The organism is Curtobacterium sp. KBS0715, assembly GCF_005938005.2.
In the GTDB taxonomy this organism is placed as follows: domain Bacteria; phylum Actinomycetota; class Actinomycetes; order Actinomycetales; family Microbacteriaceae; genus Curtobacterium; species Curtobacterium flaccumfaciens.
The window spans coordinates 1-111,700 of the sequence record NZ_VCCA02000001.1 but is presented as its reverse complement, the minus strand read 5'-3'; the positions used below and the strand labels follow the sequence as shown (position 1 = coordinate 111,700).

114 protein-coding genes and 3 rRNA genes (1 of these 117 cut by a window edge) are annotated in these 111,700 nt (G+C 69.7%); 67 read left to right on the top strand and 50 right to left on the bottom strand.

The genetic code is table 11. The features are described from left to right. On the bottom strand, nt 1-383 hold the 5' portion of the coding sequence (locus FFG40_RS00580; RefSeq protein WP_138801917.1) for a MaoC/PaaZ C-terminal domain-containing protein. Its footprint begins 73 nt before the window's first position; the window shows 383 of its 456 coding nt (coding positions 1-383); it begins with the start codon at nt 381-383; the stop codon falls past the left edge of the window. Nucleotides 384-403: 20 nt separating this feature from the next. After that, on the bottom strand, nt 404-1,879 hold the full coding sequence (locus FFG40_RS00575) for a CHAD domain-containing protein (RefSeq protein WP_138801916.1): 1,476 nt from the start codon (nt 1,877-1,879) through the stop codon (nt 404-406). A gap of 128 nt (nt 1,880-2,007) precedes the next feature. Here FFG40_RS00575 and FFG40_RS00570 point away from each other — a divergent pair, with 128 nt between their 5' ends. Beyond that, complete coding sequence (locus tag FFG40_RS00570; protein WP_185974052.1) at nt 2,008-3,321, top strand: phosphotransferase; 1,314 nt, start codon at nt 2,008-2,010, stop codon at nt 3,319-3,321. A 75-nt stretch (nt 3,322-3,396) separates the two neighbouring features. On the opposite strand, the gene FFG40_RS00565 is transcribed toward FFG40_RS00570, so the two are convergent. Then, nucleotides 3,397-3,747 carry a DUF1844 domain-containing protein gene (locus FFG40_RS00565; protein ID WP_027466553.1) on the bottom strand — a complete coding sequence of 117 codons (351 nt, stop codon included), beginning with the start codon at nt 3,745-3,747 and terminating at the stop codon, nt 3,397-3,399. A 283-nt stretch (nt 3,748-4,030) separates the two neighbouring features. Between FFG40_RS00565 and infC the strand changes: the two genes are divergently transcribed. The 29 genes from infC to FFG40_RS00425 all read left to right on the top strand — a co-directional run bounded on the left by infC (nt 4,031) and on the right by FFG40_RS00425 (nt 37,090). After that, complete coding sequence (gene infC / locus FFG40_RS00560) at nt 4,031-4,705, top strand: translation initiation factor IF-3 (protein WP_081827403.1); 675 nt, start codon at nt 4,031-4,033, stop codon at nt 4,703-4,705. Nucleotides 4,706-4,765: 60 nt separating this feature from the next. Continuing rightward, nucleotides 4,766-4,960: a 50S ribosomal protein L35 gene (gene rpmI / locus FFG40_RS00555; protein WP_017887976.1), complete on the top strand. Its 195-nt coding sequence runs from the start codon at nt 4,766-4,768 to the stop codon at nt 4,958-4,960. Nucleotides 4,961-4,988: 28 nt separating this feature from the next. Next, nucleotides 4,989-5,372 (top strand): 50S ribosomal protein L20, encoded by a 384-nt coding sequence (rplT, locus tag FFG40_RS00550; RefSeq protein ID WP_017887975.1) that lies wholly within the window; start codon nt 4,989-4,991, stop codon nt 5,370-5,372. A 65-nt stretch (nt 5,373-5,437) separates the two neighbouring features. Beyond that, nucleotides 5,438-6,289 (top strand): RNA methyltransferase, encoded by an 852-nt coding sequence (locus FFG40_RS00545; protein WP_138801915.1) that lies wholly within the window; start codon nt 5,438-5,440, stop codon nt 6,287-6,289. Nucleotides 6,290-6,385: 96 nt separating this feature from the next. Further along, on the top strand, nt 6,386-7,426 hold the full coding sequence (gene pheS / locus FFG40_RS00540; RefSeq protein WP_138801914.1) for a phenylalanine--tRNA ligase subunit alpha: 1,041 nt from the start codon (nt 6,386-6,388) through the stop codon (nt 7,424-7,426). Then, nucleotides 7,426-9,918: a phenylalanine--tRNA ligase subunit beta gene (gene pheT / locus FFG40_RS00535; protein WP_138801913.1), complete on the top strand. Its 2,493-nt coding sequence runs from the start codon at nt 7,426-7,428 to the stop codon at nt 9,916-9,918. The genes pheS and pheT overlap by 1 nt, the downstream gene beginning before the upstream one ends. 77 nt (nt 9,919-9,995) lie before the next feature. Next, entirely contained in the window at nt 9,996-11,093 is a 1,098-nt protein-coding gene (locus tag FFG40_RS00530) for an N-acetyl-gamma-glutamyl-phosphate reductase (RefSeq protein WP_138801912.1), read from the top strand. Next, entirely contained in the window at nt 11,090-12,289 is a 1,200-nt protein-coding gene (argJ, locus tag FFG40_RS00525) for a bifunctional glutamate N-acetyltransferase/amino-acid acetyltransferase ArgJ (RefSeq protein WP_027466547.1), read from the top strand. The genes FFG40_RS00530 and argJ overlap by 4 nt, the downstream gene beginning before the upstream one ends. Further along, nucleotides 12,289-13,341, top strand: coding sequence for an acetylglutamate kinase (gene argB / locus FFG40_RS00520; protein ID WP_111058105.1), 1,053 nt, complete (start codon nt 12,289-12,291; stop codon nt 13,339-13,341). Before argJ ends, argB begins: the two co-directional genes overlap by 1 nt. Beyond that, nucleotides 13,338-14,561 carry an acetylornithine transaminase gene (locus tag FFG40_RS00515; protein WP_027466545.1) on the top strand — a complete coding sequence of 408 codons (1,224 nt, stop codon included), beginning with the start codon at nt 13,338-13,340 and terminating at the stop codon, nt 14,559-14,561. Before argB ends, FFG40_RS00515 begins: the two co-directional genes overlap by 4 nt. Next, nucleotides 14,558-15,481, top strand: coding sequence for an ornithine carbamoyltransferase (argF, locus tag FFG40_RS00510; RefSeq protein WP_071405139.1), 924 nt, complete (start codon nt 14,558-14,560; stop codon nt 15,479-15,481). The genes FFG40_RS00515 and argF overlap by 4 nt, the downstream gene beginning before the upstream one ends. A gap of 18 nt (nt 15,482-15,499) precedes the next feature. Next, nucleotides 15,500-16,696, top strand: a complete 1,197-nt coding sequence (locus tag FFG40_RS00505) for an argininosuccinate synthase (protein WP_138801911.1) — start codon at nt 15,500-15,502, stop codon at nt 16,694-16,696. A 38-nt stretch (nt 16,697-16,734) separates the two neighbouring features. Next, on the top strand, nt 16,735-18,171 hold the full coding sequence (argH, locus tag FFG40_RS00500; RefSeq protein WP_138801910.1) for an argininosuccinate lyase: 1,437 nt from the start codon (nt 16,735-16,737) through the stop codon (nt 18,169-18,171). Next, nucleotides 18,168-18,866 carry a DNA-3-methyladenine glycosylase gene (locus FFG40_RS00495; protein ID WP_138801909.1) on the top strand — a complete coding sequence of 233 codons (699 nt, stop codon included), beginning with the start codon at nt 18,168-18,170 and terminating at the stop codon, nt 18,864-18,866. The genes argH and FFG40_RS00495 overlap by 4 nt, the downstream gene beginning before the upstream one ends. 63 nt (nt 18,867-18,929) lie before the next feature. Then, entirely contained in the window at nt 18,930-20,243 is a 1,314-nt protein-coding gene (gene tyrS, locus FFG40_RS00490) for a tyrosine--tRNA ligase (protein WP_138801908.1), read from the top strand. A gap of 584 nt (nt 20,244-20,827) precedes the next feature. Next, nucleotides 20,828-22,349 (top strand): 16S ribosomal RNA (locus FFG40_RS00485). 426 nt (nt 22,350-22,775) lie between these two features. Next, nucleotides 22,776-25,903, top strand: a 23S ribosomal RNA gene (locus FFG40_RS00480). 156 nt (nt 25,904-26,059) lie between these two features. Further along, nucleotides 26,060-26,176, top strand: a 5S ribosomal RNA gene (gene rrf / locus FFG40_RS00475). Together the 16S, 23S and 5S rRNA genes form the textbook arrangement of a ribosomal RNA operon. Nucleotides 26,177-26,192: 16 nt before the next feature. After that, complete coding sequence (locus tag FFG40_RS00470) at nt 26,193-27,509, top strand: hypothetical protein (protein ID WP_138801907.1); 1,317 nt, start codon at nt 26,193-26,195, stop codon at nt 27,507-27,509. Continuing rightward, nucleotides 27,500-28,321: a hypothetical protein gene (locus FFG40_RS00465; protein ID WP_138801906.1), complete on the top strand. Its 822-nt coding sequence runs from the start codon at nt 27,500-27,502 to the stop codon at nt 28,319-28,321. The genes FFG40_RS00470 and FFG40_RS00465 overlap by 10 nt, the downstream gene beginning before the upstream one ends. A gap of 31 nt (nt 28,322-28,352) precedes the next feature. Further along, the gene (locus tag FFG40_RS00460) at nt 28,353-29,324 is read left to right on the top strand and encodes an HAD-IIA family hydrolase (RefSeq protein WP_260678757.1); all 972 of its coding nucleotides are present in this window, start codon (nt 28,353-28,355) and stop codon (nt 29,322-29,324) included. A gap of 10 nt (nt 29,325-29,334) precedes the next feature. Further along, nucleotides 29,335-29,502, top strand: coding sequence for a hypothetical protein (locus FFG40_RS16940; RefSeq protein WP_155896846.1), 168 nt, complete (start codon nt 29,335-29,337; stop codon nt 29,500-29,502). After that, nucleotides 29,495-30,328 carry a TlyA family RNA methyltransferase gene (locus tag FFG40_RS00455; protein WP_138801905.1) on the top strand — a complete coding sequence of 278 codons (834 nt, stop codon included), beginning with the start codon at nt 29,495-29,497 and terminating at the stop codon, nt 30,326-30,328. The genes FFG40_RS16940 and FFG40_RS00455 overlap by 8 nt, the downstream gene beginning before the upstream one ends. After that, the gene (locus FFG40_RS00450; protein ID WP_071245131.1) at nt 30,325-31,248 is read left to right on the top strand and encodes an NAD kinase; all 924 of its coding nucleotides are present in this window, start codon (nt 30,325-30,327) and stop codon (nt 31,246-31,248) included. The genes FFG40_RS00455 and FFG40_RS00450 overlap by 4 nt, the downstream gene beginning before the upstream one ends. 16 nt (nt 31,249-31,264) lie before the next feature. Then, a complete protein-coding gene (gene recN, locus FFG40_RS00445; protein WP_071245130.1) occupies nt 31,265-32,959 on the top strand; it encodes a DNA repair protein RecN in 1,695 nt (564 codons plus the stop codon). Between the two features lie 126 nt (nt 32,960-33,085). After that, nucleotides 33,086-34,801, top strand: coding sequence for a CTP synthase (locus tag FFG40_RS00440; protein ID WP_138801904.1), 1,716 nt, complete (start codon nt 33,086-33,088; stop codon nt 34,799-34,801). 99 nt (nt 34,802-34,900) lie between these two features. Continuing rightward, nucleotides 34,901-35,476, top strand: a complete 576-nt coding sequence (locus FFG40_RS00435; RefSeq protein WP_138801903.1) for an NUDIX hydrolase — start codon at nt 34,901-34,903, stop codon at nt 35,474-35,476. Further along, entirely contained in the window at nt 35,473-36,072 is a 600-nt protein-coding gene (locus tag FFG40_RS00430; RefSeq protein WP_138801902.1) for a DUF1349 domain-containing protein, read from the top strand. Before FFG40_RS00435 ends, FFG40_RS00430 begins: the two co-directional genes overlap by 4 nt. A 37-nt stretch (nt 36,073-36,109) precedes the next feature. Beyond that, the gene (locus FFG40_RS00425; protein WP_111057954.1) at nt 36,110-37,090 is read left to right on the top strand and encodes a site-specific tyrosine recombinase XerD; all 981 of its coding nucleotides are present in this window, start codon (nt 36,110-36,112) and stop codon (nt 37,088-37,090) included. Nucleotides 37,091-37,236: 146 nt separating this feature from the next. Here the strand turns inward: FFG40_RS00425 and FFG40_RS00420 are convergent, their stop codons facing one another. Next, nucleotides 37,237-37,683 carry a DUF2510 domain-containing protein gene (locus FFG40_RS00420; protein ID WP_185974051.1) on the bottom strand — a complete coding sequence of 149 codons (447 nt, stop codon included), beginning with the start codon at nt 37,681-37,683 and terminating at the stop codon, nt 37,237-37,239. 124 nt (nt 37,684-37,807) lie between these two features. Between FFG40_RS00420 and FFG40_RS00415 the strand changes: the two genes are divergently transcribed. After that, nucleotides 37,808-38,266: an ASCH domain-containing protein gene (locus tag FFG40_RS00415; RefSeq protein WP_221935146.1), complete on the top strand. Its 459-nt coding sequence runs from the start codon at nt 37,808-37,810 to the stop codon at nt 38,264-38,266. Nucleotides 38,267-38,303: 37 nt separating this feature from the next. Here FFG40_RS00415 and FFG40_RS00410 read toward each other — a convergent pair whose 3' ends face one another. Beyond that, entirely contained in the window at nt 38,304-39,341 is a 1,038-nt protein-coding gene (locus FFG40_RS00410; protein ID WP_138801899.1) for an LLM class flavin-dependent oxidoreductase, read from the bottom strand. A 50-nt stretch (nt 39,342-39,391) separates the two neighbouring features. Here FFG40_RS00410 and FFG40_RS00405 point away from each other — a divergent pair, with 50 nt between their 5' ends. Both FFG40_RS00405 and FFG40_RS00400 read left to right on the top strand, forming a co-directional pair. Further along, nucleotides 39,392-39,724, top strand: coding sequence for a TraR/DksA C4-type zinc finger protein (locus FFG40_RS00405; protein WP_138801898.1), 333 nt, complete (start codon nt 39,392-39,394; stop codon nt 39,722-39,724). Between the two features lie 130 nt (nt 39,725-39,854). Then, entirely contained in the window at nt 39,855-40,304 is a 450-nt protein-coding gene (locus FFG40_RS00400; protein WP_138801897.1) for a TIGR02611 family protein, read from the top strand. Nucleotides 40,305-40,314: 10 nt separating this feature from the next. Here FFG40_RS00400 and FFG40_RS00395 read toward each other — a convergent pair whose 3' ends face one another. Further along, nucleotides 40,315-41,571 carry an MFS transporter gene (locus FFG40_RS00395; RefSeq protein ID WP_111057948.1) on the bottom strand — a complete coding sequence of 419 codons (1,257 nt, stop codon included), beginning with the start codon at nt 41,569-41,571 and terminating at the stop codon, nt 40,315-40,317. A 103-nt stretch (nt 41,572-41,674) separates the two neighbouring features. On the opposite strand from FFG40_RS00395, the gene FFG40_RS00390 reads away from it, so the two are divergent. Together FFG40_RS00390 and FFG40_RS00385 are read left to right on the top strand one after the other, a co-directional pair. Next, nucleotides 41,675-42,040, top strand: a complete 366-nt coding sequence (locus tag FFG40_RS00390; RefSeq protein ID WP_071245119.1) for a helix-turn-helix transcriptional regulator — start codon at nt 41,675-41,677, stop codon at nt 42,038-42,040. Then, nucleotides 42,037-43,629, top strand: coding sequence for a methyltransferase (locus FFG40_RS00385; protein ID WP_260678756.1), 1,593 nt, complete (start codon nt 42,037-42,039; stop codon nt 43,627-43,629). Before FFG40_RS00390 ends, FFG40_RS00385 begins: the two co-directional genes overlap by 4 nt. Nucleotides 43,630-43,632: 3 nt before the next feature. Here FFG40_RS00385 and FFG40_RS00380 read toward each other — a convergent pair whose 3' ends face one another. Beyond that, a complete protein-coding gene (locus FFG40_RS00380) occupies nt 43,633-44,496 on the bottom strand; it encodes an NAD(P)-dependent oxidoreductase (RefSeq protein ID WP_138801896.1) in 864 nt (287 codons plus the stop codon). Between the two features lie 182 nt (nt 44,497-44,678). On the opposite strand from FFG40_RS00380, the gene FFG40_RS00375 reads away from it, so the two are divergent. Continuing rightward, entirely contained in the window at nt 44,679-45,110 is a 432-nt protein-coding gene (locus FFG40_RS00375; RefSeq protein ID WP_138801895.1) for a hypothetical protein, read from the top strand. A 48-nt stretch (nt 45,111-45,158) separates the two neighbouring features. Here the strand turns inward: FFG40_RS00375 and FFG40_RS00370 are convergent, their stop codons facing one another. Further along, entirely contained in the window at nt 45,159-45,749 is a 591-nt protein-coding gene (locus tag FFG40_RS00370) for a TetR/AcrR family transcriptional regulator (protein WP_027465935.1), read from the bottom strand. A 176-nt stretch (nt 45,750-45,925) separates the two neighbouring features. On the opposite strand from FFG40_RS00370, the gene FFG40_RS00365 reads away from it, so the two are divergent. Next, a complete protein-coding gene (locus FFG40_RS00365) occupies nt 45,926-48,406 on the top strand; it encodes a glycoside hydrolase family 3 C-terminal domain-containing protein (protein ID WP_138801894.1) in 2,481 nt (826 codons plus the stop codon). A gap of 511 nt (nt 48,407-48,917) precedes the next feature. On the opposite strand, the gene FFG40_RS00360 is transcribed toward FFG40_RS00365, so the two are convergent. Next, on the bottom strand, nt 48,918-49,931 hold the full coding sequence (locus FFG40_RS00360; protein WP_027465937.1) for an LLM class flavin-dependent oxidoreductase: 1,014 nt from the start codon (nt 49,929-49,931) through the stop codon (nt 48,918-48,920). Nucleotides 49,932-50,053: 122 nt separating this feature from the next. Between FFG40_RS00360 and FFG40_RS00355 the strand changes: the two genes are divergently transcribed. Then, the gene (locus tag FFG40_RS00355; protein WP_138801893.1) at nt 50,054-52,624 is read left to right on the top strand and encodes an RNA helicase; all 2,571 of its coding nucleotides are present in this window, start codon (nt 50,054-50,056) and stop codon (nt 52,622-52,624) included. Between the two features lie 64 nt (nt 52,625-52,688). Next, the gene (locus FFG40_RS00350; protein ID WP_027465939.1) at nt 52,689-52,940 is read left to right on the top strand and encodes a DUF6458 family protein; all 252 of its coding nucleotides are present in this window, start codon (nt 52,689-52,691) and stop codon (nt 52,938-52,940) included. 7 nt (nt 52,941-52,947) lie between these two features. Here FFG40_RS00350 and FFG40_RS00345 read toward each other — a convergent pair whose 3' ends face one another. From FFG40_RS00345 to FFG40_RS00330, 4 genes are all read right to left on the bottom strand, one after another. Beyond that, nucleotides 52,948-53,352: a PIN domain-containing protein gene (locus FFG40_RS00345; RefSeq protein WP_138801892.1), complete on the bottom strand. Its 405-nt coding sequence runs from the start codon at nt 53,350-53,352 to the stop codon at nt 52,948-52,950. Then, nucleotides 53,352-53,552 carry a type II toxin-antitoxin system VapB family antitoxin gene (locus FFG40_RS00340; RefSeq protein ID WP_111232839.1) on the bottom strand — a complete coding sequence of 67 codons (201 nt, stop codon included), beginning with the start codon at nt 53,550-53,552 and terminating at the stop codon, nt 53,352-53,354. Before FFG40_RS00340 ends, FFG40_RS00345 begins: the two co-directional genes overlap by 1 nt. Nucleotides 53,553-53,610: 58 nt before the next feature. Next, complete coding sequence (locus FFG40_RS00335) at nt 53,611-54,132, bottom strand: ribonuclease H (RefSeq protein ID WP_138801891.1); 522 nt, start codon at nt 54,130-54,132, stop codon at nt 53,611-53,613. A 63-nt stretch (nt 54,133-54,195) separates the two neighbouring features. Beyond that, the gene (locus FFG40_RS00330) at nt 54,196-55,020 is read right to left on the bottom strand and encodes a LysM peptidoglycan-binding domain-containing protein (protein ID WP_138801890.1); all 825 of its coding nucleotides are present in this window, start codon (nt 55,018-55,020) and stop codon (nt 54,196-54,198) included. A gap of 118 nt (nt 55,021-55,138) precedes the next feature. On the opposite strand from FFG40_RS00330, the gene FFG40_RS00325 reads away from it, so the two are divergent. Next, nucleotides 55,139-55,477 carry a hypothetical protein gene (locus tag FFG40_RS00325; protein WP_051596813.1) on the top strand — a complete coding sequence of 113 codons (339 nt, stop codon included), beginning with the start codon at nt 55,139-55,141 and terminating at the stop codon, nt 55,475-55,477. Nucleotides 55,478-55,482: 5 nt separating this feature from the next. On the opposite strand, the gene FFG40_RS00320 is transcribed toward FFG40_RS00325, so the two are convergent. Both FFG40_RS00320 and FFG40_RS00315 read right to left on the bottom strand, forming a co-directional pair. Further along, a complete protein-coding gene (locus tag FFG40_RS00320) occupies nt 55,483-56,301 on the bottom strand; it encodes an aldo/keto reductase (protein WP_138801889.1) in 819 nt (272 codons plus the stop codon). Nucleotides 56,302-56,489: 188 nt separating this feature from the next. Then, on the bottom strand, nt 56,490-57,695 hold the full coding sequence (locus FFG40_RS00315) for an MFS transporter (RefSeq protein ID WP_138801888.1): 1,206 nt from the start codon (nt 57,693-57,695) through the stop codon (nt 56,490-56,492). A 355-nt stretch (nt 57,696-58,050) separates the two neighbouring features. Here FFG40_RS00315 and nrdH point away from each other — a divergent pair, with 355 nt between their 5' ends. The 5 genes from nrdH (at nt 58,051) to FFG40_RS00290 (ending at nt 62,494) form a co-directional block, all read left to right on the top strand. After that, nucleotides 58,051-58,284 (top strand): glutaredoxin-like protein NrdH, encoded by a 234-nt coding sequence (gene nrdH, locus FFG40_RS00310; RefSeq protein ID WP_017886897.1) that lies wholly within the window; start codon nt 58,051-58,053, stop codon nt 58,282-58,284. A 111-nt stretch (nt 58,285-58,395) separates the two neighbouring features. Next, nucleotides 58,396-58,812 (top strand): class Ib ribonucleoside-diphosphate reductase assembly flavoprotein NrdI, encoded by a 417-nt coding sequence (nrdI, locus tag FFG40_RS00305; RefSeq protein WP_027465945.1) that lies wholly within the window; start codon nt 58,396-58,398, stop codon nt 58,810-58,812. A 17-nt stretch (nt 58,813-58,829) separates the two neighbouring features. Then, entirely contained in the window at nt 58,830-60,935 is a 2,106-nt protein-coding gene (nrdE, locus tag FFG40_RS00300; RefSeq protein ID WP_138801887.1) for a class 1b ribonucleoside-diphosphate reductase subunit alpha, read from the top strand. Between the two features lie 90 nt (nt 60,936-61,025). Next, complete coding sequence (nrdF, locus tag FFG40_RS00295; protein ID WP_017886894.1) at nt 61,026-62,000, top strand: class 1b ribonucleoside-diphosphate reductase subunit beta; 975 nt, start codon at nt 61,026-61,028, stop codon at nt 61,998-62,000. A gap of 284 nt (nt 62,001-62,284) precedes the next feature. Further along, nucleotides 62,285-62,494, top strand: coding sequence for a hypothetical protein (locus FFG40_RS00290; protein WP_138801886.1), 210 nt, complete (start codon nt 62,285-62,287; stop codon nt 62,492-62,494). A gap of 211 nt (nt 62,495-62,705) precedes the next feature. Here FFG40_RS00290 and FFG40_RS00285 read toward each other — a convergent pair whose 3' ends face one another. The 3 genes from FFG40_RS00285 to FFG40_RS00275 form a co-directional block, all read right to left on the bottom strand. Next, nucleotides 62,706-63,086 (bottom strand): hypothetical protein, encoded by a 381-nt coding sequence (locus FFG40_RS00285; RefSeq protein WP_138801885.1) that lies wholly within the window; start codon nt 63,084-63,086, stop codon nt 62,706-62,708. A 447-nt stretch (nt 63,087-63,533) separates the two neighbouring features. Further along, complete coding sequence (locus FFG40_RS00280; protein ID WP_138801884.1) at nt 63,534-63,959, bottom strand: hypothetical protein; 426 nt, start codon at nt 63,957-63,959, stop codon at nt 63,534-63,536. Nucleotides 63,960-64,269: 310 nt separating this feature from the next. After that, entirely contained in the window at nt 64,270-64,623 is a 354-nt protein-coding gene (locus tag FFG40_RS00275) for an SdpI family protein (protein WP_138801883.1), read from the bottom strand. Between the two features lie 105 nt (nt 64,624-64,728). Here FFG40_RS00275 and FFG40_RS00270 point away from each other — a divergent pair, with 105 nt between their 5' ends. From FFG40_RS00270 to FFG40_RS00260, 3 genes are all read left to right on the top strand, one after another. Next, on the top strand, nt 64,729-64,968 hold the full coding sequence (locus FFG40_RS00270) for a PLDc N-terminal domain-containing protein (RefSeq protein ID WP_185974050.1): 240 nt from the start codon (nt 64,729-64,731) through the stop codon (nt 64,966-64,968). 110 nt (nt 64,969-65,078) lie between these two features. Then, the gene (locus tag FFG40_RS00265) at nt 65,079-65,924 is read left to right on the top strand and encodes a serine hydrolase (protein ID WP_138801881.1); all 846 of its coding nucleotides are present in this window, start codon (nt 65,079-65,081) and stop codon (nt 65,922-65,924) included. Beyond that, on the top strand, nt 65,924-66,376 hold the full coding sequence (locus FFG40_RS00260) for a DUF1648 domain-containing protein (RefSeq protein WP_185974049.1): 453 nt from the start codon (nt 65,924-65,926) through the stop codon (nt 66,374-66,376). Before FFG40_RS00265 ends, FFG40_RS00260 begins: the two co-directional genes overlap by 1 nt. Nucleotides 66,377-66,514: 138 nt before the next feature. Here the strand turns inward: FFG40_RS00260 and FFG40_RS00255 are convergent, their stop codons facing one another. Both FFG40_RS00255 and FFG40_RS00250 read right to left on the bottom strand, forming a co-directional pair. Continuing rightward, nucleotides 66,515-67,564, bottom strand: coding sequence for a methionine synthase (locus FFG40_RS00255; protein ID WP_138801879.1), 1,050 nt, complete (start codon nt 67,562-67,564; stop codon nt 66,515-66,517). Between the two features lie 37 nt (nt 67,565-67,601). Further along, nucleotides 67,602-68,561, bottom strand: coding sequence for a putative oxygenase MesX (locus tag FFG40_RS00250; RefSeq protein WP_138801878.1), 960 nt, complete (start codon nt 68,559-68,561; stop codon nt 67,602-67,604). Nucleotides 68,562-68,681: 120 nt separating this feature from the next. Here FFG40_RS00250 and FFG40_RS00245 point away from each other — a divergent pair, with 120 nt between their 5' ends. Further along, on the top strand, nt 68,682-69,623 hold the full coding sequence (locus FFG40_RS00245) for a LysR family transcriptional regulator (RefSeq protein WP_110861016.1): 942 nt from the start codon (nt 68,682-68,684) through the stop codon (nt 69,621-69,623). 56 nt (nt 69,624-69,679) lie between these two features. Here the strand turns inward: FFG40_RS00245 and FFG40_RS00240 are convergent, their stop codons facing one another. From FFG40_RS00240 to FFG40_RS00210, 6 genes are all read right to left on the bottom strand, one after another. Continuing rightward, entirely contained in the window at nt 69,680-70,999 is a 1,320-nt protein-coding gene (locus tag FFG40_RS00240) for a family 20 glycosylhydrolase (protein WP_138801877.1), read from the bottom strand. Nucleotides 71,000-71,249: 250 nt separating this feature from the next. Then, nucleotides 71,250-71,774: a hypothetical protein gene (locus tag FFG40_RS00235; protein WP_138801876.1), complete on the bottom strand. Its 525-nt coding sequence runs from the start codon at nt 71,772-71,774 to the stop codon at nt 71,250-71,252. A 50-nt stretch (nt 71,775-71,824) separates the two neighbouring features. After that, complete coding sequence (locus tag FFG40_RS00230) at nt 71,825-72,451, bottom strand: hypothetical protein (RefSeq protein ID WP_138801875.1); 627 nt, start codon at nt 72,449-72,451, stop codon at nt 71,825-71,827. Nucleotides 72,452-72,606: 155 nt separating this feature from the next. Next, nucleotides 72,607-73,032 (bottom strand): hypothetical protein, encoded by a 426-nt coding sequence (locus FFG40_RS00225; protein WP_143882736.1) that lies wholly within the window; start codon nt 73,030-73,032, stop codon nt 72,607-72,609. A 437-nt stretch (nt 73,033-73,469) separates the two neighbouring features. Next, on the bottom strand, nt 73,470-74,303 hold the full coding sequence (locus tag FFG40_RS00215; protein WP_138801873.1) for an ornithine carbamoyltransferase: 834 nt from the start codon (nt 74,301-74,303) through the stop codon (nt 73,470-73,472). Nucleotides 74,304-74,492: 189 nt separating this feature from the next. Further along, the gene (locus tag FFG40_RS00210; RefSeq protein ID WP_138801872.1) at nt 74,493-75,002 is read right to left on the bottom strand and encodes a hypothetical protein; all 510 of its coding nucleotides are present in this window, start codon (nt 75,000-75,002) and stop codon (nt 74,493-74,495) included. A gap of 141 nt (nt 75,003-75,143) precedes the next feature. On the opposite strand from FFG40_RS00210, the gene FFG40_RS00205 reads away from it, so the two are divergent. Further along, nucleotides 75,144-75,761 carry a hypothetical protein gene (locus FFG40_RS00205; RefSeq protein WP_138801871.1) on the top strand — a complete coding sequence of 206 codons (618 nt, stop codon included), beginning with the start codon at nt 75,144-75,146 and terminating at the stop codon, nt 75,759-75,761. Nucleotides 75,762-75,871: 110 nt separating this feature from the next. Here FFG40_RS00205 and FFG40_RS00200 read toward each other — a convergent pair whose 3' ends face one another. Next, nucleotides 75,872-76,306 (bottom strand): hypothetical protein, encoded by a 435-nt coding sequence (locus FFG40_RS00200; protein ID WP_138801870.1) that lies wholly within the window; start codon nt 76,304-76,306, stop codon nt 75,872-75,874. Between the two features lie 457 nt (nt 76,307-76,763). On the opposite strand from FFG40_RS00200, the gene FFG40_RS00195 reads away from it, so the two are divergent. After that, nucleotides 76,764-78,011: an endo-1,4-beta-xylanase gene (locus tag FFG40_RS00195; protein WP_138801869.1), complete on the top strand. Its 1,248-nt coding sequence runs from the start codon at nt 76,764-76,766 to the stop codon at nt 78,009-78,011. 60 nt (nt 78,012-78,071) lie between these two features. Here the strand turns inward: FFG40_RS00195 and FFG40_RS00190 are convergent, their stop codons facing one another. The 5 genes from FFG40_RS00190 to FFG40_RS00170 all read right to left on the bottom strand — a co-directional run bounded on the left by FFG40_RS00190 (nt 78,072) and on the right by FFG40_RS00170 (nt 82,053). Continuing rightward, nucleotides 78,072-78,410, bottom strand: a complete 339-nt coding sequence (locus FFG40_RS00190; protein WP_138801868.1) for an SdpI family protein — start codon at nt 78,408-78,410, stop codon at nt 78,072-78,074. Nucleotides 78,411-78,506: 96 nt separating this feature from the next. Further along, on the bottom strand, nt 78,507-78,920 hold the full coding sequence (locus FFG40_RS00185) for a hypothetical protein (RefSeq protein ID WP_138801867.1): 414 nt from the start codon (nt 78,918-78,920) through the stop codon (nt 78,507-78,509). 46 nt (nt 78,921-78,966) lie between these two features. After that, nucleotides 78,967-79,644: a DUF402 domain-containing protein gene (locus tag FFG40_RS00180; RefSeq protein ID WP_138801866.1), complete on the bottom strand. Its 678-nt coding sequence runs from the start codon at nt 79,642-79,644 to the stop codon at nt 78,967-78,969. A 40-nt stretch (nt 79,645-79,684) separates the two neighbouring features. Continuing rightward, nucleotides 79,685-80,347, bottom strand: a complete 663-nt coding sequence (locus tag FFG40_RS00175; protein ID WP_138801865.1) for a response regulator — start codon at nt 80,345-80,347, stop codon at nt 79,685-79,687. Further along, nucleotides 80,344-82,053 (bottom strand): sensor histidine kinase, encoded by a 1,710-nt coding sequence (locus FFG40_RS00170; RefSeq protein WP_138801864.1) that lies wholly within the window; start codon nt 82,051-82,053, stop codon nt 80,344-80,346. Before FFG40_RS00170 ends, FFG40_RS00175 begins: the two co-directional genes overlap by 4 nt. A 153-nt stretch (nt 82,054-82,206) precedes the next feature. Here FFG40_RS00170 and FFG40_RS00165 point away from each other — a divergent pair, with 153 nt between their 5' ends. Beyond that, a complete protein-coding gene (locus FFG40_RS00165) occupies nt 82,207-83,703 on the top strand; it encodes a CitMHS family transporter (protein WP_138801863.1) in 1,497 nt (498 codons plus the stop codon). Between the two features lie 57 nt (nt 83,704-83,760). On the opposite strand, the gene FFG40_RS00160 is transcribed toward FFG40_RS00165, so the two are convergent. Genes FFG40_RS00160 through FFG40_RS00150 form a run of 3 tightly spaced genes read right to left on the bottom strand, consistent with a single transcriptional unit; the run spans nt 83,761 to nt 86,985 of the window. Beyond that, nucleotides 83,761-84,834, bottom strand: coding sequence for a low specificity L-threonine aldolase (locus tag FFG40_RS00160; protein WP_138801862.1), 1,074 nt, complete (start codon nt 84,832-84,834; stop codon nt 83,761-83,763). 4 nt (nt 84,835-84,838) lie between these two features. Then, complete coding sequence (locus tag FFG40_RS00155) at nt 84,839-85,522, bottom strand: SDR family NAD(P)-dependent oxidoreductase (protein ID WP_260678755.1); 684 nt, start codon at nt 85,520-85,522, stop codon at nt 84,839-84,841. Continuing rightward, nucleotides 85,519-86,985: a DUF6421 family protein gene (locus tag FFG40_RS00150; RefSeq protein ID WP_138801861.1), complete on the bottom strand. Its 1,467-nt coding sequence runs from the start codon at nt 86,983-86,985 to the stop codon at nt 85,519-85,521. Before FFG40_RS00150 ends, FFG40_RS00155 begins: the two co-directional genes overlap by 4 nt. A 300-nt stretch (nt 86,986-87,285) precedes the next feature. Here FFG40_RS00150 and FFG40_RS00145 point away from each other — a divergent pair, with 300 nt between their 5' ends. Further along, nucleotides 87,286-87,864, top strand: coding sequence for a TetR family transcriptional regulator (locus FFG40_RS00145; protein WP_185974048.1), 579 nt, complete (start codon nt 87,286-87,288; stop codon nt 87,862-87,864). 82 nt (nt 87,865-87,946) lie between these two features. On the opposite strand, the gene FFG40_RS00140 is transcribed toward FFG40_RS00145, so the two are convergent. Then, nucleotides 87,947-88,591 (bottom strand): GntR family transcriptional regulator, encoded by a 645-nt coding sequence (locus FFG40_RS00140; RefSeq protein ID WP_111024726.1) that lies wholly within the window; start codon nt 88,589-88,591, stop codon nt 87,947-87,949. Nucleotides 88,592-88,688: 97 nt separating this feature from the next. Here FFG40_RS00140 and FFG40_RS00135 point away from each other — a divergent pair, with 97 nt between their 5' ends. From FFG40_RS00135 to FFG40_RS00120, 4 genes are all read left to right on the top strand, one after another. Then, nucleotides 88,689-89,396: a DUF969 domain-containing protein gene (locus tag FFG40_RS00135; RefSeq protein WP_027465970.1), complete on the top strand. Its 708-nt coding sequence runs from the start codon at nt 88,689-88,691 to the stop codon at nt 89,394-89,396. Continuing rightward, complete coding sequence (locus FFG40_RS00130; protein WP_138801859.1) at nt 89,393-90,475, top strand: DUF979 domain-containing protein; 1,083 nt, start codon at nt 89,393-89,395, stop codon at nt 90,473-90,475. Before FFG40_RS00135 ends, FFG40_RS00130 begins: the two co-directional genes overlap by 4 nt. Next, complete coding sequence (locus FFG40_RS00125) at nt 90,462-91,523, top strand: DUF2891 domain-containing protein (RefSeq protein WP_260678754.1); 1,062 nt, start codon at nt 90,462-90,464, stop codon at nt 91,521-91,523. Before FFG40_RS00130 ends, FFG40_RS00125 begins: the two co-directional genes overlap by 14 nt. Before the next feature lie 62 nt (nt 91,524-91,585). Continuing rightward, nucleotides 91,586-91,768, top strand: a complete 183-nt coding sequence (locus tag FFG40_RS00120) for a hypothetical protein (RefSeq protein WP_138801858.1) — start codon at nt 91,586-91,588, stop codon at nt 91,766-91,768. A gap of 87 nt (nt 91,769-91,855) precedes the next feature. Here FFG40_RS00120 and FFG40_RS00115 read toward each other — a convergent pair whose 3' ends face one another. The 4 genes from FFG40_RS00115 to FFG40_RS00100 all read right to left on the bottom strand — a co-directional run bounded on the left by FFG40_RS00115 (nt 91,856) and on the right by FFG40_RS00100 (nt 94,493). After that, nucleotides 91,856-92,158, bottom strand: coding sequence for a putative quinol monooxygenase (locus tag FFG40_RS00115; protein ID WP_071245078.1), 303 nt, complete (start codon nt 92,156-92,158; stop codon nt 91,856-91,858). Between the two features lie 63 nt (nt 92,159-92,221). Beyond that, on the bottom strand, nt 92,222-93,106 hold the full coding sequence (locus tag FFG40_RS00110) for a biotin-dependent carboxyltransferase family protein (protein ID WP_138801857.1): 885 nt from the start codon (nt 93,104-93,106) through the stop codon (nt 92,222-92,224). After that, the gene (locus FFG40_RS00105; protein WP_138801856.1) at nt 93,103-93,735 is read right to left on the bottom strand and encodes an allophanate hydrolase subunit 1; all 633 of its coding nucleotides are present in this window, start codon (nt 93,733-93,735) and stop codon (nt 93,103-93,105) included. The genes FFG40_RS00110 and FFG40_RS00105 overlap by 4 nt, the downstream gene beginning before the upstream one ends. After that, nucleotides 93,732-94,493, bottom strand: coding sequence for a LamB/YcsF family protein (locus tag FFG40_RS00100; RefSeq protein WP_138801855.1), 762 nt, complete (start codon nt 94,491-94,493; stop codon nt 93,732-93,734). The genes FFG40_RS00105 and FFG40_RS00100 overlap by 4 nt, the downstream gene beginning before the upstream one ends. Nucleotides 94,494-94,662: 169 nt before the next feature. Between FFG40_RS00100 and FFG40_RS16935 the strand changes: the two genes are divergently transcribed. Both FFG40_RS16935 and FFG40_RS00095 read left to right on the top strand, forming a co-directional pair. Further along, on the top strand, nt 94,663-94,833 hold the full coding sequence (locus FFG40_RS16935) for a hypothetical protein (protein ID WP_185974047.1): 171 nt from the start codon (nt 94,663-94,665) through the stop codon (nt 94,831-94,833). Nucleotides 94,834-95,048: 215 nt separating this feature from the next. Continuing rightward, nucleotides 95,049-96,413 carry an MFS transporter gene (locus tag FFG40_RS00095; RefSeq protein ID WP_138801854.1) on the top strand — a complete coding sequence of 455 codons (1,365 nt, stop codon included), beginning with the start codon at nt 95,049-95,051 and terminating at the stop codon, nt 96,411-96,413. A gap of 117 nt (nt 96,414-96,530) precedes the next feature. Here FFG40_RS00095 and FFG40_RS00090 read toward each other — a convergent pair whose 3' ends face one another. Beyond that, a complete protein-coding gene (locus FFG40_RS00090) occupies nt 96,531-96,875 on the bottom strand; it encodes a hypothetical protein (protein WP_110864146.1) in 345 nt (114 codons plus the stop codon). A 146-nt stretch (nt 96,876-97,021) separates the two neighbouring features. After that, a complete protein-coding gene (locus FFG40_RS00085) occupies nt 97,022-97,852 on the bottom strand; it encodes an alpha/beta hydrolase (RefSeq protein WP_138801853.1) in 831 nt (276 codons plus the stop codon). A 133-nt stretch (nt 97,853-97,985) separates the two neighbouring features. Here FFG40_RS00085 and FFG40_RS00080 point away from each other — a divergent pair, with 133 nt between their 5' ends. Continuing rightward, nucleotides 97,986-98,591 carry an LppP/LprE family lipoprotein gene (locus tag FFG40_RS00080; RefSeq protein ID WP_185974046.1) on the top strand — a complete coding sequence of 202 codons (606 nt, stop codon included), beginning with the start codon at nt 97,986-97,988 and terminating at the stop codon, nt 98,589-98,591. On the opposite strand, the gene FFG40_RS00075 is transcribed toward FFG40_RS00080, so the two are convergent. Further along, nucleotides 98,585-99,250: a hypothetical protein gene (locus FFG40_RS00075; protein WP_138801851.1), complete on the bottom strand. Its 666-nt coding sequence runs from the start codon at nt 99,248-99,250 to the stop codon at nt 98,585-98,587. The genes FFG40_RS00080 and FFG40_RS00075 overlap by 7 nt on opposite strands. 57 nt (nt 99,251-99,307) lie before the next feature. Here FFG40_RS00075 and FFG40_RS00070 point away from each other — a divergent pair, with 57 nt between their 5' ends. The 3 genes from FFG40_RS00070 (at nt 99,308) to FFG40_RS00060 (ending at nt 101,258) form a co-directional block, all read left to right on the top strand. Beyond that, nucleotides 99,308-100,339 carry a YeiH family protein gene (locus tag FFG40_RS00070; RefSeq protein WP_138801850.1) on the top strand — a complete coding sequence of 344 codons (1,032 nt, stop codon included), beginning with the start codon at nt 99,308-99,310 and terminating at the stop codon, nt 100,337-100,339. 77 nt (nt 100,340-100,416) lie between these two features. Further along, a complete protein-coding gene (locus tag FFG40_RS00065) occupies nt 100,417-101,028 on the top strand; it encodes a hypothetical protein (protein ID WP_138801849.1) in 612 nt (203 codons plus the stop codon). Then, nucleotides 101,028-101,258 (top strand): helix-turn-helix transcriptional regulator, encoded by a 231-nt coding sequence (locus FFG40_RS00060; protein ID WP_071245067.1) that lies wholly within the window; start codon nt 101,028-101,030, stop codon nt 101,256-101,258. Before FFG40_RS00065 ends, FFG40_RS00060 begins: the two co-directional genes overlap by 1 nt. Nucleotides 101,259-101,338: 80 nt before the next feature. On the opposite strand, the gene FFG40_RS00055 is transcribed toward FFG40_RS00060, so the two are convergent. The 4 genes from FFG40_RS00055 to FFG40_RS00040 form a co-directional block, all read right to left on the bottom strand. Further along, nucleotides 101,339-102,415, bottom strand: a complete 1,077-nt coding sequence (locus FFG40_RS00055) for an ABC transporter permease (RefSeq protein WP_138801848.1) — start codon at nt 102,413-102,415, stop codon at nt 101,339-101,341. Continuing rightward, nucleotides 102,412-103,293, bottom strand: a complete 882-nt coding sequence (locus FFG40_RS00050) for an ABC transporter ATP-binding protein (RefSeq protein WP_138801847.1) — start codon at nt 103,291-103,293, stop codon at nt 102,412-102,414. Before FFG40_RS00050 ends, FFG40_RS00055 begins: the two co-directional genes overlap by 4 nt. A 470-nt stretch (nt 103,294-103,763) precedes the next feature. After that, nucleotides 103,764-104,480 (bottom strand): response regulator transcription factor, encoded by a 717-nt coding sequence (locus FFG40_RS00045; RefSeq protein ID WP_138801846.1) that lies wholly within the window; start codon nt 104,478-104,480, stop codon nt 103,764-103,766. After that, nucleotides 104,462-105,736: a sensor histidine kinase gene (locus FFG40_RS00040; RefSeq protein ID WP_138801845.1), complete on the bottom strand. Its 1,275-nt coding sequence runs from the start codon at nt 105,734-105,736 to the stop codon at nt 104,462-104,464. The genes FFG40_RS00045 and FFG40_RS00040 overlap by 19 nt, the downstream gene beginning before the upstream one ends. A gap of 65 nt (nt 105,737-105,801) precedes the next feature. On the opposite strand from FFG40_RS00040, the gene FFG40_RS00035 reads away from it, so the two are divergent. Continuing rightward, on the top strand, nt 105,802-106,152 hold the full coding sequence (locus FFG40_RS00035) for a YciI family protein (RefSeq protein ID WP_138801844.1): 351 nt from the start codon (nt 105,802-105,804) through the stop codon (nt 106,150-106,152). On the opposite strand, the gene FFG40_RS00030 is transcribed toward FFG40_RS00035, so the two are convergent. After that, the gene (locus FFG40_RS00030; RefSeq protein ID WP_185974045.1) at nt 106,058-107,260 is read right to left on the bottom strand and encodes an MFS transporter; all 1,203 of its coding nucleotides are present in this window, start codon (nt 107,258-107,260) and stop codon (nt 106,058-106,060) included. The two genes, FFG40_RS00035 and FFG40_RS00030, sit on opposite strands and share 95 nt — an antisense overlap. A 62-nt stretch (nt 107,261-107,322) precedes the next feature. Here FFG40_RS00030 and FFG40_RS00025 point away from each other — a divergent pair, with 62 nt between their 5' ends. Together FFG40_RS00025 and FFG40_RS00020 are read left to right on the top strand one after the other, a co-directional pair. Continuing rightward, nucleotides 107,323-107,910, top strand: a complete 588-nt coding sequence (locus FFG40_RS00025; protein WP_138801842.1) for a TetR/AcrR family transcriptional regulator — start codon at nt 107,323-107,325, stop codon at nt 107,908-107,910. Further along, nucleotides 107,907-108,800 (top strand): alpha/beta hydrolase family protein, encoded by an 894-nt coding sequence (locus FFG40_RS00020; RefSeq protein ID WP_138801841.1) that lies wholly within the window; start codon nt 107,907-107,909, stop codon nt 108,798-108,800. The genes FFG40_RS00025 and FFG40_RS00020 overlap by 4 nt, the downstream gene beginning before the upstream one ends. Nucleotides 108,801-108,918: 118 nt before the next feature. Here FFG40_RS00020 and FFG40_RS00015 read toward each other — a convergent pair whose 3' ends face one another. After that, nucleotides 108,919-109,401: a RimK/LysX family protein gene (locus tag FFG40_RS00015; protein ID WP_138801840.1), complete on the bottom strand. Its 483-nt coding sequence runs from the start codon at nt 109,399-109,401 to the stop codon at nt 108,919-108,921. A gap of 87 nt (nt 109,402-109,488) precedes the next feature. On the opposite strand from FFG40_RS00015, the gene FFG40_RS00010 reads away from it, so the two are divergent. Then, nucleotides 109,489-110,682 carry a RimK family alpha-L-glutamate ligase gene (locus FFG40_RS00010; protein ID WP_027465990.1) on the top strand — a complete coding sequence of 398 codons (1,194 nt, stop codon included), beginning with the start codon at nt 109,489-109,491 and terminating at the stop codon, nt 110,680-110,682. Nucleotides 110,683-110,777: 95 nt separating this feature from the next. On the opposite strand, the gene FFG40_RS00005 is transcribed toward FFG40_RS00010, so the two are convergent. Beyond that, nucleotides 110,778-111,700 (bottom strand): Ig-like domain-containing protein (locus FFG40_RS00005; RefSeq protein ID WP_260678753.1); only part of this gene is annotated, 923 nt, incomplete at its 5' end.

Here is a 111,700-nt window from a genome sequence, read left to right as displayed (position 1 = left end):
TTCCGCAGTGCCACCGCCCGCTCGACGATCCCGGTCGTGCCCGAACTCGTCAGCCGGGTGCCCAGGACCTCGACGGTGCAGGTCACGGTGTCCCCGATGAACACGGGCTCGGTGAAGCGCCACTGGTCGATCCCGAGCAGTGCCACCGCGGACCCCTCGAACACGCCCGTGCGCGCGATGAGGCCGAGGCACAGCGAGGTACCGAGCAGCCCGTGCACGATCCGCTGCCGGTAGCGGGTCTTCCCCGCGAACTCGATGTCCGTGTGCACCTGGTTGTTGTCGTTCGTCCACGAGGCGAACGACACCACGTCCGCCTCGGTGATGGTGCGCCCCGGTGTGGTGAAGGTCTGTCCGGCAGCGAGGTCCTCGAAGTAGTGCGGCACGGCCCGATTCTCGCACCCGGTCAGAGTCGGGCGAGCAGCTTCCGCGATCGGTGCAGGCCCTGCGCACTGGCCGCCAGCTCGGTCGTCGCCAGGACGCCGTACCCGAACGTGTCCTCGCCGTGCTGCGTTGCCACAGCGGCCAGCCCTCGGTACGCATCGGCTGCGTGCGCGGCGTCGAGCGTCTCGCCCAGGGTCTCCTGCACCCGTCGCAGCCGTCCGAGCCGACGCTTGCCGACGTCGGGCAGGTCCCCGGCCGCCTGCAGTGCGTAGCGCAACCGGCGCGCAGCCTTCCGGACCTCGTGCAGGGTGTCGAGGTCGTCGCTGGGATCGCCCAGCAGTCGACCGACGCGTGCCCGCTCGTGCCGGATGCGCCTGGTGACGAACGCGGCTGCGTCGTCGTCCGCGTGCGGGCCGGCCGGTGCCCGCAGCAGCAGGTCGTCGAGGGCGTCGAGCGTCCGGAACCAGGCGTCGGAGCGCAGCGCTCGCCGGAGCTCAGCAGCGGCGACGCTGCGACGTTCCGCGGTCGCCGAAGCGATGCGGTCCAGGGTCTCGGCGTCCACGTACCCGTCGGGGGCTCGTGTCGCCGACCGGGACAAGCCGGCGTGCAGCACCTCGGCGTCGCGAGCGGTCCCGGCGACCCGACCGGTCTGGGCCAGGGCGGCACGGAGCTCCTCGGTCGCCCGGCGGTCGAGCGCGCCGCGGAACGCCGCGAGCACACTCCGCAGGCGGCGCAGCACCTTCCGCAGGTCGTGCACGGCCTCGGACTCGTCGGCCCGTACCCGGGGATCCACGGCGACGAGGTCGCGCCGCAGGGCATCGAGCACCCGCAGGACGAACCCGGCGGCGGTGCCCGGCCGGGGGCGCTTCGCTCGGCCGCGTCGCCGCTCCGGGGCGGGCTCGGGGCCGCGGGGGAGCGGAACCGACGCGACGTCCACCGGATCGGTCGCCGCGTCGTGCAGCGCTCGTTCGGCCGCTCGAGCCGTGGCGCCGTCGCGTCCGTCGTCCGTCAGGGCCCACCACCGCGACGACCGCAGCACGGTGGTGTCCGGGTCGCCGTCGTCCACGCGAACGTCGGCGACCTCGGCCCGCACCCGGCCGTCCCCGCCGCGCAGGGTCACGAGCGTCGTGGTGGTGTCACGGACCAGGACCATCCGCAGGGGACGACCACGCAGGAACACCTCGACGGTGTCCCGTGGGGGATCGTCGGACACGCCGCTGAGCGGTTCGGAGCCGGTCCCGTGCCCGCCCCGGTCGATCGTCCAGGCGCCGTCCGGCAGCCGTGTGAGCACGACACCCTCGGTGGCGAGCACCCGGTCGTCGGAGTCCCACACCGTCTCGCGCACCGTCACCGCTTCGTGACGGCGCACGTCGGCGGCGAACGGCTCGAGTGCGGGGAGCCTGCGGTCGTCGAGGATCCGCCAGGTCCGGCGGGGGTCGGGGAGCGCATGTGCAGCGTCAGCGGCGGCGGGGGCGGGGGCGGCAGCGGGTCGGGGCATGCCGCAAGTGTCGTCCGACGCACCCGTGTCAGACCGGGGGCAACGGGGTTCTGTGGACGGAGTCCTGACCTGCCCGTCCTGTGGAGGACTCGGCACCTCGCCAGGCCCCGGCGCGTAGGTTCCGCTGCATGAGCGACGGAGCACCCAGCGCCCCCGACACCCGCGCAGACCACAGCGCCCCCGACACCACGGCCCCCACCAGCACGCCGAGCGACCGCGACCTCGAGTCCTGGATCGCCGACCGCCGCTGGTACGCCTCGAAGGGGTCCGTGCCACGCCTCCGGACGATCTCCACCGACGACGGAACGCGGCTGGTGCTCGACGAGGCCCCCGCGGTCCCCGTCCTCTACCAGTCGCCGATCACCAGCGACGCCGACGGCGCGATCGTCGACGCCACGACCGACCTCGCGTGGGTCTCGGCGCTCGCCGCACGCATCGACGCGGCGCCGGACAGCCTCAGCCCGATCGGCCGGGTCACCGCCGCCCGCGTCCTGACGGGTGAGCAGTCCAACACCTCGGTCATCTGCGACACCGAGTCGGGCGACCGCGTCATCATCAAGGTCTTCCGCGTCTTGCACCACGGCGACAACCCCGATGTGACCACGCAGCTCGCCCTCACGGCGGCGGGCAGCACGCGCGTGCCGCGGGTCTACGGCGCACTCCGCGCCGACTGGCCCGACGTCGGACGCCCGGACGGCAGGGCGACGGGGCACCTCGCCTTCGCCCAGGAGTTCCTGCCCGGGCTCGACGACGCCTGGCGCGTCGCCCTGCAGGAGGCGCAGGCCGGTACTCCGTTCGGTGACCGCGCCGAGCAGCTCGGCGCCGCGCTCGCCGCTGTGCACCGCACCCTCGCAGGAGCGCTGCCGACGGAACCGGCCGACGCGCCCCGACGGGACGCCGCCGTCGCGACGATGCACGCCCGACTCGACACCGCCGCCCGCGAGGCCCCGGCCGTCGCCGACCACGCCGACGCCATCCGCGCGGTCTACGCCCGTGCCGCTGACGCGACGTGGCCGGATCTGCAGCGCATCCACGGTGACCTGCACCTCGGACAGGTCCTGTCGGCACCGGACCCCCGCGGGTGGGTGTTCCTGGACTTCGAGGGCGAGCCGCTCCGCCCCCTCGACGAACGCTCGCTGCCGGACGTCACCCTGCGCGACGTCGCGGGCATGCTGCGCTCCTTCGACTACGTCGCGGGCGCGCTGGCACACGATGCCGAACCGGTCGACGCGGCCTCGTGGGCAGCCGAGGCGCGAGCCCGCTTCCTCGAGGGCTACCAGCAGGGGGCCGGCGCGGACCTCGCCGTCCACAGCGCGTTGCTCGACGCCTTCGAGCTCGACAAGGCGGTCTACGAGGTCGTCTACGAGACACGCAACCGACCCGACTGGGTCGGGATCCCGCTCGCGGCCGTCGCGCGCCTGGTCGGCGACAGCGGGTCCTGAGCGCGACCCACGGACGGACGGGAGGCCCGTGGCGACACCGCCACGGGCCTCCCGTCCGTCACCGGGTGACGTCGTCTAGTTGACGGGACCCGTGTACTTCTCGCCCGGTCCGGCACCGATCGGGTCCGGGATCGCCGACGCCTCGCGGAAGGCGAGCTGCAGCGACCGCAGTCCGTCGCGGAGCGGACGGGCGTGGTGGTCGCCGATCTCGGTCGCGGCGGCGGTGACCAGGCCGGCCAGCGCGGTGATGAGCTTCCGCGCCTCGTCCAGGTCGGTCTGTTCCTGCGGGTCGTCGGCCAGGCCGACCTTCACGGCCGCGGCACTGAGCAGGTGCACCGCAACGGTGTTGATGAGTTCGACCGCCGGCACCTCCGCGATGTCCCTGGCGGCGTCGATGCCGGTGTCGTCGATCGGGGTGTCGCTCACGGTGCTCCTCTGCTAGGCTTGCTCGCGGCAGATGCTGTCCGTGTGCCGTCAGTTCCTCGACAACACCCGGACGGTGTCACGAAAGAGGAGTCTCTCCCACCCGCGGCCGCGTTCCACCAGGCTACCGGGTCACCACCGCTCCGCGAGTGCACGTGTTGTGCTCGTCGGTCGGATCCCACGGATCCGATGCAGGGCGGCTGCCGAACGGGTCGACATCCCGTGCGTCAGATCTCCTCTCTCGTGCTGTCGTCCAGGGCAAACGCCCCGGACGGCCACCACCTGATTGAAGGAGCTCCGCATCACCGATCCCCGTACCAACGACCGAATCCGCGTTCCCGAAGTCCGACTCGTCGGTCCGCAGGGTGAGCAGGTCGGCGTTGTCCCGATCGCCATGGCACTGCGTCTCGCGCAGGAAGCCGAACTGGATCTGGTCGAGGTCGCGCCGAACTCGAAGCCGCCCGTGGCCAAGATCATGGACTACGGCAAGTTCAAGTACGAAGCCGCTCAGAAGGCCAAGGAAGCTCGTCGCAACCAGGTGAACACGGACCTGAAAGAGGTCCGTTTCCGCCTGAAGATCGACGTGCACGACTACGAGACGAAGCGCAAGCGTGCCGAGGGGTTCCTCCTCGGTGGCGACAAGGTGAAGGCGATGATCCTCTTCCGTGGCCGCGAGCAGTCGCGTCCGGAGCAGGGTGTCCGTCTCCTCCAGAAGTTCGCGGAAGAGATCGCCGAGTTCGGTGTCGTCGAGTCGCGTCCGACCCAGGACGGCCGCAACATGACGATGATCATCGCTCCGCTCAAGAACAAGTCCGACGTCAAGGGCGAGCAGAACGCCAAGCGTGCTGCACAGAAGGCCGAGCGTCGTGCCACCGAGCACGCCGCGAAGGGCAAGGACGAGGCCGAGGCCGGTTCCACGTCCGAGGCAGCTGCGGAATCCACGGACGCCGCGGCCGAATAGGTCCCCGGACCGACCCCGCAACGACGCGGCCCCCCATCCATCCCACGGAAAGGCACCACCATGCCCAAGCAGAAGACCCACTCCGGGTCGAAGAAGCGCTTCAAGGTCACCGGTACCGGCAAGATCATGAAGCAGCAGGCCGGTATGCGTCACAACCTCGAGGTCAAGAGCTCCAAGCGCAAGGCCCGCCTGAACGAGGACCAGGTCCTCTCCAAGGGTGACGCGAAGAACGTCAAGAAGCTCCTCGGCCACTGAGCCCCGCAGATCGTAAAGGAATAGTGCAATGGCACGAGTAAAGAGAGCGGTCAACGCCGCCAAGAAGCGCCGCGTCATCCTCGAACGCGCCGAGGGCTACCGCGGCCAGCGTTCGCGCCTGTACCGCAAGGCCAAGGAGCAGGTCACCCACTCCCTCGTCTACGCGTACCGCGACCGTCACGCGAAGAAGGGCGAGTTCCGTCGCCTCTGGATCCAGCGCATCAACGCTGCGTCCCGTGCGAACGGCCTGACCTACAACCGCCTCATCCAGGGTCTCAACCTGGCCGGCGTCGAGGTCGACCGTCGCATCCTCGCCGACCTCGCGGTGAACAACCCCGAGACCTTCACCGCGCTCGTCGAGACCGCGAAGAAGGCCCTCCCGGCCGACACCTCGGCCCCGAAGGCTGCGTAGTCAGTTCTTCTGCTCGCGAAACCCCCGCCGCACGGCGGGGGTTTCGTCGTTCCTAGACTTGGGTCGTGAGCGATCTCCTCGAGAACCCCCGTGCCGGACGCGTGAAGGCCGTTGCGGCCCTGGCCAAGAAGGACGTCCGGGCCGAGACCGGCCTGTTCCTGCTGGAAGGGCCCCAAGCGGTCCGCGAAGCGCTGGAGTACGCACCGGAGCTCCTGCGCGAGCTCTACGTGACGCCGACCGCCGCTGCCCGCTACGGGCTCGACGACGCGCCGGTGGACACCTGGTTCGTGACGGAGCAGGTGCTCGACGCGATGGCCGACACGGTCACCCCGCAGGGCGTGGTCGCGGTGTGCCAGCAGTTCCCGACGTCGGTGAAGGACGTCTTCCCGGACCGCGCTGCGGCCGCTGCCGACCGGGAGGCCCGTGATGCGTCCGACGAGCAGGCCGCGTTGCCCGGACTGGTCGCCATCCTCGAAGAGGTGCGGGACCCGGGGAACGCCGGCACGATCATCCGGGCTGCCGATGCGGCCGGCGCCGACGCCGTGGTGCTGACCGGACGCTCGGTCGACCCGTACAACCCGAAGGTCGTCCGGTCGACGACCGGGTCCCTGTTCCACGTCCCGGTGTCCGTCGGCGTGACCCTGGCAGACACGATCGCGCGGGCGAAGGCCCTCGGCTACACGGTGCTCGCGGCGGACGTCTCCGGCGACGACCTGCCGGTGGTCCGCGCCGAGGGGATGCTCGACGGACCGACCGCGTGGGTCTTCGGCAACGAGGCCCGCGGACTCACCGCCGACGACCTGGCGCTCGTCGACCGGGCCGTCAAGGTGCCGATCTACGGACAGGCGGAGTCCATGAACCTCGCCACGGCCGCGTCGGTGTGCCTGTACGAGTCGGCCTTCGCGCTCCGGAGCTGACGCTCTTCCCTCCCCAAGCCGGTCGTCGGCGTCGGTCATCCACCGTCCGCTCGGTGCAGGTGGGTGGTATCCCGACGGCCGGTAGGCTTGGGTCTCGTGTCAGAACCTCTCGAGATCAGCGAATCGGCCGTCGCCGACGCGGTGGACGCGGCCCTCGCCGCCGTCCGTGCCACGACGACGGTCGCCGAACTGAAGCAGGCCAGGGCCGAGCACACCGGTGAGCAGTCACCGTTGGCGCGGATGAACGCATCGATGCGCAGTGTGCCGCCGGAGCAGAAGGCCGCGGCGGGCAAGCTCGTCGGGCAGGCCCGAGGGCGGGTGAACTCGGCGATCGCCGAGCAGGAATCCGTCCTCGCGGTGGCCGAGGAGCGCGCACGGCTCGAGGCCGAGCGCGTCGACGTCACCGCGTTGCCGGTCCACCGCGCCACCGGCTCCCGCCACCCGCTCTCGCTGCTGAACGAAGCCGTCGCCGACATCTTCGTCGGCATGGGGTGGGAAGTGGCAGAAGGCCCAGAGCTCGAGCACGAGTGGTTCAACTTCGACGCGCTGAACTTCGACCAGGACCACCCGGCCCGGGCCATGGCGGACACGATCTTCGTCGAGCCCGTCGACCGGCACCTGGTCATGCGCACCCACACCTCACCGGTGCAGGTGCGGTCGCTGCTGTCGCGTGACCTCCCGCTGTACGTCATCGCCCCGGGTCGCGTCTACCGCGCCGACGAGCTCGACGCCACGCACCTGCCGGTCTTCACCCAGGTCGAGGGCATCGCGATCGACAAGGGCCTGACGATGGCGCACCTGCGCGGCACGCTCGAGCACTTCGCCCGGCAGATGTTCGGCGCCGAGGCGCAGATCCGGCTCCGCCCGAACTACTTCCCGTTCACCGAGCCCAGCGCCGAGATGGACGTCTGGCAGCCGAACGCCAAGGGTGGCGCGCGGTGGGTCGAGTGGGGTGGCTGCGGCATGGTGAACCCCAACGTCCTGCGTGCCGCCGGCATCGACCCGGACGAGTACCAGGGCTTCGCGTTCGGCATGGGCATCGAGCGGACACTGCAGTTCCGCAACGGCCTGAACGACATGCGTGACTTCCTCGAGGGCGACATCCGCTTCTCGCAGCAGTTCGGAACGGTGGTCTGATGCGCGTCCCACTCCGTTGGCTCGGTGAGTCCGTCGACCTCCCCGAGGACGTCACCCTCGAGCACGTCCACGCGGCGCTCGTGTCGGTCGGCTTCGAGGAAGAGGACGTCCACACCTTCGACCTGACCGGACCCATCGTGGTCGGTCGGGTCCTCGAGCGCGTCCCCGAGCCGCAGAAGAACGGCAAGACCATCAACTGGTGCCAGGTGGACGTCGGCGAAGCCGAGCCCCGCGGCATCGTCTGCGGCGCGCACAACTTCGACGTCGGCGACCTCGTCGTCGTCACGCTGCCCGGCGCGGTCCTGCCCGGGCCGTTCCCGATCGCCGCCCGCAAGACCTACGGGCACGTGTCCGACGGCATGATCGCCTCGGCCCGCGAGCTCGGGCTGGGTGACGAGCACGACGGCATCCTGCGCTTCGCCGACCTCGGCATGGACCCCACCGTCGGTGCCGACGCCATCGCGCTCCTCGGCCTCGACGACGCCGCGGTCGAGATCAACGTCACGCCGGACCGCGGCTACGTGCTCAGCATGCGCGGGGTCGCTCGTGAGTACGCGCACGCCACCGGAGCCAGCTTCCACGACCCCGTCGCGCGCGTTGTGCCGCGTGCGGCCGAGGGGTTCCGGGTCACGATCGACGACCAGGCCCCGATCCGGGATCGTGTCGGAGCGTCGACGTTCGTCACGCGTGTCGTTCGCGGGATCGACCCGGCCGCGAAGACACCGTCCTGGATGGTGTCGCGCCTGTCGCTGGCGGGGGTGCGCTCCATCTCCCTGCCCGTCGACATCACGAACTACGTCATGTTCGAGCTCGGCCAGCCGCTCCACGGCTACGACCTGCAGACCATCGTGGGCGGCCTCGGCGTGCGCCGGGCGACCGCTGGCGAGACGCTCGAGACCCTCGACGGCACCGTCCGGAAGCTCGACCCCGAAGACCTCGTCATCACCGACGACGACGGTCCCGTCGGCCTCGCCGGCGTCATGGGCGGAGCCCGCACCGAGATCTCGGCGAGCACGACCGACGTCCTGATCGAGGCCGCCGGGTTCGACCAGGTCTCCATCGCCCGCACCGCTCGTCGCCACAAGCTCCCCAGCGAGGCATCCCGTCGCTTCGAACGTGGGGTCGACCCGCAGGTGGCCGAGGCCGCGGCGAACCGTGCCGTCGAGCTCCTCGTCGAGCTCGCCGGTGGCACCGCGGACGCTCTCGGGTCCACGCTCGTCGACACCGAGCCGCGGGCGACCGTGACGATGCGCCTCTCGCGTCCGGCCGAGCTCGTCGGCGTCGAGTACACCGATGCCGAGGTCATCGACACGCTCCGCGCGATCGGCGCCACGGTCGAGGCCGACGGTGAGCAGCTCGCGGTCACCCCGCCCACCTGGCGTCCCGACCTGACCGACGACACCACCCTCGTCGAAGAGGTCGCGCGCATCGTCGGCTACGACCGGATCCCGAGCGTGCTGCCGGTCGCTCCGCCCGGTCGGGGCCTGACCCGGCACCAGCAGGCTCGTCGTCGGGTTGCCTCGGCGCTGGCCGCGGCGGGCCTGACCGAGGTCGTCACGGCGCCGTTCGTGTCCGCGGCCACGCAGGACGCCTACCCGGGGATCGACCCGCAGGGCGGACCGAGTGTCGTGCTCGCCAACGCCCTGGACAGCGAGCAAAACCTCCTGCGCCGCAGCGGCGTGCCGGCCCTGGTCGACGCCGCCCGTCGCAACGTGTCGCGCGGGCTCGTCGACGTCGCGCTCTACGAGACGTCCCGGGTGTTCCTGCCGGTCACGGGCGTGACGCTCGGCACCGACGAGGTCCCGGCGGGCGCCGCCCGGCCCGACCGTGCGACGCTCGAGGCGCTGGACGCCTCGCTGCCCGCCCAGCCCTTCCACGTCGCCGCACTGCTCACCGGCCACCGGGTCGTCAAGCAGCCGGGCACCACGGCAGAACCGTTCGGCATCGCCGACGCAATCGACGCGGCCCGCCAGGTCGCCTGGGCCGTCGGTGTCGAACTCACCGTCGCGCAGACGACCCACCCGTCCCTGCACCCGGGCCGCGCCGCGTCGCTGCTCGTCGACGGCACGGTCGTGGGCGTCGCCGGAGAGCTCCTGCCCGAACTTGCCGAGGCCGCCGTCCTGCCCCGTGTGGTGGCGGTCGTCGAGCTCGACCTCGACGCGCTGGTCGCCGCGGCCCCGGAACTCGTCGCGGTCGCGCCGATCGTCTCCTACCCGGCAGCCACGCAGGACCTCTCGCTCGTCGTCGACGCGGACGTGCCGGCCGGTGACGTGCTGGATGCGGTGCGCTCTGGCGCCGGAGACCTGTTGGAGTATGCTCGGCTCGTGGATGACTACCGGGGCTCCGGCGTGGACGAGGGACAGAAGTCCCTGACGTTCGCCCTGCGCTTCCGCGCCACGGACCGCACGCTGACCGCTGCCGAGGCCACCGAGGCCCGTGACGGCGCTGTCCGACGTGCCGGCGAGCGATTCGGGGCGACCCTGCGCGACTGACCCACACGGGATCAGCACCGCCCGGGGTCGCCGCCTCCGACTCTCTCGACGACCAGTCCGACCAAAGGTGGAATCCCATGTCCGTATCCGTCGCCGTGGCGGGAGCCTCCGGCTACGCGGGTGGTGAGCTCCTGCGTGTGCTCTCCGCCCACCCCGAGTTCGAGGTCAGGACGGTGACGGCGTTCTCGAACGCCGGACAGCCGCTGATCGCGACGCAGCCGCACCTCCGTTCACTGTCGCACCTGACCCTGGCGGAGACGACGGCCGAGACGCTGCGCGGGCACGACGTGGTGTTCCTGGCGCTGCCGCACGGGCAGTCGGGAGCGATCACCGCGGAACTCGGCGACGACGCGCTCGTCATCGACTGCGGTGCGGACCACCGTCTGACGGACCCGGCGGCGTGGGAGCGGTTCTACGGCGGTGACTACTTCGGCGCGTGGACCTACGGGCTGCCCGAGCTCCTGCTCGCGGCGCCCACCCCGGGTTCGGCCGATGAATGGCGCGAGGTCGACGACATCGCGTCGCAGGGCAAGCAGCGTACCGCCCTGGTCGGCACGAAGCGCATCGCGGTGCCCGGCTGCAACGTCACCGCGGTGACGCTCGGCATCCAGCCGGGCATCCAGGCCGGCCTCGTCGAGTCCGACGACCTCGTCGCGGTGCTCAGCGTCGGCCCGAGCGGTGCCGGCAAGAAGCTCAGCACCACCTACCTGGCCTCCGAGATCATGGGGTCCGCCAGCGCGTACGCCGTCGGTGGCACGCACCGGCACGTCCCCGAGATCCAGCAGAACCTGCAGGTCGCGGGGGCCTCCGACGTGACGATCTCGTTCACGCCGGTCCTGGTCCCGATGTCGCGGGGGATCCTGGCGACCACCACCGCGAAGCTCTCGCCCGGCGTCAGCGCACGCGACGTCCGCCTCGCCTGGGAACAGGCGTACGCCGACGAGCCCTTCGTCCACCTGCTGCCCGAGGGCGAGTTCCCCCGGGTCGCGGACACGATCGGTGCGAACACCGCGCTCGTCGGCATCGCCGTCGACGAGGCCGCCGGCCGTGTCGTCGCGGTGACCGCGCTCGACAACCTCGCCAAGGGCACGGCGGGCGCCGCCGTCCAGTCGGCGAACATCGCCCTCGGTCTCCCCGAGACCACGGGCCTCAGCGTGGACGGAGTCGCACCGTGACCGACGCAGGCACGACCACCCAGACCGAGCCGGGCCTCCAGGGCGTCACCGCGGCAGCGGGCTTCCGCGCCGCCGGCGTCACCGCCGGTCTCAAGACGAGCGGCAAGCCGGACGTGGCCCTCGTCGTCAACGACGGCCCCGACGCGGCCGTGGCCGCGGTCTTCACCAGCAACCGAGCCCAGGCACACCCCGTCATCTGGTCTCGCCAGGTCGTCGGAGACGGCGTCGCGCGTGCCGTCGTCCTGAACTCCGGCGGCGCGAACTGCTTCACCGGCCCGTTCGGCTTCCAGACCACGCACCTGACGGCCGAAGCCGTGGGCGACGCCCTCGGGATCGGAGCCGGCGACGTCGTCGTCTGCTCTACCGGGCTCATCGGTGTGGGCGACCAGACCTTCCGCGACAACGTGCTCCGTGGCGTCGACCTGGCGAGTGCGGCACTGAGCGACGACGGCGGTCCGGATGCGGCCACCGCGATCATGACGACGGACACGAAGGCCAAGCAGTCCGTCGTGACCGAGGACGGCTGGACCGTCGGCGGCATGGCCAAGGGCGCCGGGATGCTCGCGCCGGGGCTCGCGACGATGCTCGTCGTCATCACGACGGACGCCGTGCAGACGCCGGACCAGCTCGACCAGGCGCTCCGCGCCGCCACCCGCATCACGTTCGACCGGGTCGATTCCGACGGCTGCATGTCCACGAACGACACCGTCGTCCTGCTGTCGTCGGGTGCGAGCGGCGTGACGCCCGAGGTCGGTGACTTCCAGGAGGCCCTGACCGCGGTCTGTGCCGACCTGGCCCGCCAGCTGCAGCAGGACGCCGAGGGCGCGAGCCACGACATCGCGATCGAGGTCGTGCACGCCGCGACCGAGGACGACGCCGTGACCGTCGGTCGGAGCGTCGCCCGGAACAACCTGTTCAAGGCTGCGGTCTTCGGCAACGACCCGAACTGGGGCCGGGTGCTCGCAGCGATCGGCACCACCGACGCCGAGTTCGACCCGTACGCGGTGGACGTCAGCATGAACGGCGTCCGGGTCTGCCACGCGGGCGCGCCCGACGAGCCGAGCGACTCCGTCGACCTGACCCCGCGTGACACCCACGTGCGCATCGACCTCGGTGTCGGCACGCACTCGGCCACGATCCTGACCAACGACCTAACGCACGACTACGTGCACGAGAACAGCGCGTACTCCAGCTGATGGCGGCCGACACGAACGGGGCCGGCACGCCCCTCACGAAGGAAGAAGAACACGAGTTCGCCGCGGTCAAGGCGGCGACGCTCATCGAGTCGCTGCCATGGCTCAAGCGCTTCTCGGGCAAGGTCGTCGTGGTCAAGTTCGGCGGCAACGCCATGGTGAACGAGGACCTGAAGCGCGCCTTCGCCGAGGACATGGTCTACCTGCGCTACGCCGGCCTGCACCCGGTCGTCGTGCACGGTGGGGGTCCGCAGATCTCCGCCGCCCTCAAGGAACAGGGCATCGAGTCCGAGTTCCGCGGCGGCTACCGCGTCACGACGACCGAGGCGATCACGGTCGTCCGCGACGTCCTGGCCGGCGAGGTCAACCGCGAGATCGTCGACTTGATGAACGAACACGGCGAGGGCCTGGCCGTTGGCGTGTTCGGCGACGGCGGCTCGCTGTTCACCGGCGAGAAGAAGGGCGTCGTCGTCGACGGGCAGGAGTACGACCTCGGTCATGTCGGGGACATCACCCACGTCGACCCGTCCGGTGTGCTCGCCGCGATCGAGGCCGGCCGGATCCCGGTCGTCTCGAGCATCGCGATCGACGACGCACACCCCGACCAGGCGCTCAACGTGAACGCGGACGCTGCGGCGGGTGCCCTGGCGATCGCGCTCCGGGCCTCGAAGCTCATGATGCTCACCGACGTCCCCGGCCTGTACCGCAACTGGCCCGACCGTGACTCGATCGTCGACCTCATCGCGGTCGACGAGCTCCGCGAGCTCCTGCCGAGCCTCGAGTCGGGGATGATCCCCAAGATGACCGCGTGCCTCGACGCCGTGGTCGGCGGGGTCGGCGGTGCGACGATCATCGACGGCCGGATCCCGCACTCGATCCTGCTCGAGGTCTTCACCCTGCGGGGTGCGGGCACCGAGGTGATCCCGGACCCGAGCCGACGAACCGAGAACCAGATGACCCACGCCGAGATCGGCCGTCGCGTGGCGTCGCCGTCGATCGACAGCAGTACCGGCCAGCACGTGGCGGGTACGAACGAGAAGGGACACCAGCAGTGAGCACCGAGACGCAGACCGAGACCTGGAACGACCGGTTCGGGGCGTCGCTCATGCGATCCCTGACCCCGCCGAAGATCATGCTCGAGCGCGGCCAGGGCTGCCGCGTCTGGGACGTCGAGGGCAACGAGTACCTCGACTTCCTCGCCGGCATCGCGGTGAACTCGCTCGGCCACGCGCACCCCGCCCTGGTGGAGGCGATCGCCGACCAGGCCGCGAAGCTCGTGCACGTGTCGAACTACTTCGCCACCCCGCCGCAGCTCGAACTCGCCGAGCGCCTCAAGCGCATCACCGGCGCGGGCGACGCGGGCCGCGTGTACTTCGGCAACTCCGGCGCCGAGGCGAACGAGGCCGCGTTCAAGCTGGCCCGCCTCAACAAGGGTGCGGACGGCACCAAGACCCGGATCCTCGCGCTCAAGCAGGGCTTCCACGGCCGCACCATGGGCGCGCTCGCGCTCACCGGCAAGCCCGCGCTGCAGCAGGACTTCCTGCCGATGATCCCGGGTGTCGAGCACATCGACACCTCGATCGAGGCCCTCGAAGCGTCGATCGACGACTCCGTCGCCGCCCTGATCCTCGAACCCATCAAGGGCGAGGCCGGCGTGGTCGACCTGCCGGAGGGCTTCCTGCTGGCGGCACGCCGACTGACCGCGGAGCACGGCGCACTGCTGATCCTCGACGAGATCCAGACGGGCGTCGGCCGGACCGGCAACTGGTTCGCGTTCCAGGGCCACGGTGTGACGCCGGACGCCATCACCGTCGCCAAGGGCATCGCCGGTGGCTTCCCCATCGGCGCCCTCGTCACGTTCGGCTGGGCCTCCGACCTGTTCTCGGCCGGGCAGCACGGTTCGACCTTCGGCGGCAACCCGCTCGGCACCCGAGTCGCCAACGCGGTGCTCGAGGAGATCGAGCGCGCCGACCTCGTCGCCGGCGCAGTGGTCAAGGGTGAGCGGATCCGTGACGGCATCCGCGCCATCGGCTCCCCGCTGGTGGAAGAGGTCCGTGGCACCGGCCTGCTCATCGGCGTCGGTCTGACCGGTCCGATCGGTCCGGCCGTCAACGCAGCCGCCCTCGAGCGTGGCCTCATCATCAACGCCCCCAACGAGTCGAGCCTGCGCATCGCGCCGCCGCTCATCGTGTCCGACGCCGAGATCGACGAGTTCCTGTCGATCCTCGCCCAGAGCCTCGCGGCCGTCGCCGCAGCGCAGGAGCCCACAGCATGACCCGCCACTTCCTCCGCGACGACGACCTGAGCCAGGCCGAGCAGTCCGCGATCCTCGACATCGCCGACCGCATGAAGGCCGACCGCTGGGCGGAGAAGCCGCTGGCCGGTCCGCAGAGCGTCGCGGTGATCTTCGACAAGTCGTCGACCCGTACCCGGGTGTCCTTCCACGTCGGCATCTCCGACCTCGGCGGCAGCCCGCTGATCATCTCGACGGCGAACAGCCAGCTCGGCGGCAAGGAGACCCCGTCGGACACCGCCCGCGTGCTCGAGCGCATGGTGTCGGCGATCGTGTGGCGCACCTACGGCCAGGCCGGGCTCGAGGAGATGGCCGCCGGCACGACGGTCCCCGTCGTCAACGCGCTGTCCGACGACTTCCACCCCTGCCAGCTCCTCGCCGACCTGCTCACCATCCGTGAGCACCGCGGCGCCCTCGCCGGGCAGACCGTGGCGTTCATCGGTGACGGTGCGAGCAACATGGCGCAGTCGTACCTGCTCGCCGGGGCGACGGCGGGCATGCACGTCCGCGTCGCCGCCCCCGCCGAGTTCTCCCCGTCGGCGCAGGTCGTCACCGATGCCGAGGAACGCGCCGCCGTGACGGGCGGATCCGTCCTCGTGGTGACCGATCCGGTGGCCGCGGTCGCGGGTGCCGACGTGGTCGTCACCGACACCTGGGTGTCGATGGGCAAGGAGTCCGAGAAGCAGTCGCGTCTCGACACCTTCGCGGGGTACCGCGTCGACGACGCGCTCATGGCGCACGCCGCCGACGACGCCGTCTTCATGCACTGCCTGCCGGCCGACCGTGGGTTCGAAGTGACCGCCGACGTCATCGACGGCCCGCGCAGCATCATCTGGGACGAGGCGGAGAACCGTCTGCACGCCCAGAAGGCGCTGCTGGCCTGGCTGCTCGCCAACGACTAGCCGACGGACCGATCACCAGTGGCTGACCGCGTCGTCCTCGCGTACTCCGGCGGTCTCGACACCTCCGTCGGGATCGGCTGGCTGCGCGACGCCACCGGCAAGGACGTCGTCGCACTCGTGGTCGACGTCGGCCAGGGCGGCGAGGACATCGAGGCGGTCCGGCAGCGTGCGCTCGACTGCGGCGCCGTGGAGTCACTCGTCGTCGACGCCAAGGACGAGTTCGCCGACGAGTACATCGTGCCGGCGCTCCGGGCCAACGCGCTCTACCAGAAGCGGTACCCGCTCGTCTCGGCACTGAGCCGCCCGCTCATCGCGAAGCACCTCGCGCTGACGGCGAAGCAACTCGGCGCCGACAGCGTCGCGCACGGCTCCACCGGCAAGGGCAACGACCAGGTCCGCTTCGAGGCAGCCGTCGCGGCGATCGCACCGGACCTGCGGACCGTCGCCCCGGTGCGGGACCTCGCCCTGACCCGCGACCGCGCCATCGCGTACGCGCAGGAGCACCGGCTGCCGATCCAGCACTCGGAGCGGGAGCCGTGGTCGGTCGACCAGAACGTGTGGGGCCGAGCCGTCGAGACCGGGCTCCTCGAGGACCCGTGGAACGCCCCCGCCGCCGACCTCTACGCGACCACGCAGGACCCGGCGTTCCCGCAGCAGGCCGACGAGGTCACGATCACCTTCGACCGTGGTGTCCCGGTCGCCCTCGACGGGCAGCGGTTCAGCGTGCTGCGCATGGTGCAGGAGCTCAACGCGGTCGCCGGCAAGCACGGCGTCGGGCGGATCGACGTCGTCGAGGACCGGGTGGTCGGCATCAAGTCGCGCGAGGTCTACGAGGCGCCGGCCGCGATCGCGCTCATCGCCGCGCACGAGGAGCTCGAGAGCCTCACCCTCGAGCGTGACGTCGCCCGGTTCAAACGCGGCGTCGAGTCCGAGTGGGCCGACCTGGTCTACGACGGCCTGTGGTTCGGCGGACTCAAGCGCAGCCTCGACGCCTTCGTCGAGCACACCCAGCAGCACGTCTCCGGCGACGTCCGGTTGCGGCTGCAGGGTGGGCGTGCCACCGTGACGGGCCGTCGGTCCGAGCAGAGCCTCTACGACTTCGACCTGGCGACGTCGGACACCGGCGACGCGTTCGACCAGTCCGTGTCCAGGGGGTTCATCGAGCTCTGGTCACTGCCCAGCAAGATCTCCGCCCGCCGCGACGCGGCGAACTGACCGACAGCCGCACCACAGACGAAACGACGCAGGACGACATGACCGACGAGAAGACCGACGCCACCAACACCGGTGCCCTCTGGGGCGGCCGCTTCGCCGACGGCCCGAGTGCGGCCCTCGCCGCGCTCTCGAAGTCGACGCACTTCGACTGGCAGCTCGCGCCCTACGACATCGCGGGGTCCCGTGCCCACGCCCGAGCGCTGCACACCGCGGGCTACCTGACCGCCGACGAGCTCGAACGCATGCTCGCCGGCCTCGACCGGCTCGAAGCGGCGCACGTCGACGGCACACTGCAGCCCGACGACTCCGACGAGGACGTCCACGGCGCCCTCGAACGCCTGCTCATCGCCGACCTCGGTCCCGAGCTCGGCGGCAAGCTCCGTGCCGGCCGCAGCCGCAACGACCAGATCGCCACCCTCGGCCGCATGCACATGCTCGACCACGGACGGCGCATCGGTCGGCTCGTCATCGACCTCGTCGACGCGATCACCCAGCAGGCGACCGAGCACCCGGCTGCGATCATGCCGGGGCGCACGCACCTGCAGCACGCGCAGCCGGTGCTCCTGGCCCACCACCTGCTCGCGCACGCCTGGCCGCTCGTCCGCGACCTCGAGCGCCTCCGCGACTGGGCCGGCCGCGCGAGCGTCAGCCCGTACGGTGCCGGTGCGCTGGCGGGCAGTTCCCTCGGCCTCGATCCCTCCGCGATCGCCGCGGAGCTCGGCTTCGACCGTCCGGCGGACAACTCGATCGACGCCACGGCAGCCCGTGACGTCTTCGCCGAGTTCGCGTTCGTCCTCGCGCAGATCGGCATCGACGTCTCGCGCCTGTCGGAAGAGGTCATCCTCTGGAACACGAAGGAGTTCGGCTTCGTCCGGCTCCACGACGCGTTCTCGACCGGCTCGAGCATCATGCCGCAGAAGAAGAACCCGGACATCGCCGAGCTCGCCCGGGGCAAGTCGGGGCGCCTGATCGGCAACCTGACCGGGCTCCTCGCGACCCTCAAGGGACTGCCGCTGGCGTACAACCGCGACCTGCAGGAGGACAAGGAGCCGGTCTTCGACTCCGTCGCCACGCTCGAGGTCCTGTTGCCCGCGTTCACCGGCATGATCGCGACCCTGACCTTCGACACCGACCGGATGGCCGAGCTCGCACCGCAGGGCTTCTCGCTCGCGACGGACGTCGCCGAGTGGCTGGTCCGTCAGGGCGTCCCGTTCCGGGATGCGCACGAGGTCTCCGGCGCGCTCGTCCGGTACTGCGAGGAGCGCGGCATCGAGCTCGACGAGCCCACCGACGACGAGTACCGGTCGGTGTCCGAGCACCTCACGCCCGACGTCCGTTCCGTCCTGACCATCGAGGGCAGCGTCGCATCGCGCTCCGGCGTCGGAGGCACCGCACCCGACCGGGTCGCCGAGCAGCTCGCGTCCGTCACCCGCCGCGTCCGCGACCTGGCCGAGGGCGCACCCTTCTCGCGATGACCCGGGGGATCGCCGCGCTGCTCGCCGAGCCCGCCCCGATCATCGCGCCGGCCCTGCTCGGTGCGACGGTCGCGGGGCGCGGCGTCGCGCTCCGCATCACCGAGGTCGAGGCCTACTCCGGTCCCACCGATCCCGGGTCACACGGTCACCGGGGGATGACGGATCGCAACCGCCACCTCTTCGGTCCGCCCGGCACGCTGTACGCCTACCGCTCGTACGGCATCCACACCTGCGTCAACGTCGTGAGCGGGCCGGCCGGCACCTCGTCGGGCTCCCTGCTGCGCGGCGCGCAGGTCGTCGAGGGCGTGGACGTCGCACGAGCGCGTCGCGGGTCGAGGGTCGCGGACGTCGCGTTGGCACGCGGGCCCGGCAACCTCGGTGGTGCGCTCGGAGCGGTCCTCGGGCAGGACGACGGCACGTCGCTCCTCGACGGATCCGGTCCGTTCGTGCTCACCCTGGCACCCGGCCTGGAGGCCCGGCTCGCCTCCGCCGGACCGGCCGACGTGGTCGACGAGCTCCTGTCCGAGACCCTGGCAGGTCCGTACGCGGGCGCTGCGGTCCCGCGGATCTCCCGCGGCCCGCGCACCGGCGTCGGCGGCATCGCCGGTGGGGTGCGGTACCCCTGGCGCTTCTGGCTGACGGGTGACCCCACGGTCTCGACGTACCGACGGCACAAGGGCGCCGTCGACTCGTGAACCCGGCCACGGGCCTCCCGGCTGCCGCGCCTGCCGGACGTCCGTCGCCGCTACGATGGCGGGGTGTCCAGTGATACCGCTCAAGACGTCCTGACGCGCCAGCAGAACGACCCCGCCTTCGACTCGGTGTGGGACGAACTGCAGTGGCGCGGTCTGGTGCAGGTCTCGACCGACGAGACCGCGCTGCAAGAGGCCCTCGACGGTGAGCCGATCACGTACTACTGCGGCTTCGACCCGACGGCGCCGTCGCTGCACTGCGGCAACCTGCTGCAACTCCTGACCATGCGACGGCTGCAGCTCGCCGGCCACAAGCCGCTCGCGTTGGTGGGTGGGTCGACTGGTCTCATCGGCGATCCCCGTCCCACGGCAGAGCGCACGCTGAACACGCCGGAGACCGTGGCGGAGTGGGTGTCCCGGCTGCAGGCACAGGTTTCGCGGTTCCTCAGTCCGGACGGCGACAACGGCGTCCGCCTGGTGAACAACCTCGACTGGACCGCACCGTTGTCCGCGATCGACTTCCTGCGTGACGTCGGCAAGTACTTCCGCGTCAACTCGATGCTCAAGAAGGACGCGGTGGCCGCGCGGCTGAACTCCGATGCGGGGATCAGCTACACCGAGTTCAGCTACCAGATCCTGCAGGGGCTCGACTACCGCGAGCTCTGGCGCCAGTACGGGTGCACGCTGCAGACCGGCGGCTCGGACCAGTGGGGCAACCTGACCTCCGGTACGGAGCTCATCCGTCGTGCCGAAGGTGCCACGGTGCACGCCCTCGGGACCCCGCTCATCACGAACTCCGACGGCACGAAGTTCGGCAAGAGCGAGGGCAACGCGATCTGGCTCGATGCCGAGATGACCTCGCCCTACGCGCTGTACCAGTTCTGGCTCAACACGGCGGACGCCGACGTGATCGCCCGACTGCGGCAGTTCACGTTCCTGGCGCGCACCGAGATCGAACGACTCGAGCAGGCCGTCGCCGACGAACCCTTCCGACGAGAAGCCCAGCGGACCCTGGCGTTCGAGGTCACCTCGATCGTGCACGGGGTGGCGGCGACCCAGGCGGCGATCGATGCCGCGGCCGCGCTGTTCGGCAACGGCGAGCTCGGTGCGCTCGACCCGGAGACCCTGCGGTCGGCGATCGCCGCGCTGCCGGGCACGGTCACGCTCGACTCCGGAGCGGACGTCGCGCGCGCACTCGTGGAGACCGAACTCGTGAAGTCCCTCGGCGAGGCCCGCCGCGCGATCGACCAGGGCGGCGTCTACGTGAACAACGTCAGGGCCGAAGACCCGGCCGCCCCGCTGTCCGACCTCGCCCTGCCCGGGGGAGTGCTCGTACTGCGTCGTGGCAAGAAGACCCTCGCCGGTGTGACGCTCGCCTGACGCCGGTTGCTCGACCCCCCCCTGCGATGCCCGGTTCCCCTGTGGAACCGGGCATCGCTGCGTCCGGGCGACGCGTGTTGCACAACGCGACACGCCCGGGATGGGAGCTGGCTTGGCGCACTCGCTCAGGGCTGCGTATAGTTCTTACTCGTCACCCCAAAGGTGCGGCGGAGCGGCTGGAACGAAAGCCCAGAGCACGTCGGCCCTCAAGCGGGACCATCCTCCACTGAAGTTCAGATCGGGCCTTGCGCCGGATCGCTTCGACGCCTAGGATGACAAGCCCACCGGTTCTCTCCCTTCGGGATGAGCCACTGGACCTCCGGGTCCGACGAACCACCGATGGCAAGCCAAGAACACAAGCCTTGTGGCTGAAGCTCGAACTCGAGCCGAGGAGCAAGTGCGTCTGGTCCTTGAGAACTCAACAGCGTGCACATTGTCAATGCCAATTTATTGATTGACCTCGTGCCTGGTCGGCTTGCTGACTGGGTCATGAAGCAATTCCTTTTGGATTGAAGATTGTCAGTAGACAGTCAACAGTCAGAATCAACTCGGTCTGATGCCTTCGGGTGTTGGGTCTGTATTTTTTTACGGAGAGTTTGATCCTGGCTCAGGACGAACGCTGGCGGCGTGCTTAACACATGCAAGTCGAACGATGATGCCCAGCTTGCTGGGTGGATTAGTGGCGAACGGGTGAGTAACACGTGAGTAACCTGCCCCTGACTCTGGGATAAGCGTTGGAAACGACGTCTAATACTGGATATGATCACTGGCCGCATGGTCTGGTGGTGGAAAGATTTTTTGGTTGGGGATGGACTCGCGGCCTATCAGCTTGTTGGTGAGGTAATGGCTCACCAAGGCGACGACGGGTAGCCGGCCTGAGAGGGTGACCGGCCACACTGGGACTGAGACACGGCCCAGACTCCTACGGGAGGCAGCAGTGGGGAATATTGCACAATGGGCGAAAGCCTGATGCAGCAACGCCGCGTGAGGGATGACGGCCTTCGGGTTGTAAACCTCTTTTAGTAGGGAAGAAGCGAAAGTGACGGTACCTGCAGAAAAAGCACCGGCTAACTACGTGCCAGCAGCCGCGGTAATACGTAGGGTGCAAGCGTTGTCCGGAATTATTGGGCGTAAAGAGCTCGTAGGCGGTTTGTCGCGTCTGCTGTGAAATCCCGAGGCTCAACCTCGGGCTTGCAGTGGGTACGGGCAGACTAGAGTGCGGTAGGGGAGATTGGAATTCCTGGTGTAGCGGTGGAATGCGCAGATATCAGGAGGAACACCGATGGCGAAGGCAGATCTCTGGGCCGTAACTGACGCTGAGGAGCGAAAGCATGGGGAGCGAACAGGATTAGATACCCTGGTAGTCCATGCCGTAAACGTTGGGCGCTAGATGTAGGGACCTTTCCACGGTTTCTGTGTCGTAGCTAACGCATTAAGCGCCCCGCCTGGGGAGTACGGCCGCAAGGCTAAAACTCAAAGGAATTGACGGGGGCCCGCACAAGCGGCGGAGCATGCGGATTAATTCGATGCAACGCGAAGAACCTTACCAAGGCTTGACATACACCGGAAACGGCCAGAGATGGTCGCCCCCTTGTGGTCGGTGTACAGGTGGTGCATGGTTGTCGTCAGCTCGTGTCGTGAGATGTTGGGTTAAGTCCCGCAACGAGCGCAACCCTCGTTCTATGTTGCCAGCGGGTTATGCCGGGGACTCATAGGAGACTGCCGGGGTCAACTCGGAGGAAGGTGGGGATGACGTCAAATCATCATGCCCCTTATGTCTTGGGCTTCACGCATGCTACAATGGCCGGTACAAAGGGCTGCGATACCGTAAGGTGGAGCGAATCCCAAAAAGCCGGTCTCAGTTCGGATTGAGGTCTGCAACTCGACCTCATGAAGTCGGAGTCGCTAGTAATCGCAGATCAGCAACGCTGCGGTGAATACGTTCCCGGGCCTTGTACACACCGCCCGTCAAGTCATGAAAGTCGGTAACACCCGAAGCCGGTGGCCTAACCCTTGTGGAAGGAGCCGTCGAAGGTGGGATCGGTGATTAGGACTAAGTCGTAACAAGGTAGCCGTACCGGAAGGTGCGGCTGGATCACCTCCTTTCTAAGGAGCATCTGGCCTCGTGTTGTCCCTTATCGGGGCACGCATGGTCCAGGCGCCTGATTCGGACCGAACGTGTCCGACGGGTAGCTCATGGGTGGAACATTGACAGTGCAGTTGGGAGTGATGCTTCCGACCTCAGTACGCTCTGCTTGCAGGGTTGGGACGGGTCGGGGTGGAGCTGCTGGCTGGTGCACGTTGTTGGGTCCTGAGGGACCAGGCTTCCTGTCGTCACGTGAGTGGTGGTGGGGGTTGGGCCTACGGGTCCTTCGTCGGGCCAGGGTGAACCTACTGTTGTGGTGGGGGAGTGCTGGTGCCGATCGTATGTTGAGAACTACACAGTGGACGCGAGCATCTTTGATTCGCGTCATCCATGATCAGCCTTCGGGTTGTTGATTGGTGACGTTGGATCGCAATTTTAATCTTTGTGGTCAAGTTTCTAAGAGCAAACGGTGGATGCCTTGGCATCTGGAGCCGATGAAGGACGTAGAAATCTGCGATAAGCCTCGGGGAGCTGATAATCGAGCCTCGATCCGAGGATTTCCGAATGGGGAAACCCCGCCAGGCGTTTTGCGACCTGGTGACTCCCGCCTGAATATATAGGGCGGGTAGAGGGAACGTGGGGAAGTGAAACATCTCAGTACCCACAGGAAGAGAAAACAACATGTGATTCCGTGAGTAGTGGCGAGCGAAAGCGGATGAGGCTAAACCGATCATGTGTGATAGCCGGCGGGCGTTGCATGGTCGGGGTTGTGGGACACGTCACTCAGTTCTGCCGGACTGGGACGGTTACAGCGCATCATAGTCGAACCGGTTTGAAAGCCGGGCCGTAGTGGGTGCCAGCCCCGTAGACGAAATGGTGTTATGGCCGGATGTGTATCCCAAGTAGCACGGGGCCCGAGAAATCCCGTGTGAATCTGTCAGGACCACCTGATAAGCCTAAATACTCCCAGATGACCGATAGCGGACAAGTACCGTGAGGGAAAGGTGAAAAGTACCCCGGGAGGGGAGTGAAATAGTACCTGAAACCGTTTGCTTACAAACCGTCGGAGCCTCCTTAGTAGGGGTGACGGCGTGCCTTTTGAAGAATGAGCCTGCGAGTTAGTGATATGTGGCGAGGTTAACCCGTGAGGGGCAGCCGTAGCGAAAGCGAGTCTGAATAGGGCGTTTGAGTCGCATGTTCTAGACCCGAAGCGAAGTGATCTATCCATGGCCAGGTTGAAGCGACGGTAAGACGTCGTGGAGGACCGAACCCACTTCAGTTGAAAATGGAGGGGATGAGCTGTGGATAGGGGTGAAAGGCCAATCAAACTTCGTGATAGCTGGTTCTCTCCGAAATGCATTTAGGTGCAGCGTTGCGTGTTTCTCGCCGGAGGTAGAGCTACTGGATGGCCGATGGGCCTCAACAGGTTACTGACGTCAGCCAAACTCCGAATGCCGGTGAGTGAGAGCGCAGCAGTGAGACGGTGGGGGATAAGCTTCATCGTCGAGAGGGAAACAACCCAGACTACCAACTAAGGTCCCTAAGCGTGTGCTAAGTGGGAAAGGATGTGGAGTTGCACAGACAACCAGGAGGTTGGCTTAGAAGCAGCCACCCTTGAAAGAGTGCGTAATAGCTCACTGGTCAAGTGATTCCGCGCCGACAATGTAACGGGGCTCAAGCACACCACCGAAGTTGTAGATTTCGCACTATAGACAAGCCTTCGTGGTTCAGTCGTGCGGAGTGGTAGGAGAGCGTCGTGTGGCGAGTGAAGCGGCGGAGTGATCCAGCCGTGGACGCTACACGAGTGAGAATGCAGGCATGAGTAGCGAAAGACGGGTGAGAAACCCGTCCTCCGAAAGACCAAGGGTTCCAGGGCCAGGTTAATCCGCCCTGGGTAAGTCGGGACCTAAGGCGAGGCCGACAGGCGTAGTCGATGGACAACGGGTTGATATTCCCGTACCGGCGAACAACCGCCCAAGCTAATCCAGTGGTGCTAAGAGTCCTAACCCGGTACAACCGGATCCCTTCGGGGTGATGGTGGCCGGTCTAACGCTCGACCCCATGCTGGTGCGGTTAGCGTATGAACAGGTGTGACGCAGGAAGGTAGCTGAGCCAGGCGATGGTATCCGTAAGGTGAACCTGGTGTAAGGATGTAGGGCTGACGATAGGCAAATCCGTCGTCTGTGTGCCTGAGATCCGACGCGTACCCGTAAGGGGAAATCAGTGATCCTATGCTGCCGAGAAAAGCATCGACGCGAGGTTGCAGCCGCCCGTACCCGAAACCGACTCAGGTGGTCAGGTAGAGAATACCAAGGAGATCGAGAGAATCGTGGTTAAGGAACTCGGCAAAATGCCCCCGTAACTTCGGGAGAAGGGGGGCCGGACACGTGACCGGATTTACTCCGTGAGCGTTGAAGGCCGCAGAGACCAGTGGGAAGCGACTGTTTACTAAAAACACAGGTCCGTGCGAAGTCGCAAGACGATGTATACGGACTGACGCCTGCCCGGTGCTGGAAGGTTAAGAGGAAGGGTTAGCCTTTGGGCGAAGCTCTGAATTTAAGCCCCAGTAAACGGCGGTGGTAACTATAACCATCCTAAGGTAGCGAAATTCCTTGTCGGGTAAGTTCCGACCTGCACGAATGGCGTAACGACTTCCCAGCTGTCTCAACCGCGAACTCGGCGAAATTGCACTACGAGTAAAGATGCTCGTTACGCGCAGCAGGACGGAAAGACCCCGTGACCTTTACTACAGTTTGGTATTGGTGTTCGGAGTGGCTTGTGTAGGATAGGTGGGAGACTGTGAAGCGGGCACGCTAGTGTTCGTGGAGTCATTGTTGAAATACCACTCTGGTCACTTTGGATGTCTAACGTAGGACCCTGATCGGGTTCATGGACAGTGCCTGATGGGTAGTTTAACTGGGGCGGTTGCCTCCCAAAGAGTAACGGAGGCGCCCAAAGGTTCCCTCAACCTGGTTGGCAATCAGGTGGCGAGTGTAAGTGCACAAGGGAGCTTGACTGTGAGACTGACAGGTCGAGCAGGGACGAAAGTCGGGACTAGTGATCCGGCAGTGGCTTGTGGAAGCGCTGTCGCTCAACGGATAAAAGGTACCTCGGGGATAACAGGCTGATCTTGCCCAAGAGTCCATATCGACGGCATGGTTTGGCACCTCGATGTCGGCTCGTCGCATCCTGGGGCTGGAGTAGGTCCCAAGGGTTGGGCTGTTCGCCCATTAAAGCGGTACGCGAGCTGGGTTTAGAACGTCGTGAGACAGTTCGGTCCCTATCCGCTGCGCGCGTTGGAAATTTGAGAAGATCTATCCCTAGTACGAGAGGACCGGGATGGACGAACCTCTGGTGTGTCAGTTGTTCTGCCAAGGGCACCGCTGATTAGCTACGTTCGGACCGGATAACCGCTGAAAGCATCTAAGCGGGAAGCCGTCTTCGAGATGAGATTTCCATGCACCTTGAGTGTGAGAGGCTCCCAGCAGACTACTGGGTTGATAGGCCGGATGTGGAAGCGGGGACTAACGACCCGTGGAGCTGACCGGTACTAATAAGCCGAAGACTTGATAACACACTGATTTCCGTGCACTTGTTGCACGGGCTCGCGTCCACTTTGTGGTTCCCGACAGACGATCGGGAATCGAAACTGAATACACCGCTCTGCCCTCTTCACCGGGGGCAGCAGTCGGGACAGCTTTGAGACCAAGTATGATCTGGTCGAGAGTGTTCCGGTGGTCATAGCGAGAGGGAAACGCCCGGTCACATTCCGAACCCGGAAGCTAAGCCTCTCAGCGCCGATGGTACTGCAAGGGGGACCTTGTGGGAGAGTAGGACGCCGCCGGACTTAACGTATGAAAGATGTGGCCATCGGCCCTCCATCGAGAATTCGCAGGGGAAACCCTCGTTCTCGGTCGGGGCCGGTGGCCATTTCTGTTTTCGCCGCCGTTCGCTCGACGCCGGCTCTGGTTCGTGATGGACTGGAGGCCGACGTCGGGTGGCCGACGCGGCACCCAACACAACGACACAGCGGACGAACGCCCGAGGCACTGCACCGGGCACGCGATGAGGAGCAACGGTGGCGAACGACGACGATCAGCGGCGGAACGACGGGGACCGCGGAGATCGACCCCGGCGGGACGGCGACCGTTTCCCGCGTCGCGACGGCGCTCCGCGTCGGGACGGCCAGAGTGATGGTCGTTGGTCGTCCGGTCCTCGCGAGTTCGAGCGCCGCGAGGGCGACCGTCGTGATCGTCCGCAGGGTGGAGACCGCCCGTTCCGCGACGGCGCACCTCGACGGGACAGCGCTCCGCGTCGCGACGGCGACCGTCCGTTCCGTTCCGGCGACCGGAACGACCGTCCGTCGTGGCAGGGCGACCGTGGTGACTCCGGCCGGCCGCCGCGCGGCGATGGTCCGCGCGGTGCCGATCGTCCGTTCCGTGGTGGCTCCGACCGCCCGGCTCGTGACGGGGACCGTCCGTTCCGTGGTGGGAGCTCTGACCGTCCGCGTCGTGACGGTGACCGCCCGTTCCAGGGCCGTTCGGACCGTCCGGCTCGTGATGGCGATCGCCCGTACCGTGGCGGCTCGTCGGACCGTCCCGCTCGTGATGGCGATCGCCCGTACCGTGGCGGATCGTCGGACCGTCCCGCTCGTGATGGCGATCGCCCGTACCGTGGCGGATCGTCGGACCGGCCGCGGCGTGACGGCGACCGTCCGTACCGTGGTGGTTCGGATCGTCCCGCTCGAGATGGCGACCGTCCGTACCGTGGTGGTTCGGATCGTCCCGCTCGAGATGGCGACCGCCCGTACCGCGGTGGCTCGGACCGTCCCGCCCGAGATGGCGACCGCCCGTACCGCGGTGGCTCGGACCGTCCCGCTCGTGACGGGGACCGCCCGTACCGCGGTGGATCCTCCGATCGTCCGGCCCGTGGTGGTTCGTCCGACCGTCCGTTCCGCGGCGGTTCGTCAGACCGCCCGGCCCGCGACGGCGGTGAGGACCGTCGTCGTTTCGGTGACGGCAGCCGTCACGCCGGCGCCCGTTTCGGCGAGGCCGCGCGCGACGACTGGGAAGACCGTGACCCCTACGGCACGAAGTCGATCCGTCCGCGCCACGACGACCCGGAGATCCCCGAGGAGATCCAGGCGCGCGACCTCGACCCTGCGGCTCGGATGGAGCTGAAGACCCTCAGCAAGGACAACGCCGACTGGGTTGCGCGTCACCTCGTGGCAGCTGCGCTCTTCGTCGACGACGACCCCGAGACGGCGAACCAGCACGCCCTCAGCGCTGCTCGTCGTGCCGGTCGTGTCGGTGTCGTCCGTGAGACGGCTGCGATCACCGCGTACCGCCTGGGCGACTTCGCCACCGCGCTCCGGGAGCTCCGCACCTACCGCCGTATCTCCGGTCGCAACGACCAGCTGCCGATGATGGTGGACTGCGAGCGCGGTCTGGGTCGTCCGGAGCGGGCACTCGAACTCGGTCGCTCGGTCGAGCGCTCGGCCCTCGACACTCCGGTGCAGGTCGAGCTCGCGATCGCCATGTCCGGCGCTCGTCTCGACCTCGGGAACCCCACAGCCGCCCTCGGTGAGCTGGAGATTCCACAGCTCGACCCGTCCACCGCCTACACGTGGTCCCCGGCGCTCTACAGTGCTTACGCGGCCACGCTCGAGGAGCTCGGTCGACAGGACGAGGCCGACGAGTGGTGGGCCCGGGTGGACCGCGCGGCAGCGGCCCTCGCCGAAATCGCGGACGACAACGCTTGGGAGACAGTTGATGTGGTCGAGGAAACGCTCGAAGTCGAAGAACACGGAGACGCCGGAGACGACGACGCCGATGACCTCGGAGCCGACGACGTCGCGACCGACGAACTCGACGGCGACCTCGACGACGAACCCGCCCTCGACGACCTCGACGACGACACCTCCGCAGCCGACGAGCCCGGCGAGATCGACGACGACAACCCCCGCGACGTCGACGGCTCCGCAGCCGACTGAGCACTCGGCGGCCCTGACCGACGGCGTCGACGTGGTCCTCACCGACCTCGACGGCGTCGTCTACCGGGGCCGCAACGCCATCCCGCACGCGGTCGAGGCCCTGACCCGGGCATCGCTCACGGCGCGGGTCGGTTACATCACGAACAACGCGTCGCGCCGCCCGATCGACGTCGCCGAGCACCTCGAGCGCTACGGGCTCGAGGTGTCCGAGGGTGACGTCGTGACCTCGTCGCAGGCCGGCGTCCAGCTGCTCGCGACCCTGGTGCCGGCCGGGTCGACCGTCCTGGTCACCGGCGGGCTCGGCCTGTCGAGCATCGTCGAGGCAGCCGGGTTCACGGTCACCTCGAGTGCCGAGGACTCCCCGGCCGCGGTCATCCAGGGCTTCTCGCCGGACCTCGGTTGGAAGGAACTGGCCGAGGCCTCGTTCGCACTGGCGGACCCGGACGTGCCGTGGGTGGCCACGAACATGGACTGGTCGATCCCGGTCGAGCGGGGCATCGCGCCCGGCAACGGCACGCTCGTGTCCGCCGTGCACCAGGCGGTCGGCCGGATGCCCGTGGTCGCCGGCAAGCCCGAGCGGCCGATCTTCGACACGGCCGTCGAGCGCTTCGGTGGCGGTCGGACCCTGTTCATCGGGGACCGGTTGGACACCGACATCAAGGGCGCGAACGACGCCGGTATCCCGAGCGTGCTCGTGCTCACCGGCATCGACAAGGCGAAGCAGGTGCTCGCGGCCGACCAGCGCTCGCGTCCCAGCTACGTGCTCGAAGACCTCCGGGGACTGTCCCAGCCCTACCCGGAGACGGCGCGGCGCGAGGACGAGGACGGCACCCGGTACGTGACCGTCGGTACCTCGACGGTGGCCATGCGCGGGCACGTCGTCCGGGTGCTCGATGCCGGGACGGACATCGATCGGCTCCGTGCCGGCTCGACGCTCATCTGGGAGTCCGGGTTGGCCATCTACGGCCTCGACGTGGACCCGCAGCTGTACGGCGGCGAGTAGCGTGTCGGACGTGCCGAACCCCGAGCAGCCGTCCGCCGATCCCGAGCAGCAGGACGCCTTCGCCGCGCGCACAGCCGAGGCCGAGGCCCTGCCGCTCGCTGACCGTGCCGACGCCTTCTCCGCCCTGCACGACGAGCTGCGGACGCGGCTCGAGAGCGGCGGCTCCGCGAGTGCCTGAGCCGGACGGAGCCGTGCACGACGCGACCCCGGTCCGCCTCGACGCCCTCCTCGCCGCACGCGGGCTCGCACGGTCGCGCACCGTCGCCAGCAAGCTGATCCAGGACGGCCGGGTGCTCGTGGGCGGCCGTGCCGTCCTGAAACCGTCGACGCCGATCGCACCCGATGCGGACATCGAGGTCGACGCAGCGGACGAATGGGTCTCGCGTGCGGCCCGGAAGCTCGTCGGCGCGCTCGACGCTTTCGACGTCGACCCCGCCGCCCGGGTCGTGCTCGACGTGGGTGCGAGCACCGGCGGGTTCACCCAGGTGCTGCTCGCGCGCGGCGCGCGCCGGGTCATCGCGCTGGACGTGGGCCACGGGCAGCTGCACCCCACCATCGCACTCGACGAACGGGTCGCCGTGGTCGAGGGGACGAACGCGCGGAACCTCACGCGCGCCGACTACCTGGCGCTCGACGGTGCCGCCGTCGAGACGAGCCTGGTGGTGGGGGACCTGTCCTTCATCTCGCTCCGACTCGTGCTGCCGGCGCTGGCCGAAGCCGTCCCCGCGGACGAGTTCGTGCTCCTGGTGAAGCCCCAGTTCGAAGTGGGCCGTGGCGGTGTGCGCGAGGGCATCGTGCACGACGCCGGACTCCGGAACGACGCGCTCATGAACGTGCTGTGGGCGGCGTGGGACCTGGGCCTCGGCACCAGTGGGCTCGCCGCGTCTCCGATCGTCGGGACGCACGGCAACCACGAGTACCTGGCCCGCTTGCAGCGTGGTGTCGGGGGCAATCCGACAGAATGGAGAGTCCGGGCGACCGAACTCACGGAAGGGTCTTCATGAGTGACGAACGGCACATCCTGCTCGTGTCCCACACGGGTCGCCGTGACTCGATCGACGCTGCGGTCGAGGTCTGCGACCTCCTGCACGCGGCCGGTCTCACGCCCGTCATGCCCTTCGACGAGTACGCGGACATCCGTCGTGCCGAAGCGTCGGTCGGCAAGGTCGACATCCTCGGCGTCGACGTCCAGCCGAACCAGCTCGAGATCGTCATCGTGCTCGGTGGCGACGGCACGATCCTCCGCGCGGCGGAACTCGTGCGGAACACCGGCGCACCGCTCATCGGGGTGAACCTCGGGCACGTCGGGTTCCTGGCCGAGAGCGAGCGTGACGGCCTGTCCGAGACGGTCGAGCGCGCGCTGTCCGGCGAGTACAACGTCGAGGAACGCGTCACCCTGCAGGTCGACGTCGTCGTGGGCAACCAGATCGTCTACTCGAGCTGGGCGCTGAACGAGGCCACGATCGAGAAGGCTTCTCGGGAGCGGATGCTCGAGGTCGTGACCGAGGTCGACGGCCGCCCGCTGTCGTCCTTCGGTTGCGACGGCGTGGTCGTGTCGACCCCGACCGGCTCCACGGCGTACTCGTTCTCCGGCGGTGGCCCCATCGTGTGGCCGGACGTCGACGCGCTGCTCATGGTGCCGCTGAGCGCCCACGCCCTGTTCGCCCGTCCGATCGTCGTCGGGCCGGACTGCACGCTCGCGATCGAGGTCCTGAGGCGCACGAGCGGCGTCGGCGTGCTCTGGTGCGACGGCCGACGGACCCACGACCTGCCCCCGGGCGCCCGTGTCGAAGTCCGGCGTTCGCCCGACCCGGTGCGTGTCGCCCGACTCAAGGACGCTCCGTTCACCGACCGCCTGGTCGCGAAGTTCCAGCTGCCCGTCGCCGGGTGGCGCGGCCCCCAGAGCGACGAGGACGACCGATGAGCACGGAGGACGACCGATGATCGAGGAGATCGCGATCCGCGACCTCGGTGTCATCGGTGAGACCACGCTCGAACTCGGGCCGGGCTTCACCGTCGTCACCGGGGAGACCGGTGCGGGCAAGACCATGATCGTCACGGCGCTCGGGCTGCTGCTCGGTGCGCGGGCCGATGCCGGTTCGGTGCGCCGCGGTGCATCGAGCGCCGTCGTCGAAGGTCGCTGGCACGTCCCGGAGCAGGACGCCGTCGCCGAACGCGTCGAGGACGCCGGCGGCACCGTCGAGGACGGCGAACTCATCCTCACCCGCACGGTCTCCGCCGAGGGGCGCAGCCGTGCGACGGTGGGCGGTCGCAGTGCGCCCGTGGCGGTGCTCGGCGAGCTCGCCGACCAGCTCGTCACCGTGCACGGGCAGTCGGACCAGATCCGCCTGACGTCGGCCACCGCGCAGCGCGCTGCCCTCGACGGGTTCGGGGGAGCCTCGCTCGAGAAGGCCCTCGCCCGGTACGTCGCCGCGTACGACGCCTGGCAGCAGCACGCCGGTGAACTCGAGGTCCTGGTCCGCGACCGGGACGACCGGGTGGCCGAGGCCGAGCGGATCCGCGCGGCCTCCGACGAGATCGAGGCCGCCGACCCGCAGCCCGGCGAGGACGTCGAGCTGGCCGAGCGCGCCGAACGGTTGGGCAACCTCGAGGAGCTCCGGTTGTCCGCGGCCCTTGCGCACGAGGCGTTGTCCAGCGAGTCCCTCGACGGCGTCTCCGACGTCGTCGGCCTGGTCGAGTCCGCACGCCGTGCCGTGGAGCGCGTCGTGTCGTCGGACAGTGCTCTGCAGCCGGTGCTCGAGCAGCTCACGGAACTCGGGATCCAGGCGGCCGAGGCCTCGGCGAGCATCTCGAGCTACCTGGGTTCCCTGGAACCCGAGGCCGGGCACGACCTCGAACTCATCAACGAACGCCGTGCCCTGCTGGCCGGCCTCACCCGCAAGTACGGCGAGACGGTGGACGACGTCATCGCCTACGGACAGCGCGCGAGCGACCGGCTGCTCGAGCTCGACGGCGACGACGACCGGATCGCGGCGTTGCAGCAGTCGGTCGAGCAGGACGAGCAGGCGCTCGAGACCGCCGCCGCCGCGCTCACCACGGCGCGCACCAAGGCCGCGACCGACCTGGCGAAGCGTGTGACCGCTGAGCTGAAGACCCTGGCGATGGGCGGTGCGACCCTGGTGGTCGAGGTCACCGACGCCGGCGAGTACCGCCGACACGGCCGTGACCAGGTGACGATCCTGCTCCAGCCGCACTCCGGCACCGACCCCCGGCCGATCGGCAAGGGGGCGTCCGGCGGTGAGCTGTCGCGCGTGATGCTCGCGATCGAGGTCGTCATGGCCGGCAGCACCACGGTGCCGACGTTCGTCTTCGACGAGGTCGACGCGGGTGTCGGTGGGGCGGCGGCGATCGAGATCGGCCGACGGCTGGCGAAGCTCGCCGAGCGCACGCAGGTCATCGTCGTCACGCACCTGGCCCAGGTCGCGGCCTTCGCGAACAACCACCTCAACGTCGTGAAGGATGCCAGCGGTGCCGTCACGTCGTCGAGCGTGCGCCGGCTCGAGGGCGAGGACCGGTTGCAGGAGATGGCACGGCTGCTCTCCGGACTCGGTGACAGCGCCAGCGGCATCGAGCACGCACGCGAGCTGCTCGACGTGGCCGGCCAGCGGGCCTGACGACCAAGCAGGCGGGACCCGGACCCGGACCCGGCCACGGCCCGAGGACCCGGCCACCCACCCGCGCAACGCCCACGGCGAACCGAGGTCGCGCCTCCCGGCAGTTCTGACGTACGATGGAATCCCGTGGCGGACACTCTCAGCGGCGGTACCAATTCCTCGAACTCGACCCCGAAGGTGACGAAGCAGATCTTCGTGACCGGCGGGGTCGTCTCGTCTCTCGGCAAGGGCCTGACGGCGGCCAGCCTCGGCAACCTGCTCACGGCTCGCGGCCTCAAGGTCGTCATGCAGAAGCTCGACCCGTACCTCAACGTGGACCCGGGCACCATGAACCCGTTCCAGCACGGCGAGGTCTTCGTGACCGACGACGGTGCGGAGACGGACCTCGACATCGGGCACTACGAGCGCTTCCTCGACATCAACCTGTCGCAGGCCGCGAACGTCACGACCGGTCAGGTGTACTCGACGGTGATCGCCAAGGAGCGTCGCGGCGAGTACCTCGGCGACACGGTGCAGGTCATCCCGCACATCACCGACGAGATCAAGCGCCGGATGCGCGAGCAGGCGCAGAACGACCCGCAGCCCGACGTCATCATCACCGAGGTCGGCGGCACCGTCGGCGACATCGAGTCGCAGCCGTTCATCGAGTCCGCCCGGCAGGTGCGGCACGAGCTCGGCCGCAACAACGTGTTCTTCGTGCACGTCTCGCTGGTGCCGTTCATGAACGCCTCGGGTGAGCAGAAGACCAAGCCGACGCAGCACTCCGTCGCCGCGCTCCGCTCGATCGGCATCCAGCCCGACGCGCTCGTGCTGCGGTCGGACCGTCCGGTGTCGGAGTCGAACAAGCGCAAGATCGCGCTCATGTGCGACGTCGACGAGGACGCCGTGGTGAACGCCGTTGACGTCCCCTCGATCTACGACCTGCCGACGCTGCTGAACAACCAGGGCCTCGACCAGGTCATCGTCGATGCGCTCAAGCTCGACGCCGGTCCGGTCGACTGGACCGCGTGGACCCCGGTGCTGAAGGCCGTGCACGAGCCGAAGAAGGCCGTCACGGTCGCCCTGGTCGGCAAGTACATCGACCTGCCGGACGCCTACCTGTCCGTCACCGAGGCGCTCCGTGCCGGCGGCTTCGCGCACGACGCCAAGGTGACGCTGAAGTGGGTCGTGTCCGACGACTGCACCACGCCCGAGGGTGCGGCGAAGCAGCTCGGCGACGTCGACGGCATCTGCATCCCCGGTGGGTTCGGCGTGCGCGGCATCGAGGGCAAGCTCGGCGCGCTGAAGTTCGCGCGTGAGCAGGGCATCCCGACGCTCGGCCTGTGCCTCGGCCTGCAGTGCATGGTCATCGAGTACGCCCGCCACGAGGTCGGTCTGACCGACGCGTCGAGCACCGAGTTCGACCCGGAGACCTCGACCCCGGTCATCGCGACGATGGCGGAGCAGGTCGACATCATCGCCGGCGGCGACCTGGGTGGCACGATGCGCCTGGGCCTGTACCCGGCGTCGTTCACCGAAGGCTCGCTGGCGGCGGAACTGTACGGGGCGCCGGAGGCCTCCGAGCGGCACCGTCACCGCTACGAGGTGAACAACAAGTACCGCGAGCAGATCGCGGACGCCGGCCTCGTCTTCTCGGGCACGTCGCCCGACGGCACGCTGGTGGAGTACGTCGAGCTCCCGCGCGACGTGCACCCGTTCTACATCGCAACGCAGGCGCACCCGGAGCTCCGCTCGCGTCCGACCGATGCGCACCCGCTGTTCGCGGGGCTCGTCGCGGCCGCGATCGAGCGCCACGAGGCGTCCAGCCTGTTCGACCCGCAGACCGAGGAGCAGGTCGCGTAAGCGCCGGTCTCCACGATCGGACGGGAGGCGCGGTGCCAGCTGGCACCGCGCCTCCCGTCCGTCTGTCGCCGCGTCAGGGGCGCGTGCTTGGATGGAGACGTGACAGACGCACCGATCGCTGACGAGTCCGCCTCCTTCGAGGTCACCGAATCCACCGTCGTCTACGAGGGCGCCGTCTGGGACGTGCGCCGCGACACCGTCGAGTACAACGGCGACTCGATGGTCCGCGAGTACATCGACCACACGGGCGCCGTCGCCGTGTACGCCGAGGACGACGAGGGCCGCGTCCTGGTCATCCAGCAGTACCGACACCCGGTGCGGCTGCGTGACTGGGAGCTGCCCGCCGGTCTGCTCGACATGGAGGGCGAGGACCACCTGACGGCCGCGAAGCGCGAGCTGGGCGAGGAGGCCGACCTCGAGGCCGACACGTGGGAGCCCCTGGTCCGCTACAACACGTCGTCGGGTGGCAGCGACGAGTTCATCCAGATCTACCGGGCGCGCGGCGTCCGGTCGACCGAGTCCGCGTTCGAGCGCGAGGCCGAAGAGGCCGACATCGTGACGCGCTGGGTCCCGCGGGCGGAGCTGCTCGAGGGGATCCTGGGCGGTCGGCTGAACAACTCGGCCCTCGTCGTCGCGGCGCTCGCCGTCGAGGCCATCGAACAGCGCGGCAAGTGAGCGGGTCCGCGGGCGACGGTCTGCGCGAGCTGGTCGCCACGGGGACGTGGACGCACGAGCCGGAGGCCGCCGAGTTCGACGGCGACGTGTTCCGCGTCACCGCGGTCGAAGGCAGTGACGCCTGGCGGACCACCTCGTACGGGTTCGTGCACGACTCCGAGCACGCGCTGCTGCAGCCGACCGACGGGCCGTTCTCGGTCGAGGCGTTGTTCGTGCTCGACTACACCGAGCAGTTCGACCAGGCCGGGGTGTTCCTGCGCGTCGACGAACAGACCTGGATCAAGGCCGGCGTGGAGTTCTCGGACGGAACCCCGCAGCTCGGCGCCGTGGTGACGCGTGGGTTCTCGGACTGGTCGGTGTCGCCGGTGCCGGAGTGGGCGGGCCGGGTGGTGACCGTCCGCGCGAGCCGCGATGGTGACGCCGTGACGATCCGGGCTTGGGCCGAGGGTGACGAGTCCCGCTTGGTGCGGGTCGCGTACCTCGACCCGGACGCCGTCGTGTCCGCGGGGCTGCTGTGCGCCGGGCCGACGCGGGCCGGGCTGACCGTGACGTTCACCGGGTTCCGCGTGGGCACGCCGGACGAGGCGTTGCACTGACGGCGGGTGGCCCCGCGCCGGTTAGCCTGCTGAGGTGATGCCCCTCGACCGTGCCGCGGAGACGTACCTGCGGCACGTCGCGATCGAACGGGGGCTCTCGCAGCACACGTTGTCCGCGTACCGGCGGGACCTCGCCGTGTTCACGTCGTGGTTGGCGGACGCTCCGGTCGTCGAGTCGGACGGTGCAGACCGGGCCGGGGGGTCCTCGGCGCTGCTGGACGTGGCACGGTTGGCACGGGCGGACGTCTCGGGGTTCGTGACACACCTGGCCACCCGACCGGAAGGTCCGCTCGCACCGCGGTCGATCGCGCGGATGCTCAGTTCGGTGCGCTCGTTCACCGCCTTCGCCGCGGGGGAGGGCTGGCTGCCACTCGACCCCGGCACCGCCGTCCGGCCGCCGAAGGCCCCGATGCGGCTGCCGAAGGCGATCCCCGTCGAGGACATGGAACGGCTGCTCGGGGCGGTGTCCGTCGACGCCGACGACCCCGTCCAGCTGCGGGACAAGGCCCTGCTCGAGCTGCTCTACGCCACCGGTGCGCGGATCTCCGAGGCGGTGGGGCTGTCGGTCGACGACGTGACGACGCTGTCGGACGCCGACGGCGAGCTCTCCGTCGTGAAGGTCACCGGCAAGGGCAACAAGCAACGGATCGTGCCGCTCGGCAGCTTCGCCCGGGCCGCGATCGACGCCTACCTGGTGCGCGCACGGCCGGTGTTCGCTGCGCGCGGGCCGTCGACGCCGGCACTGTTCCTCGGTGCCCGTGGAGCGCGGTTGTCGCGGCAGAGCGCCTGGCTCGTGATCCAGGCCGCCGCTGCTGCAGCCGACCTGGAGGCGCACGTGTCACCGCACACGTTCCGGCACTCGTTCGCGACGCATCTGCTCGAGGGTGGTGCCGATGTGCGCGTGGTGCAGGAGCTGCTCGGGCACGCGAGCGTCGCCACGACGCAGATCTACACGATGGTCACGGCGGACATGCTGCGGGACGTCTACCAGACGGCGCACCCGCGGGCGCGGCGGTAGGCGGGCAGCGCGGGCCGTGCGGGTGCATGGGCCGTGCGGGTGCGCGACGGGCGCGTTTCGTGAGTAGAAATGGTCGGGTCGCGCCGTCGCACCCGACCATTTCTGCTCACGAAGCGCCGTGGACAGCGGCGGGCGGCTCCGGCTGCTCAGAACAGGTGGAACTGGGCCGACGCGGCGATGACGGTCGTCGTCACCGCGACGACGAGGGCGCTCGCCGAAGCGCTCCGCGCCAGGACCGCCCAGGCGCCGACGGCCCCGGGACGGACGATGCCGATGATGCCGCACGCCACGCCGAGCAGCCCCGCCAGGCCCCAGGGGTTCGCGACGACCGAGACCACGGCGAGCAGCACCGCGAGCACCGTGAACACGCAGAGTCGACGGTCGCCGGCGGTGCCCGATGCCCACGCGTCCGTCCGGATCGCCGCGGTCTGCACCGAGAACGACGGCCCCACCGGTGCGACGACGATCGGCGTGACCGGGTCAGCAGCGGCCGCGGGGACCCGCGTGGCTGCGCCCCAGGTGCGACCGTCCCACCAGCGCAGACGACGGGCGTCCTGCGGGTCCGGGAACCAGCCTGCGGCCGGCAGCGTCACGGTTGCTCCTCGAGGTGCGGGGTGGATCGACGCTCCCGAGCCTAGGAGCGCGGTCGGCCTCGCCCCAGTCCCCAGCCGGGTGTCAGCACAAGGGGGGACCGGGCTCGTGCACTACGGTCGGGGCGTGCCCTCGACGCTCGACGACTTCTGGACCGAGCGACGCCGCGAGCGTCCGGGGCTCCCGACGGCGGTGCCGGAGGCGTGGTCCTTCGGCGCGACCCCGGAGCAGGCGGACGCACTCCTGCAGCTCGTGCTCGACGGGGTCAAGGTCAGCACGGCGTCGTCGCTCTGGGACTACGAGGCGACCGGTGACCCGCTGCCGGCAGCCGACGAGTTGAGCATCGTGACCGACGGCTCGGGTGCGCCCCGTGCCGTCATCGAGACGACGGCGGTCCGGGTGGTGCCGTTCGACCAGGTCGGCGCGGACCACGCCTGGGCCGAGGGCGAAGGGGACCGGACGCTCGAGCACTGGCGGAGGGTGCACGAGGCGTTCTGGCGCGCACACTCGGAGAACCCGCGCGGGTTCGCGCCGGACATGCCGGTCGTGTGCGAGCGGTTCCGGCTGCTCTGGCCGAACGGCTGAGCCCGAGCCCGAGCCCGAGCCCGAGCCCGATCCGGGGTCAGGCGGGGACGGGCTCCGCATCGACCTCGGTGAACACGTCCTTCACGGCGGCGAGCAGCCGGGCGTTGAAGTCCACGCCGAGCTGGTTCGGCACGGTGACGAGCACGGTGTCGGCAGCCCGGACGGCCTGGTCGGCCGCGAGTTCCGCGACGAGCTGTTCGGGCTCACCGATGTAGGACCGGCCGAACCGGGCCAGCCCGCCGTCGAGGTGCCCGACCTGGTCCTGCCCCTCGACCTGCGCGCGCACGCCGAAGTAGTGGCGCGACTCGTCGTCGATGATCGGGATGATGCTGCGCGAGACCGAGACGCGCGGTTCGCGGTCCCAACCGGACTCGGACCACACCCGGCGGAAGCGCTCGATCTGCTCGGCCTGCAGCTGGTCGAACGGCACACCGGTGTCCTCGGTCAGCAGGGTCGAGGACATCAGGTTCATGCCCTGCTCGGCGGTCCACTCGGCGGTGGCGCGGGTGCCGGCGCCCCACCAGATGCGGTCGCCGAGCGAGTCGGACAGCGGGGAGATCGGCAGGGACCCGACCGAGCCGGTCATCTGCGGGTTGGCGTTGGCCATCGGCTCGCCGGCGATCGCGCGGCGGAACACGTTCGTGTGCGCACGGGCCATGTCCCCGCCGTTCTCGTCAGCAGCGTCGGGCACGTAGCCGAACTGCTGGTAGCCGGCGAGGGCGGTCTCGGGTGATCCCCGCGAGACACCGAGCTGCAGTCGGCCGCCGGAGATCAGATCGGTGGCCGCGGCTTCTTCCGCCATGTAGAGCGGGTTCTCGTAGCGCATGTCGATGACGCCGGTGCCGATCTCGATCCGGCTGGTCTTCGCGGCGATGGCGGAGAGCAGCGGGAACGGTGCGGCCTGCTGCGGGGCGAAGTGGTGGACGCGGAAGTAGGCGCCGTCGACGCCGGCGTCCTCGGCTGCGACCGCGAGGTCGATCGCCTGCACCAGGGCCTCCCGCCCGCTGCGCACCTTCGACCCCGGCACGTCACGCCAGTGTCCGAACGACAGGAACCCGATCTTCGTCATGTCCATGCGAACGCATCCGGAGGCGGGGCCATTCCGCCGCGACTACCGTGTCCGGGATGGAGGAACCCCGCCCCGCGCTCGAGGCCGAACGCGTCCGCAACGTCCGGCTGCTCGCCGAGGTCGAGCGGAGCATGCGCGACGTCAGCGACGCCCGGCAGGACGCGAACTCCGACGACGAACACGACCCGGAGGGCGCGACCCTGGCCTGGGAACGCGGCTCGCTCGGTGCGGTCCGTGACGGCGCGCAGCTGCGGATCCGCCAGGTGGACGCAGCGCTCGTACGACTCGACGACGGCACCTACGGACGCTGCACGGTCGGTGGCGAGCTGATCCCGGAGGCCCGGCTGGCCGCCGTCCCGTGGGCGGCGACGTGCGTCGCGCACGCGTGAGGGGCACGCGATCGGTGCCGCCTGACGGCCTGGAGGCGCGGGCTGTCCCCGCCACGCGCCTCCCGGCATGTGCACCCCGCGTCCACCCCGTGCGCCGCTGATTCCCAGCCGCGCGCCCTACGTTTTCGGCATGGACGGCGACCCGAACGACCGACCCGGCGACGCCCGGGCCGACGGCACGCCGCGCCAGCGCTTCCAGTGGTTCCACCGCCTGCGCGCCTGGATCCACGCGCGGCCGCACGTGCACCTGCTCTACAAGGTGCTGGTCGGTCTGGTGGGCGGGCTGGTGGTCATCGTCGGGCTGATCCTGGTGCCGCTGCCGGGACCGGGGTGGCTCGTGGTGTTCATCGGCCTGACGGTGCTGGCGAGCGAGTTCCACTTCTTCCACCGGATCATCACCTGGCTCCGGGCGCAGCTGCACCGCTTCTGGGACTGGGCCAAGCGGCACGGGCCGAAGCGCCTGCGGGATGCTGCAGACCGGGGCAAGGCCGACGTCGATGCTGCGCACACCGGTGCGGCGCGGACGGTCGGGGTGCGTGCGCGCGCTCGCGGTGCGAACTCGGCGCGACCGGGCCACTAGCGCGGCGGCACTAGTCGGCGGAGGCGACCCGGATCGAGCCTGTTGCGGTGCGCTCGATGACCTCGGCGGCGTGCTCCTCGACCTCGGCGGCGTCCTTCGACGACAGCTGCAGCACGAGGGCGACGACCGCGGCGAGCACGATGAAGCCGCCGTACCCGGCGATGACCGGGACCAGGCCAACCGAGGGCTCGAGCAGCCCGCCGATGACCGAGGGCACCCCGAACGCCAGGTAGCTGACGACGTAGATCGTGGAGAGCAGTCCGGCGCGGTGGGTCGGGGCGGCGGTGGCGAGCAGCATCCGCAGCGGCGCCTGGAACCCGGCACCGAAGCCGACACCGGCGATCGCGCTGCCGACGACCATGCCCGGCAGGGAGTGTGCGAACACGAACGACACGGTGACGATCGGGCCCAACACGAGCGCGACGAGTCCGAGCAGGACCGCGCGACGCGTGTCCATCCGCTGGATCGCCAGCCCGGTCAGGGCGCCGACGCCGGTGACCACGGCGATGAGCGCACCGGCGGCGAAGTGGTTGGTGATGCCGAACACCGTGCCGAGCGCCGAGGGGACGAGCGACAGGAACATGCCGCCGAGGGCCCAGCTGGCGACGAGCGAGCCGGCGACACCGCGGAACAGCCGACGTGAGGACCGCGGCACGCTGATCGTCGGGCGCAGGGAGCGGAGTGCGCCGGGGCGACGCTGCACCTGCTCGGGGACGACGAACAGCGCGAGCACCAGCAGCACGAGGAGCGCGCCGAACAGCAGGTAGACGAGCTGCTCCGGCGCCGGACCCCACTGCACCAGCGCGCCGCTCGACATCGCGCCGGTGGCCAGGGCGATCGGCGGGATGACGCCGTTCAGCACGCCAGCCATGGTGGGGTGGCGTTCGAGGGAGTTGTCGATGAGCGCGGCGCCGAGGGCCCCGATGAGCAGCCCGACCGAGACACCCTGCACGATCCGGTCGACGATGAGCGCGACGACCCCGTCCGCCATGGCGAACAGGCCGAGCGACAGTGCGACGCCCAGGCCGCCGACGACGAGCACGGGCTTGCGGCCGACGTGGTCGGACAGGCGACCCGCGACGAGCAGGCTCGCCAGCAGGCCGGCGACGTAGATGGCGAAGACGCCGGTGAGCATGAGCGGGGTGAGGTGCCACTCGGCTGCGTAGACCGGGTAGATGGGCGACGGCACGGCCGACGACGCGACCGAGACCAGGAGCATCGCCGCCAGGATCCAGAACCCGGCGACCGAACGAGCTGACTGGTGCATGCGCACCCCTTTCCATCTCCGTGCAGTACGACTGCATTCGTACCGCACTCGAACAGTACGACGCAAGTCGTACAGCAAGCCGAACGGTGGTAGCGTCCCGTCCATGCCCGCGCACGTCGATGCTCCTGAACGGCTGCCGCAGCCGTCCGTGGCCGAGATGGACCTCCCGGTCGTGATGGACGCCCTGAGTGATCCGATCCGGCTCGCGATCCTGCACCGCTACCTGGTCGACGCGGCCGGGGGCGAGCGCAGCTGCGGCTGGGTCGGCATCGACCGGCCGAAGTCCACGCTGACCCACCACTTCCGGGTCCTGCGCGAGGCCGGCCTGCTCGAGCAGCACCTGGAGGGCCTGACCCGCGTCAGCCGCGTCCGCGTCGAGGACGTGCAGCAGCGGTTCCCCGGGCTCCTCGACCTGGTGCTCGACTGGCAGGTCCCAGCGGCGCTGCTGCGCGAGGGGATCGCCTCGTGAGCGCCGGCGCGGGCACCGGCGTGGACGCTGTGCACACGCTGCCGTCGATCGTCGCGGACCCCGCCGTCACCACGGCGCTCGCCGCCGACCTGACGGCGGCCGGCTTCACCGTCGAGCGGCTCGACTCGCTGTGGGGCGCCGAGGCCGCCGCATCGCTGCACCGCGGTTCGCGGGTCGCCGCGCTCCGCGCGCTCGCCGCCCGCGAGACCACGCCGCTCGGCACCCTGGCGACGCTGTTCGTGCTCGGCCTGCCGGTGGCGCGGGCCGATGCCGCCGCGGCGTTCCCGACCGCCGGGCTCGACGCCGTCATCGCCGCGGGCCTGCTGCGCAGCGAAGGCGAAGGCGACGGCGCCGACGCGCTCGTGCACCCCGCCGTCGACCTGCGCCCCTACGCCTTCGTCGACGACCTCGGCGCCGGCAGCTGGTGGATCGTCTCCGACCTCGGCGAGCTCGCCCTCGGGCACGCCATCAGCGAGGAGCACGTCCTCGGCATCGGCGGCGCCACCACGACGCTGAGCGGCCTGCAGGTGCCCGTCCCGGTCGAGCGTGTGCTCGACCTCGGCACCGGGTGCGGCATCCAGGCCATGCACGCGCGGCGCTTCGCCGACCAGGTGGTCGCCACCGACATCTCGCGCCGTGCCCTCGACATCGCCCGGTTCAACGCCCGGCTCAACGGCATCGACGGCATCGACTTCCGGTTCGGCTCGCTGTTCGAGCCGGTCGCGGGGGAGCGCTTCGACCGGATCGTCTCGAACCCGCCCTTCGTCATCACACCCCGTCGCGAGGGCGTCCCGTCGTACGAGTACCGCGACGGCGGCATGGTCGGCGACGCCCTGGTCGAGACGGTGCTGCGCGGCCTCGAGGCCCACCTGGAGCCCGGTGGCACGGCTCAGCTCCTCGGCAACTGGGAGTACCACTGGGGCGTCGACGGCCTGGACCGCGTGCGCGCCTGGTTCGCCGACACCGACCTCGACGTGTGGGTGATCGAGCGCGAGCGGCAGGACCCGACGTCCTACGCCGAGACCTGGATCCGCGACGGCGGGACGAAGCCCGGCACGGCCGAGTTCGACACCCTGACGGGCGCCTGGCTCGACGACTTCGCGGACCGTCGCGTCATCGGCGTCGGCTTCGGTTACGTCGTGGTGCGTCGACCCCTGCCGGGAGGCCCGGCTGCCCTCCGCCGGTTCGAGCGCGTCCCCGAGACGCTCGGCTCCAACCCCGCGGGCCTCGGCGCGACGGTCGCCCGCGTCCTCGACGCGGCCGCCTGGCTCGCCCTGCACGACGATGCCGCGCTCGCCGCCGCCCACCTGTCGGTGGCCGGTGACGTCACCGAGGAGCGGTACTACTGGCCGGGCAACGACGACCCCACCGTGATGACCCTGGTGCAGGGTGGCGGGCTCGGGCGCCGTGTGGACGCGGACACCGCACTCGCGGCGTTCGTGGGTGCGTGCGACGGCGACCTGTCCGTCACCGTGATCATCGGCGCGCTCGCGCAGATCACCGGCGTGGACGAGCAGGCGCTCGCCGCCGACCTGCTGCCGGCGGCGCGCGACCTGGTGCTCGACGGGCTGCTCGTCCCCGCCGCCTGACGATCAGGCGCGGTGGTCGCGCCAGCTGTGCTCGGGCGTGTAGCTGAGGAGTTCGCGGGCCTTCTCCGACGACAGCAGCGAGCTGACGCCGTCGATGTCCGCACGGCGCTCGATGTCCGGCACGAAGCGTTCGACGAGCTCGATCGTCGGGGTGTCCATCACCGTGTCGGGGCTCGCGATGACGAACGCCTCGAACCCGGTGAGGTCGGCCTCGAGTGCCCGGCGGACAGCCTGGGCCCCGTCGCGGGAGTCGATGTACGACCACAGGTTGAACGTCTTCGCCTCGGGGGTGGCGTCCCACGGGAACGCCGGGTAGTCGGTCTCGTCCATCACGTTCGAGAAGCGCAGGCCGATCATCTTCAGTTCCGGGTCCCAGCGGGTGAAGTGGCGGGCCATCTCCTCCTCGACCGCCTTGCCGAGGGAGTACGACGACTGCGGGCGGACCGCGAACTCCTCGTCGACCGGCAGGTAGGGCGGGTGGTGCTCGCCCATCGGGATGCCGAGCAGGGTCTCGCTCGACGCCCACACGACGTTCTTGATCTTCGCGGCACGTGCGGCGTGGAAGACGTTGATCGACGAGGTCACGTTGTTCGTGATGAGGGCCACGTCGGGGACCTGCCCCGGGGCCGGCACCGCGGCGAGGTGCACGACGGCGTCGACGTGGTCGTACCGGTCGTCGATGCCGAGCAGCGCGTTCAGGACCTGGCCGTGATCGGTCAGGTCGATCCGCACGAACGGGACTCGCTCGGGCTTGTCGGGCGAGGGGACACGGTCGAGCAGGACCACGTCGTACCCGTGCGCATCGAGGTCGCGCACCACCGCTCGTCCGAGCTTGCCGCTGCCACCGGTCACCACTACACGCGTCATCGCGTCACTCCACATCGTCGTCGGAACACGCCCTGGCGGGCACCGACCATCCTGCCCCGCCGTGCCTGACGCGACCAGGCCCTGTCCGTACCCCGGAGCTGACGGCGGGTCCCGTTTCACATATCGACACCCATACGCCAGTGTTCGACCATGCAACGATCGCAGACCTCATGAGCAATGAAATGAGCGAGATAGCGAACCTCGTCGACGGGGGAAGGATCGGTGATGCCGTCCGAGCCGCCCGCGGGCTCACCCCTCAGCGGGTCCGTGAACTCCTCTTTGCTTCTGGTGGGTTCATGCAGGACTCTGGCCCGTACGACGAGTTCTTCCGCCGCTGGTACGCCACGCTCGAGAGCCCGTACCTGCGGGCCGAAGCAGCGGATTGGTTCTGCCAGGCGTACCTGACCGAACTGGCCGACGTTCCTGGTGCGGAGCACTACGGAGCGGCCTTGTCGACGGAGTCGAAGCGAGCCGTGCGTGACCACCTCGCGCGGGAGATGCGGGGTCGGAACATCTCAGATTGGTCGACGTCTCCGGAGGAGCCCCTCTCGAAGACGCAGGTCCGCGCGTGGAGCATCGCGGCGGACGAACTCGCTGCCGTGCGCTTGCCCTGACCACTTCGCCGGCGGGAGGCTCGGTGCGGTCGTGCGCTGCGCCTCCCGTCAGGCGGTGGGGGTGACCTGGGCGATCGCGAGGCGGGCGACGAGTTCGACGTGCTCGGCCATGTCGCGGGTGGGGTCGAAGAGCCACTGGATCTGCATGCCGTCGGACACCGCGAGCAGGACGCTGGTCAGTTCGTCGGGGTCGATGTCGGTGCGCAGCCGGCCGTCCTGCTGCATGGCCCGGAAGTCGGCGGACAGGTCGCGGCGGCTGCGGTCGTAGCGCTCGCGGAAGTACTCGTGCGCCGGGTGCTCGGCGTCGGTGGCAGCCGCGGCGGACAGGTTGACGAACATCTGCACCAGGCCCGGGACCTCGGCGTTGTGCCGCACGATCGCTGCGAGCAGGGCTGCCGGGTCCGCGGCCTGCCAGTCGTGCGCGAGGTCGAGCTCGTCGCGGCGGCGGAGGATCTCGACCCAGAGCTCGTCCTTCGAGTCGAAGTAGTGCAGCAGGCCTGCCTGGGTCAGCTCCACGGCGTCGGCGATGTCCTTGATGCTCGTCCGCCGGAACCCCTGCGACGCCACGAGGTCCAGCGCGACCGTGAGGATCTCCTCGCGCTTCGCGATGCCCTTTGCGTACGAACCCCGTCGTGCCATGGCCAGACTGTACCGCCCGCAGGAGACCCGGAGAAACCAAGCAACGGTTGGTTTTCGGTGGTACGGTGCAGGAGCTGCCAGCGCGGGCGGCGAACCCGGTGGATGGTGGGTGTGGGCGACGAGGCCCCGGCCGTCCAGGCGGCGCCCCGCGGCCCTGAACGAGAGGACCGACCACCGTGACCACCGTGAACGACGCGAGCACCGCCTCCAGTCCGTCGACGCCGCTGACCGAGCGCATCGATGCGCTCCTCGGCCAGCTGACCACCGACGAGAAGGTGCAGCTGCTCACCGGACGTGACTTCTGGACCACCTGGCCCATCGAGAAGATCGGGCTGCGCAGGATCCTGATGTCGGACGGCCCGTCGGGCGTGCGCGGCGAGGTGTGGGACGAGCGCGACCCGTCCCTGAACCTGCCGTCGGCGACCGCGCTGAGTGCCTCGTGGGACCGCGCGATCGCGAAGCGCTACGGCGCCGCCGCCGCGGTGGAGGCCCGCCGGAAGGGCGTCGACGTCGTGCTCGGCCCGACCATCAACCTGCACCGGTCCCCGCTCGGTGGCCGGCACTTCGAGGCGTTCAGCGAGGACCCGGTGCTCACGGGCGACCTGGCCGCGTCGTACGTCGACGGCGTGCAGGAGAACGGTGTCGCCGCGACCCCGAAGCACTACATCGCGAACGACTACGAGACCGACCGCTTCACCGCGTCGACCGAGGTGTCGGACCATGCGCTCCGCGAGCTGTACCTGCTGGCGTTCGAGAAGGCCGTGACCGAGGCGCACGCCTGGGCGATCATGTCGTCGTACAACGCGATCAACGGCGTGACGGCGTCGGAGAACGACCTGCTCGAGACCCCGCTCAACTCGGAGTGGGGCTTCGACGGCATCGTCGTGTCCGACTGGACCGGGGTGCGTTCGGTGGACTCCGCGAAGGCGTCGCAGGACGTCGCGATGCCCGGGCCGAACCCGTGGTGGAGCGAGGGCCCGCTGCTCGCCGCCGTGCAGTCCGGCGAGGTGCCGATGGCGGCGATCGACCGCAAGGTCCGCCGGATCCTGACCCTGGCTGCCCGCGTCGGCGCGCTCGAGGGCTTCGAGCCCGTCGCCGCCTCGCCCGTGCACGTCGAGGACGGCATCGCGTTCGTGCGCGAGGCCGAGGCCGAGGGCACGGTCCTGGTCCGCAACACCGGTGTCCTGCCGCTCGACGCCCCCGCCGTGTCGCGCATCGCGGTGATCGGGCACAACGCCGACCAGGCCCGCACGCAGGGCGGTGGCTCGGCCACGGTCGTGCCGTCGCAGGTCGTGTCACCGCTGGACGGCATCCGTTCGGCCTTCCCCGGCGCGAGCGTGGACTACGCGATCGGCGCCGTCGTGCAGGAGGGCATCGCGGAGTTCCCGCTGTCCACCATCACGAACCCCGGCACCGGGGAGCCCGGAGCCCGGGTCGCCTTCGTCAAGGACGGCGAGGAGCTGTTCGTCGAGGACCGCCGCGCGACGGCACTGTTCTGGTTCGGCGGCGACGCCCCGACCCGCGAAGCCGACCGGCTCGACATCACCACCACCTACACGGCCGAGTCGACCGGGACCGTGCGGTTCGGCATCGGCGCGGCCGGCCGGTCGCGCATGTGGATCGACGGCGAACTGCTGCTCGACGAGGACGTGCCGTTCGAGGGCGACCAGCTCGGTGCCGCGTTCCTCAACCCGCCGGCGCGGTCGGTGCCGGTCGAGGTGACAGCCGGCCAGCAGGTCGCGATCCGCATCGAGTACGACATCGTGCAGGACGAGACGCTCGGTGGGGTGCTGGCGTACCAGTTCGGCACCGAGCCGTCGGACGACGACCCCGCCGTGCTCATCGAGGCCGCGGTGGACGCCGCCCGTGGTGCGGACGTCGCCGTCGTCGTGGTCGGCACGAACTCCAAGGTCGAGTCCGAGGGCTACGACCGCTCCTCGCTGGCGCTGCCCGGCCACCAGGACGACCTGGTGCGCGCGGTCGCCGCGGCGAACCCGAACACGGTCGTCGTCGTGAACGCCGGATCGCCGGTCGAGATGCCCTGGCGGAACGACGTCGCCGCGGTGCTGCTGACCTGGTTCGGGGGGCAGGAGTACGGCAACGCCCTGGCCGACGTGCTGACGGGGGTGCAGGAGCCCGGCGGCCGCCTGCCCACCACGTGGCCCGTCGCGATGGCCGACGTCCCGGTGCTCGACGTCACCCCGGTCGACGGGAAGGTCGCCTACGACGAGGGTGTCCACGTCGGCTACCGGGCCTGGCTCCGCGCCGGCACGGAGCCGGCGTACCCGTTCGGCCACGGCCTCGGCTACACCACGTGGTCGATCGAGGGCGTCTCCGCGACCCCGACCGTCCGCGAGGGCGACGCCGTCATCGTCACGGCGACCGTCGCGAACACGGGTGACCGCGCCGGCAAGCACGTCGTGCAGGTCTACGCGTCCCGTGCGGAGTCGGCGGTCGACCGCCCGGTGCGCTGGCTGGTCGGGTTCGCCCCGGTCCGGCTCGACGCGGGCGCCTCGACGGAGGTCTCGATCGAGGTCCCGGCGCGTGCCTTCGCCCACTGGGACGGCTCGTGGCAGTACGAGTCGGGGACCTTCACGCTGCACGTCGGCGCCTCGGTCACCGACGACGCCGGAACCGCGTCCCTCGAACTGGAGTGACGGAGTCGTCCGGTTTCCGCGCAGCTCCCAACTCCGTTCAGTAACATCTATGTGCGCGAGTCGGCTGGTTACCGTCCGCGCACGCACCGACTACGGGGTCGCTGGGTGAGCGACTCGGTCTCCTGATCCGGCCGTTGTTGCCCTGGCCTCCCCGGTGCGTCCCAGAATGCGTCCCCGCGTCCGCGCGGGGACGCATTCGTCGTTCCGGCCGCGATGCGCACCGGTGAACCGGTTCCCGCACTTCGTCCCGGTTCGGAAAAACGAGTGACACTTGGTCAACTTCTTACGTCCCGGGTGCGCGGAACGGTGTGACAAACCGCTCGGTAGGTGGAACGATGGGTGCACCATCTCGTGCGGATCAGGGACGAGATGGTCATCCGGCCGGGCTCTCGGGCCTCACCAACTCGATCAGAGCCCCGCCGGATGCCCTTGACTCTCGGTGGCGGTGCGGCGGCGGGGCCGCAGGCGGTCGGGCCAGCGGCGCCGGCGCTCAGGCCCGCAGTGCCGGCCCTCAAGCCCGCAGTGCCGGGGCGATCTCCTCGGCCACGATGCGCAGGATCCGCTCGTGTGCCGCACGGTCGCCGTTCGCCGGCAGGGTGATGACCAGTTCGTCGGTGGCGGTGACCGCCGGGTCGGCGAGCAGGGCGTCGACGATGGCCGCCGGTTCGCCGGACACGACCTTGCTGAACCGGAACGGCGGGGTACCCGAGAGCGGACGGCCCTCGTCGTCCATCCCGGAGGCGTACCCGGTCAGGAACTCCTCGTGCACGGCGCGGTCGTGGTCGTCGAGGAGCGGCACCACGATCCGGCCCACGGCGACCTTGGACTCGCGCTGCGGGTGCAGCTCGGCGAACCGCTCGCGGTAGGCGACGATCTGGTCGGCCTGCGCCTGGGCGAACGGGGCACCGGTGTCCTCGGTGTTCAGGGTCGAGCAGTGCAGCAGGAGGCCCTTCTCGGCCGTGCGGACCGCCGTGCCCATGCTGCCGCCGCCCCACCACACTCGGTCGCGCAGGCCCGGGCTGAGCGGCTGCAGGGTCAGGTCGGCCCCGGCGGGGATGCTCTCGTAGCCCTTGCCGGCACTGCCCAGGGGCTCACCCTGCAGCACCTCGAGCAGCCGTGCGGCGCGGGCCTCGGCCTCGTCGCGGAAGCTGCGGTCGACCGTGCCGAACACCGGGTCGAGGATCGGGCCGTACCCGGCGATGCCCGTGCTGATGCCGAGCTGTACCCGGCCACCGCTGAGCAGGTCGACCGTGCTGGCGTCCTCGGCCAGGCGCACCGGGTCCTCGTAGCGCATGCCGAGCACGGCGGTGCCGAACGCGATGGTGCTGGTGCGTTGGGCGGCGGCCGCGAAGAAGGTCATCGGGCTCGTCAGGTACGGCTCGAAGTGCCGTCCGCGCACCCAGCCCGTCCCGTAGCCGAGCGACTCGGCGGTCTCGAACAGGCGCAGGCCGTCCTCCAGGGCGCCGGCGGCGCCGTCGGTGCCGCCGTGGTTCGGGACGAAGGAGAGGAAGCCGAGTTCGCGCATGTCGCGAGTCTATGCGCACGTATCGAAATGCGCCTGGGTCGGCGACGGGGCGGACGGGAGGCCCGTGGCGGCGCCGCCACGGGCCTCCCGTCCGGCACATGCGCACCTGGGAGGATGTTTACATGACCGACGCCACCACCGTGCCCCCGCTCGTCGCCGCGATCCCGGCGGCGGTGGACGGCGTCGTCGACCCCGACGAGGTCTACGAGGCCTTCGCGGCCTGGGCCGCCGAGGGCGGCCGACCGCTGTACCCGGCGCAGGACGAAGCGGTCATCGAGCTCGTGTCCGGCGCGAACGTCGTGCTGAGCACGCCGACCGGTACCGGGAAGTCGCTCGTCGCGGCCGGCGCGCACTTCGCCGCGCTCGCCGAGGGCAAGCGGAGCTACTACACGGCACCGATCAAGGCGCTCGTGTCCGAGAAGTTCTTCCAGCTCGTCGAGCTGTTCGGTGCGCAGAACGTCGGCATGGTCACCGGTGACTCGAGCGTCAACGCCGACGCCCCGATCGTCTGCTGCACCGCCGAGATCCTGGCGAACCTCGCCCTGCGGCAGGGGCCGGACGCCGACGTGGACGTCGTCGTGATGGACGAGTTCCACTTCTACGGCGACCCCGACCGAGGCTGGGCGTGGCAGGTGCCGCTGCTCGTGCTCGAGCGGGCGCAGTTCCTGCTCATGTCCGCGACCCTCGGCGACGTCACCACCATCGCCGACGACCTGTCCCGCCGGACCGGTCGGCCCACCGCCCGCGTGACCGGTGTCTCGCGACCCGTGCCGCTCGAGTACCAGTACGTGATGACGCCCGTGCAGGAGACGGTGGAACGGCTCCTCGAGGAGGGCAAGGCGCCGATCTACATCGTGCACTTCGCCCAGGCCGCCGCACTCGAACGGGCGCAGTCGCTGATGTCGGCGAAGGTCGCCTCGCGCGAACGCCGCGACCAGATCGCCGACGCCATCGCCGGCTTCCGCTTCAGCGCCGGGTTCGGACAGACCCTGTCGCGCCTGATCCGGGCCGGCATCGGCGTGCACCACGCTGGCATGCTGCCGAAGTACCGACGACTCGTCGAGCAGCTCGCCCAGCGCGGCCTGCTGCCCGTCATCTGCGGCACCGACACCCTGGGCGTCGGGATCAACGTGCCGATCCGGTCGGTGCTGTTCACCGGGCTGACGAAGTTCGACGGCACGAAGATGCGCCAGCTGTCCGCGCGGGAGTTCCACCAGATCGCCGGCCGTGCCGGACGTGCCGGCTACGACACCGAGGGCGACGTCGTCGCCGAGGCACCCGAGCACGACATCGAGAACGCCCGCGCCGTCGCCAAGGCCGGCGACGACCCGAAGAAGAAGAACAAGATCAAGCGGAAGAAGGCGCCTGAGGGCTTCGTGTCCTGGGGCCAGGCCTCGTTCGAGCGGCTGATCGCAGCCGAGCCGGAGCCGATGGTCTCGCGCATGCGGATCACGCACGCGATGGTGCTGTCCGTCGTCGCCCGTGGCGGGGACGCCTTCGCGGACGTCCGGTCGCTGGTCTACGACAACCACGAACCGCGCCCGCGGCAGCTCGCGATGGCCCGGCGGGCACTCGTCATCGCCCGGACCCTCATCAACGCGCGGGTGATCGAGAAGGTCGACGGCGCCTACCGCCTCACCGTCGACATCGCGCCGAACTTCGCGCTCAACCAGCCGCTGTCGCCGTTCGCGCTCGCCGCGTTCGAGTTGCTCGACCCTGCTTCTCCCACCTATGCCCTCGACATGGTCTCGGTCGTCGAGGCCACGCTCGACGACCCGCGGGCGATCCTGTCGCAGCAGCAGTTCAAGGAGCGCGGCGAGGCCGTCGCCCGCATGAAGCAGGAGGGGATCGAGTACGAGGAGCGGATGGAACTGCTCGAGGAGGTCACCTGGCCGAAGCCGCTCGACGAGCTGCTGACCGCCGCCTACGAGGCGTACGCCGCCGAACAGCCCTGGGTCCTCGACTTCCAGCTGTCCCCGAAGGCCGTCGTCCGCGACATGTACGAACGCGCGATGACCTTCGGCGACTTCGTGCGCTTCTACCAGCTCACCCGCTCCGAGGGGCTCGTGCTCCGCTACCTGTCCGACGCGTACCGGACCATGCGGCAGACCATCGCCGAGGAACAGCGGACCCAGGAGCTCGACGACCTGATCGAGTGGCTGGGCGAGGTCGTGCGGCAGACCGACTCCTCGCTCGTCGACGAGTGGGAGGCGCTGCTCAACGGCGACGTCCTGCTGGCCTCCGAGGAGCACGAGGAGATCGCGCCGCCGCAGCCCGCACGACTCACCGGCAACCCGCGGGCGTTCCGGGTGCTCGTGCGCAACGCCCTGTTCCAGCGGGTGCTGCTCGCCGCGGCCGACGACATCGACGGGCTCGGGGAACTCGACGCGACCGCGGGCTTCGACCGGGCCGCGTGGGACAACGTGCTCGAGGAGTACTACGAGGAGCACGACAGCATCGGCACCGATGCCGACGCGCGCTCGATGCAGTACCTGGTGCTCGACGAGAGCGGTGCCACCGCGTCACCCCGGGTCTGGAAGGCGCGGCAGATCTTCGCCGACCCCGAGGGCGACAAGGACTTCGGGTTCTCGGCGACGATCGACCTGGACGCCTCGGACGAGGTCGGCGAGGCCGTCGTGCGGGTCACCGAGATCGGGCGGTTCGACGGGTGGGCCGAGGTGGACGTCGACTGATCGGCGCCGGGGTTGTCGGACGTGTACCGTCTCCGGCACCACCCCCACCCGAGAGGACTGCGTCATGCGCATCGGATCCAGCATCGCCCTGATCGTCATCGGCGCGATCGTCGCCTTCGCGCTGAACATCCAGCTCGCCGGCATCGACCTCCGCCTGATCGGCTACATCCTGATGGCAGCCGGTGTCGTGCTGCTCATCATCAGCCTCGCCGTGGCCTTCGGCGGTCGCCGCACCACGACCACCACCCGCTCGGGCGTCGACCCGGCGTCGGGGGAGCAGATCACCCGCCAGGACCGGCGCGACGGGACCTACTGACCCGCGGTCAGTGCTCCGGCAGGTACTCGTGCCGGAAATCGGCGACCGCGTCGGCGATGTGGTCGTAGTCGCGATCCGAGCTGAGGACGGTTGCCCCGTTGCGCACGGCATAGGCAGCGATGTGGACGTCGATCGGTCCTGCTCCGCGGACGTGGCCGTTGTTCCAGAGAGCGTTCTGGATGCTCGTCACATCCTGGACGTCCGGGTGTTCTGATGCTTCGAGGAAGGCGTCCATGTCATCGCGGTGTCCCTGGTGGTCGGGCCCGGTGCGTGCTGAATGGCAGTACTCGAGGACCTGAGGTGGGCACGTCATGATCAAGTCCTGCGTTGCGATATCGCGAAGGCGTCGTGCGATTCCCGCGGAACGGTGCGCCTTCCACCAGACGGAGTTGTCGACGATGTACGTCGCCATCAGGGATGGAGTTCGTCAGCCGCGGAAGGGTCGGCGCTGAAGTCTCGCGCGATGATGCGTTCGACGGCGGCCGGCTGTCGCCGCACCGCGATGAGGGTTTCGAGTGCTCTCTGCACGACCTCGCGGTTGGAGCGGGCGCCGGTCAGCTGCTTCGCATCATCGAGCACGCGTGGATCAAGATCGATCGTCGTCACTGCCATGCCGATCACCTCCGTTATACAGAGGAGTATATAACCGGGTGGGCTGCTGGCGGAAGGGTCAGAAGAGGGTCGCGGGCGGGGTCGCGTCGGGCAGCGCGGACGGCTCGGGGACCTCGGCGCCGGGCCAGCCGGGACCGTGCGGCACGTCGGTGCCGTTCTGGAACGCGGTGGCGGCACCGCGGGCACGGACGTCGGCAGCTTCGTTCATCTCGTGACCGACGTGGCCGCGGACCCACTCGAACGTGACCTTGCGACCCTGCAGTTCCGCGTCGAGTTCCTTGATGATCTCGACGTTGAGGACAGGCTTGCCGTCGGCCTTCCGCCAGCCCTTGCGCTTCCAGCCGGCGAGCCACTCGGTGCAGGCCTTGATGGCGTACTGGCTGTCGCACAGGATGTGCAGCGGCTCGCCGGTGTCCTTCGTGGCGCGGAGCAGCTGCAGGACGGCCGTGAGCTCGCCGATGTTGTTCGTCGCGCGGGGCCAGCCGCCGGCCGCCCACCGCTCGTCGTCGACGTACCAGGCCCAGCCGGCGGGGCCGGGGTTGCCGAGGGCTGAGCCGTCTGCGGCGGCGACGATCGTCACGATGGGACCTCCTGGTGGTGCCGAGTGCTGGTCAACCGTAACGGACCGGACCGACCCCTCGTCTCAACGCCGAGCGGGGTCGAGGTTGAGCGTGCTGCCCTCGAGCAGCCAGTCGTCGTCGCGTTGCTCCATGTAGGGGTTCATCCACTGCACCTGCGCCGGCGTGACGCCGAACCGCTCCGCGACGGTCGAGAGCTCGTCGCCGTGCGCGACCAGGTAGTTCGCCGGTCGGCCGTCGACGTCGGTGACGATGCCGTAGGCGCCCGGTCGGTCCTTGCCGACGGTGACCCGGAGGTCGGGGTAGGGGTTCGGGATCTTCCACGTGAGGTCAGCGGCGGCGAGCACCGATCCGGCCCACGGGCGCGCCGACGAGTCCTCGTCCGCCACCGTCGCCGGCACGAGGACGACACTGCGCAGGTAGTCGGGGCGCGGACCCGCCTGACCCATCGTGAACGAGGTCGGAGGAGCAACCGCGGCGGCCCACTCGACCGTTTCGCGCACCGCGCCGTCCGCGCCGTCGAGCGGCTTCGCGGGCCGGTGTCGGAACTCCAGACGCATCGGCTGCGGATTGGTCGTCCGGTACCCGGAGAGCTGGGCGTCGAAGGTGCCGCGGTCGTTCGCGACGACGCGGACGTGGATGCTCGTGTCGCCGCTCGGTGAGACGACGTCGGTCTCCGCCGCCACGGTGCCGGTGGGCAGGGCCTGCTCCACCTCGACCGCATCGGCCGCCGACGTCGGGTCCGGGGTGGGTTCAGTCGTGCGTTCGGCCGCCTGTCGCGTCGGCGTCGGGATGGTGTCGTCGCCGCCGAACGCCGTGCACCCGGTGAGCAGCAGCCCCACCAGTGCGGAGCCGATCACCGCGGTCGTCGCGGTCCGTGTTCGTCCCATCGTTCCCCCTCGTCGGCATCGTAGCGGGGGCGAGGGGCGTCACGGAGTGCGGGGAGCGGACCGAGCCAGACTCGTTACACGGGGCCGAGGACTACCGTCCGCTGCAGGAGGAAACACCATGAGCGACAGCATCCCGAACGCCCCCGGCCCCGAGCCGTCGGACGACCGAGCTCGGAACGACGCGCTCCGCGACGCCGCTCACAGCGACGACGTCGACGGGGTCAGTGGCCGCGAGCAGCGGGCGGCCGACACGTCGTACAGCCCGTCGAGCGAGCGTGAGATGGACGCATCCCAGACGAAGCAGCGCGACGACGCCGACCTGCGTGAAGACGGCATCGACCCGTCCAAGGTCATCGCGGCCCCCGGGACGGGCGGCGCGGACGACGCCGGCGACGTGGAGCCCGAACCGGGTGACCTGCACCTGCCGTGGCAGTCCGAGGAGGACCGCCGGGGCTGATCCGGCTACGACACCGAGTCCGGGTGGGAGCCCGTCCGCTGCCCGGACTCGAGCGTCCCGATCGCTGCGAGCTCGTCGGCGGTGAGCTCGAAGCCGTCGACGTCGAGGTTCGACCGGATCCGTGACGGCGTGACCGACTTCGGCAGCACCACCACGCCCTGCTGCACGTTCCAACGCACGAGCACCTGCGCCACGCTCACACCGTGCGTGTCCGCGATGCCGGTCAGCACCGGCTCGTCGATCAGTCGCCCGCGGCCGAGCGGCGACCATGCCCCGGTCACGATGTCGTGCTGCTCGTGGAACGCGATGAGTTCGCGCTGCGGCAGCCACGGGTGCCGTTCGACCTGGTTCAGCGCCGGTACCTCGCCGGTCTCGTCGATGAGTCGCTGCAGGTGCGGCACCTGGAAGTTCGAGACACCGATGCTCCGTGCCCGCCCTGACTCACGCAGTTCCACCAGAGCGCGCCAGGTCTCGACGTAGCGGTCGTTCGCGGCGGCCGGCCAGTGGATCAGGTAGAGGTCGACGGCGTCGAGCCCCAGCCGCTCGAGGCTGCCGTCGAACGCCCGCAGGGTCGCGTCGCGCCCCTGGTGGTCGTTCCACACCTTGGTCGTCACGAAGACGTCGTCACGATCGAGCCAGGAGGCCCGGATCGCCTTGCCGACGCCGGTCTCGTTGCCGTACATCTCTGCGGTGTCGATGTGCCGGTAGCCGGCGTCGAGCGCGAGACCGATCGCCGTCTCCGCTTCGGCATCGTCGACCTTGTAGACGCCGAAGCCGATCGCGGGGATCGCGCGGCCGTCGCGCAGGGGGACTGAGGTGACCATGCACCCATCCTGCCGCTGCCTGGCGGGCGTGCGCCGGGCCTCCAGGCCATCTGTGGAGAACGCGACCCGCGTCCCGGGCGCACGTTCCTTCCCACACCGGCTGCGATGGCAAGTGGAAACGGGCGTACCTGGTCAGAACTTCCGACCAGGTACGGCCGATTCGACCAGGTACGCCCGAAACCACCCGCTCAAGTCGGCAGGTGCACCGGCTCGGTGTCGGGGAGGGGGCTGGCGTCGCGGCCGCGCAAGTCGGGCAGCCAGCTCCGCATCGCCAGGGGGAGCAGCACGCCCAGGCCGGCCATCACGGCGCCGACGGTGAAGCCTCCGACGGGGCCGCTGCCGTCGATCAGGAAGCCGGCGATCGCCGAACCGCCGGCCGCACCGATCAGCTGGCCGGTGCCCATCCAGCCGTAGGCCTCGGCCGTGTCGGAGAACTTGACGGTGGCGGAGACCGAACCGAACATCACCGCGAGGGCCGGCGCGATGCCCACACCCGCGACGACCAGGGCGAGGCACAGCCACCAGAACCCCGTGCCGCCGAGGGCCAGGGTGAGGCCGACGAAGACGACGGCCATGCGCGTCCACAGGGTGTTGCGGGAGATCGGGCGGTGGCCGAACGCCAGGCCGCCGACGAGCGAACCGACCGCGAACACCGCGAGGACGATGCCGGCGTTCGGGCTGCCCTCGCCGAAGACGCTCGTGACGCTCGCCTCGACCGCGGCGCAGGCCCCGATCAGGAGCAGACCGGTCAGGGTGGCGACGACGACCGCGGGGCGCTTCAGCACGACACCGAAGGCGCGCTTGGAACGGGGGATGCGGACGCGACCCAGCTCGGGGGAGGCGATGAACCACGCGCCGCCGACGACCAGGAAGACCATCGCGACGACGATCGCCTCGACCGTGCCGACCTGGGTGGCGACGAAGGTGGTGATGACCGGGCCGGCGACCCAGATGAGCTCCTGCGCGCTGGCGTCGAGCGAGAAGAGGGGTGTGAGCTGCGCCGACGTCACCATCTTCGGGTAGATGGTGCGCACCGCCGGTTGCACGGGCGGGACCGCCAGGCCGCCGAGGAAGCCGACCACCACGTAGCCCCAGAGCGGCATGGCCACGAACGCGATGACCACCATGCTGATCAGCGCGACGATGCTCGTCAGGATGAGGACGGGGCGCATGCCCCAGCTGCCCATCCACCGGCTCGTCAGGGGGCCGGCCAGCGCCTGCCCGATGCTCGTCGTCGCCAGCACCAGACCGGCCGCGCCGTAGGAGCCGAACACGTGCTCGACGTGCAGCAGGTAGGCCAGCGACAGCATGCCGAACGGGAACCGCGCGGTGAGCTGTGCGGCGATGACACGACCCACGCCAGGGGTCTTCAGGAGGGGCCCGTACGTACTCACGAGACGAGTGTACGGACCGGCCGGACGGGGGTGTCCCCCGTCCTGGGGAGGGGCGGTTCGCGACACGCCGATGCGCTGATTCCACACTTGTGGATCGGGACTGTCCACGGGTGTGGGGAAGTGTCGGTGGTCGGCCGCAGACTGGCGGAAACTCGGGCCTCCCGGGAATCCACAGACTGTGGAGGACGTTGTGGAGAACTACATGGCTGTAACACTTCCTCTTGTGGTCGGTGCTGCGGCTAGCCACTAGATGTAGTGTGGAGGCATCGCAGCGGCCCCTCCCGGACACGACTGCGGACAGACATCAGCACCACCTCCACAGCACAGCAGAAACCAGTAGGAACCAGGGGAGAACATGGCCGTCACCGTCTACACCAAGCCGTCCTGCGTCCAGTGCACCGCGACGTACCGGGCCCTCGACAACAAGGGCATCGAGTACGAAGTGCACGACGTCTCCACGGACGAAGCAGCGCTCGAGCACGTCAAGAGCCTGGGCTACATGCAGGCCCCCGTCGTCGTCACGGACGACGACCACTGGTCGGGCTTCCGCCCCGACAAGATCGCGACCCTCAGCGCCGAACTGGCGTAGTCGCCTTCCGTCCTGCGGACGGTCACCCCGGTCCCGTTCAGGAGGCCCGGAGATCGCCTGCAGGACACCCTCCGGTCCGCCTGTTCCGCACCTTCTCCAGAGGAGCGCACCATGAGCCGATTGGTCTACTTCTCGAGCGTGTCCGGGTACACCGCGCGCTTCGTCGAGAAGCTCGGCCGCGACGCGGACCGGATCCCGCTCTACCCGAGCGAACCGTTCCTGCACGTCGACGAGCCCTACGTCCTGGTCCTGCCCACCTACGGTGGCGGCAACGGCGAGGGTGCAGTCCCCAAGCAGGTCATCAAGTTCCTCAACGACGCCCACAACCGCTCGCTCATCCGCGGCGTGGTGGTGGGTGGCAACACGAACTTCGGCGAGGCGTACGGCCTCGCAGGGGACGTCATCGCGCAGAAGTGCAACGTCCCCCTTCTGTACAGGTTTGAACTCTTCGGGACCCCTGACGACGTGTCGGCGGTCAACTCAGGATTGGATGCATTTTGGACGCAGCAGTTGCAGACGTCGATCTGACGTCGCCGCAGACGGGGATGGACTACCACTCCCTCAACGCGATGCTCAACCTCTACGACGCGGACGGGAACATCCAGTTCGACAAGGATCGTGAGGCCGCCAAGCAGTTCTTCCTGCAGCACGTCAACCAGAACACCGTCTTCTTCCACAACCTGAAGGAGCGGCTCGACTACCTGGTCGAGAACGAGTACTACGAAAAAGCCACGATCGACATGTACTCGCTGGACTTCATCCAGCGACTCAACGACCTGGCGTACTCGAAGAAGTTCCGGTTCCAGACGTTCCTCGGCGCGTTCAAGTACTACACGAGCTACACGCTCAAGACGTTCGACGGCAAGCGGTACCTCGAGCGCTTCGAGGACCGCGTCGTCATGACCGCCCTCGGCCTGGCCCAGGGCAACGAGCAGCTCGCCATCGACCTGGTCGAAGAGATCGTCGCCGGCCGCTTCCAGCCCGCGACCCCCACGTTCCTCAACACGGCGAAGGCACAGCGCGGCGAGCTCGTCTCCTGCTTCCTGCTCCGCATCGAGGACAACATGGAGTCGATCTCGCGCGGCATCAACTCCTCGCTGCAGCTCTCGAAGCGCGGCGGCGGCGTGGCCCTGCTCCTCTCCAACATCCGCGAGGCCGGCGCCCCGATCAAGCAGATCGAGAACCAGTCCTCGGGCATCATCCCCGTGATGAAGCTGCTGGAAGACTCCTTCTCCTACGCGAACCAGCTCGGTGCGCGTCAGGGTGCCGGCGCGGTCTACCTCAGCGCCCACCACCCGGACATCATGAAGTTCCTCGACACCAAGCGCGAGAACGCCGACGAGAAGATCCGCATCAAGACGCTGTCCCTCGGCGTCGTCGTGCCGGACATCACGTTCGAGCTCGCGAAGAACAACGAGGACATGTACCTGTTCTCGCCGTACGACGTCGAGAAGGTCTACGGCGTCCCCTTCGGCGACGTCCCGATCTCCGAGAACTACCGCGCGATGGTCGACGACTCGCGCATCAAGAAGACGAAGATCAAGGCGCGTGACTTCTTCACGACCATCGCCGAGATCCAGTTCGAGTCGGGCTACCCGTACATCGTGTTCGAGGACACGGTGAACAAGGCCAACCCGATCAAGGGTCGGATCAACATGTCCAACCTGTGCTCGGAGATCCTGCAGGTCAACACCCCGACGACCTTCAACGAGGACCTGTCCTACAAGGAGATCGGCAAGGACATCTCCTGCAACCTCGGCTCGCTGAACATCGCGCTGACGATGGACTCGCCCGACTTCGGCAAGACCATCGAGACCGCCATCCGCGGCCTGACCTCGGTCTCGCAGATGTCGCACATCACCTCGGTGCGTTCCGTCGAGGACGGCAACGACAAGTCGCACGCCATCGGCCTCGGCCAGATGAACCTGCACGGCTACCTCGCTCGTGAGCGCGTCTACTACGGCTCCGAAGAGGGCATCGACTTCACGAACATCTACTTCTACACGGTGCTGTTCCACGCCCTTCGTGCGTCGAACAAGATCGCGATCGAGACCGGCGAGACCTTCGACGGCTTCCGCGACTCGAAGTACGCGTCGGGTGAGTTCTTCGACAAGTACACCGACCAGACGTGGACCCCCGCGACCGCTCGTGTTGCCTCGCTCTTCGACAACGCGAACATCACGATCCCGACGCAGGACGACTGGAAGGCGCTGAGGGCGTCCGTCCAGGAGCACGGCATCTACAACCAGAACCTGCAGGCCGTCCCGCCCACCGGTTCGATCTCGTACATCAACCACTCGACGTCGTCGATCCACCCGATCGCGTCGAAGATCGAGATCCGCAAGGAAGGCAAGCTCGGCCGCGTCTACTACCCGGCGCCGTTCATGACGAACGACAACCTGGACTACTACCAGGACGCGTACGAGATCGGTGCCGAGAAGATCATCGACACGTACGCCGCGGCGACGCAGCACGTGGACCAGGGCCTTTCCCTGACGCTGTTCTTCAAGGACACCGCCACCACGCGCGACATCAACAAGGCGCAGATCTACGCATGGCGCAAGGGCATCAAGACGATCTACTACATCCGTCTGCGCCAGCTCGCGCTGGAGGGCACGGAGGTCGAGGGCTGCGTCAGCTGCATGCTGTAGAGCTGCCGCTCTGCTCCCTGGAGGCGCGGTGCCAACCCGCACCGCGCCTCCAGTCCGTCACTTAGTCACCATCTCTGTAAGGAACACACGTTGGTCGAGAAGCTGAAGCTCATTGATCGGGTCCAGGCCATCAACTGGAACCGCATCCAGGACGACAAGGACGTCGAGGTCTGGAACCGTCTCGTCAATAACTTCTGGCTGCCCGAGAAGGTGCCGCTGTCGAACGACGTGCAGTCGTGGAACACGCTGACGCCGGCCGAGCAGACCCTGACCATGCGTGTGTTCACCGGTCTGACCCTGCTCGACACCATCCAGGGCACCGTCGGCGCCGTGTCGCTCATCCCCGACGCGATCACCCCGCACGAGGAAGCCGTCTACACGAACATCGCGTTCATGGAGTCGGTGCACGCCAAGTCCTACTCGTCGATCTTCTCGACCCTCGCGTCGACGCGTGAGATCGACGAGGCCTTCCGCTGGTCCGAGGAGAACCCGAACCTGCAGAAGAAGGCGTCCATCGTGATGGACTACTACCAGGGCGACAACCCGCTGAAGCGCAAGGTCGCCTCGACGCTGCTCGAGTCGTTCCTGTTCTACTCGGGCTTCTACCTGCCGATGCACTGGTCGTCGCGCGCCAAGCTCACGAACACCGCCGACCTGATCCGCCTGATCATCCGTGACGAAGCCGTCCACGGGTACTACATCGGGTACAAGTACCAGAAGGGCCTCGAGACCCTCACGCAGGCCGAGCGCGACGAGCTCAAGGACTACACGTTCTCGCTGCTGTTCGAGATGTACGAGAACGAGGTGCAGTACACGCAGGACCTCTACGACGAGGTCGGTCTGACCGAGGACGTCAAGAAGTTCCTGCACTACAACGCCAACAAGGCGCTGATGAACCTGGGCTACGAGCCGATGTTCCCGAAGAACATCACGGACGTGAACCCGGCCATCCTCTCCGCCCTGTCGCCGAACGCGGACGAGAACCACGACTTCTTCTCGGGGTCCGGGTCGTCGTACGTCATCGGCAAGGCCGTCAACACTGAGGATGAGGACTGGGACTTCTGATCCTGGTCTGACTCATGGGGACGCCCCGCTGGCTTCGGCTGGCGGGGCCTTTCTGTGTCCGCATGCCCGCCCGTCACCGAGATGAAGCGCGGACGACCGGCTTGCGGGACTGTTTCCCTGGCCGTGAGTATTGTCCATTTCAGACAGCGCGATCGCTTCTGCATCGCGAAGCGAGAGGATCTGATGTTCACTGGCGTGGGGTTCGAACCCGTCCCTACAGCGATCGTTGCAGCCATTGGGGTCGCGATCATCATCGTGATGATCGTCCGAGCGAAGCGGCGACGATGATGCGCTCGATCGCCATCACGCTCTTCATCATCGGCGCAGTGCCGTTCGCGAGCGGCATCGTCTACTACCTCATCGACTACAAGCGAACTGGCAAACTCTCCCGCAAGAAGCTTCCGTGGTTCCCGATCATCATCACCGGTTGGGCGCTCTGCGCCGCTGGCGTGTTGACCGGCCTCATCGGCACGAGCGGACAAGGGTTCGCATGACTACGGCAGGGGCAGAATCGTCCTGACGCTGTCGCCGCACCGACCAACGTGGCCAGGCCGCGAGCGAGCGCCAAGCTGTCTCGCTGATCGATCGCCTCGCGGACGGATCAGCCGAGCCCTCGCGAGGCTGCGGGGGAGGTTGTGGACGAAGTCGTGACGTCATACCCGGGCCATGCCGCCAGCAGATCCGCGCGTGGACTTAACTTCCGGGTTACGCCTTGGCTCCTCGGGTGACGATAAAAGTGTCGAACAGTACCCGTTCGGACCGGTCGTTGGTGGACGCGTCGAGGGCGATGCCATCCCGGTCCTTCGGGACGTCGATGGGGATTCGGGTGGTTGCGCCGCAGTTGACGTCGGCTTCCCCGAGGCGTTCCTTCGTGTCGAGTGATTCGCCGCTGCCATCCGGTGTGGCGGTGAACGCGTGGACGGTGACGTGGACGGTCTTCGTGGACCGGCAAACCGCGAGGACGTCGTACGGGCCTTCGAGGTCCTGCTCCAACGCGACGCTGGCGGTCGCCTTCTTCGGGTTGTCGTCGCCGAGGACGAGTCGGCCCCCGCCTCCGCCGTAGTCGCCGGCGTACCGCGACGACATCTGTGACATCCACGCCTGCCCGTAGTCCTCTGGCAGAGCGTCTTTGTGGCTGCAGCTGGTGAGCAGGAGCGCAGCACCCGTAGCGGTGAGAAGCGCGGCCGTCAGCCGCTGGTTCACGTTCAGCACTTGGCGATCATGCCTTACCGGCCGTGCGTTCGGCGACCCCGTGAAGTGGTGCCGGAAGGGGAAGAGACACGGTCGAAGTCGGGAACGCCATCGTCGCGGTGATGACGATATCGGTGTCAGCCATTTTGCGGTGATGCCACGATCATCGCTGACCCGGAGCCGTGATGCGAGAGCACGCAGACGGTCTCAGTAGCCGATCGTCTGTTGAGAGGCCGGCGCATGCTCGGCTCAAGGCTTCTCCTGGCACGTGGACGGGGCTTGCCAGGGTCCGCTCGCAGGGAGGACGGCACACAGCCGGATGTCGTACCGCTCCGGTACCGTTTACGCCGGTGGCATCGTCCCTGCGCCTTCGGTGTCGTCCGCGCCGGCTGGACCTGTCCCGGCCTGGTCGAGGTTCTCGTGCGGGTCGCCCATGTCACCGGTCGCCGCGCCAGCGGCAGACAGCCCGAAGTGTTTGCGGACGGCGTTCGCCTCGGTGAGGGACAGGGTGTGCCCCGGCCCGAGGGGCGGCGCACTCTTGATCGCGTTCTTCGTGTACCCGACGTGCAGATCCGTGCCGTCGAAGGTGGCGTCTTCGACCGGGACGAGCGCCTGGTGTCTCCCGAGCATTCCCGTCGCGACGCTGACGTAGGCAGCGCTTCCGTCCTCGTCGGAGGGGAACACTTGAGTCACCTTGCCGACCGTCGCGCCGTCGCGATCACGGACCGTCGCGCTCTCGACCTGATGGATGAGGCTCTTGGAGATCATGGGCGTAGTCAACGCCGTGCGCCTGACGCTTCGCGGCAACGCTGGAGGCCCCGCTCTCTGACGGGCGGGCCGCTCGCGAACCGCGGCATTCAGCGGAGATCTTCACTGCCGACCGGCCAGCGCCGGTGTTCGTTCACTACGTCGAGCAGCAGGCGTTCCGGAGGGCTACATGCTCCGCTTCATCGCCGACATGTGAGGCTCGGAGTGGCCGGAGCGTTGTCTCGACTGTGTTCGGACGGGAGGCGCGTTGCCAGCTGGCACCGCGCCTCCCATCCTGCCCTGGCGTATACCGGGCGAGATGACTTGGCGGTCAGCCCTCGACGGAGGCTCGACGGATGGCACGGTGCGCCACCGTGATCGATAGGAGCGCGCCGCCGACGAGCACTCCTGCGGCCACGAGGACCGAGACCGGATTGCGGAGCGGAGCAAGGCCGATGCTGGTCAGGCACCACGCCGCAGTGATCGTCCCGCTGATGATCGTGGGTCGCAATGCCGCATGATGCCCGATGCGCCAGGCCGCATCGCTGGACAGGGTGATCCGGGTCCGGACGCCGGCGAGATCGTTCCGACCTAGCGACCCGTTCGCGGCTCTCCAAGTCAGCCAGGTCACGAGTACCGCGGCACCGACCTCGAGAGCCAGCGCGAACACCATTGCCTCATCCATGAGTTCGACGCTACTGTGCTGATGTATGAACGGCAATGTGTCGAATGGTGCATCGTCGCCGATGAGGGGAACGGAAAGAATGTCGACTCCGACGGAGGACTGGGCGTGAGCCCTCTCGTCCCGACTGCGTTGGATGGCGCCGCGATGAGCGTCTGCATCTTCGGGCTGTTGCTTGCCCTTGCAGCTCTCGCGTCGCTGATCAGAGCCGCGTCACCGAAGGGATGGCATCTGCTCGCCTGGGCTCTCGTCGTCCTCTTCGTCCCCTTCGTCGGTCCGGTGTCGTGGTTCGCCGTTCGGCTCCTTGGGCGGCGGCAGCGGTTCCGGTACCTCGATGACGACGCCTGATTCTCACCGCATGGTGACCGGTGATGTCCTGAGCCGTCAGCGCCGTGTCCGGTCGCTGCGGAACGGCGTTGCAGGCCCCCTGACGACCATGCTGCGGAGGAAGGGATCCGGTGCTGACCTCGCGTGAGTCCCAAGGGCTTTGGCGTGCGAGCCTTCGAACAGCTGACGGCTGGCGAGCCGTCCGAGCCGCCCACGGGCCCTACGCCAGCGCCTCGATGCTCGAGTGGGGGAGCATCACGAAGGGGCTCGTGGGCACGATGGCTTGGCTCACGCTCGAGGTTGAGCGACCGGTCGTGCACTACCTCCCCGGTGTTCCCGACGCCGAGATGACCGTTGCTGACCTCGTCCACCACACCTCGGGTCTTCCACGGCTTCCTGCCGCGATGCGCGACCGCCTGTTCGGCGACCCGTACCGAGAGGCCGTCGGGGTTCCGCTGGAACCAGTAGTCGCAGTGCCGGTCGCACCCCGAGGGCAGTTCGAGTACTCGAACCTGGGGTACGCCCTCCTCGGCGCGGTACTCGACGAGGTGCACGGCGACTGGTTCGCCGCCGTGCGCCAGCACGTCCTCGACCCGGCGGGGATCAGCTCTGCGGCGCTCGTGCCAGCTCCAGCAGACCGGGTGGTGCCGAGGCTCTTCGGTCGTGCCATCAAGCCGTGGGCGCTCGGGGAGTCGTCGTTCGCGGCGGCGGGGGGCGTCTGGTCCACGTTCGACGATCTCTGTCGCTACGCCGACTGGGCGCTCGAACCCGGAGCTGGGCAGTCCCGCACCGTGAGCTGGCAGCGGGAAGGGACATCGACCTGGATCAACGGAGAGGTGCGAGCGGCAGGAGCGGTCATCGCCAACGCGGCAGGGCTCACCGCGGTGGTGCACACGCTCGCGAAGGCTCCACGCGCGGCCGACGCGATCGCCACGGCGCTCATCGAGCGGGAAGTGCGGGAGACATGCAACCGCTGATGAACGCACTGATGTCCAGCGCCCGTGGCAGACGCAAGCGAGAGGGGGTCTTCGCTGCCACCGCTGCTGCCTTCCCCGTCGTCATCGTGGTCGCGCTCACCAGCGCCTGGTGGGATCGGTTACCCGAACGGATCGCGACGACGTTCGGCCCGGACGGCAGCCCGAGCGGGTACGGAACACCGTTGGGAACCGCGATCCTGATCGCGGCGATACAGGCGCTGTTCCTCGTGGCGGCGGTCGGCTCCGCTTTTGCTCAAGACCGGCGCAGAGGTCGCATCTCGTGTGCGGTCACCGCAGGGTTCGTTGCGGCGCTCGCGATGAGTTGGTTGATCATCGTGGGATTGGCGTCATCGACGTTGAGTCCGACGGCTTGGTGGCTTCTCGCTTCGGCGCCCGTGTGGGCGTTTGTCCCGTACTGGTTGCTTTCCCCCGCGAGGGGCGGTGGAAGGTGACGCCACTGCCGGCGTGACCTGCCAGCCGGAGCGCAGCCGCGCCTCCAGGCCGGATCGAGAGCCGCGCACGCGGCGGACGCAACACGAACGGCGGCCCTCCTCCTTCCGGAAGCGAGCCGCCGTGGTGTTTCGCGGCGATCAGCGGGCCGACGGGACCGCCGTGCCGACGAGCTCGGCCCGCACGATGTCTGCTCCAGCGGACAGCACGCCGAGCTTGTCCAGCGCGGCGCCCCGCGCCAGGGGCGCCATCCCGCAGTTGGAACTCGGGATGAGCTTGTCGGCATCGACGAACTCGAGCGCCCGACGGAGCACCTCCGCGACCTCCTCCGGGGTCTCCACGGTCTCGGTCGCGACGTCGATCGCCCCGAGCATGACCTTCTTGCCACGGATCAGCTCGACGAGCTCGAGGGGAACGTGGGAGTGGATGCACTCGAGCGACACGATGTCGATCGACGACTGCTGCAGCAGCGGGAAGGACTGCTCGTACTGCCGCCACTCCGCGCCGAGCGTCTCCTTCCACTTGTTGTTCGCCTCGATGCCGTAGCCGTAACAGATGTGCACGGCGGTCTCAGCGTGCAGGCCCTCGGCCGCGCGTTCGAGTGCGGCCACGCCCCAGTCCTGCACCTCGTCGTGGAAGACCGTGAAGGCGGGCTCGTCGAACTGGATGATGTCGACGCCGGCGTCCTGCAGTTCGCGGGCCTCTTGGTTGAGGATCGTGGCGAACTCCCACGCCAGCTTCTCGCGGCTCTTGTAGTGCTGATCCGAGAGGGTGTCGATCATGGTCATCGGGCCGGGGAGCGCCCACTTGATCGGCCGGTCGGTCTGAGCGCGCAGGAACGCAGCGTCCTCGACGAAGACCGGCTTCCGACGGCTCACGGCGCCGACGACGGTCGGGACGGCCGCGTCGTACCGGTCGCGGATGCGGACGGTCTCCTTGCGGTCGAGGTCGACGCCGTCCAGGTGCTCGATGAACGTCGTGACGAAGTGCTGGCGGGTCTGCTCGCCGTCGCTGACGATGTCGATGCCACGGCGCTCCTGCTCGTGCACGGCGGACCGCAGGGCGTCCTGCTTGCCCTCGGTCAGGGCGGCACCCTCGAGCAGCCAGGGGGACCAGAGTCGCTCGGGCTCGGCGAGCCAGGACGGCTTCGGCAGGCTGCCGACGATCGAGGTGGGGAGGAGAGAACGCATGGGTGTGACGGTCCAGTCAGTCGAAGGGTAGAGGAGGTCAGCGCGCGAGGGCGGGGTCAGCCCACCGGGCGAGGAGTGCGTGGTGCGGCCGCACCAGGTGCTCCTCGGTCCACCGGCCCTGTGTGATCCCGAGGCGGCTGCGCTCCTCGCGGTCGTAGGTCACCGGGGTGGGCGTGAAGTCGGTGTGGTCGAGGGTGGGGCGGTAGGTGCTGCCGGCCGGGGTGTTCGCGGCGTAGACCTCCGGGCGGTAGATCTTCTGGAAGGTCTCCATGGTGGCGATCGTGCCGATGAGCTGGAGGTCCGTGTAGTCGCCGGTCAGGTCGCCGCGCGTGTAGAACGCGAGCGGGGCAGCCGCTCCGGCGGGCTGGAAGTACCGGACCCGCATGCCCATCCGGCCGAAGTAGTCGTCGGTGAGCGAGGAGTGCTCGTGCTCGTACTCGGCGCCGAGGACGGGGTGGACGTACCCGGTCCGGCGGTAGGTCTGGCTCGTCGAGACGCTGATGCAGACGACGGGCTCGGCGCTGAAACTCGAGTGGAACGCGGATGACTCCAGGAAGCGCTGGAAGAGCGCCCCGTGCAGCTGTCCGAAGTCGGATGGGATGCCGGATGACGCCGAGGGCAGCAGCACCGAGAAGTCGTAGTCGCGCAGGTACGACGAGAAGTTGTTGCCGAGGATCCCCTGGTGGCGCTCGCCGGTGTGCTGGTCGAGGATCGTGACGTCGAGCATCTCGAGCAGCGGGAACTCCGCGTCCGACCCGCTGTCGGAGAACTCGAGCGCCACCGAGACGATGTCGAGCTGTAGACGGTAGCGGTCGTGCGCCGCGGCCAGCTCGTTCGCGCGCCCGTCGATCATCGCCAGCGCAGCACGGAGGTTCTGCTGACGGTGCTCGCCGCGCGCCAGGTTGGCGAAGTTCGTGGTCAGCCGGGAGCTGTCGGCGGGGGAGTAGTCCTCGTCGAACCGGGTCCGGGTGATGCTGAAGGTGAGGTCGTTCGCCATGGTCGGCAATCTGTGCGTCAAGCGGCCCGTGGGCGCGGTGGGAAGGATGAATCGATCATGGCGGGATTGGCGAGCCATCAGGTAATACCGAGACGCTATGCACCGGTATAGCCTCGGCCTATGGCCCGCGTCTCGAACGACATCACCCTGCAGCAACTCCGGTACTTCATCGAGGTGGCGACGGAGGGCTCGATCAGCGCAGCGGCCGATCTGCTCTACGTGTCCCAGCCGACGATGTCCGCGGCGATGAAGGACCTGGAGACGCGGATCGGGCGCCCGCTGTTCACCCGCTCGGCCAGGGGGGTCGTACTCACCGTCGACGGCGTCGAGTTCCTCGGGTACGCCCGGCAGGTCGTCGAGCAGGTCTCGCTGCTCGAGCAGCGCTACGTCGGCGGCCAGCGGTCGCGTCGGCTGCTCGGGGTGTCCGCCCAGCACTACTCGTTCGCGGTGGAGGCCTTCGTCCGGATGGTCGAAGCGGCGGCTGCGGACGAGTACGAGTTCTCGCTGCGCGAGACGCGTACCTGGGACATCATCGAGGACGTCCGCACCCTGCGCAGCGAGGTGGGCATCCTCTACCGCAACGACTTCAACAAGCAGGTGCTCGGCAAGCTGCTGCGGGACGCCGGCGTCGTGTTCACGCCGCTGTTCGTCGCACAGCCGCACATCTTCGTGGCCAAGCGGAACCCGCTCGCGTCGCGGGAGCGCGCGACCCTCGAGGACCTCGCGGACCTGCCTCGGCTCACGTTCGACCAGGGTGCGAACAACTCCTTCTACCTGGCCGAGGAGATCCTGTCGACGATGTCGAGCAAGCGGGAGATCCGGGTGTCGGACCGGGCGACGATCTTCAACCTGATGATCGGCCTCGGCGGGTACACGATCTCCACCGGGCTCATCAGCGACGACCTCGATCCCGAGATCGTCGCCATCCCCCTCGACGTCGACGAGCGCATCGAGATCGGCTGGATCGCGCACGCTTCGGTTCCCCTCACCGTGCAGGCGCAGACGTACCTGGACGAGTTGCGTGCGGTGGTCACCAGCTACGGCGTCGAGCCGCTCGGGTAGGCAGGCGGCGGGTCCGGCGGTTCCAGCGATCGGCCTGGAGGCACGACACGCGTCCGTCAGGAGGCTGCGCTCTCGAGCATCGCCGTCACGTGCGGCGCGCTCCACCGCAGGAGGGCGTCAGCAGGTGGATCCTCCAGGTCCTCACCCCAGATCGCGACGGCGGCGCCCGACATCGGAGCCGCGAGAAGCGAACCGGAGTCGCCGTCCCACGCCCGGAGCGACCAGTTCTCGCGGAGATCGGCGACGGTGTACTCGCTGTCGGCCGGGTCGAGGTCGGTCGGTACCTCGTACAGGTGGTACGAGTTGTAGTTGAGCAGGTCGATCCCGGCCTGCTGCAGGTCGACCGCACTGGCCCGTCGCGCTCGGCGTTCGCGCCGTTCCGCTGCGTCCTCGGTGTCGCCGTCGAAGCTCCAGTACGTGACGTGGATGCGCGGGTCCAGTCGCCCGACCGCGGCCCGATCGATCCCGTCGTTCCAGGCCCACACCTCGCGGTCGCCGAGTGCGGCCGCCATCGCGTTCATCCAGGTGACGCGTTGGGCCGCGGTGACTTCGTCGCCCCATTCATCACCGCCGATGTGCACGGTTCGGCTGGAGGGGAAGGTCCGCTGCACCTCTGCGTACAGCTTCGTCGCCAGGGTGAGACTCTCGGGCGCCGACGTGTCGAGCTCGTTCTCGCCCGAACGGATGCGGTCGACCCACTTCGTGCCGTGCTGTGCCTCGAGCAGCGCGAACGCGGCGGCCATGTGTCCGGGAGTGTCCATCTCCGGCACGATCGCGACGCCTCGCTCCGCCCCGTACGCGGAGAGCGTGCGTGCCTGCGCGGCGCTCAGGAACGGGCGATGGGTCACGCGGCTGGTGTAGACGCCGTGGTCGAGATCCGCGTTCGCGGGGGTCTGGCCGAGGACCGTGCTCTCGATCCCGACGTTCTGGTCATCGGTGAGGTGCAGGTGCAGGAAGCGCCCGCCGTCGTCGGCGAGGAGGTCGATGTACCGCTTGATCAACGCCACGGGGTAGTAGGCGCGAGCGACGTCGAGCATCACGCCCGTCTCCGGACGCGCGCGCTTCGTGGGCTTGGTGGTGACGGTCGCGGTCGACGTGCGGCACTGCTTCGCGGAGTACGCACCGGCGCAGGCGAGGACCGAGTACTTGCCGGCTGCGGCACGGGACGGCGTCGTGCGGACTGCGATGACCGAGGTGCTCGAACCAGCCGACAGCGACTTCACCGCGACCCGGCCGAGCGTGTACTTCTCGGTGCCGGCGGACAGGTACAGCCAAGCTGAGGAAGCCGGCTTCCGCACCGAGGCGGTGTTCTTGACCTTGAGCGTGGTGCGCACGGCGGTGCCGGTGGTGGACGCGGTGACCTTCGTGACCGTCATCGTCGAGGCTGCGGTGTCCGCTGATCCTGCCGTTGCACGGATGCCGACCAGAGCTGCCGCCGACAGGGCGATCGCCAGACCGACGGCAAGCGTGCGTCTGGCAGACGATCCGGGACCCACGTTCCCCTGCTGACGCACCACGATGTTCTCCCCCTCGAACACCCCTTGCCCTCGCTGGATCAGGATGCGCGCACGATCGTATCCGGACCGCGTCGAACGCACACCGCCCAGCGGCGTGCAACGGGACTCCTCAGCGGACCTCCGCGCTCGACCACAGCTCGCGCGCAAGATTCCGACCTCCGCGAAGAATCGGCTGCAGGCTGAGGACAGCCCCGACGACCAGCGTGCCGGCCTGTGTGAGGAGGAACGCCACGAGCGCCACCGGGATGAACGCGGTGACGATCCAGGCGGCGGCGAACCCCACGAGCATCACCGCGAGGACCCGCACGGCGGCGAAGTTCTGTGGACCACGAAGGACCAGCAGCCCGCCGGCTGCGAAGGTCAACGGGACGAGCGCCTGCAGTACGACCGCGATGGAGAGCCACAGGTGACTGCTGGTCGCGGGGGAGACGGTCGCCACGAAGCAGACGACGGCGACAGCGATGACCAGACACGCAGCGTCGCGAGCGAGCGCAGCACCGGCAGTGGCCACGATTCCTGCAGACACGGTGAGTGCTGCGACCATCGGCACTGAGCCTGCTGTGATCGTGTGCGTTCCGATGAAGCCGAGCAGGTTGTCGACCGCCAACAGTGAGGCGCCGGTGGTGGCGATCATCCCGGCTGCGGTGGCAGCTCTGCGCGCGGAGGGCCGGGTGCCTGACGCGCTCACCGCTCGTCTCCACTGAGCGGGCGCACGGTGTCGCCGACCGCCCGGTACGCGGTCGCGCACTGCCGCTTGAGCCGTGGGCCCATCGGCGACAGTGCCGCAATCCATCGATCCTCATCTGCGATCCCGAGAATGCGGCTCCGACCGAGGTCTTCGATCGCCGCGTGCACCTCGGCAGTGACCCCTGGGAAGAGCGCGCTGTACTGATCCGCCGATGTGCTGCGCCGCTTCGGATGCTGCACGTACCGCTGGCCCTCGCTCGAGACGAACAGCACGCAGGTCGTCATGTAGTCCTGCTCGGGAGTGAGGGGCACGGGCACTCCGACGTCGTCCGCAATGCGGGGTGTTCCCTTCGGAGGCTTCACGGCCGAGACGGTGGCGGGAGCTCCGATGACGTACCAGTGCTCACCCCTTGTCACTGCTCGACCGGCACCGAACGTGCCGTCCCAGTCCGCGAGGGTCTGCGGCACCGACACCGCATGCGCGTAGACACGGATGAAGGTTGGTGAGTCCCCGTCGAAACAGTCGAAGCCACGCATGCTGTCCCAGAACGCGAGGTCGTCGTACAGTGCATCTGCCCGTTCGCACGGCACTGTTGCGCGGAGCTCATCGGCGATCATCTGCATCGAAGCCACGCCGAGTGCGGGTGCGGGGGTCTGTGTCGGTGGCTGAGCCCGTGGCGTCCGATCATCGAGGTCTGACGAGCATGCGGACAAAGCGGCTGCGGCGACGCAGACCGAGGCAACGGCCTCGATGCTGCGTCGCCGCGATCGGTGGGGCGTCACTGCCACTGCACGCCGGCCCAACCAGTGCCCGTGAGGCCCTTCATCTTCTTGGTGGCGGCCACGTTGCCCCACGGGACGAACTTCGAGCGCCCGGTCCCGCAGTTCAGGGTCGTCCAGGTCGGAGCGTGCCGCGAGTTGAACGACTTCCCCCAGATGCAGGGATTCGAGTTGCCCTGGTGCTTGTACCACTTGTACTGCACCTGGGTCGAAGCCTTCGAACCGATGACGCTGCAGCCGTTGAGTGACTGGGTCATCTTGGCGACGACGGCGAACGCTCGATCCTTGCAGTTCCCCGATCGGGTGGAGCGCCCGTCGTTGGCGACGACGACCTCCCCGGCGGGATCGAAGCTCTCGTCCACGACCACGTTCGTCGGCATCTCGACCGGCGTCGTGGTCTGAGCCTGGGCGGGTGCGGCGATCAAGAGTCCCGCCGCAACTGCGACGGTCGTGACTGTGGATGCGACCGAAAGGGTCTTCTTCATGTGTCTTCTCCCCGAGATGTCACCGTGATCACGGCGAACTCGATCAGAATGCTGCATATCAATACAAAGCACAACCTTGCAGGTGCGATCCTCACTTCGAGAAACGATCGCCATCAGACCACGAGGGAGCGGCGCTTCAGTACGCAGGGGCTCCGCTCGCGAGGGAGCGAGCAGTGGCAGGATCCAGTGCCGGACGCCGTTCTCCGGCGCGACGCAGAGCAGGGAAATCTCCTCGTGGCACGCCAGGACGAGGTGACCGACCATCGGCCGAGCGCTCCGCTGCGGCCTGTGGAACCGAGGGGCCGGAGGGGCCGGATCGCACTCCTGGTCCGTGCACGAGACGATGAGAACTGCCGCTGTGGCTCCTCGCCGCCAACCTACGGCGTTGCGGACGGCAGCCCGAGGCAGTGCGCCATGACGGCTTGCTGGACCGGCAGCAGCGCGGCCTTGAAGGCGTGCCCGACGAAGGCAGGGTGTTCGAGCGCATCGGCGCTGACCTCCCGGCCACGCACGAACGGCGGGCAGGGATCGAGCACCGCCCCTTTCGGTGCGAGGTCGAGGAGAGCCGCGGTGATCCGGAACGGTTCGAGCGCTCGGGCGTGCTGACCGGGGCCGTCGGTGAGGATCACGTCTGCTGACCGGACGGCGGTCTCCAGGACGTCCGTCCACACCGCACCCGGGGAAGCGAGATCGGCGGGGCAGCACTGGACCAGATCGAGCTGCAGGACCCGAGCCGCTTCCTGCCAGGCTCTGGCGATGTTCCCGTCTGCGCCCACGAACAGGTAGCGGAGCGACGAGATGTCTCCTCGCTGCCGTAGGGCGTACAGGTCCGCGAGCACCTCGCAGGGATGGTTCTCGTCGGTCATCGCGTTCACCACGGGCAGTGCTGCTGCTGCAGCCAGGCCTTCGACGACGGCGAGGTCGTGATGGCGCACGACGAGGATGTCAGCCCAAGCCGCCAGGTACTGCGCGACGTCCGTCAACGCTTCCGGCTTGTCGAGCGTGGTGTCCGGGAACACGATCGGCTGCAGGCCCATCAGGGAGGCGCCCCGTTCGAACGTGACCCGGGTCCGCAGGCTCGTGGACGGGAAGAACATCACCGCGGAGCCTGCCGTCGCTGGTCCTCGGCCCTGGCGGTAGTCGTCGGCCAGGGTGAAGACCGAGTCGACGTCGAACCTGCTCCAGTCATCGAGCTTGGTGAGCGATCGCATCCCACCACCCTAGGGACGGGTCGCGTGCACCCTCGACGCGACCGGATGACGGCCTGGAGGCGCGTGGCGGCGCCGCTCCGCGCCTCCAGGCCGCCGTGTGGTGTGGCCGGAAACCGGCCCGGTCGCAGGATCGGCCAGCGCTCTTGGCGGGAAGCGCTGCGCTCGCTGCTCCGCTGTTGCGGTGCTCGCTCAGCGCGTGCGTGCAGCGAGATCGCCGTACGCCGCCGCGTACCAGCCGACGGTGCCGTCTCCGGCGGTCGGGCCGATCGTGATCGCCGCGCTCGACGTGACCACGAACAGGTCCTCGTCGTGTCCGCAGTGAACGGAACGTGACGTGAGTCGCTTGCCCGTCTCCGACCCGTTCGCACCGATGCGTCCTGCCCACACGGCCATCTGCACGGTTCCGCCGCCCTGGCACGTGACCGAGACGCGGATCCGCGCACGGTCCCCGGCCCCGTCATCGCCGAAGGAGAGCCGGCTGGACGAGTCGTTCGTGCCGGCACCGCTGCCCAGCTCGCCGGGCTGTCCTGCCCATCGGTCCTGCACGCGCTGCATCCAGCGGGAGTACGCCTTGTCGTTCTCCTCCGGCGTCGGGTGATCAGAACAGGCCGTGAGTGCCACGAGGGCCACGACGGCGACGCCGATGACCAGCGTGCTGCGTCGAAGGTCGCGGCGGGCGTGGAGGAACGGTGTGCGCATGTCGTGGCAAGTGTTCCGGAGATCGGCAGCCCACCGCATCCTCCCGTTCGTGGGACTCCGCGCTCCCCAGGAGGACCAAAGGGTGCGGGTTCGCAGCCGAACACGTCGAACACACCGTCCATCGCCGGTCAGGGGGACAAGGTGACCCGACCGGACGATCACGAGGAGGCCTGGCGACCAACGAATGAACGGTTCCACGATTGCAAGGAGCGCGGCGCGGAGACGACCCGCGGCGCGGTGGTCGGGTGCGGCGGTGGCCGCGATCGTGACGATGTCTCTGCTGCGGCCTGCGCAGGAGGAAAACCGATGGAAAGTCCCTCGACCAACCACACCGTGAAGCCCGATGCAGCCAAGCGCACCGTGGTGGATCTCGTCGATGAAACGGCTCGTGCCGTGGACGGCGGCCCTTGGAAGGTCATCAGTGGACCGCGAGTCGGCCTGTGTCCCGGATCTGACGGCTCGGGGCGTGCGGACGACAGTGGTGGAGTCACTTGGGTGTACGTGAAGCAGCGCGAGGGCGCGGCCGACCCGAGGGACGATCTCCGGAAAGTCGAGGCGTTGTGGAAGAGCCTCGGCATCACGACCGAGCGGTATCGGAGCGGCGGCGACGATCCTGATCTCGGGGTCCGGGGCCGCGGTGGTCCGATCGAGACGATCGAATTCCTCGCTTCCACAGTGGGTGGCTACAGCATCGACGCTGAATCGCAAGGTGCCGACGGCGATTACGGAGAGATGACCGGGAGCGGCTCGACCAGCTGATCAGGGGTTCATCAACGGACCTCCGCTCGACCACAGCTCGTGCGCAATCCTCCGGCTGCTGCATGTCCGAGATGACCGTGTCCTGCGCGAAGGGCACGCTATCGGTGTGGTCAGTCGGAAGAAGCGGGCGGCAGGTTGATGGCAGGCTCCCTCGGCCGCAACCCGAGCTCGGCAGCAGCCGTGAGGTAGGCGCGGTACACCTCGCCGTACCGAGCGGTCGCGCGATCCGCACGAGCGACGTCCGTCGGGCGCTCGACGTTCGTCTCGTACCCGATCGTCCGGCGCTCCGCGGCCTCGTCAATGACCGCTACGGACCACCGCCAGATGTCGGAAGTCGACGCAGCCGGGGGCGCATGCTGCAGCACCTCGTCCGGTACTGGGATCACTCGACGGTCGGGGGCGGCGCTGCGGAAGAAGGCGAAGAGCATCGCGGGGACGGCGACGACGCCTCCGCCGAGGACCACGCCGATGAGCCGGGCAACGACTGGCTCGTCTCCGGGCAGCAGCGGCGGCGCGACCACGAAGCCGAATGCGCCGCCTGCCATGTACCCGATCGCAAAGACCGCCAAGACGGACGCTGTTGCGAGCCGGTCTTGACGGCGCACGCCAGCGGGATCGTGGAGTCGGCGCCACCGAGACGCGGTGTCGGCAGCGGGGCCGTCGCGATCGACGTACACGCGGCCGTCGGGGGCCCGGAAGAAGGGTGAGTCTGCACGCTCCGGATCGATCACGGGATTCCGTCAGCCCTGCTCATCGCCCCTCTGGTCAGCATCAGAAGTCCCGGCTCTGGTGAGTCTGACCCTTGGCCAAGGAGCATCTGGCCGGCGACCCGCGCAAGCGTGGCTCCGAACGCGCAGACGAGCACCGGCGTCCACCGTGAGGTGCGTCGAGCGCAATGCTTCTGCGAGTTCACACCATCAATCTACGGCGTGACGCCCACGCCCTCCGCTGCTATGTTTGCGCGCACAACAAATCCCGGACGACGATGTCGGAGGACGCGCGATGGCGCACGCAACAGAGCACCGCTTCGGTGAGACGACCCTGACGATCGTCGATGCCGAAGGCAATCCCATCCCCGATGCCGACATCACCGTCGAGCAGACCCGCCATGCCTTCGCCTTCGGCAACATCGGTTTCGACTTCATCGGCCTCGCCAACGGCGAAGCGACCGGCGAAGCCAACGCCGGAGCGCAGGAGGAGGCAGGCACCGAGCACCTCGCCGACCTCTACACCGACGTCTTCAACACCGCGACGCTCCCGTTCTACTGGGGCCGCTTCGAGCCCGAGCGCGGAGCCCCGGACACCGCCAGACTCCTGGCGACGGCGCAGTGGTTCCGCGACCGCGGTGTCGCCCTGAAGGGCCACCCGCTCGTCTGGCACACCGTGCAACCCGATTGGCTGCTGGGGCTCCCGCTGAACGAGGTCGAGCGGCTCCAACGGGAGCGCATCCGACGCGAGGTCTCCGCCTTCGCCGGCACGATCGACACCTGGGACGCCATCAACGAGGTCGTCATCATGCCGGTGTTCGACAACGGCGACAACGCGATCACTCCGCTCGCCCGGGCCAAGGGCCGCATCCCGACGATCCGGATGGCCTTCGAGGAGGCCCGCGCCGCCAACCCGCACGCCACCCTGCTGCTCAACGACTTCGACCTGTCGAGCGCGTACGAGTGCCTGATCGAGGGCGTGCTCGAGGCCGGCGTGCAGATCGATGTCATCGGACTGCAGACCCACATGCACCAGGGCTACTGGGGCGAGGACACGATGCTCGCGATGGTCGACCGGTTCGCCCGCTACGGCCTGCCGCTGCACCTGACCGAGACCTCACTCGTCTCCGGTGACCTCATGCCCGCGCACATCGTCGACCTCAACGACCACCAGGTGGCCTCGTGGCCGTCGACGCCCGAGGGCGAGGCGCGCCAGGCCGACGACCTCGAACGGCACTACCGGAGCCTGGTCGGCCACCCCTCCGTCGAGGCGATCACCTACTGGGGCATCACCGACTCCGGCGCCTGGCTCGGCGCCCCGATCGGACTCGTCCGCGCCGACGGGACCCCGAAGCCGTCCTACGAGGCCCTCCGCCGGCTGGTCAAGGAGGAGTGGTGGCTCGGCCCGACGGTGCTGCGCACCGACGACCGGGGTCGGGTGCAGATCCGCGGCTTCCGTGGCGACTACCGCGTCGACGTGCGTGGCGCGTCCACGGCGTTCGCCGTCACCGACGTGCCCACGCAGGTGCAGATCGTCGCGTGACCACCTGACCACCTGACGGACTGGAGGCCCGGTGCGGCCCCGCCCCGCGCCTCCCGTCCGTCACCTGGTCGCGCGTCGTGCGGCCTCCACGCCCCAGACGGCTCCACCGACGAGGATCGCGGCGCACGCGACGAACGCGGGAACGTCGTCGGCGCGTCCGAGTGCGATGTAGACCAGGCTCACGACCACCGTCGCGCCGCCGGCGATGCTCGTCGGGACGACCGCTGCTCGGTGGCCGAGGATCCAGTTCTCGTCACTGCGCATGGTCGCCCGGGTGCGGATGCCCACGAGTCCGTTCCTGCCGATGAGGCCCCGCGCCGGCAGTGCGACGAGGACGATGGTCAGGACGGCGGCCGCCGTCTCGATCGCGATCACGTGGTCTCCTTCTGGGTCGGTCATCGCGCTCGTGCGCGCAGTGAAGCTGCGCGGAGCATGTCAGACCAAACCTGCCGGTATCCGGTGAAATACGCAAGCAGGATGTCGAGGTGAGCGGCGCTACCGAGGGGACCGGAACGGCCAGTCGCCGGCATGCGTGTGCGGCACCGCGACGACCTGGACGGCGTCCCGGTAGACGATCCGACCAGGCGAGCTGGTCACGAGTTGCATCCACGGGATCCCGTGGTGGTCGAGGAGTTCCAGGTACGGGCCGACCATCTCGAGCAGTGCGACGGCGTCCGCGCTGAACCACGCCCGTGCCCCGGGGTTGCGGGTCTGGTCGTAGCAGTCGGGCCTCGTGGTGGTCGGGTCTGGGTACGACGCGGTCCCGCGCGTGTTCGCTTCCCGGAGCCATCCCGTCTCGGCGTCGCTCAGCCGGCCGCCCCGCTGCAGGCCGTTCGCGAGGGCGAAGACCCCCGGGAACCGCCCGCGGCGGTTGGGGACGGCGCTTTGGTACCTGATGAACTCGCTCACGACAGGGAGCGTCCGGGGCCGCGCAACGCTGCACCGAATCCGCGGATCACTGCAGGGCGCTCCAGTCCTGGGGAAGTGCAGTCGTGCCCCACGCCGGGTCGGGGACCCATCCCGACCAATCGGTGTCGAAGGGGAAGCGGCGCGCGCTCGCGACCTCGGTGGCTTCTCGGCCAGCACGCTCGATGACCGCCCGCATCGCCGCCGGCCAGTACCCGCCGGCGGCGTAGAACTCGAGCTCGTCTTCGTCCTTGTACCGGACAGACCACGAACCGTCGGGCTCGGTGGTCGCCACCACGTCGAGTGTCCAGTCCTGACTGTCGAACCCGATCGGTGTCCGTACCCACGGCAGCTCGAGGTTGACGTACCAGTCGGGAAGCCAATCGGACCCGTCGTGCCAGCGCCAGACGGACCAGGGGGTCCCCTTCTGGTGGACGCGGACGACACTGGATCCAACCCACCGGTCATCGACGTAGGAGCCGTCCCAGTCCTCGGGCAGCACGAGGCGTCCGTTGGGGCCGCTCCCGACGCCCGCACGTCGACGGACGGCTGAGCCGACGGTCGTGGCGACCACCGCGAGTTCGTCGTCGTCCACCAGGACCCGGGCGGCGACCGCGAAGCCGACTGCTTCGCCGTGCTCGCCGAAGCGGTTGATGCTCCGGAGCGCAACGGGAGTCCCGGAGGGGAACGGATCAGTCCTGGTGTCGGATCGCGCGGCGTCGGTCATCCACCGATGCTGCCACGGCGCGGCCTCCGGGACCGATGGCTCACCGTCGCACGTACCGGTGCTCCGGCCGCCCAGCAGCCCCGTACCGCAACTGCATCGCCACGGTCCCGTCCGCCGTGAGCTGCGCCAGGTACCGCTGCGCCGTCGCCCGCGACACCCCGATCGCCGCAGCCACCTCGGCGGCGGATCGTTCCTCACCGGCGACGAGCTGCTCGAGCACCAGCGCCGCGGTGGCCGCCCGGGACGGCGACGCCCCACCGCTGTCGCCGGCGTGCAGGATCCGGAACGCCCGCTCGACGGCCTCTTGATCGAGGGTCGACCGCTCGTCGAGGACGTTCCGCGACCGTGCGTACGCCTGCAGCCGCTCGGCCAGCACCCCGGCCGCGAACGGCTTGATCAGGTAGGCGAGTGCCCCGCTCCGCATCGCCCGCCGAACGGTGCCCGAGTCCGACGCAGCACTCAGCACGAAGGCGTCTGCGTCGGTGTCGATGGACCGCAGTAGGTCGAGCCCGCTGCCGTCGGGCAGGTACACGTCGACGAGCACCAGGTCCACGGTCCCGCTCGACAGCGCGGAGCGGGCGGCCGCGAGGGTCCCGACGGGTTCGAGCGCCTGGAACCCCGGTACCTCGTCGACCTGCCGTCGGTGCAGGTCGGCGACGTGGAAGTCGTCGTCGACCACCAGCACGGTGAACACGGAACTCACGACACCACTCCTTCCAGTCGGGCGCAGAAGACCGCGCCGTGGTCGTCACCGCCGGGGGAGGCGAGCCACACGTCGCCACCGTGCCGCCGGGCGATCTCCCGCGACAACGGCAGCCCGATCCCGAGCCCGTGCACCTGCGAGACGTCCTCCGACGCAGGAGCCGCCGCCGGCCCGCGGACGAACAGCGAGTCCGCGGCGTCGACCGGCACCCCCGGCCCGGAGTCCACCACCGACAGGTGCAGGGTCGTGCCGTCGTCGAGCACCTCGACCTCCACCCACGGGGAACGGCCGTCCCGCGACCGCTCGTCCCCGTCGAGGGCCGCCGAGACCGCGTTGTCGACCAGGTTGCCGAGCACGGTCGTCACGTCGCCCGGTTCGGTGATCGTCCCCTGAACGAGCGTCTCCGCCCCGATCCGCAGCAGCACACCGCGCTCGGCGGCCTCGACGCCCTTCCCCCCGAGGAACGCCTGCAGGTACGGCTCGGTCAACCGGTCGGCGTGCTGCACCGGGTAGCGCAGCGGCCCGCGCTCCTGCACGTCCGCCAGGTAGGCACGTGCCCGCGTCGTCTCGCCGATGTCGAGCAGCCCCGAGATCGCGTGCAGCCGGTTCGCGAACTCGTGGCGCTGCGCGCGGAGCGCCGTGCTCATCGCCCCGACGGCGTCGAGCCGTCGGGTCAGGGCCTCGACGTCGGTGCGGTCGCGCAGGACGGCGACCCGGCCCAGGTCGCGTCCGTCGCGGAACACCGTGCGGACGTCGACGAGCAGCACCCGGTGCCCGGCGACGATCGTGGCGCTCGCCGGAGTCGCGGTGGCCACGGCGAGCATCGACCCGAGCGGCGCGGGCAGGTCGAGGGAGGTCACCGGACGGCCGACCGGGTCGGCCAGTCCGAGCAGTCGCACGGCTTCGGGGTTGCAGACGGTGACGATCTCCGACGGCCCGATCGCGATGACGCCCTCACCGACGCCGCCGAGCACGGCCTGCTGGTTCTGCACGAGCGTCACGAGCTCCTCCGGCTGCAGCCCGAGCGTCAGCCGCACCAGTCGCCGCCGGATCAGCACCGAGGCGATCACCGCGAGCAGGACCGCCGCCAGCCCGGCACCGATCACCGGCATGCTGTCCTCGACCAGGGTGTCGTAGACGCGTGCCCGGTTGAACCCGACGCTCACCTCACCGACGACGGCGGACTGCCGGGAGGCCCGGCTCGTCTCCGCCCCGCCGGCTGCGGGCGCGGAGACGGGCACCTTCGCCCGCGCCGACTCACCGAGCGTGCCGCGCGCCCAGGAGACGGTCTCGCGGCCGTCGAGTGCGGCGTCGGGGGAGGTGCTCACCATCTCGCCGATCCGGTCGGTGTCGGGGTGGGCCAGCCGGATGCCCCGGTCGTCGGTGACCACGACGAAGAGCGCCCCCGTCCGGCGCTGGGCTGCGAGTGCCGCACGCTGCACGGGCCCGTCAGCGAGGACCGCGGGGTCGAGGTCGGTGCCGTCGACGCTGAGCCGGGCGACCGCGGCCCGGACGTCGGACTGCGCGGCGACGCTCTGTGCGATCGCGAGTGCGGTCCCCTCGGCGGCGCGCTCGAGCCGGGTGAACTCGATCCGGACGAACACGGCACTGGTCAGGGCGACGACGGCGACCACCACGGCGAGCTGCAGCACGAGCACCTCGGTGGCGAAGCGGAGCCTGGGGCGCCGTGAACGGTCGTCGGTCACGACCCCAGCGTACGGAGGGCGAGCCGACCTGCCTGCGCACAATGCGCAGAAAGCGGTCAACGCGCGATGGTGCGCCAATGTGCAGAAGCGCGCCGCGCCTCCAGGCCGGGTCGTAGCGTGCCCGGACTGCCAGACACGGACGAAGGAGTCCTGATGCTCGTCATCCTCGGGTACGCGATGGTCCTGACCTTCATGGTCCTGATCATGACCAAGCGCATGTCGCCCATGCTCGCGCTGATCATCGTGCCGACCGTGTTCGGACTGTTCGCCGGGGCGGGTCTGGGACTCGGCGACATGGTGACCGAGGCGATCGGCACGCTGGCGCCGACGGCCGCGCTCCTGATGTTCGCGATCATGTACTTCGGGCTGATGATCGACGTCGGCCTGTTCGACCCACTCGTCCGGTTCATCCTGCGGGTGACCGGCAACGACCCGGCGAAGATCGTGCTCGGCACTGCTCTGCTGGCCGGCGCGGTCTCGCTCGACGGGGACGGCTCGACGACGTTCATCGTGGTCACGGCGGCGATGCTGCCGATCTACCTGAAGCTCGGCATGAGCCCGGTCGTGATGACGTGTGTGGCGGGTCTGACGAACGGCACGCTCAACATCGTGCCGTGGGGCGGTCCCACTGCCCGTGCCGCCGCCGCGCTGAAGATCGACCCGACGGACATCTTCGTGCCCCTCGTGCCGTCACTCGTGGTGGGGCTGCTGCTGTGCTTCACGTTCGCGTGGACGATGGGCCTGCGGGAGCGCAAGCGCCTCGGGCTGATCGAGTTCACCGAGGCCTCACGGGGCGCGCCGGTGCCGGAGCGGGCGAACGCCCGAGCGGGGTCACGGGTGCTCGCGGCGGTCGGCGGGACCGGCGGCGGGATGTTCACGAGCCCCACGGTCGCGCTCGGGCTGCGTGGTGGGAAGGCCGACGGTCGACGTGCGGACGGCGAGGGCGTGGACGGCGCCGGGCCGGGGGACGAGGGCGGCGCGGGCACCGGCACCATGGCCGAGACGATGCTCGACCCGAACCGTCCGACCCTGCGGCCGAAGCGGATCTGGTTCAACCTGGTGCTGACCGTCGCCGTGATGGTGGCGCTCGTGCTGGGGCTCTTGCCGCTGCACTTCGTGTTCATGATCGGCACGGCGATCGCCCTGCTCGTGAACTTCCCGCAACTCAAGCAGCAGACCGCGCAGATCGTGGCGCACGCCCCGAGCATCGTCGGCGTCGTGTCGATGGTGTTCGCCGCCGGGGTGCTGATCGGGGTGCTCGACGGCACCGGGATGGTCGCGGCGATGGCCGACTGGCTCGTCGCGGTGATCCCGGACTCGATGGGCCCGTACCTGGCGGGCATCACCGGTGTGCTGAGCATGCCGCTGACGTTCTTCATGAGCAACGACGCGTTCTACTTCGGGATCCTGCCGGTGCTGTCCGAGAGCGCCGCGGCGTACGGGATCACGCCGGCCGAGATGGCGCGGGCCTCGGTCGTCGGGCAGCCGGTGCACATGCAGAGCCCGCTCGTCCCCGCGATCCTGCTGCTGGTGTCGCTGGCCAACGTGAACCTCGGCGACCACCACCGGAAGGTGCTGTGGCGGGCCGCCGTGGTCGCGATGGCGATGCTCGTGGTGGCGATCGTCGTGCGGGTCATCCCGTTCGGGTGACGCGACGGTCGGAGCCGGTCCGGCGGTCGGAGCCGGCCCAGCGCGCGCCGGGGCGGCTCAGGCGGCGTCGAGCTCCCGCGTCAGGGCAGCGACGAAGTCGTCGATGTCCTGCTCCGAGGTGTCGTACGCGCACATCCACCGCACCTCGTTGCGGCTGGCGTCCCAGTCGTAGAACCGGAAGTGCTTCCGCAGCCGGTCGGCCACCCCGGCGGGCAGGGTCGCGAAGACCCCGTTCGCCTGGGTCTGCTGGCTGAAGCCGACACCGCGGATGCTGCCGTCGGCCATGCCGGCCTCGAGCGCACCGCGCAGTCGGGCGGCCATGGCGTTGGCGTGCCCGGCGGAGTGCAGGTACAGGTCGTCGCTGAGCAGGGCGATGAGCTGGGCGGAGACGAACCGCATCTTCGACGAGAGCTGCATGTTCATCTTGCGCAGGTAGTGCAACCCCTCGGACGCCGACGGGTTCAGCACGACGATCGCCTCGCCGTAGAGCATGCCGTTCTTCGTGCCGCCGAAGCTCAGCACGTCGACACCGGCGTCGGTGGTGAAGTCGCGCAGGGGCACCCCGAGGGAAGCCGCGGCGTTCGAGATGCGGGCGCCGTCCATGTGCAGCTTCATGCCGAGCGAGTGGACGTGGTCGGCGATCGTCCGGACCTCGTCCACCGTGTAGGCGGTGCCGAGCTCCGTGGTCTGCGTGATCGACACGACGAGCGGCTGGGCACGGTGCTCGTCGCCCCAGCCCCAGGCCTCGCGGTCGATGAGCTCGGGCGTCAGCTTGCCGTCGGGCGCCTCGACCGGCAGGAGCTTGATGCCGGCGACGCGCTCGGGCGCACCGGCTTCGTCGGTGTGGATGTGCGCGGTCGCGGTGCACACGACCGCTCCCCACCGCGGCAGCATCGACTGCAGGCCGACGACGTTCGCGCCGGTGCCGTTGAACACCGGGAACGCCTCGGCCTGCGACCCGAAGTGCTCGCGGATCACCTCGTTGAGACGTGCGGTGTAGACGTCCTCGCCGTAGGCGATCTGGTGGCCGTCGTTGGCCGCGGCGATGGCGGCGAGGATCTCGGGGTGGACGCCGGCGTAGTTGTCCGAGGCGAAGCCCCGCAGGTCCAGGTCGTGCAGTCGGAGGGTCACTCGTTCATCCTAGGTTCGAGGGATCAGGCGCCGTGAGCGGGATGCGGGCACCGTTGACGTCGGCCGGTGGCGTGTCCCAGAGCCGGACGACCTCGGCTCCGAGCTGCGCTTCGAGGCCGGACAGCGCACCGACGACGAACACGGCGGCCGCGGCGGTCTCCGGCGCCTCCTTCCGGAACCCCTGCGCGACGGCCCGGACCCAGGCGTCGGACGCGGCCTTCGCCGCCGCGTAGTTCGCGGCGCCGGCGGTGGGGGAGTCGACCGCTGTCGACGACACGAACGCGAGCCGTCCGGCAGGGGACGCCACCAGGTCGTCGTGGAAGACCCGGGTCGTGTTCCGCAGGGTCCGGAAGGCACGGTCGAAGAAGTCCCAGTCCGCGTCGGACTGGCCGACGATGCTGCCACCGCCGCGCCACCCGCCGACCAGGTGGACCAGTCCGTCGACGCGGCCGGCGTCCGCGTGGACGTCGTCGGCCATCGCGGTGACCGCACCGAGGTCCGACAGGTCGCACGTGCGGGTCGTGACGCCCGGGACGGACGCACACAGGGCCTCCAGGGCGTCGGGTCTGGTGCCGACCGCGACGACGGCCGCACCGGCGCCGGTGAGTGCGCGCGCGACGGCCGCGCCGCTGGCACTGGTCGCACCGGCGATCAGCACCAGGCGACCGGCCACCGAGTCGTCCGTCACGCGGCGGCCTCGCCGACGAGCTCGGCGTCCGTGGTGCCGGTGATGCCGGCGGTGGACGCGATGACGGTCGCCATCTTCTTGTCGAGGGCCTCGTAGAACATCGACAGCGGGAACTCGTCGTCGAGCACCGCGTCGGTGTAGCCGCGCGGCGGTCCGGCGAGCGTCTCGTCGGGCAGGCCACGCGCCCACTTCGACGCCGGGTGCGGCGTGAGCGTGCGGGTCAGCATCTCGTACGCGGCGAGCCAGTGCGCCGACTTCGGCCGGTCGATCGAGCGCCGGTAGAGCTCGTTGATCTCGTCACTCAGGGCGATGATCACGTCCGGCACCTCGGGCCAGTCGATGGTCAGCTGCGTGTCCGTCCAGTGCAGGACGCCGTGCTGGTGCATCCAGGCGAACAGCAGCTGGCCGCCGAGTCCGTCGTAGTTGCGGATGCGGCTGCCGGTGATCGCGAAGCGGAAGATGCGGTCGAACACGACCGCGTACTGCACCAGGCGCGCGTGGTCGCGGATGGCGCGCTGCGCGTCCTGGAGGCCCGTGTCGGGTCCGGCGGACAGCTCGCGTTCCAGACGCACGGACTCGCGGAACGCGGTCAGGTCGCACCGGAGCTCCTCGAGCGAGTAGAGGAAGAACGGCATCCGCTGCTTGATCATGAACGGGTCGAAGGGCAGGTCCCCGCGCATGTGAGAACGGTCGTGGATGATGTCCCACATCACGAAGACCCGCTCGGTCAGCTGCTGGTCGTCGAGCATCGCAGCGGCCTCGGCCGGCAGCTCGAGCTTGGTGACGTCGGCGGCGGCACGGACGACCCGGCGGTAGCGGGCGGCCTCGCGGTCCTGGAAGATCGCGCCCCACGTGAAGGCGGGGACCGTGCGCATCGCGACGGTCTCGGGGAACAGCACCGCCGAGTTCGTGTCGTACCCCGGGGTGAAGTCGACGAACCGCAGCGCGACGAACAACGCGTTGCCGTGGTCGCCGGCCTCGAGCTCGGCGATGAACTCCGGCCAGATGACCTCGACCAGGACCGCCTCGACGAACCGCGAGGTGCTGCCGTTCTGCGTGACCATCGGGAACACGACCAGGTGGCCGAGCCCGTCGACGCGGTGCTGCTGCGGCTGGAACGCGGTGAGGGAGTCCAGGAAGTCGGGGACGCCGAAGCCCTGCTCCTGCCAGCGAGCGAAGTCGTGCTGCAGCACCTGCAGGAACGCGGCGTCGTGCGGGAAGTGCGGTGCGAGCTCGGCGACGGCCGGCACGATCACCGCGACGTGACCGGCGGCAGCGGCGTGGTCGGACGGTTCGGGGACGGAGCCGTCCCGCGTCTGCAGGGCCTGCAGGGCGACGACTGCACGCTTGAGCCGGAGCCAGGCGGGGTGGGCGGCGATCTCGCGCACCGACAGGTGGTCCTCGACGACCTCGGGCTCTCCGACGATGGCGTCCTGCGAGATCTTCTGGACGAACTGGGACATGTCGAACCTCCCGTCATTGGGGTCGGCCGCGGATCTGCGGACGAGTGGTGCGCGTTACCGGATCGTCTCGAGCCTAGGGAAGTTCGGGGGACGCAAAGTTGCCCATCTCCGGTGGAATCGTGCGTCGTCGCGATGCTCGCGCGGGCATCCACGCGAGCCGTGCACGGAACCGTCGCTCCGCGTGGCTGGGATCTCCGGAAGGGACCGGGAAGTGCTGTCGACTGGCCTCGGGGCAGGGCTGCTGCGCGCGCTGGTCCGCATCGACGGCTCGGCTGTCGTGAGATCGGTACGGTGGTGGCCATGGCCCGATTCACGCCCCCAGCCGCTGACGCGATGCGCGCCCGGCTCCTGCTCGCCGCGCGGGACGAGTTCGCCGCGGTCGGACTGGCCGCCGGAAGGGTCGAACGGATCGGTGCCGCAGCGTCGAGCAACAAGGCGCAGGTCTTCCACTACTTCGGCAGCAAGGAGGGGCTGTTCGACGCGCTCGTCGCCGAGACCGTGGCCGAGACGTTCGCCGAGGCTCCGATCGACACCGCCGACCTCGCCGCCTGGGCCGGCCGGGTGCACGACTCGTACGTCCGGCGCCCCTGGGCCCAGCGGCTCGCGACGTGGCACCGGCTCGAGCGCGCCGACGGCCCGCTCGAGTCCGTCGCGACGAGCTACGCCGACGCGGTGGCCGAGGTCGAGCACGCCCAGCGTGCCGGGGTCCTGCCGCGGGCGTTCCGCCCGGCGGTGCTGCTCGGACTCGTGCTGCACACCGCGGCGTTCTGGAGCGCGACCGCTCCGGAGTACGAGCCGCTGGTGCAGGCCGTGACGCCGCCGCGGCGTCGCCAGGTCGTGGTGGACGCGGTCACGGCGCTGCTCGGCGGGAAGTCCTGACCGAGGGGTCCGCGAGCACCAGCGTGAGGGCGCCGGGGCCGAGCGTGCGGGACAGGGCCGCACCGGGCCTCCTGGCCGCCCCTCAGTCGGCTGCGCCGGCGGCGACCCGCAGCGTCCGCTCCGCGTCGTCGAGGTAGTCGGCGAGCAGCGCCGAGGCGGCGTCCTGGTCGCCACCGCGCAACGCGGACACGATCGCGTCGTTGCGTTCGACGAAGTCGGCGTGGAACGAGGCCGGGTCCGCGGTGGTCAGGAAGGCGAGCCGCATCTCGGCGAGCAGGCCGTCCATCAGGGCGTGGATCCGCTCGCTCGGCACGGCGCGCACGAGCTCGGCGTGGAAGCGGATGTCGGCGGTGCCGACCGCGCCCCAGTCGCCCGCGGACGCGGCTGCCCGGGCGTCGGCGACCGCTGCGGCGGCCTCGGCGAGTGCCGGTGCGTCGGGGGTGCAGGCGCGGACGGCTGCCTCCTCGAGCACCCGCCGAGCCGCGTAGAGATCGGTGACGTCGGCGGCGGAGAGCCGGCGGACGAACACCCCGCGGTTGAACACGTGCTCGACCAGACGGTCGCGGGCGAGCAGCCGGAAGGCCTCGCGCAGCGTGTTCCGTGAGACCCCGAGCTGGTCGCTCAACCGTTCCTCGGACAGCTGCGCCCCGGGGGAGAACCCGCCCGACGCGATCATGGTGCGCAACCGCGTCGCCGTGGAGTCAGCGCCGCCGACGGTTCGGGTCATGGCACCGATCCTGGCACGGGTGGCGTTTGTGAAGGGCGTGTTACAGACCAGAACCGGCTCTTGCGATTGTTGAACAATGCGGTCCAGACTGTCCCGCATGTTCGTCCTCATCGGCGTCGCCGTCGTCATCGTCGGCTTCGCGCTGCGCATCAACGCGCTCCTCGTCGTCACGGTCGCGGGCATCGTGACCGCGGCCATCGGCGGGATCGGTCCCGTCGGCATCCTCGACGCGTTCGGCAACGGGTTCGCCTCGAGCCGGTCCGTCACGACCTTCGCGCTCGTCCTGCCCGTCATCGGTCTGATCGAGCGCTACGGCCTGCAGGACCAGGCGAAGCGCCTGATCGCGAAGCTCGACAAGCTCACGACGGGTCGTCTGCTCGCCGGGTACCTGGTGATCAGGCAGGTCACCGCTGCGGTCGGCCTGACCAGCATCGGTGGGCCGGCGCAGACGGTGCGTCCGCTGGTCTACCCGATGGCCGAGGGCGCGGCCACCAAGAAGTACGGGCGGATCGACGACCGCATGCGCGAGAAGATCAAGGGCTACTCGGCGTCGTCCGACACCGTCGGTGTGTTCTTCGGCGAGGACGTCTTCGTCGCGGTCGGCTCGATCCTGCTCATCACGACGTTCGTCGACTCGACCTACGGGCTGTCGCTCGAACCGATCGACCTGGCCCTGTGGGCGATCCCGACGGGCATCGCGGCGCTCATCGTGCACGGCGGACGCCTGCTGCTGTTCGACCGCCGACTCGACAAGATGGCGGCGGACGCCCGTGCCGACGCCCCGACCCTGGGGGCAGCAGCGTGATCACCAGCGAATGGCTCTACTGGCTCATCGGCGCGTTCTTCATCGCCGTCGCCGTCCTGATCGTCACCGACACCGCGCACGCGAAGCGCCTGGGCAACGCGGCGTTCTGGGGCATCCTCGGGCTGTCGTTCTTCACCGGCACCTTCGTCGCCGCCGGCACCGTGCCGGCCTGGACGCTCGGGATCGCCGTCCTCGTGATGGTCGCGCTCGCCGGACTCGGCTTCACCGGCACGACGAGCCGCACCCGGGTCGCGAGCATCCCCGGCGCGGGCACGGGTGCCGAGACCGGCCCCGCCGAACCCACCGGCGTGACGCAGAAGGTCACGAACGCCGGTAGCGGCAGCACGAGTGTGCTCGCCACCACCAGCCCGGACGAGCGCGCGGCCTTCGCGACGAAGTACGGCAACCGGCTCTTCATCCCGGCCCTCGTGGTGCCGGTGGTCGCCGTGCTGGTCGCGACGCTCGGCCCGCTCGTCTCGTTCGGTGGCGAACCGCTGCTCGCCGAGGGCAGCGCGACCCTGACCGGTCTGGGCATCGGTTCGGTGCTCGCCGTGGTCGTGGCCGTGTTCGTCCTGCGCCCGCCGAGGATCGCCACCCCGATCCGCGAGGGCGGTCGCCTGCTGCAGGCGATCGGTTGGGCGGCGCTGCTGCCGCAGATGCTCTCGACGCTCGGCATCGTCTTCACGCAGGCCGGGGTCGGCGACGCCGTCGGCACCATCATCAAGTCGGTCCTGCCCGACGGCTCGCTGCTCGCCGCCGTGGTCATCTACTGCCTGGGCATGGCCCTGTTCACGATCATCATGGGCAACGCCTTCGCCGCCTTCCCGATCATGACGGCGGCGATCGGCTGGCCCGTCCTGGTGCAGGGCTTCGACGGCAACCCCGCCGCGATCTTCGCGATCGGCATGCTCGCCGGCTTCTGCGGCACGCTCGTCACCCCGATGGCCGCGAACTTCAACCTGGTGCCGGCTGCCCTGCTCGAGATGCGGGACAAGTACGGCCCGATCAAGGCGCAGATCCCCACCGCCGCCATCCTGCTCGTCGTCAACATGGGAGTCATGTACCTTGTCGCATTCTGATGCCGCCCCGATCGAGCTGACCCGGGCCGCGTGGGCCGACCGCTTCGCGGCGGTCGCCGCGGACAACACGACCCGCGAGTACCCCTACGCCGCGCACCACGCGACGTCCGGGCCGGACGACCGGGCACTGCCCGTCGAGCTCCACCCCGCCTTCGCCACGTCGTACGACTGGCACTCGTCGGTGCACATGCACTGGCTCGCGGCGCGCCTGGTCGCGCACGGCCTGCCCACCGACCTGGAGGCCCGGCTCACCTCGATCCTGCAGGCGCACCTCACGACCGATCACCTGGCGACCGAGGCGGCTTACCTGCGTGAGACGCCGCACTACGAGCGCCCCTACGGCTGGGCCTGGCTCGCCCGGCTCGCCGCCGAGGTGTCGGCGTCCGAGGTGCCCGCCGTCCGGGCACTGGCGCCGGGCTTCGCGCCCGTCGTCGACGTCCTCGAAGACCTGGTCGTCCGGTGGATCGACGGCGCCGCGCACCCGGTCCGGCACGGTGTGCACTCGAACTCGGCGTTCGGGTTGCTGCTCGTGCTCGAGGCCGCCCGGTCGCTCGACCGTCCGGCCCTGGCGGCAGCGGTCGAGGGGGCTGCGAAGGACTGGTTCGGGGCGGACGCCGGGTGGCCGTTCGCCTGGGAGCGGAGCGGGCACGACTTCCTGTCCGCGGGCCTCGCCGAAGCCGACCTGATGCGGGCGGTGCTGCCCGCCCCGGAGTTCACCACGTGGGCGCGCGGTTTCTTCGCCGCGGTGCAGCCGGGTGACGCGATCCTGCGGTCGACGGTGGTCCGTGACGAGAACGACCCGCAGCAGGTGCACCTGTTCGGGCTCGACCTGTCGCGCGCGGGCTCGGCCCGGCGCATCACGGACGCACTCCGCGCCGACGGTTCGGACGACTCCGGCACCGGGATCGCCGACCTGCTCGACGACGCGGCCGATCGGCTGCTGGCCTCCGGGCTCGCGGCGAGCGTGGGCGAGGAGTACTACTCCACCCACTGGCTGGCGAGCTTCGCCTGGGACGCCATGGAGGCCCGGGAGCACGCCGCCCGCTGATCGTCCTCGGGACCGCTAATCGTCTGCGGACACGTCGAGGATCCGGAGGTACCTTCGGGGCCATGAGCGATCCGAAGGACGACGAGACCCTCGACGACTTCCGCGAGGCGCAGGACACCGACTACGAACCGGAGCCGGCCGTGCTCGACCCCGACGACCTGCCGGTGGTCGACGACGCGGACGACGAACTGCTCCCCGACGACGACCGACCGGTGCCGCTCGACACCGACGACGACACGGTCTGAGCCATCGCGCCGCCGTCGTGCCGCGGTGCCGGTGCCGACGTCGGCGTCAGCACCGGCGTTGGCGTCGATTTCGGTGTCGGTATCCGCTCAGTCGAGCGGCAGGGTCCGCGCGAAGGTGCGGGTGACCGGAGTGGCGGCGAGGAACGGTGCCATCGCCGGAGCGCCCTCCGGCGTCGCACGCCAGGCCACGTAGGTGTCGTGGTCCTCGGCGGTCGTCCATGACTCGACGACGACCATGCGCGCCGGGTCCTCGTCGTCGACCAGGACCTCGAGCGACTCCAGGCCGTGGAACGACGCGGTCTGTTCGAGCGTCTCGCGGATCGCACCCCGGAGTGCGTCGTCGGGGGCATCGCTCTGGAACTGGACCTCGAGCAGGACGGTCATCGACATGGGGAACCTTTCGTCAGCGGTGTCCAAGCCAACCCCTGACCCCCTGCGCTTGTTCCGGGTCGGTCAGTCGACGATGCGGAACCGGAGCGGATCGCCCGGACGGAGCTGCGCCGCGAGGTCGATCGACGACGGTGTCAGGACCGCGACGACCGGGTAGCCGCCGGTCACCGGGTGGTCGGCGAGGAACAGCACGGGGAAGCCCTCGGGCGGCACCTGCAGTGAACCGGTCTCCACGCCCTCGCTCGGCAGCTCGCGTGCCACGGAGCGGACGAGCGGCGTCTCGGCCGTGGTGCGGACCCCCACGCGGTCGCTGTCCGCACTGACGGAGAAGTCCTGACCGGTCAGGGTCGCACGCCACTCCGGGGTGAACCAGTCGTCGCGCGGTCCGGGCACCACGTCGAGCACGACCGGCTCGTCGGGCCACCGGAGCTCGGGCTGCGGCACCGCGTCGACGATCGGCCACGACACCCGGGCGTCACCGACGGGCAGGACGTCACCGGCGGACAGCGGCGGCGGACCGAGGCGCGCGAGGGAGTCCCACGAGCGACTGCCGAGCACCGGGTCGACCGCGAAGCCACCGAGGACCGCGACGTAGGCGCGCAGGCCCACGGTCGCGGTGCCGATCCGGAGCGTGTCGCCCGGAGCCAGCAGCAGCACCTCGTGTGACGCCGCCCCGCGGACCGACCCGTCCGCCCGCTCGACCTCGACGGGGCAGGCCGCGCCGGTGGTGGCCGCGACCACGTACGCGTCGGCGCGCAGCGTGACGGAGCCGAGCAGGGCCTCCAGGACGGCCGCGTCGGGACGGTTGCCGACCAGCCGGTTGGCGAGCGCTGCGGACCCGCGGTCGGCTGCTCCGGCCGCGCCGAGGCCCATGTCGCTGAAGCCCGGGCGCCCGAGGTCCTGCGTGGTCGCGCCGTAGCCGACCTGCACGACGGTCAGCGCGGTCATGCCGCACCCGCCACCACGAAGCGGACGAGCGTGCCAGCGGGGGCGACCGCCGGTGGCGTGCGGTCGAGCGACCACATCGGGACGTCGGTGCGGCCGATGAGCTGCCAGCCGCCGGGGGAGGTCCTCGGGTAGACGGCGCTGAACTCGCCGGCCACCGCGACGGCCCCGCTCGGGACGGCCGTGCGGGCGGTGCTGCGGCGGGGCAGGTCGAGCGGCCGATCGCTGCCGGTCAGGTAGCTGAAGCCGGGTGCGAAGCCGCAGAACGCGCTCGTCCAGAGCTGTCCGGTGTGCCACGCCACGAGTTCGTCACGCCGCATGCCGGTCAGCTCGGTGACGGTGTCGAGGTCCTCGCCGTCGTAGGTGACGGGGATGACGAGCGGGTCGGCGTCGTGCGCTTCGCGCGTGGCGCTGAGCGGAGTGACCTGCGCGAGCTCCGAGCGGAGTCGCCCGGCGTCCGTCGTGGTCGGGTCGAAGCGGAGCAGCAGCGTGCGGGCGCCGGAGACGACCTCGGTCAGCCCCGGCAGGGCAGCCTGCGCGAGCCCGGCGCGGAAGGCGACGACGTCGGCGAGGGAGTCGAACGTGGTGAGGAGTGCGGTGCCGCCCGCGGAGCGGACCTCGGGACCCGTCACGGTGCGAAGGGCGCGATCGTCACGCCGTGCTCGGTCAGCAGCGCTCGGATGGCTCGGGCCATCGCGACCGCGTCGGGGGAGTCGCCGTGGACGCAGACCGAGTCGGCACGCACGGCGATCTCGGACCCGTCGACGGCGGTCGCGACGCCGTCGGTGACCATGCGGAGCACCCGGGCTGCGACCTCGTCCGGGTCGTGCAGCACCGACCCCGGCTGCTTCCGTGACACCAGTGAGCCGTCGGGTTCGTAGGCGCGGTCGGCGAAGGACTCGCTCACCGCGCGGAGCCCGTGCCGCTCGGCCGCCAGCAGCAGCTCCGACCCGGGCAGCGCGAGCACGGCGAGGGACGGGTCGACGTCGGCCACGGCGCGGACGACGGCCTCGGCCTGCACCGGGTCGGCGCAGGCGGTGTTGTACAGGGCGCCGTGCGGCTTGACGTAGGTGACGGCCGTGCCGGCGACGTGCGCAGTGGTGGCCATCGCGCCGAGCTGGTGGACGACGTCGGCGTACAGCTCGTCGGGGGTGACGTGCACGGGTCGGCGGCCGAACCCGATCAGGTCGCGGTAGGCCACGTGTGCCCCGACCGCCACACCACGTCCGGCGGCGGCGCGGGCGGTGGCGAGCATGATCGTCGGGTCGCCGGCGTGGAACCCGCACGCGACGTTGGCGCTGGAGACGACGTCGAGCATCGCGGCGTCGTCGCCCATGGCCCAGGCGCCGAAGCCCTCGCCCAGGTCGCTGTTCAGGTCGATCGTGGTCACGGACGCTCCCTGTCCTCGCGGGTTGTTGAACAATCTACCGATCGCCCCGGTCCCTGTCATCCGTTGCCTCCGGCTGGACGGCGGTTTCCGAGGTGCGCCACGTACTGTCCGAGTCCTCAGTACCACCGGCGGCAGTGCTGCCGGATCGATCTCTGCACTGGAGCAGCTCATGACCGACAGTGACAACACGCACGACACCCCGAAGAACGACTCCGAGGGCACCGAGAAGCCGGGCGGCCTCGGCGACGACAACACCATCCCGAACAACCCCGACGGCCTGGCCGCGGGCCACACGGGTGACGACTCGCACTTCAACCCGGAAGAGGACGGCGAGCACTAGCGGCCCCTTCCGGCCCGCGGGTCGATGCAGAACGACACCGTCGTTGTCCTCCGACAACGGCGGTGTCGTTCTGCGTCGACGCCACGTGCGTCCGCACCCGACGAAACATGCGTCACAAAACCTTCCGGCACGAGGTTTCCGGTGCTACAGTCCCGATCACCTAGCAGCACTAGGGATTCGCGGGCGCCGAAGCCCCTGTGACTCAAGGAGGAGTCATGTCGACACCGACGTCGAAGGAAGAACCCACGCGGGGCATCGCCGGGACCGCGTCCCCAGCGGTCACCGCAGCCGCCGGAGCCACCGCCACGGACGCCGCGGCGTCCCGAGCGTTCTCGGTCGAGGGCATCACGCAGTCCGTCAGCACCGTCCGGGTGGGCCGCGGCTACCTCTGGGGCCTCAGCTTCGCCCAGTTCGGCCTGTTCGTCGCCCTGCTCACGCCCGTCTTCGTGAGCATGTCGATCAAGGCGACGGAGCTGAACCCGACGAGCCCCGAGACCGTCGTCGGCTCCGTCCTGCCGTTCGGCGCGCTCGGCGCCCTGTTCGCCAACCCCCTGTTCGGCGCGCTCTCCGACCGCACCCGCACGCGGTGGGGCCGTCGCCGCCCCTGGATGGTCGGCGGTGTCGTCGTCTTCGTCGGTTCCCTCGCCTGGCTCGCGTTCTCGCCCGACGTGCTGCAGCTCACCCTGGCCTGGGTGCTGGCGCAGGTCTCCGCCAACGCGGTTCTGTCCACGCTCACGGCGAGCTTCGCCGACAACGTGCCGGAGTTCCAGCGCGGCAAGGCGTCGAGCGTCATCGCCCTGGCGCAGAACATCGCGATCCTGGCCGGGCTCTACCTGGCCGTGTACCTGGTCGGCAACCTGCCGGTCCTGTTCATCGCACCGGGCGTCCTGGCGATCATCGCGGTCCTCGTCTACTCGTTCGTCGCCCGTGACGACCTGCCGACGACGCCGGTCAAGCCCTTCAGCTGGATCAACCTGATCAGCTCGTTCTGGACGAACCCGATCAAGCACCGCGACTTCGGGCTCGCCTGGTGGGGCCGCTTCCTCATCACCTTCGGCACGTTCATGTTCACGACGTACCGACTCCTCTACATGCAGGACCGCATCGGACTCCCGCAGGACGAAGCGGTCGGCGCCGTGGCGTTCGGTGTGCTCCTGTACACGGTCGCCCTGCTCGTCAGTGCCGCTGTCTCCGGCTGGGTGTCCGACCGGATCCAGCGTCGCAAGGCCTTCGTCTGGGGTTCGACGGCCATGACCGCCGTCGGCCTGGTGATCCTGGCCCACGTCGACAGCGTCGGCGGGTTCTACTTCGCCGAGATCGTCCTCGGTTTCGCCTTCGGCATCTTCGCCGCCATCGACACCGCCCTGATCGTCGACGTGCTGCCCGACCCGGAGCGCCCCGGCAAGGACCTCGGTGTCATCAACATCGCCAACGCCCTGCCGCAGTCGCTCGCCCCCGCCGTCGGTCTGTTCCTGCTCGGCATCGGTGGTGGCCAGAACTACACGCTCATGCTCTGGGGTGCCGGCGTCGCCGTCATCCTCGGCGCCCTGGTGATCCTGCCCATCAAGTCGGTCCGCTGACCGACGCGACCGCCTGGAGGCGCGACCTGCGTCCGCGACGCACGCCGCGCCTCCAGGCGGTCACCTCCACCCCACGTACCCGTCTGTTCATGCGCCGTGACGAGCAGGGGGCATGGCTCAGAGCTGCGGTGTGCGCCTGCCGAACAGTGCGTCGAGGAACCGCGAGAACCGCGACTCCGGTTCGTGGGGCGTCTCGATCGAGCGGGTCGGGGAGCGGAACGCCAAGTCGTGCAGCATGTTCCGTTTCGATCCGTCCCAGTTCGCGAACAGGTAGGTCCCGCCGATGAAGGACATGCTCCGGACCGGCGTGCGCTTCCACGAGTCGGCAGCCACGTAGTACCCCGCGTGGCCGGCGCGGATGTGCTGGATCACGGTGTCCACGTCGATGACACCGGTCGGTGTCACGACGGCGGTGATGCCCGTGCGGTCGCGGGCGACGTACTCGATGAGGTGTTCGGTCACGATGGAACTCTTCGTCACGGTGGTGAGGCGCCACGGCAGGGAGCGTGGCGAAGGGGATTCGGAACCGCCGTTGCTTCCGTTTCCAGAGTACGTCCGCCGCGGGCGTGCCGTCCCCGGATGTCCGCCGTTCGCAGGCGGATGAGCGTTCAGCGGATGGGGGTCCGGCCGGCCCAGTCCACGATGCGTTCGATCGTGTCGTCGAAGTCCCGCGTGCCGGGTCGGTTGAGGAACGCGTGACGGCTGTCCGGCAGGACGTGTCGTTCGACCTCGATGTCCGCTGCCTCGAGCTCGTCCGCGAATCGTTCGCCCGACGCGCGCATCACGTCCCGCTCGGCGTCGATCACCAGGGTGCGGGGGAACCCGCCGAGGTCGTCGGGCGCCGGGTAGACCGCAGTGGGGCGGCCGCCCGCGTACGCCCGGTTGCTCAGGTCGAGCAGCAGCGGCGCGTGCGTGAGCCGCCGGTGGCCTCGGACGAGTCGCCGCACCGCCGGGTCGCGCGGGAGTCGGGCGTGGAAGAACCCGTATGTCAGCACGAGGCCGACCAGCGGCGGGGCGGTCGCGACCGCGGATGCCGCCAGGCAGGCACCGGCGCTCGCCCCGCCGAGCAGCAGGCCGGACGGTGTCTCGTGGTGCAGGTGGCGGAGGACGGCGACGATCTCGTCCCGCGCGTGCGGCGCTCGTCGTCGCCCTCGCGCTCCACCCCGGCCGAGCCACGGCAGCCCGGGCAGCGGTCCGAGGCGGTAGTCGACGGTCACGACCGGCAGGCCGCGCTCGGCGAGTGCCCGTGCGACGGCGTCGGATTCCGGCAGGTCGAGGTCGCCCCGGAAGAACCCGCCGCCGTGCACCCAGACCAGGGTCGGGGATCCCGTGCCGCCGCTCCGGTCCAGGGGTCGGTAGCGCCTGATGGGGACCGGCCCGTGCGGTCCGTCGATCCGGTCATCGGCGACCTCGATCGTGTCCTGGTGCTTCCCCCGCATGGGAGCAGTGTCGCAGCACGCGGGCGGGAGTCAGGCTCGCGTCGCTTCAACTCGCGTCCGTCAGGAGCGTCGTGCGGGACACGGCCCGGTAACGATGCGGGCGACCGCTCGGCCGGGCAGGCAGCGTGGAGGCATGCGCCTGACGAGAGCCGCCCTGATCCTGACCACTGCGACCCTGGCAGCGCTGCTGACGGGGTGTTCCGGCGCGGACGGAGCGGACGGCGGTGCTGCGACCCCGACCGTGACCGAGACCGTCACTGCCCCGCCCTCCGACGCCGCGAGCGCGTCGACCCCGACGCGGACGCCGACGCCCACCCCCACCCCGACGTGTGGCCCGTCGAGCGGTGCCGAGGCTGCGGCCGATGGCATCGCGGCCCTGCCGTTGCCCGCCGGACTCGAGGATGCGAAGTGGGACGCCGCGAACGCCGACTACTCCGGCTACGACGCCTGCGCGCCGCTGTCCTGGTCCGTGGTCGCACCCGAGTTCGGCACGGCAGGATCCCCGTACGCGATCCTGCTGTTCCACGAAGGCCGGTACCTCGGCACGGCCACTGCCCAGCAGTACGCCTTCGAGCCGACCGTCGAACGACAGAGCGACTCGGCCGTCACGGTGACCTACCGGTTCGCCAAGGCTGGCGAGCCGAACGCAGCGCCCTCCGGCCTCACCACGGCCACCTTCACCTGGAATGACGAGACCGGCCGGGTCGAGATGACGGGGGACACCCCGCCCGCTCAGTGACGGTCAGCTGGCGCCGAGGCCACGCCGAGCTCCCGCTGCAGGGTGCGCAGGACCCGCACGAGGGTGTCGAGCTTGTCCGGTCCGGCTTCGAACCCACGTCCGAGGGTGGACCGCGGTTGCACGACCACGTCGTCACCGTCGGTCGTGGTGATCCAGACGCCGAAGTCGGCACGCTGGCCGCGGGACTCCCTCGTCGCGACGGAGAACCGCCGGATGCGTGCCCACGGCAGGTCGAACACCGGCGCGTCCCGTGACGGTGCCCACGCGTGCAGGCCGAACTCGTCGACGGTCCAGACCTCCGGGCGGGGCTTCGGGAAGTCGTCGGAGGTGCGCAAGCCGGACGTCAGCACGGGCAGGTGGAACCGAGGTGCCCGGCCCGCTCCGATGCGCGCGAGCGTCCGGCGGTCGCCTCGCCCGGCGGACAGCGTCGACGCGGCCAGCAGCAGCCCGAACCCCGTGACCACGATCGGCCACAGCACGAACGACCCCTGCGTCCGGGCACTGTCGATGCCGCGCAGGAAGTCCGGGAACGCGAACTCGGCGACGAGCGCGGCGAGCCCCACCGCCGTGGTGACGACCGCCGCGAGCAGCACCGGCCCCCGCTTCGGCATCTCCCCGTCGCGCAGCCGCTGCACCCACCGTTCCCCGGAGTACTCCACCGTGCCATCCTGCCCGTCGCGGTCACCGATCGGCCGCGGGCGCGACATGCTGTTCACATGCAGTCCGTCCGTGCCGCCGCACCCGGTGTCGCCCTCGCCGTGGCGATCGGCATCGTCGCCACCCTCGTCGGGCGGGTCGTCCCGGTGGTCGGCGGTCCCGTCCCCGCCGTCCTGATCGGTGCCGTCGTGGGGTGGCTCGTCCGGCGTCGCACCGGTGGCACGCTCGCCGCGCTGGCTCCCGGTGTGAAGTTCTCGTCCAGCCGGGTCCTGCAGTTCGCGGTGGTCCTGCTCGGCGCGCAGCTGTCCATCGGCGAGGTCCTGCGCATCGGCGGTGAGACCCTGCCGGTGATGCTCGCGACGCTCGTCGTCTGCCTGGTGGCCGCGTGGGGGATCGGCCGACTGCTCCGGGTCTCGGGCGCACTCCGCACCCTGATCGGCGTCGGGACCGGCATCTGCGGTGCCTCGGCGATCGCCGCCGTGACACCCGTCATCGGCGCGGTCAGTGCGGACGTCGCCTACGCGATGTCGACGATCTTCCTCTGCAACATCGCCGCCGTCTTCGCCTTCCCGCTGCTCGGGCATGCTCTGGGCATCAGTCAGCACGCCTTCGGCGTCTTCGCGGGCACCGCCGTGAACGACACGTCGTCCGTCGTCGCCACGGCGACGGTCTACGGCCGCCAGGCGACCGACACCGCGGTCGTCGTGAAGCTGGTGCGCACCCTGATGATCATCCCGATCGTCATCGGGCTGGCCGGACTGGAGGCCCGCCGCGCCTCCCGCGAGCAGCTCGCCCCCGCCTCGGGGCCGGGTCGCGGGTTCCGGGTGTTCCGGTTGGTGCCGTGGTTCCTGATCGGGTTCCTCGTGGTGGTACTGCTCCGGACGGTCGGGGTCCTGCCCGCGTCCGTGGCGCCGGGGTTCGCGACGGCCGCCTCGTTCCTCATCACGGTGGCGCTCGCCGCGATCGGTTGCTCGACGGACTTCGCGGCACTCCGCCGCGCCGGGTTCCGGCCGATGCTGCTCGGCATCGCGCTCTGGGTCCTGGTGGCGGGGACGAGCCTGGGGGCGCAGGCGGTCTTCGGCCTGCTGTAGGGGTTGCCGGCACCGGACCTATCGTTTATCGTTGCATCGAAATTCGATGGTATCGATGATCGACAGGGGAAGCAGCCATGACCACGCCCGTCTACGAACCGCCCCGCGGGCGGAACTCCTACCTGGCCTACGTCGTCTCGTGTGCGCTCGGCATCGCGATCGTGGTGTGGCGGTACGTCGACCTGCTCGTCCACTCGATCGCCTCGGGCACCGTGGTGGTGCCGATCCGGATCCGCGAGACCAGTACCGTCCCGCAGCCTCCGGGTGGCGCGACGGTGACGTCTGACCAGCTCGTGCTCCGGGCACCGATCGCCGACGTGCCGGGTGGTGCGATCGGGTACATCCGCGTCGGCGACGCCCTGGAGGTCCTGCTCGTCAGTACCCTCATCGCCCTGGTGGCGGCGGTGGCCTGGAAGATCTCGCGCGGCGGGCTCTTCGACCGCTCGACCACGCGGATCCTCGACTGGCTCGTCGGCGCGGTGCTGGCCGCCGGGTTCCTGCCGTCGTTCGTCCGCCGCATGGGGTGGAACTGGGTGGTGTCGGGCCTCGGCTGGGACGGGTACCTGCCCACGCCGGTGGTGGACCACCAGTTCCTGCCCGTGTACCTCGGCCTGCTCGTCGTCGTCTGCTTCCGGTTCGCGCTCACCGCCTCGCAGCGGATGGTGCGGGACCAGGCCGGGCTGGTCTGATGCCCCCGGAACAGGAGGACGGCCACGCGGTCGTCTGTCACCTCGACGACCTGCTCGCCGAGCGGGGGATGACCCTGACCGAGCTCGCCGACCGCGTCGGCGTGACCGTCGTCAACCTCTCGGTGCTCAAGAACAACCGGGCTCGCGCGATCCGGTTCTCCACCCTCACCCGACTGTGCGAGGTGCTCGGCTGCCAGCCGGGCGACGTCTTCTCGGTGCGCACGGATTGACGACGGAAGGCCCGCCCGATGTGAGCTGATCTGCTCACGCTGGGCGGGCCTCCTGGCCGTACCTGACGGATCTGCCGGCGTCAGCCGCGCAGCGCCTCCGACAGCTTCACGCGACTGCCGGTGCGGAGCAGGGCGTTCTCGTAGACGCGGGCGCCGATGACCACGACCGCGACGACCGAAGCGGCGACGATGACGAGCGACAGGATCGGCTCCCACCACTCGGCGGTCCCCAGGAAGATCCGCATGGGCATGCCGATCGGGGCGCTGAACGGCACGTACGACATGATGCCGAGGATCGTCGGGTTGTCGTAGGCGACGATGATCAGGAAGTACGGGATCATCACGAGCATCATCACCGGGGTGGTGACGCTGCCGACGTCCTCCTGGCGGGAGACGAGTACGGCCGCCGCGGCGAACAGCGACGCCAGGAGCACGAATCCGATCGCGAAGAAGCCGATGAACCACAGGATGCTCGGGCCGAGCATCGCGAACATGTTGTCCTGCCCGGTCACCGCCAGCGTGACGATGGCGGCGACGGCCACCGCGACGATCTGCGCGAAGGCCATGATGCTGTTGCCGAGCACCTTGCCGGCGAGCAGCGCCCGGGCCGGGATCGCGGACATCAGGATCTCGACCACCCGTGTCGACTTCTCCTCGACGACACTCTGCGCGATCGACTGGCCGAACGTCACTGCCGACGCGAAGTACACGACGCCGAACGCGATGGCGATGAGGTAGACCAGGCCACCCGGCAGCGCGTCCGGGTCGAGCAACTCGATGCGCGGGGTGACGCTCAACGCCGAGACGACCTCGGACGGGGCTTCGTCGAGTCCGACGACCTTGTAGCCGAGCGGGTCGTCCGACGGCACGATCGCCGCGTCGACGTCACCCTTGGTCACGAGCCGTTCGGCGTCGTCGACCGATGCCGACTCCGTGACGTCGAGCCCACTGGTGGTCGGCAGCGAGACGCCGGCGACGACGGCGACCGGGGTGGTGTCGTCGGCGGTGGCCTTGCTCACGATCCCGCCGACGACGATCGACGCGACGACCATGCCGATCAGGATGAGCGCCGAGACCACGAAGGCCTTGCTGCGGATGCGTGCCTGGATCTCACGTGCGGAGACGAGCCGCACGGCCTGCACGAAGGAGTTGTTCATCGGACGACCTCCCGGAAGACCTCGCTGAGCCGCGGCACCCGCGGCGAGAACGACCCGACGGCGCCGTGCTGGACAGCACGCTGCAGGACACGCTGGGCGGTGGTGGCGTCGGCTTCGAAGACCGCGTACCCGCCGTCGAACTCCCGCACGGCCACACCCGGCTCGTCGCGGAGCCAGGCGACGTCCCCGTCGACCAGCAGCTCCCACGCGGCGGGGCCGGCCTGCTTGCGGAGCTCCTCCTGCGGACCGGCGGCGCGGATCGTGCCACCGGCGATGACGACGACGTCGTCGCAGAGCCGCTCGACCACGTCGAGCTGGTGGCTCGAGAACAGCACCGGGACGCCCCGGGCCGCGGTCTCGCGCAGGACGCCGAGCACGGTGTCGACAGCCATCGGGTCGAGGCCCGAGAACGGCTCGTCGAGCACGAGCACCTCGGGGTCGTGTGCCAGCGCCGCGGCGATCTGCACGCGCTGCTGGTTGCCGAGCGAGAGCTTCTCGACGGGGTCGCCGGCATGTGCTGTGAGTTCGAGGCGTTCGAGCAGCTCGCCGGTGCGGGTCGTCGCCGCGCGCTTGTCGACGCCGTGCAGCCGGGCCAGGTAGGTGATCTGCTCGGCCACCGGCATCTTCGGGTACAGGCCGCGTTCCTCGGGCATGTAGCCGAAGCGGCGGCGGTCGGCGGGGCGGACCGCGGTGCCGTCGATCGAGACCGAGCCGGCGTCGGCCTGGAGCACGCCGAGCATGATGCGCATGGTGGTGGTCTTGCCGGCACCGTTGCCGCCGACGAAGCCGGTGAGGCGGCCGCTGCCGACCGTGAACCCCACGTCGTCGAGCACCCGGCGGTCGCCGAAGTGCTTGGTCACCCCTTCGATGGTGAGCATGTCGTTCCCCTTCGTCGCGACGCTGGTCGTCGCTGCGTCCGACGCTATTGGCCGGGAGGCACGCCCCGCCTCCGCCGCCAGGCGGGACTTGGCCAGGTGGTCGGCTCCACCGCGTGGGGGAGGACCGCGCGTCGACCCGGCTCGGCACGGCGCGCGCTGGGTGCGAGTCGGCACGGTGCGCGCTTGTTCGGCTCGTGCGGGTTTGGTTGCTCGGTGCGTCGTTCTGGCGGCGCACGGTGCGGTCAACGCCGCACGGGTTGAACGAAGGCGCACGGTGCGGGCGTGGGGTGCGGTGGTGGGCACGGTGCGGGCTTGTTGGGCTGGTGCGGGTTTGGTTGCACGGTGCGTTGTGGTGGCGCGGCACGGTGCGGTCAACGCTGCACGGGTTGAACGAAGGCGCACGGTGCGGGCTGGGTGCGGGTCAGCACGGTGCGGGCTTGTTCGGCTCGTGCGGGTTCGACCCGGCTCGGTCAGCCGGCGACGCCGTGCTCGAACGCCCAGACGACGGCCTGGATGCGGTCGCGCAGTGCGAGCTTCTGCAGCACGTTCGACACGTGGGTCTTCACGGTGGCGTCACCGACGTAGAGCTCGGCGGCGATCTCCGCGTTGCTCAGGCCACGGGCGAGGAGTCGCAGCACCTCGGTCTCCCGCTCGGTGAGCCCGGCGGCGGCGAGCGCGTCCTCGCCCGTCGTCGAAGGTGTCGCGGTCGTGGTGGTCGCCGAGGGCTGCGCCGCAGCCGACGCCGTCGCCCGGCTGATCACCCGGCGCGTGACGTCCGGCGCGAGCAGGGCGTCCCCGGCGGCGACGGTCCGCACGGCGTCGATCAGCCGCTCGGGGGAGGCATTCTTCAGCAGGAACCCGCTCGCTCCCGCCTCGAGCGCTTGGAACAGCGCGTCGTCGCTGTCGAACGTCGTGAGGATGAGCACCGCCGGCGGGTCCGGCAGCGCCGCGATCCGTCGCGCGGCCTCGAGCCCGTCGACGCCCGGCATCTGCACGTCGAGGCAGACCACGTCCGGGTTCAGCTCCTGCACGGCCTCGACCGCCCGCGCGCCGTCCGAGGCTTCGCCGACCACCCGGAACCCGGGCTCGGACTCCAGGATCACGCGGAACCCGGCGCGGACGAGCTCCTGGTCGTCGGCCAGCACGATGGTCAGGTCGGTCGTGCCGTTCACGTCGTCGGCAGCCATGCGCGCACCAGGTAGCCTCCTCGGGCTCGTGGCCCGATCTCGATCCGTCCGTCCACGGCGGCGACGCGTTCCCGCATCCCGACGTGTCCGAGCCCGCTGCCGGAGGTACTCCGGGCGGCACGGGCACCGAGCCCGTCGTCCGCGACCTCCACCTCGACGCCGCCGTCCAGGTACCGCAGCCGGACGTCGGCGCGGGCGGTCGGGCCGGCGTGCTTGAGGATGTTCGTCACGGCTTCCTGCACGATCCGGTACGCCACCGCGGCCACCGTCGGCGGCACCGGGCGCTCGTCGCCCACGACGACGTACTCGGCGGGGTGGCCCGCCACCCGGGCGGACTCGGCCAGCTCGGCGATCCGCGTGATGCCCTCGGTGCTCGGGCCGTCGCCCCCGGCGGCCGCGAGGCCGTCCGCGTCGTCGTCGGAGCGCAGGGTGCCGAGCATCCGCCGGAGTTCCTCCACCGCGGTGCGGGCGCTCTCCTCGACCACCCCGAGTGAGGCGGTGGCCTGGGCGGGGTCGCGGTCGATCACGCGTCGTGCAGCACCCGCCTGCACGCCCATCAGCGAGACGTGGTGGGCGACGACGTCGTGCAGCTCGCGGGCGATCCGTACCCGCTCGATCGTGACGGCCTGTGCCGCGGACCGCTCCCGCTCGGCGGCGAGTTCGGCGGTGCGTTCGGCGAGCTCGTGTCGTGCGACCGCAGCGGCCCAGGCCCGGTTGCCGGCGTACCAGGCGGCGCCGAAGTAGATGACGTTGATGACGATGTTGAGCAGCGAGATCGCGACGTAGGGCGCCACGGGGGAGTCCGTGTCGTTCGGCAGGGTGTTCGGTGACGCCCACCCGAACGAGATCGCGACGAACAGCCACGCGAACATGCCACCGATGACGACCCAGCGCACCGCTTCGGCCCGCACCCGGTCGGAACACCACGCACCCACCGTGTACAGCGCGATGAAGAGCGTGAAGTTGACGAGGAAGACCTCGGGCACCTGGAGCAGCTGCGTCGCCGCGAACGCCACCGCCGACACCAGGGCCACCGACATCGGGAACCGTCGGCGGAACGCGATCGGCGCCGCGTTCGCGACGATCATCAGCGCGGAGACCCACCACTCGGCCTGGTCGTCACCGTACGTACCGGCCGACCCGTACAGGAAGGTCGTGACGGCGAGCCCACCGGCCAGCACCACGGCGAGCACCGTGTCCTGCCGGTACTCGTGCCGCCCCACCGGCAGTCGCGACCACTCCGCCGTCGTCCCCATGCAGGAAACGCTACTGGGTGTGTTCGACCAGGAGTAGCCTGCCGCCAACGAGCAGGGGAGACGCCATGCAGTTCCTCGTCAACGTCATCGACGACGGTCAGGCCGCCGCCGTCGGCAACACGTACTCCGCGACCGACGCCGAAGCCGCAGCGGTCGATGCCTTCAACCAACGGATGGCCGACGCGATCGTGTTCGCCGCCGGGGTCTCCGCACCCGCTGACGCCATCGTGGTCGACGCCCGCGGGGGCGCGGTCGACACGACGGCCGACACGACGACCCGGCCCGCCAGCAACTCCGTCGAGTACGTCGCCGGGTTCTGGGTCATGGACCTCCCGGACGCCGAGACGGCGGCCCGGGTGGCGCACCAGGCGTCCGAGGCGTGCAACCGGAAGATCGAGCTCCGCCCGCTGCTCTGACGGCACGGACCCCACCCGGCGGACGGACCACCGCGGGGACGGCGCTCGCCGCGGTCACGACCGCCCCGACCACGAACGTCGCGACGAACCCGATCGCACCGACGAGCGCTCCGGCACCCGCAGCGCCGACGGCCTGCCCGAGCACGAGTGCGACGAACAGCATCGACGTGCCCGCCGACGACCGCTCGGCATCGATCTCGGTCGTCCACGCGATCAGCGCCCCGGTCGCCGCCGTGTAGCCCCAGCCGAACACGGCACACGCCAGCAGTGCCGCGACCGTCGCTTGCGGCGCTGCCCCCAACACCACGACGGCGACGGCGACCGACCCCGCCGTGACCGCCCAGAGCGTGCTGGCGCTCAGTCCGTTCGTCCAACGTGCGGTGACCACGACGGCCGCTCCGCCGATCCCGAGCGCGATCCAGGCCGACACCGAGACGACGATCGACGCGCCGGCCTCCACCAGCGCCGAACGTCCGTAGGTCCAGACGACGGCGGACCCGGCCCCGAACAGCAGCGCAAGCACGAGGACCCCTCTGTGTGCCGTGAACCACGGAGCACCGGGCAGTGGTGACCACGACGCGGCAGCCCCGCCGTGGGACGCCACGAGCAGCAGGGCTCCGACGGCCAGGGTGAACACCCCGGACACCGCCCAGGCCGTCCGCCAGTCGGGCAGCAGCACGAGTGCGAGCACCCCGGCGCCCACGAGCCCGGGGCCGGTGCCGGCGTTCACGATCGCCTGCGCGCGGCCCTGCAGCGCCTGGGGCACCCGCGCCGCGACGATCCGGACGAGGGCGGGCGACGCGAGTCCGGCACCCGCCGACGCGAGTACGGCGCTGACGCCGAACGCCGGTGGCCCACCGGCCGTCGCCATGCCGATCGAACCGGCCCCCGCCACCAGGGTCGCGACCGTGACGAGCCCCCGGGGCATCCGTGCGGCGAGCAGGAACCCGGCTACCGCACCGACGCAGTACAGCGCCGAGGCACCCGACGAGACCCACCCGGCGGCGTCTGCTCGGAGCCCCAGGTCGCGCTGCACGTCGGGCAGGAACAGCCCGTACGCCAGGCGCACCAGGCCGTAGGTGGCGGCGATCAGGCCGAGTCCGCTCACCAGGAGCAGTCGATGTCGTAACGAAAACGATCGTTTCACTTTTCAGAGCCTAGGGTGCTCTCATGGTGATGCGCCCAGGGACCGAGCAGCGGCTGCTCGACGCCGCCGAGGAGCTCTTCTTCTCACAGGGCATCGCCGCCACCCCGATCGACGCCGTCCTCGAACGGGCCGGGGTCTCGACGGCCACCCTGTACCGCGGCTACGCGAGCAAGGAGTCCCTGGTCGCCGCGGCCCTCACCCGTCGCCACGAGGACTGGATCGCCACCTGGGACCGTGCGGTCTCCGCCGAACGGGACGACCTGGGCCGACTCCTGGCGGTGTTCGACGCCCTCGACGACTACCGCTCGACGCCCACGGGCTCCCGCTGGTGCGCCTTCCTCGGCACCGCCGCCGAGTACGCCGACGCCCCCGCCGAGGTCCGGCAGGTCCTGGACCTCGAGACCACCACCCTGCGCCGGCGGCTCGTGGCACAGGCGGTGCCGGTGGTCGGTCCCCGTGCCGAGGTCCTCGCCGACCAGCTGCTGCTCATCGTCTCCGGTTACCTTGCGATGCGGTTGCGCGACCCCGCGCTCGACACGACGACGGCACGGTCCGTCGCCGCGTCCCTCATCCGGGAACACACCCCAGACGGAACGGCGCCCACCACATGACCCGATCGCGTGCTGCCACGATCACCCGCCGCTCCCTGCTGATCGGTGGCACGGGCGTCGTCGCCGCGGGAGCCGTGGCCGAGGGGATCAACCTCGGCCTGCTGCCCGGACGCTCGACCCTGTACCGGGTCCTCGGTCTGGACGGCACCGACGGCACGGTCCCCGACGTCGAGGCGGTCCCCACCGCCTCCGGCACCTTCGTCTCGACCGCTCGGAACGGCCGCACCGTCGGGTGGACGATCGCGGCCCCGGCATCCGACACCCCCTTGCCGGTGGCGGTCGCCCTGCACGGCTACGGCGACGACCACACCTCGTTCTTCGGGCGGAGCCTGGGCTACGACCGGTTCCTCGCGGCGCACGTCGCCGACGGAGGAGCACCGTTCGCGATCGCCTCGATCGACGGCGGCAACCGCTACTGGCACCCACGAGTCGACGGGGACGACCCCGCCGCGATGGTCGTCGACGAGTTCCTGCCCCTGATCGCCCGCCGCGGCTTCGACACGGACCGCCTCGCCCTGACCGGCTACTCGATGGGTGGCTTCGGGGCACTCCGGCTCGGTGGAGTCCTCGGCGCCTCGCGCGTCCGGGCCGTCTCGGCCATCAGCCCCGCGCTCTGGAAGTCGGCCGCCGACACCGCTCGCGGCGCCTTCGACGACGCCGCCGACTTCCGCGCGAACACCGTCCTCGGGCGGCAGCGCGCCCTGGACGGTGTCGCCGTCCGCGTCGACTGCGGCAACGGTGACGGGTTCGCGCCGGCGGTGCACACCTACGTCGACGGTTTCGACACGCCTCCGGCCGGAGGCTTCGCACCCGGCGCCCACACGCACGGGTACTGGCGCCGCCTGGCGCCACAGCAGCTCGCCTTCCTCGGCCGCCACCTCGGTCACTGACCGGGCCCGCGCCCGGGACGCGCGTCGAGACGGACGGGAGGCCCGTGGCGGCCCCGCACCGCGCCTCCAGGCCGTCGACCGGTCACCGCAACGGCCCGTGCCGCGTGACCAGGAGCGCTCAGGCGCGACCGCGGTTGCGGCGCCGGATCTCCTTCGGAGCCCGCCCGGCCATGAAGGACCGTGCAGGATCGACGAGGAAGCCCTGCCGGAGCGCCTCGCGACCGACGAGCATCCGGAACCCCATCTGGTCCCGGTTGCTCAAGGTGACCTCGGACTCGACGACCCGCCCGGCCAACGCGATCCGCGTGCGGACGACGATGCGCTCCTGGGTGTGCCCGGTCGAGCTGCGGACGATGCGACGGTCGTGCACGTCGCACTCGATGGTGGAGGCGTCGGCATCGGTGTCCTGCCAGGGGTGCAGCGAGAACCGGACCCGCTCGCCGGGCAGTTCCTCGAGGTCGAAGGCGTGCAACGCGGAGCTCCGGGCGCCGGTGTCGAGCTTCACCTTGATCCACGGCACGCCGAGGTCCGGCAGTCCCGCCCACTCCCGCCACCCGGCGACGACGAGCCCGCTGTCGGAGGACTTCGGAGCTCGGGCCATGTGCCCATCCTGTCGCATGCTCCGTGGCCACGTCCGCATGCTTTGATGGAGCGTCGCCGTCGATCCGACCCAGCGGAGAACCCCTCGATGAAACTCGCCATCCTGTCGCGCGCGCCCCAGGCGTACTCGACCCAGCGCCTCCGCGCAGCGGCACTCGACCGCGGTCACGAGGTCAAGGTGCTCAACACCCTGCGCTTCGCGATCGACCTGTCCGGCGACGACCCGGACCTGCTCTACCGCGGCAAGCTGCTGAGCGACTACGACGCGGTGCTGCCGCGCATCGGCAACTCGATCACCTACTACGGCACCGCCGTGGTGCGCCAGTTCGAGCAGATGGACGTCTACACGCCGAACACGGCGAACGGCATCACGAACTCGCGCGACAAGCTCCGGGCGAACCAGATCCTGTCGCGGCACGACATCGGCATGCCGGCGACGACCTTCGTGGCCGGCCGCAACGACGTGCGCGGGGCGATCGAACGGGTCGGTGGCGCGCCCGTCGTCATCAAGCTCCTCGAGGGTACGCAGGGCATCGGCGTGATCCTGGCGCCCGAGGCGAAGGTCGCCGAGTCGATCGTCGAGACCCTGCACTCCACGAAGCAGAACGTCCTGATCCAGCGGTTCATCGCCGAGAGCCGTGGCCGTGACATCCGGGCCCTCGTCGTCGGTGACCGGGTCGTGGCGGCGATGCGCCGGACCGCCTCGGGTGACGAGTTCCGCTCGAACGTGCACCGCGGCGGCACCGTCGAGAAGGTCACGCTCTCGCCCGAGTACGAGGCCGTGGCCGTGCGCTCGGCGCAGATCATGGGCCTCAAGGTCGCCGGCGTCGACATGCTCGAGGGCAACGACGGGCCGCTCGTGATGGAGGTCAACTCCTCGCCAGGGCTCGAGGGCGTCGAGCGCGCCACCGGCCTCGACATCGCCGGTGCGATCGTCGACTTCATCGCGAACCAGGTCGCGTTCCCCGAGATCGACGTCCGTCAGCGGCTGTCCGTCTCGACCGGCTACGGCGTCGCCGAGCTCCTCGTGCACACCAACGCCGACCTGGTCGGCAAGACGATCAAGGAGTCCGGGCTCTGGGACCGTGACATCACGGTCCTCACGCTGCACCGCGGCTCGAACGTCATCCCGAACCCGCGCAGTGGCGTCGCCCTCGAGCCGGGGGACCGCCTGCTCTGCTTCGGCAAGCTCGAGGAGATGCGGTCGATGATCCCGGAGCGCCGCAAGCGGCGCGCGAAGGTGCGGAAGCTGCCGAAGGAGCCGTTGCAGACCGAGGGTTGAGCGCTCGGGCGCTGCAGCGTCGTGACAGCCGGGAGGCCCGGATCGCGTCCCCTCGTCGGGTACGTGATCCGGGCCTCCCGTCCGCAGTCCGGGGCTCAGTCGCCGCGCACGTCGCCTTCGCGTCGGCGCGCGAGCAGGCGCAGGACGGCGCCGAGCCCGAGTGCGGTGAGCGCGGCGGCGAGCCAGCCGCCGAGCTCGACACCGGTGAAGGCGAGCTCCCGGTTGGTGGTGACGGTGCCGGGGGTGCTGGCTTCGTCGGTCTTCGGAGCGGGCGCGGTGTGGTCGTCGGTCATGCCGAGCTGCGTGCCGGTGCCCGGGGCCACGACCCCCGGGAACGCGGTTCCCGTTCCGGCCCCGTTGTCGCTCTCGCCCTCGCCCTCGCCTTCGCTCTCGGGGACGAGCGTGACGAGCATGCTCGAGCCCGGTGAGACGTGACCGAAGCGGTCCACGGCGACGACCGACAGCAGGTGGGCTCCCGGCTCCAGGGGAACCGTCGTCCGGAAGGCGAACCGCCCGTCGGAGTCAGCCGTCCCACGGCCGATCTCGCGGCCGTCGGCGTCGCGGATGACGACCGTCGAGCCGGGTTCTGCCGAGCCCCGGACGATGCCGGTGCCGTCGACGATGTCGTCGAACGCCTCGAGGACGGGTGCCGCCGGGGCCTCGGTGTCGACGTCGACCGTGGTCTTCGTCTGCTCGGAGGTGTTGCCGGCCTTGTCCTGCGCGATCAGTTCGAGGTCGTGTGCCCCGTCCGTGAGTGGCTCGTCGAGTTCGATGGAGAAGTCGCCGTCGTCGTTGGCCTCGCCGCGGCCGAGTTCGTTGCCGTCCTCGTCACGGATGATCACCGTGGCGCCAGGTTCAGCGGTCCCGGTGATGGGTCCCTTGCCATCGGTGAGGTCGGACGGGCTGGTGACGACCGGTGCCGTGGGTGCTTCGGTGTCGACGTCGACGGTGGTCTTCGTCTCTTCGGAGGTGTTGCCGGCCTTGTCCTGCGCGACGAGTTCGAGCTTGTGCTCGCCAT

Excerpts from the sequence above, each read along its gene's own strand:
- FFG40_RS00035 (WP_138801844.1), top strand. The coding sequence starts at position 105,802 with ATGCAGTTCCTCGTCAACGTCATCGACGACGGTCAGGCCGCCGCCGTC.
- FFG40_RS00285 (WP_138801885.1), bottom strand. The coding sequence starts at position 63,086 with ATGTCGTCGCGGTACGCCGGCGACTACGGCGGAGGCGGGGGCCGACTC.
- FFG40_RS00350 (WP_027465939.1), top strand. The coding sequence starts at position 52,689 with ATGCGCATCGGATCCAGCATCGCCCTGATCGTCATCGGCGCGATCGTC.
- FFG40_RS00190 (WP_138801868.1), bottom strand. The coding sequence starts at position 78,410 with ATGACCGACCCAGAAGGAGACCACGTGATCGCGATCGAGACGGCGGCC.
- FFG40_RS00060 (WP_071245067.1), top strand. The coding sequence starts at position 101,028 with ATGCCCCCGGAACAGGAGGACGGCCACGCGGTCGTCTGTCACCTCGAC.
- FFG40_RS00405 (WP_138801898.1), top strand. The coding sequence starts at position 39,392 with ATGGAGGAACCCCGCCCCGCGCTCGAGGCCGAACGCGTCCGCAACGTC.
- FFG40_RS00210 (WP_138801872.1), bottom strand. The coding sequence starts at position 75,002 with ATGCGCACACCGTTCCTCCACGCCCGCCGCGACCTTCGACGCAGCACG.
- FFG40_RS00150 (WP_138801861.1), bottom strand. The coding sequence starts at position 86,985 with ATGTCCCAGTTCGTCCAGAAGATCTCGCAGGACGCCATCGTCGGAGAG.
- nrdH (WP_017886897.1), top strand. The coding sequence starts at position 58,051 with ATGGCCGTCACCGTCTACACCAAGCCGTCCTGCGTCCAGTGCACCGCG.
- rpmI (WP_017887976.1), top strand. The coding sequence starts at position 4,766 with ATGCCCAAGCAGAAGACCCACTCCGGGTCGAAGAAGCGCTTCAAGGTC.
- FFG40_RS00215 (WP_138801873.1), bottom strand. The coding sequence starts at position 74,303 with ATGCGATCGCTCACCAAGCTCGATGACTGGAGCAGGTTCGACGTCGAC.
- FFG40_RS00290 (WP_138801886.1), top strand. The coding sequence starts at position 62,285 with ATGATGCGCTCGATCGCCATCACGCTCTTCATCATCGGCGCAGTGCCG.
- FFG40_RS00325 (WP_051596813.1), top strand. The coding sequence starts at position 55,139 with ATGAGCGACAGCATCCCGAACGCCCCCGGCCCCGAGCCGTCGGACGAC.
- FFG40_RS00395 (WP_111057948.1), bottom strand. The coding sequence starts at position 41,571 with ATGCACCAGTCAGCTCGTTCGGTCGCCGGGTTCTGGATCCTGGCGGCG.
- FFG40_RS00370 (WP_027465935.1), bottom strand. The coding sequence starts at position 45,749 with ATGGCACGACGGGGTTCGTACGCAAAGGGCATCGCGAAGCGCGAGGAG.
- FFG40_RS00495 (WP_138801909.1), top strand. The coding sequence starts at position 18,168 with ATGACCCGGGGGATCGCCGCGCTGCTCGCCGAGCCCGCCCCGATCATC.
- argH (WP_138801910.1), top strand. The coding sequence starts at position 16,735 with ATGACCGACGAGAAGACCGACGCCACCAACACCGGTGCCCTCTGGGGC.
- FFG40_RS00410 (WP_138801899.1), bottom strand. The coding sequence starts at position 39,341 with ATGGACATGACGAAGATCGGGTTCCTGTCGTTCGGACACTGGCGTGAC.
- FFG40_RS00255 (WP_138801879.1), bottom strand. The coding sequence starts at position 67,564 with ATGCGTTCTCTCCTCCCCACCTCGATCGTCGGCAGCCTGCCGAAGCCG.
- FFG40_RS00230 (WP_138801875.1), bottom strand. The coding sequence starts at position 72,451 with ATGCAGATGATCGCCGATGAGCTCCGCGCAACAGTGCCGTGCGAACGG.
- FFG40_RS00345 (WP_138801892.1), bottom strand. The coding sequence starts at position 53,352 with ATGGCGACGTACATCGTCGACAACTCCGTCTGGTGGAAGGCGCACCGT.
- FFG40_RS00085 (WP_138801853.1), bottom strand. The coding sequence starts at position 97,852 with ATGCGGGGGAAGCACCAGGACACGATCGAGGTCGCCGATGACCGGATC.
- FFG40_RS00240 (WP_138801877.1), bottom strand. The coding sequence starts at position 70,999 with ATGACGGTCACGAAGGTCACCGCGTCCACCACCGGCACCGCCGTGCGC.
- FFG40_RS00145 (WP_185974048.1), top strand. The coding sequence starts at position 87,286 with ATGGCCCGATTCACGCCCCCAGCCGCTGACGCGATGCGCGCCCGGCTC.
- nrdI (WP_027465945.1), top strand. The coding sequence starts at position 58,396 with ATGAGCCGATTGGTCTACTTCTCGAGCGTGTCCGGGTACACCGCGCGC.
- FFG40_RS00165 (WP_138801863.1), top strand. The coding sequence starts at position 82,207 with ATGCTCGTCATCCTCGGGTACGCGATGGTCCTGACCTTCATGGTCCTG.
- FFG40_RS00245 (WP_110861016.1), top strand. The coding sequence starts at position 68,682 with ATGGCCCGCGTCTCGAACGACATCACCCTGCAGCAACTCCGGTACTTC.
- FFG40_RS00010 (WP_027465990.1), top strand. The coding sequence starts at position 109,489 with ATGAAACTCGCCATCCTGTCGCGCGCGCCCCAGGCGTACTCGACCCAG.
- pheT (WP_138801913.1), top strand. The coding sequence starts at position 7,426 with ATGCGCGTCCCACTCCGTTGGCTCGGTGAGTCCGTCGACCTCCCCGAG.
- FFG40_RS00575 (WP_138801916.1), bottom strand. The coding sequence starts at position 1,879 with ATGCCCCGACCCGCTGCCGCCCCCGCCCCCGCCGCCGCTGACGCTGCA.
- FFG40_RS00180 (WP_138801866.1), bottom strand. The coding sequence starts at position 79,644 with ATGACCGACGCCGCGCGATCCGACACCAGGACTGATCCGTTCCCCTCC.
- FFG40_RS00015 (WP_138801840.1), bottom strand. The coding sequence starts at position 109,401 with ATGGCCCGAGCTCCGAAGTCCTCCGACAGCGGGCTCGTCGTCGCCGGG.
- FFG40_RS00050 (WP_138801847.1), bottom strand. The coding sequence starts at position 103,293 with ATGCTCACCATCGAAGGGGTGACCAAGCACTTCGGCGACCGCCGGGTG.
- FFG40_RS00095 (WP_138801854.1), top strand. The coding sequence starts at position 95,049 with ATGTCGACACCGACGTCGAAGGAAGAACCCACGCGGGGCATCGCCGGG.
- FFG40_RS00195 (WP_138801869.1), top strand. The coding sequence starts at position 76,764 with ATGGCGCACGCAACAGAGCACCGCTTCGGTGAGACGACCCTGACGATC.
- FFG40_RS00355 (WP_138801893.1), top strand. The coding sequence starts at position 50,054 with ATGACCGACGCCACCACCGTGCCCCCGCTCGTCGCCGCGATCCCGGCG.
- FFG40_RS00235 (WP_138801876.1), bottom strand. The coding sequence starts at position 71,774 with ATGATCGCCACCACCGGCGCCTCACTGTTGGCGGTCGACAACCTGCTC.
- FFG40_RS00400 (WP_138801897.1), top strand. The coding sequence starts at position 39,855 with ATGGACGGCGACCCGAACGACCGACCCGGCGACGCCCGGGCCGACGGC.
- FFG40_RS00250 (WP_138801878.1), bottom strand. The coding sequence starts at position 68,561 with ATGGCGAACGACCTCACCTTCAGCATCACCCGGACCCGGTTCGACGAG.
- FFG40_RS00200 (WP_138801870.1), bottom strand. The coding sequence starts at position 76,306 with ATGGCAGGCGGCGCATTCGGCTTCGTGGTCGCGCCGCCGCTGCTGCCC.
- FFG40_RS00115 (WP_071245078.1), bottom strand. The coding sequence starts at position 92,158 with ATGTCGATGACCGTCCTGCTCGAGGTCCAGTTCCAGAGCGATGCCCCC.
- FFG40_RS00260 (WP_185974049.1), top strand. The coding sequence starts at position 65,924 with ATGAACGCACTGATGTCCAGCGCCCGTGGCAGACGCAAGCGAGAGGGG.
- FFG40_RS00380 (WP_138801896.1), bottom strand. The coding sequence starts at position 44,496 with ATGACGCGTGTAGTGGTGACCGGTGGCAGCGGCAAGCTCGGACGAGCG.
- FFG40_RS00110 (WP_138801857.1), bottom strand. The coding sequence starts at position 93,106 with ATGACCGCGCTGACCGTCGTGCAGGTCGGCTACGGCGCGACCACGCAG.
- nrdE (WP_138801887.1), top strand. The coding sequence starts at position 58,830 with ATGGACTACCACTCCCTCAACGCGATGCTCAACCTCTACGACGCGGAC.
- FFG40_RS16935 (WP_185974047.1), top strand. The coding sequence starts at position 94,663 with ATGACCGACAGTGACAACACGCACGACACCCCGAAGAACGACTCCGAG.
- FFG40_RS00040 (WP_138801845.1), bottom strand. The coding sequence starts at position 105,736 with ATGGGGACGACGGCGGAGTGGTCGCGACTGCCGGTGGGGCGGCACGAG.
- FFG40_RS00070 (WP_138801850.1), top strand. The coding sequence starts at position 99,308 with ATGCAGTCCGTCCGTGCCGCCGCACCCGGTGTCGCCCTCGCCGTGGCG.
- FFG40_RS00280 (WP_138801884.1), bottom strand. The coding sequence starts at position 63,959 with ATGATCTCCAAGAGCCTCATCCATCAGGTCGAGAGCGCGACGGTCCGT.
- FFG40_RS00375 (WP_138801895.1), top strand. The coding sequence starts at position 44,679 with ATGAGCGAGATAGCGAACCTCGTCGACGGGGGAAGGATCGGTGATGCC.
- FFG40_RS00320 (WP_138801889.1), bottom strand. The coding sequence starts at position 56,301 with ATGGTCACCTCAGTCCCCCTGCGCGACGGCCGCGCGATCCCCGCGATC.
- FFG40_RS00570 (WP_185974052.1), top strand. The coding sequence starts at position 2,008 with ATGAGCGACGGAGCACCCAGCGCCCCCGACACCCGCGCAGACCACAGC.
- FFG40_RS00465 (WP_138801906.1), top strand. The coding sequence starts at position 27,500 with ATGGAGCTGAAGACCCTCAGCAAGGACAACGCCGACTGGGTTGCGCGT.
- FFG40_RS00120 (WP_138801858.1), top strand. The coding sequence starts at position 91,586 with ATGAGCGATCCGAAGGACGACGAGACCCTCGACGACTTCCGCGAGGCG.
- FFG40_RS00360 (WP_027465937.1), bottom strand. The coding sequence starts at position 49,931 with ATGCGCGAACTCGGCTTCCTCTCCTTCGTCCCGAACCACGGCGGCACC.
- FFG40_RS00275 (WP_138801883.1), bottom strand. The coding sequence starts at position 64,623 with ATGGATGAGGCAATGGTGTTCGCGCTGGCTCTCGAGGTCGGTGCCGCG.
- FFG40_RS00080 (WP_185974046.1), top strand. The coding sequence starts at position 97,986 with ATGCGCCTGACGAGAGCCGCCCTGATCCTGACCACTGCGACCCTGGCA.
- FFG40_RS00045 (WP_138801846.1), bottom strand. The coding sequence starts at position 104,480 with ATGGCTGCCGACGACGTGAACGGCACGACCGACCTGACCATCGTGCTG.
- FFG40_RS00020 (WP_138801841.1), top strand. The coding sequence starts at position 107,907 with ATGACCCGATCGCGTGCTGCCACGATCACCCGCCGCTCCCTGCTGATC.
- FFG40_RS00330 (WP_138801890.1), bottom strand. The coding sequence starts at position 55,020 with ATGGGACGAACACGGACCGCGACGACCGCGGTGATCGGCTCCGCACTG.
- recN (WP_071245130.1), top strand. The coding sequence starts at position 31,265 with ATGATCGAGGAGATCGCGATCCGCGACCTCGGTGTCATCGGTGAGACC.
- FFG40_RS00450 (WP_071245131.1), top strand. The coding sequence starts at position 30,325 with ATGAGTGACGAACGGCACATCCTGCTCGTGTCCCACACGGGTCGCCGT.
- argF (WP_071405139.1), top strand. The coding sequence starts at position 14,558 with ATGACCCGCCACTTCCTCCGCGACGACGACCTGAGCCAGGCCGAGCAG.
- FFG40_RS00340 (WP_111232839.1), bottom strand. The coding sequence starts at position 53,552 with ATGGCAGTGACGACGATCGATCTTGATCCACGCGTGCTCGATGATGCG.
- argB (WP_111058105.1), top strand. The coding sequence starts at position 12,289 with ATGGCGGCCGACACGAACGGGGCCGGCACGCCCCTCACGAAGGAAGAA.
- FFG40_RS00065 (WP_138801849.1), top strand. The coding sequence starts at position 100,417 with ATGACCACGCCCGTCTACGAACCGCCCCGCGGGCGGAACTCCTACCTG.
- FFG40_RS00530 (WP_138801912.1), top strand. The coding sequence starts at position 9,996 with ATGTCCGTATCCGTCGCCGTGGCGGGAGCCTCCGGCTACGCGGGTGGT.
- rplT (WP_017887975.1), top strand. The coding sequence starts at position 4,989 with ATGGCACGAGTAAAGAGAGCGGTCAACGCCGCCAAGAAGCGCCGCGTC.
- FFG40_RS00390 (WP_071245119.1), top strand. The coding sequence starts at position 41,675 with ATGCCCGCGCACGTCGATGCTCCTGAACGGCTGCCGCAGCCGTCCGTG.
- FFG40_RS00025 (WP_138801842.1), top strand. The coding sequence starts at position 107,323 with ATGGTGATGCGCCCAGGGACCGAGCAGCGGCTGCTCGACGCCGCCGAG.
- FFG40_RS00140 (WP_111024726.1), bottom strand. The coding sequence starts at position 88,591 with ATGACCCGAACCGTCGGCGGCGCTGACTCCACGGCGACGCGGTTGCGC.
- FFG40_RS00425 (WP_111057954.1), top strand. The coding sequence starts at position 36,110 with ATGCCCCTCGACCGTGCCGCGGAGACGTACCTGCGGCACGTCGCGATC.
- FFG40_RS00055 (WP_138801848.1), bottom strand. The coding sequence starts at position 102,415 with ATGAACAACTCCTTCGTGCAGGCCGTGCGGCTCGTCTCCGCACGTGAG.
- FFG40_RS00135 (WP_027465970.1), top strand. The coding sequence starts at position 88,689 with ATGTTCGTCCTCATCGGCGTCGCCGTCGTCATCGTCGGCTTCGCGCTG.